This window comes from Mucilaginibacter aquariorum (assembly GCF_024498135.1).
Lineage (GTDB): Bacteria > Bacteroidota > Bacteroidia > Sphingobacteriales > Sphingobacteriaceae > Mucilaginibacter > Mucilaginibacter aquariorum.
Map to the genome: position 1 here is coordinate 115,344 of NZ_JANHOH010000007.1, position 113,231 is coordinate 228,574.

Here is a 113,231-nt window from a genome sequence, read left to right on the forward strand (position 1 = left end):
CCACCTAACCAGGCAACTCCTAAAGTGTTCTGCATCATGAAAAATGATTTAGGGTTACCAATTAAGCCTAAACCGCCTACATCATCACCGAAAGCCATGCTGAAACCAAATACTACCCAGATGATAGTGATAAGGCCCATACAAACAAAGCTTTGCAGCATGGTAGAGATAACGTTCTTTTTACGCACCATACCGCCGTAAAAGAAGGCAAGGCCCGGTGTCATTAATAATACAAGAGCGGTTGAGATAAGCATCCAGGCAATATCGGCACCAATGTAAGTTGTTGCGGGTTTGGCAGCCGCTACGTTACCCGGGTACATAAACGCCAGTATAACAACAATAATGAGGATGCCAAAGGGTACAATTTTTTTCATTTTTTTGTTTTAAGTGGAAAAGGTTAGTTAATAGTTAGTATTAGGGGTCAGTATTATGAGGGGTACGATCTTTAACTATCGGCCCGGGTAGTTCACCAAAATGAGTGTTTCGGAAATAGCATCAGCTCAGGGTGCAACCTGTAAGCTGATGCCGGTTTACTAAAATTGTAATTTGATCCATTTATATAAACTGTCGCGGTGTTTAATGCAGCTGTTGTATTGTATGCAAATAGTTGTAATGGATTTAACCTGTTTTCAAAAAAAATAGACCTGTTAATGGTGTAAACACCGGGTTGGAACGTCTCTTTTTTGCCTTCGGCCTTTATTTTTGCGGAAAAAGCCTTTAAAGCTTCGGTCTTTTGTTTAAAAACAGTTAAAATAATTGAGCCAATAGTATCAAATACTAATAAAAATATAAAAATATGCCTGGCTTCTTTCAAATGCATATGCTAAAATAAGAATATTAAAATCAATTTGTCAATAAAAATCATATTATTTTATAATTATTTTTAAAAAATCACAAAAAAAATGAAAAATTCATTCAAATTGATTGTTTTAGCAAGGTGTAAAACGCCTTTTTTATCAATAAAATGATATATATATAAAATATAACAGGGTTAGATATGTTTTTTTAGGATAATTATTGAAATGTTGTATTTTATTTGAATTATTTCAAATATCAAACAGTCTCAGTTGGTCAGAAGGCGGGATGCTCTTGGTTTCTACTGGGATAAAATTGGAAACTGTAATTCCAAGTAATCTTATGCGGCTGTTTTCGGTATCGGTAGCGGCAAGCAGGTTTTTAGATGTATTTAATATACTATCAAAATCATCGGTGCAATTTGGCAGAGATAAGCTCCGGGTGATCTGCCTGAAATCGCTGTATTTTATTTTAAGCGTGATGGTGCGGCCTTTTAATTGATATCGAAGCAGGCGGTCGTGCACCGTTTTGGCGATTTTTTCTAACTCGGCATACATCTCGTCAATGCCCGTCAGGTCGTAAGCAAAGGTATCTTCGGCCCCCATTGATTTTGTTTCACGATGCGGTTGTACATCGCGGTCATCAATGCCTCTTACTATGCGATAATAAAATGCGCCGGCTTTGCCAAACTGCGTTATCATTTCATTTTCTGTTAGCTTCTTTAAGTCGGCGCCGGTAAACAGGCCCTGCTTCTTCATTTTATCGGCAGTAACCTTACCCACGCCGTAAAATTTTTCTACCGGCAGGTTCTCAATAAAACTTTCAACCGATGATGGGCCTATAAAGGTTAATCCATCGGGCTTCTTAATATCCGAAGCAATTTTGGCCACAAACTTATTTACCGATACCCCTGCAGAAGCTGTAAGGTTCAGTTCATCTTTTATAGCCTGTTTTATTTGTTGGGCAATTTCAATAGCCGAGCCTATGTTTAGCTTATCGTTGGTAACATCCAGGTAGGCTTCATCTAACGAAAGGGGTTCTATCAGATCGGTATAGCGACCGAAGATCTCACGGATCTTTTGTGATACTTCTTTATAAGCGGCAAACCGTGGCCTTACAAAAATAGCATGCGGACAAAGCTGTAATGCCTGCTTGGATGGCATTGCCGACCGGATCCCGAATTTACGTGCTTCGTAACTGGCGGTGGCAACAACGCCTCCCCGTCCTTCGGGCAAGCCGCCAACTACCAGGGGTTTGCCGCGATACTCGGGATTGTCGCGTTGTTCAACAGATGCGTAAAATGCGTCCATATCAATATGGATTATTTTACGCTTTATCCGGATATCATTTTCGGCCACCTGTATGCTAACGAATACTAAAACTATTTATTTAAATTACCTTTGACAAAATTATTCATCTGCACCTAATAATATAATGTCATCCCACCACATTGTTCGCGAAAAACAGGAACCGGCGCTGCTGGTACTCGGGCTAAATAATTTTTCCGAAGAATTACTTGGCCAGTTATTGGAGTGGAGCCCAACGGTTATCACAACACCCCTGGTTGCCGAACAAATAAACACCTACGAAATAAAGATAGACATTATTATAGCGGATGAAATTGACGAAAGCCTGCAATCTGATGTAAAGCTGGTCCCGCAGGGGAGCTCATCACAGGTTGAAGCCGCCTTAAACTATCTCATACAAAACGAATACAAAGCGGTTAATATAGTTGCTGATGATGTAAAGCTGGATGATTTTGTGCCCTTTGCCGGTAAAATTAACCTGGTAATATTTAGCGGCGACCAAAAAATATACGCGGTAAATTCCGAGTTTAGCAAATGGAAACCGGCCGGCGAAATTATCCGCATCTTATCCCTATATTTAAACTTACAAACAAGTGGTTTGGCGGCTAAGATGGGCAATGAATTCATTACTACAAATGATGGTTTTATCAGCCTCAATTTTGATGAAGATTTCCTGTTTATATCCGAAGATATCTAATAAGGATATAAGCCTGACAAATAGGGCTGTTAGCGGCTCATTTATTGTATAAAAAATAATTAAACATCAATTAAACCGTTGATGTATTTCGTAGTCATATATACACTTCAGCATTAACAGGCTGATCGATTATAAAATTCAAAATGAAAACAGGATATAAAAAATTATTAAGTGTGGCCCTAAGCGGGATGTTGTTCCTGGGCTTAGGCCTTTCTGCCAACGCACAGCATAGAGGCGGCGGTGGCGGTGGTGGCGGCAGACCCTCATCGGGTGGTGGCGGTGGTGGCGGCGGCGGTAGCGTTAGTCGTCCTTCATCAGGCGGTGGTGGTGGCGGTTTTAGCAGGCCATCAGGTGGTAATGTAGGCATAAGCCGTCCATCAGGTACGATTAGCCGTCCATCAGGCGGAAACGTTGGTATGAGTCGCCCTTCAGGTGGTTTTACCCGTCCGTCAAGTGGTAATGTTGGCGTAAGCAGGCCGGGTGGTTTTAATCGCCCAAGTGTTGGTGTTAGGCCAAATGGTTATAACAACAGCGCAAGTTTAGGTCACCGTCCAAATGTAGGCCGCCCTTACACCGGTAATTATGGCCGTGGTGGATACCGTGGCTCATACGGATACCGTGGTGGTAACTATGGCCGTTATGGATACGGTTACAGAGGTGGTTACGGTTCACGTTATTTTAACCGTGGTTATTATAACTATCGTGGTTATTACAACTCATATTACCTGCCAAGAATTGGTTTCAGCATAGGTGTATTGCCTTACGGATATTACCCATTTTATTGGGGCGATTACCAGTACTATTACAGCGATGGTTTATACTATCAATATAACGACAATCAATATACTGTGGTTGAGCCACCAGTTGGTGCACAGGTAAATTCGTTACCTTCAAAAGCAGATCCAATAACCATAAACGGTGAGCAGTACTACGAATCGAACGGTGTTTATTACCGTGCGGTAACTAAAGATGATGGTACCGTTGTATATGAAGTGGCCGGTAAAGATGGCGAACTGAATACAGATGGTGGTGGCTCTGATGCCGATTATCAGCCATACCAAATAGGTGATATCTTAACAACTTTGCCTGAAGATAGCCGTAAAATAAAAGTTAACGGTGAGAAATTATATGTTGCACCAGACGGAACTTATTTCCAGGAGCAACGCGACAACGATAACAAAAAGGTTTATAAAGTTGTAGGCCTGGCAACAGATGATCCTGAAGACGATAATAACTAATGTTCTTATAAAGGACTATCAAAAGGGTGGATGCTGTAAAGTATCCACCCTTTTTTATGCCTAAATTGATATAAAAGTATTAGGGTGATAAACTAAGGTTGTTTACTTTTATGCTGACCGATTGTACCATCTATAATGAGAAACACCTTCTTCGCTATATTCTTCGCGCTATTACTATCTGCCATGTTTGCATCCGGTAAAGCTTCACCCAAACTGTTTAAAGCCGATAACAAACATTTTAAATATACGGGCCGGGTAGATTTTACGAATCCCGAAAAGCCAAGGTTTTGGTCGCCGGGGGTATACATTACTACAAAATTTAAGGGCTCATCCTGCCAGTTGTTAATAAACGATGAAGAACTGTTTGGTAAAACGCATAACTATATAGAAGTAGTTATAGATGGTAAGCCACAACGTATCCAAACAACGGGTAAAACAAATACCATCCAAATAGCTAAGGGGCTAACTAATGGGGAACATACCCTGCTTATTTGTAAGGATACAGAATCGGGCATGGGTTACCTGGAATTTGTAGGTTTGATATGCGAAAAGCTTTTGCCGTTTAACCAACCCCGGCGAATGATAGAATACATTGGCGATTCGATAACCGCTGGCGCGGGTGTAGATGCTTCAGAAATAGCCTGTGGCAAGGGACAATGGTACGATCAGCATAATGCCTATCTTACTTATGGTGCGCGTACATCGCGTGCCTTAAACGCCCAGTGGCAGTTAACCGCGGTGGCGGGCATTGGCCTTATACATAGCTGCTGCAATATGGATATCCTGTTACCTCAAGTGTATAATAAGGTATACCTGCGTAACGATTCGCTCGATTACGACTTTAAGCAATACCAGCCAGATGTGGTAACCATTTGTCTTGGGCAGAACGATGGTCCGCAGGATTCGGTAAAGTTTTGCAGCGAGTATGTAAGGCTGATAGATACCGTTCGCAGTAAGTATGCACAGGCAAGCATTGTTTGTTTATCAAGCCCAATGGCTAACGCGCAGCTAACGGCTGTTTTGCAGCGCTACCTTACCGGGGTTGTGCAGTTTGTAAATAACAGGGGCGATAATAAAGTGAGTAAATTCTTTTTCTCGAAAAGCTTTAACAGTGGCTGCGACAGTCACCCGGATGCAAATGAACATGAAGTTATAGCCCGCGAGCTTACTGCCTACCTTAAAAAGCTTAAAGGCTGGGAGTAATTTAAATTTATAGAAACATTTTTAACTATAGCTTATTGTTATTAATATCACTTAATAACAATAGTTATGGAAAATCATGATCACACGGCCTTAATAGAAAAATTACTGGCCTGCGTTGCCGCATGCGAAAACTGTGCAACCGCCTGTTTGCGGGAAGAGGATGTAAAATCTATGGTGAGGTGCATAAGCCTTGATAGGGATTGTGCCGATATATGTACCCAGGCAGCAAGATTACTGCAACGCAAATCTGAAATTGCCCATCAATACTTAGTGCTTTGCGAAGAAATATGCCGGATGTGCGCCGAAGAGTGCGGCATGCACCAGCACGACCATTGCCAGATATGTGCCGATGCCTGCCGCCAATGTGCAGAAGCATGCCACGCGCATCATCAGCCAATAACGCAAGACTAAGCAGAAGGGTGATATCACCTTTGAAGAATACCCCTATCCCGGACAGACAATAACTTTGGCGCCGATATTATTACCTTTGCACCCATGATCGATGTTGTATTAAAAAAGGGGAAAGAGAAGGCAGTATTACATAAGCACCCCTGGGTGTTTTCGGGAGCTATTGATAATGTTAAGGGCAAACCCGCCAATGGTGATATTATACGCCTGCTTGACAGCAAAAAAGATTTCCTGGCCTATGGCTTTTATAACGATCAATCGCGCGTAGCGGTACGTTTGCTGGAGTGGGACGAGAATACCCCGGTTGACGATAACTGGTTTCGTGATAAGATAAGAACTTCGGTTGCCGGCCGTGCCCACATTTTGGCCGATGGTACTACCGATACCTGCAGGCTGATATTTAGTGAATCGGACTATCTGCCGGGTTTAATAGTAGATAAATATGCCGATCATTTAGCGGTACAAGTGCTAACATCGGGCATGCAAAATGTTATGCCTGTTATAATAGATGAGTTAAAAGCCCTGCTTAATCCTGCAAGCATCTTTGATAAAAGTGATGCTACTTCGCGCCAGCACGAAGGTTTGGAAACTACCAATGTATTGTTGGCGGGTAACCAACCGCCCGAACTGGTATATGTGAAAGAGAATGGCATAAGCTACGGCATTAATATCGCCGAAGGGCAAAAATCGGGCTTTTACTGCGATCAGCGTTATAACCGCGAGTTACTGGCAAGCTACGCCAAAGGCAAAAAAGTTTTAGATTGTTTTTGCTATACCGGTGGCTTTACTTTAAATGCGATCAAACACGGCGCGGCATCAGTAACCAGTGTAGATAGTTCTGCATTGGCACTGGAAACATTGGAAAAAAATATCGAACTGAATAATTACGGTGGAGGCATGCAACACAACGGCTTCAAATCTGATGTGAACGTTCAGCTCAGAAAATTTAGGGATGAAGGCGAGAAGTTTGACATCATAGTGCTCGACCCGCCTAAATACGCGCCATCGCGTTCTGCGCTTGACAGGGCATCACGCGCTTATAAAGATCTGAACCGTTTAGGTATGCAGTTGTTGAATAGTGGCGGCTTACTGGCCACCTTCTCCTGCTCGGGTGCTATGGATATGGAAACTTTTAAACAGGTACTGGCATGGGCCGCGCTTGATGCCGGTAAACAGGTACAATTCATTTATCAGTTTCACCAACCCGAAGATCATCCGGTTAGGGCTTCCTTCCCCGAAGGAGAGTATTTGAAGGGTTTATTGTGCCGGGTTTGGTAAATAATAAACGCGATACTTCATATTGTCGATAGAAAAAGTGGACTATACCTTAAACAGCAAAGCAACCTCCAAACCATATAGTAGATATATAATTTAGAGATTGCTTTGTACCTTGCGATAACGCGAGTGAATATATTGGAAACCCGAAGTGATTAATCCAGCGTGATCTGCCTTTTGATGCTTTCCTCTAAGGATATAAATGTTTCGGTGCGTTGTATGCCTTTTACGCTTTGAATATTTTCATTTAATACCTCGCGCAAGTGGTTGGTATCATGGCAAACAATTTTGGCGAAAATACTCCAGCTGCCGGTGGTGTAATGCAGTTCTACAATTTCCGGAACCATTTTCAATTGTTTTACCGCTTCGTTATACTGCGAGCCTTTTTCCAGGAATATGCCCAGGAAAGCGGTTACATCATAACCCAGTTTTTGCGGGTTTACTTCCAGGCTGGCACCTTTTATTACACCCATCTCCTCCAACTTTTTCATCCGCACGTGTATGGTTCCGCCAGAAACAATCAATTCTTTTGCGATTTCGGTGTAAGGTGTAGTCGCATTTTTCATCAATATTGATAAAATCTGTATATCAAGATTATCAATTTCTAAATTTTGAGGTTTCCTGTGAGGCATAATTTTAAATATCTATATTCAAATACAAGTATAATTATAATAAAAGTAAAAATAAAAATATTTTGTTGAAATATTTGCAAGAAAGTGTCAACTCTATTAGATTTGTATAAAGCAAATGACAATTGCTCTATCGTTCTTTTAAAACAAACATTGTTGGGTGGTGAAATTTTTGGCAGACACACCTCCTTGTCCCGGTGGCGGAGAATATGGGAAACCCGAAGCGGGCTAACCACTCTGTGAAGGTTCGAACCCTTCCCCAACAGCTATCAAACGCGAAGTTTGATTAACATCCTGTAGGATGGTGAAATTTTTGGCAGACACACCTCCTTGTCGCGGTGGCGGAGATCATGGGAAACTCTTAGCAATAAGAATAACCACTCTTTGAAGGTTCGACCCCTTCTCCTACAGCTCTTCTCATAATTTAGGTTTATAATTGGTTAGTAAAGGCCCCTGCCCATCAGGGGCTTTACTTGTATAAGAGACTTTTTTTTCTTCACACATGCTTCATAATATCAATATCTGATAAGAATTTAATGTAGAATTTCTACATATTGGAATTCTTTACTTTATCATTCAACATTCAGTGGTTAATATTTATATGTGGGCGTTGCCTGCGGCCCGGGCTTTACGCTCATACGCCTGCAGGCATTATGCGCAGGCCGGTATCCGCTGCACTCCCTAACGCAATTTAAACTATCCAAAGCCTTTGCTTGCCAAGAGAGCTCGGGGTAACGGCGAAAGGGTGTACAAATTCCTTAAACAAAAAAAATCCCGGCTGTTCACCGGGATCTTAACATTGTTGAATTTATTATATCACTTAAAAGAATTTAAAGCCTACGCTTAGCGCCCATATGTTTTGTCGCTGACCATAACTTTCGTTAATTTTAGTCAGGCCACCTTCATAGCGCAGGTCGGCCGTAATGTGGCCAATATCAACGCCACCACCTACCTGGTAACCCAGGGTGCTTTTCCGGTAATTACCAAAATCCTGATAAGCACCGCTAACATTATCGCTAAAGTTTTGGTTCTTATCTAATATGTAACTATAAACCGGGCCGGCCATTATCCTGAAATTGAGGTTATCGCCGCCAAAACCCTTACCTACTAATAGTGGTAAATTTAAACTGGTAAAAGTTACCTTACCATTAGTTGTTACGGTACTATTGTTATTATTAAAATCGAACTTACCCCCGCTGCTGCCCAAATAAAGCTCGGGTTGTAGATAAAGGCTGCTGCCAAAACGGGCAAATAAACCTGCCTGGTAACCGGCAACGGTAGATTCGCTTACATTGTTTGTACTTATCTTAGAAAAGTTGATGCCCGCTTTGGCACCCAAAGAAACTTGTGCCTTAGCACTAATTGCAGCTACAAAGAGTATAGCTATGCTTAACAAACATTTTTTCATGGTAAATTAATTTAGTTAATAAAGATGTTAGATGCGCATAGTTGTTAAAAGTTTAAAACTCTGCGACATATTAAACGCATACAGCGGTGTATTTTTTATATTTTTGTATAAATATTTTATTTTATGGCAGAGATAACTATCAGTAATAAGGATTGGGAACGTATAAAAATAAAGGTGCAAAGAAAATATAATCATCTTACTGATGAGCAATTACAGTATACCGAGGGGCAGGAAGATAGCCTGATTACCCGTATAATGGAACTGGTTAACCGCGACAGAAAATACGTTGTGTTCACGCTTACAAAAGCATTAGTGAACATTGATAATAACCGCCTTTAAAATTAGTTATTATAGAAAGCGGCTGAGCTTTTATATATTTATATTTCAAGAGGTTAAGGATGGCAGATAAAGGGATAATAAGCAAGTACAGGAAACCACTTTTATACGCGGCTGGCTTGGCTTTGGCTGTAAGCGCATGGAGTTTTAATGACGATCTTTTTCAGATATCTAAAAACCTGGATGTTTTCGCGTCGGTATATAAAGAGGTAAACATTAATTATGTTGATGATATAAACTCAGCTAAACTGGTTAAAACCGGTGTTGACGCCATGCTGGAAGGCTTAGATCCCTATACCGAATTTGTCCCCGAATCTGAAATAGAAGATTATAAGCTGCATTATGTAAGCACACAGTACGGTGGCATTGGCGCAGGTGTGTTTTTGCGCGATAAAAAGGTGTATATATCTGATGTATTTGCAGGTTTCCCGGCGCAAAAGGCGGATATCCGCCAGGGTGATCAAATGTTGAAGATAAACGATATTGACCTTGCGGGTAAAACTAACGAGCAGGTAAGCCAGTTGCTTAAAGGATCGAAAGGCGCTGTTGTTAAGCTGTTAATGAAACGCGAAGACGAAGCCCCTGTAGTAAAAAGCCTTGTACGCGACGAGATTAAGCAACCTAATGTTGTTTATTCGGGAATGGTTAGCGGCAACATGGGCTATATCAAACTGAATAAATTTCTTGAAAACTCTGCAGATGAGGTAACCGATGCACTCGTTGCTATCAAAAAGAATAACCCAAGCGGTATTATACTGGATCTGCGATCAAACGGTGGCGGTATTTTACAGGAAGCCGTTAAAATTGTGAACCTGTTTGTGCAAAAAGACGTGCAGGTGGTATCGCAAAAAGGAAAAATTAAGGAAAAGAATTTCACGTATAGTACTGTTTCTACTCCGCTGGAACCAAACCTGCCTTTGGTGGTATTGGTGAACAGCCGTTCTGCATCGGCATCAGAGATTGTTGCAGGTGCCCTGCAGGATCTTGATAGGGCTATTATTATAGGCCAGCGCAGTTATGGCAAGGGCCTGGTGCAGCAAACATTTAATCTGCCTTATAATAGCCTGGTTAAGGTAACGGTTGCTAAATACTATGTGCCATCGGGCCGTTGCATCCAGGAAATGGACTATACCCACCGCAAGGATGATGGTAGTGTTATAAAGGTGGCTGATTCGGCCATACACGAGTTTAAAACAAAAAATGGCCGCTCGGTTTATGATGGTAGCGGTATTTATCCGGATATTTTTATAAAACAGGATCGGTTTGCAAATGTAACCCAAGCGCTGGTAAGTAAGTTGCTGATATTTGATTATGCTACCAAATATCGTAACACTCATCCAAAACCAGTTGACCCTAAAACATTGGTGTTATCTGATGAGGAGTATAATGATTTTATAAAATACCTTGCCGGTAAAAATTATACTTACAGCACCATTTCCGAAAAAATGCTGAACGGCTTAAAAACCGAAGCGACCAAAGAGAAGCAATTTAGCGAGATACAGGCCGAATACGATATATTAAAAGCCAAAATGGCAAGCAGCAAAAAGAACGACCTGCAAATACATAAAGCCGAGATAAAACAAGTGCTGGAAAATGAAATAGCATCCCGTTATGCATACGAAAAAGGCCGTTACGAGGCTAATTTTAAGTATGATAAGGAACTGGCCGAAGCTGTAAAAGTTATGCAGGACAAACCCCAGCTGGCATCAATATTAAAAGGTGTTGGCGATTACAAAATTATTGGAAAACCGGTACTTGCAATGGCCGGGAAAAAAGAAGATAAGGATAAAGATAACGACGATTGAGAATAGAATTGAGATCTAAGAATCAAGAGGCCAAGACTTAGAAGCCCTTTCAAATACTTTGAAAGGGCTTTTTATTGAACGCTATTTGGTCTTGTGTCTTGACTCTTACGTCTTGTCTCTCCTCATGTAACATCCCTGTTATAACATCTATTTGGTTAAACTATGCTGATACTGGTATGTCATACCTACAAAAAACATACAATTATGAAAAAGATAATAATTACAGCAGCCATATTTTTAAGCTGCATAGCATATAAATCAGCCGATGCGCAAATAAGTTTAAGCATTAACATCGGCAGTCAGCCTGAGTGGGGCCCGGTAGGTTACGATCGTGCAGATTATTACTATATGCCAGATATTGATACCTACTATGAGGTTCCTACACATCAATACGTTTACCTGGAAAATAACAGCTGGGTGCGTAGGGCAAGCTTACCGGCAAGGTATAGCAATTACAATGTATACAATGGATACAAAGTTGTTGTAAACGAACGTAACCCATGGACCCGTAACGATGTGTATCGCGCTAAATACGCAAATTACAGGGGCCGTACCGGTCAAACCATAATACGTGATAGCCGCGATGTTAAATACCGTAACCATTGGGCTAATAACCGCCCGGTACGTGTAGAACACAGAAAAGTTGTGAAATATAAAGGCAATAACGGCAACCATGGCGATAACCGTAAACATGGTGATAATGATAACCACGGTAAAGGACACGGCCGCGGACACTAATTCCCTCTATATATAATACGAAGAGGCCCTAACTTGGGGCCTCTTCGTATTTTGAATCTATTTATCCAATAGGCCTTCAATAAGCGATTTCCATTGCGGGCCGGATAAGCCATTGCGGGCTCCTAAAGCAATGATGGTGTTACGTACCGTATCATATAACCCAGTATCTTTATTGTTCGGCATTTCATTGCGCCCATAAACGGCAGCGCTAACGTGGTTTTGATACCGTTCTATAATAAAAGTATTGGTAGAAGCATGGCTAAAAAAATGTGCTGTTGCTTTGTTGGGATGGCGTGGGTTTGCCACTGGCCTGATAGTCATGGTTAAATATTCGCTTTCGCTATTGGCATCACCCGCTTCTTCCATAGCCTCTATACGAACCCATTCTTTGCCATCGCCCGCCATAGAGGCCGGCGTGGGTAACGGGAGGTCAATGTAAAACACATCGCCTTTTTCGGCCATTTTATAAACCTCGTCGCCTTTAGTATCGGTGATGCCAAACTTAGCCGAATGCGGTCCGGTTAGTACATGCCATTGCGATATATCCCTAAGCCTGTCCTTCGCTAATAAGAACAGGTGATGGGCTTCTTCTGTACTTGCACAATCGGCAAAATGTATAAAGTCGTTTTTTTCGCCTTCGGTTTGTGGTGGAATATTGTCGGTAGGGTTTAACATAGCGCGATGATTTAATAGTTACAACACACTAAAATATAGGGTTGTTTTAATAAATGATGCCTGCAATCTTAAGCAAAGAGCACAAAAAAAGGCGGCTTTATGAAGGCCGCCTTTCTTTCCAATAGAAAATTGGGTCTACCAGAAAAATGAATATAATGCTACAATAATACCGCCCACTATAAGTGCACCGGCAGTAAATGCACGCGATGTTTTAAACATAGATGCATCGATTTCTAATCCATTGGTTTTAACGCCCCTGGCCTGATCAATTTTTGATATGATAATCATCCCTATCACGCAAAGCGCAAACACAAATCCCATACGGTCTATAAAGGGGATCTCGTACAGCTTGGTAATCTTATCATCCTGTAAGGCTTCTTTTGCAAAGCCATAAGGATATAAAAAGCTGAGATCGGCAAACCTTGGCAGCAATTTAAAAAACACCGAAAATATAAACCCACCTACGGTGGCAAACAAGGCCGCGTTAGATGAAGCTTTTTTCCAGAAGAAGCCCAGAATAAACATGGCAAATATACCCGGTGATACAAAGCCCGTGTACTCTTGGATATACTGGAAGCCTTGCTTGCCTTCTCCCATTAATCGCTCGCCTATTACCAGCGACATTACAACGCCCAAGCCCATGGCTACAACTACAGACCATTTGCCTAATACCACTAAATTTTTATCAGTTGCCTGGGGGTTGATCGCTTTTTTGTAGATATCCAGCGTAAAGATAGTAGCAATACTGTTTGCTTTACCTGCCAGCGAAGCCACAATGGCTGCTGTAAGCGCCGCGAAAGATAATCCTTTCAAACCATTAGGTAACAAGTTTAAAACCGATGGGTAAGCCTTATTTACGTCAACAACGCCCTTTGTGCTTAGCATCTCCTGGTGAAACATGCCTTTTTGATAAAGCAGATAAGCTGCAATACCCGGCAATACAACTATTATTGGCATCAGTAATTTTAAAAATGCAGCGAATAAGATACCAGCCCTTGCGGTTTTAAGGTTTGCGCCCAAAGCCCTTTGGGTGATATACTGATTACAGCCCCAATAATTAAGGTTAACTATCCACATACCACCTATAAGCACAGATAAGCCCGGTAAGTCCATATAGTTGGCATTATCTTTCTTAAATATCATGTGGAAATGGTCGCTTGCTTCAGACCGCATAATATTAAGGCCGTTCCACATCCCTGTTGTGCCAGAAACTTCACTGATTTTATTAAGCGCTAAATAGGTAGCAACTAAACCGCCCAGCACCAATACAAATACCTGTATAACATCGGTATAGCCAATAACCTTCATACCGCCCAATGTAATTACTACTGCAAATATGGCCAGCAATGAAATACATAAGGTAATATCCAGACCAGAAATGCCCGATATGGCTAACGCCCCTAAATAGAGGATAGACATAAGGTTAACTATAATATATAGCAACAGCCAAAATATGGCCATAACCATTGCAACAGTGCCATTGTATCGCTGATGCAGAAACTGTGGCATAGTGAAAATTTTGTTCTTTAAATATATCGGGATAAAGAATATAGCCACGATGATAAGCGTTGCGGCTGCCATCCATTCGTAAGTAGAGATAGCCAGCCCCATTTTAAATGCCGAGCCGCTGGTGCCAATAAATTGCTCGGCAGATATATTAGATGCTATTAGTGATGCGCCAATTGCCCACCAGGTTAATGAGCCTTCGGCTAAAAAGTAGTCTTTTGAAGTTGCATCGGCGTTGTGTTTACGTTTATATATCCAGTACCCGTAAAATGATACAATAAGAAAATAGATTAGGAATACGATATAATCGCCGTTTGATAAGGTCTTCATTTATCTGCTCAGTTTTTTAATAGGTTTAATATTTGGGAGGCTAATAATACACTATATATAGCGTTTATTCAAATTTAGATACTGTAAAATTACCTGAGCGCTTGATTTGGTATAAATAAGGTTGTTGCGAGTATCAAAAAGATGCTATTCCCGATTTTAAGTATAGTATAGCACATAAAGTGATGTCGTCGCAAAGCGTTATGTGCACTTTTTATTTAAAACCCCAATTTATTACGGACTAACCCAAGCCCACTGTGTATTCCACTGATGTAAACCGGGAGGCTATGGCGAGTTTAGTTAAATAAGTAACAGCAGGCGCTGACGTATGCAGGTGCGGTAATTGACGATTCCAATAACAAAGCCTGGAGGCAAAATGCATATCAATACTTAATTCAGTATATCTTGTTCTATAAAATAGTTTCTTTAGCGAATAATAAAAGGGCATTTATTGGCGCAAAATGGGCTAAAAACAATAAAAAAGATAAATTTTAAAAAAGACTTGTGTAAAACAAAAAGGTGCGTATATTTGCAATCCCAAACGGAGTGGTAGTTCAGCTGGTTAGAATGCCTGCCTGTCACGCAGGAGGTCGCGGGTTCGAGTCCCGTCCATTCCGCCAAAAGCATTTTAAAAATGTTCAAAAGCCTTTAAATCATATGATTTAGAGGCTTTTTTGGTTTTACGCCTCTCCAAAGCAACTCGTATTATTCAATATTTAACCGCGTCATTCATGACGTCTTTATAATTGAATAAAAAGACGCGCTGAAATCAATGTAATAAATTGATTAACAAGCTGTTCAAAGATTGAACATCTTGATTTAAAGACGCTGCATTTCGACATTTGTTTAACCCTTTAATGTTCGTTATGTTAGAAAAAAGCTTCGGGCTGTTCTTCTTTCTGAAGAAGCCCAAAAATGAAAAAGGAAATGCCAGGTACATATACCTGCGTTTAACGGTTGATGGCATATCAAAAGATGTAGCCACTAAGAGGCAATGGGATAATTTGCGCTGGAATGCTTCAGCAGGACGTGCGATCGGCTTAAAAGAAGATGCAAAAGCACTTAACAGTTATTTAGACGTGATGTGCGGTAAAGTGTACCAGGCTAAGAAAATGTTAATGGATGCAGACAAGCTTTTGACTGCGGAAAATCTCAAAAATGTATTGACGGGTCAAGGCGAAGAAAAGCGAATGGTCCTTGCAGCGTTCAAGCACCACAATGAACAAATGAAAGCTCTAATTGGCCAAGAGTTTGCACCTTCTACACTAATGCGTTACAAGACCGCACATGACCATACAGCAGCATTTATAAAGTGGAAGTATCAGGTGGAAGACGTTGATGTTAAAGATTTGGATTACGAATTTGTATCACAGTTTGCATTTTGGCTGAAAAGCGTGAGAAAGTGCGGGCACAATGCAACGATGAAATATCTCGGCAATTTCAAAAAAATTGTATTAGAGTGTATTAAAAAGGGATGGTTGCTTAAAGACCCTTTCGCTGGATTTAAAACTAACAGGAAAGAAGTAATCCGAGTTGCGCTCACTAAAGACGAACTGAACGATATTGCCTGCAAAGAATTTGGAACCGACAGGTTGAACCATGTACGTGATATTTTTCTTTTCAGCTGTTATACTGGTTTAGCCTATGTAGATGTTTACCAACTGCGGCGGTCAGATATTGTTACTGGCGTAGATGGCGGTAAGTGGATTGTAACAACTCGTCAAAAGACAGAATCCGCTACTCGTTTGCCTTTGCTGCCAGCTGCATTGAAAATTATGGAGAAGTATCACGATGATCCTAAATGTGTGAATAAAGGTTTGGTGTTACCTGTACTGACCAACCAGAAAATGAATTCCTATCTTAAGGAAATCGCCGACGGCTGCCGGGTTAATAAGAATTTGACTTTTCATATAGCACGACATACGTTTGCAACAACGGTAACCTTAAGTAATGGTGTCCCTATCGAAACCGTTTCCAAAATGTTAGGCCATAAATCGCTTAAGCAAACGCAGCACTATGCAAAGATTGTGGATTTGAAAATAAGTGAGGATATGGCCGCGCTGAAAAGAAAGTTAGCGGCAATGTGATCAGTCTGTAAAGTAGCGCACTTATCATTTCAAAATATTAGAGGTGTGTCTAAGTATATATCCTTTCAATTTGTGCCGAAGGTAAACTAAATAGATTTGAACTGTTGTAAGTTATGCAACAGTTCATTAAAAAGTAAAAGATGTCGTCATAGTCCTCACTAACTAAGGGATACACTGATAGTCTTAATCTATGGACTTTGACTACAATCCCTATCAATTATAACTGACAAAGACTGGAACAGTCAAGGAATTCTTGACAATTCAAAATGAGATGATCAAAAGCTATAACTTATATATAATTCTCTAACCTTGCCAGTAATAGTGACTTCCTTTTCTTTAAACTCCTTATTTTCAATTATACGCGGATTGCTCAGCAAACTACCCCACTGGTCGTGAAAGCATATTTCTGGTAACTGATCATATTTTTGCTGCTTTCATTTTCCGACCATCCGGCCTCCATGTGACTGATGCGTACCACTTCATCTGTATTCTTCTGACGGAACGTACGTCCTACCGCTTCTAAAACTTCCAATTCCACCGCATTGAACACAGATGCGTCAAATGCCTGGTTTGCACGGATCTGCTCTCCGTAGTTCCCGTTACCCACATCCACCTGCCTGATCTCGATCTGCTGGTCGTCGGAGAGTTTGACGTACATTTTCTGGTATTCCGCCGGAACAGGCCCGAAGGGAATAGCGCGGTAAGCAATACCAGTCATGGAATATCCCGTCTTTTGGTAGTAACAAAAATCTGAATAAAAGAACAGCTTGTTCAGTTTCGTCTTATACAAATCCATCTGCGTACTAAAAAAGGCAATCACCTGCGCGATCTTGTCCAGTTGCGGTTCCTTATATCCCGTGAACTCGTCCGGCGTCTGATGGGTAAAAATCTTTTGCTCGAACATGACGTCCCAAAAGTTCTCCTCGTCCCAGACCTGTAATTTCCTCGCCGTCTCCCGGATCTTTTGCGTTTCCCGCGCACTGAGCAAATGGGTGCTGGCATCCACCTGACGGAGAAATTCTACGGGTTCGCGAACCGAGAGGATCAGCCGACCGTTAGCTACTGAAGGCATTTCGCCGGCTTCGTATAGCCGGTAAGTATTGGCGCCCAGGCCCAAGATCTCCGACATCTTGCCGGCGGAGACTTCGTATTTTTCGCGTATGCCAGCGATTTCGTCGGGAAAGGGGATGCCGTATTTTTCGCGGTACTGGTTATGTACCTGGATCATATTGATCCCGTCTATTTCATCATTGGTAAAACGTTCATCGGTATCCTCACATAAAAAATAATGGTAAAATACCGGAAACTCTTCTTTGCGGTAAGTCAGAACCCCTGGTTCCTTGCGTAATGGCATTTCCTTACCTGTAATGGGACTTTTCATGGTTGGTTTTTATAGGGATAATTCATTGGTCTTTCAGCGGGGTGGAAGGAGATACAAATCACCGGTGCATTCGTCACGCCCATAGAGATCTTGATATAAATTTCCTTTTGTTGGTAGGTCTTACCAAATACCCAAAGGCTCGCGATACCATATAAACGGTCATCCAGTGGCCCCTCAGTATAATCCGCGGTGACAATGGATTCAATGATCTCCCGACGCCTGGCAGGCGGCATATCCAGCAGTAAAAGCGTGTTGGCATTCTTGTCTCTCGAATCCCTGAAAGCGATATCAAAGATTTTATATTTCACTTTGAAATCCTGTAAAAAGGATTCTACTTCTCCTAAGGTACTCATAAAATCTGATATTTTAATTATTCGTTGCATTTATAGCCAGATTATTACAAATAATAAACGTTAAAGTGGCTTTGGCTGCACGAATGCTAAAAGTTTATAATGAACATAGACAAAGATATAAAATAAACTAATTAGTTGTATATTTGTTTTAGTTAATAGTTTTATTCAATTTTAAAGTTAAAAACATGGGTAGAAACCAGCATGTAGTGCCGCACAACGGAGAGTGGGCGGTGAGGGGCGAAGGGACCCAAAGAGTAACGCGCATTGCGCCGACACAGGCAGACGCCATCGAAATTGCAAGGGAGATCGCCATCAACCAGCAATCCGAAATGTTTATTCACCGTCCGAACGGACAGATTAGGGATCGTAACAGTTATGGTAACGACCCTTATCCGCCTAAAGGATGATGAATACCTGTTGTAAAAACTGAGCGCCTTGTGGACTAAAAATCACGAGGCGCTTTTAATTTAAACCGACTTGGCCTTCTTTTCGAGCATTTTTTCAGGAATCTTAATAAAAGGAGAATTGTGTTTGATCCTGCAAAAAAAAGTGAATATTAAAAAGCGCAATCCACCCCAGACGACACTAATTCATTGCTTTAACTATCTTTTTGCTGACGAAAAATGAAAGTGAAACGAAGTAACGGGGTTTGGAAGTTTTAACTTATCCCCGTACGCAATACCGAACCGTAGCTGGTGCACAAGTGTTAATGTTGCCGGCTTAATATCATTAGGCAGTGAGCAGTTGTAATGTATCAGTGCCGTCGCGTAGGTATAGCTTGACTACCAATTCGGTTAATAGGACGGCGATTTTACAAATGCCGGTAGCCTCGCCGCACAAAGTGTTCTATATTGCTAATATTGTTTAGCGGCTCCACCATTTCATTTACACAAATGACCCGAATAATTGGGGAGCTGTTTCTTCTGTTTTATTTAGTTAAATTCGGCTAGGTGAGATATTTAAACTCGGCAGCCTTAATAGTGACGTTGGTGTAAAAACTTTAAAAGGGCACCAGAAGGTGCCCTTGGGATTAATAAATATTACTTCTTGGCAACCGATTGTACGGTTGCAGGTACGTTTTTGTACTCAACAGTTGCAACTTTCAGCAGCTCCGCCTGTTCAGTATTAGCATCGTTCCAGATAGGAGCTTTTGACCCCCAATAAAAACGATGTATAGGCTCATCGTCTTTAGTTTTGCCTACTTCCGGCTTGCCTTCCGAAGTTCTTAGAGATACATAATCTCCTTTTTTGATTAACTTAGTAGGAAACCTAAAATAATGACGGTGTACATTTGATAGTTTGCCATCTTTATTAAAAGTGCGGTCAACTACAGCGTAGTTACCTAAATCGATATCGGCAGTAGCCTGTAAGAAAACGTATTCCTCTTTTGCATCACCATGATTGTGAATTGCATTAATTTTAAGACTCATTCTTTATTAAAGTATTTGTTTGATCATTTCTGATTTGTAAGTAATTCACGCTTCGTCCTCGTACTGTCGATGCGCGTGCACAACACCGGGAATGACTAAAATGAGCTTAGCGAAAAAATATTTGTTATTTATTGCAGAATATATATCTTCGCTGCGTCTTATCGCGCATTTTAATCAGAAAGGGTGACCAGCCCCCGGAGTCCATATATCTATCCTGATATGGATCGTTCTCCTTGTTACATCCAATAGGGTGCCAGCAGTCCGTTTATTTTTAAAAAGTAAATGTCGCACAAATCATGCCTAATCTGCTAAGTAAACTATAGGTTTCAAACCTTAACAATAGCTTAATTTATGTCAGTTTAAACTGCCTTTGTGGCATCAATAATTTTGACACGCTGGCATATTGGCCATAAATTATTGGCAGAATTGACTTTCGATTTAAGATGATTTTCCCTCTTTCGATTTTAAAGAGAATTTTCAGGTGATAGCTAACCTGTTATTCAAGGAATGATAATGAGGGAGTATTATGACCGCTTAGGGTTCCTCTTGAGATTCAAGCTCTGGCAATGTTAAAACTAAAGTGTATTTTTCCGCCAACGGAGATTTGGATAGTTCAACCCTCATTCCATCAATAAGCCATTTCCTTTCACCAACGTCAGTCGCCCTCACATTCCTGTCCCGGTAGTTAAACTCTCCTTTGTTTTCGAGATCAGGCCCAAAAGCGTATAGTGCTGATTTGATGATCATAGCCCGTTCACTGAAAGACGGGTCACTCAAAGGATGCGCATAACCTTTATAAATGACAATTTGCCTGCTTGTCGTGCCGGTAACCTCAACTAGGCCGTCAAAAAAATCCAGGTAACGGTGATGCTCTTTGATCCATTGGCAAACGAACCCGTTTCCGTTAAATGGTTCAGCTCGCTCTCCGTAGGTTAAATCGTGGAGCACCCGGCCAAGTAACTGGTCCTGGGTATCTTTTTCCGGGTAAATAATTTCTGGTATAAACTTATTAAATTCCGCCATTGTTAGTACCCGCGTCTGAGCACCGAATAATTGGTAAAGCGCCTTGGTTTTTTTGGCGTTGTTTTTATCGTCGGTCACAAAAATGTCGCAGTGCAAACCAAAATAGGAGTGCATGGCATCGTTGAGTATATTGACCAGTGAATTTTTTTTTGTGATCGTGTCCTTATCAATACCTAAGCTGTCGAGCATTTGATAGGCGACCAAATAAAGATCATAAAACGGAATTTCATCTTTGTTGGGATGGCGCATGTGCTCTTTGATGAGATCGAGAAACGTTTTACTAAAAGTTGTATCACGGAAGGCTTCGTTAAAATCCACCTCTGCGTTGAGAGTTACGATTCCATTATTAAAGCTACCGTCCAGGGTAGTCCGCAACTGTTTATAAAGTTCGTTGTCGGCGAAAAGGTTACGCGTAAAAGTGGCCAGATTTTCCATGACATTAAACATGGTTACGCCTTCCCGGTCAGCGGGAACAATAGCTTGCTGTATCTTCAACTGGTTTTCGTTAAGCAGGCTGGTATCTGCCTGCGTTTCCGGCAAGGGAATTGATGAATACACTGACCTGATCATCGTTTTCATCAAAGTCGATTCAGGCGAGTCATCAGGAGAATGGTCAAAAAATCCGAGCAGGCCTTCCATTTCGCCTGGCTCATCATCATCAAATACTACTGCCGGCGTCGCTAAATACACATCCGGGCGGTTTTCTAAAGGGTCATAAGCCAAATAATTATCGCCCACGATTTTTTCCATAAAACCAAAATCAGCGAACTTATGCAGCGTAAAATCTTTACGTTTATCCCTGATATGAGCGACTGAAAAATAAAAACTCAACCGTTTTTGGTAAATTTCAAGAATACGTGCCGCTTCCTGAAAATCAGGTTCCTGTGCTGATTTCAGTTTGCTGTAAATATTGGTGTCGAAATAAACCCTCGGCATTGTTATCCTTTTACCAAATTTACGAAAACCTCACCGGCATTATCCCGTTGTGGAAAATTCGCACGCAACGCTATTTTCGGGCAAACTTTCTAAAAGCTGCGACAAACTGGAAAATCAAATATCCAATTAGGACCTTGACAACATAGTCTATTGCTAAAGCCCAACCGTTGATATCCTTTTTATCAGCTAAGAAATCGCTGCGATGGGTCAGATCTATGAATGAAAAATAATAGCCGATAAGGTTAGCATCAAAAGGCGTAGATCGGAATAAACGGCCGAGTACCAATAAATATAATAGGTAACCGATAATACTGATGCCTACAAACCACCAAAAAGGGCGGCCAATAGATTGGCCGTGTTCATTGGAAATATCGCTGGTGCCCAAAATAAACCGGTCCCCACTTGAAATTGTCTTGATCTTTAATAGTGCTGTTTGCGAAACCGACTGGAGCTTTAGGCCTTCATAGCTATTTCCTGTTGCCTCCATCGCCTTTTTTAATTGCAAGAAGATCTCGTACTGGTCTTTATCATAGTTTTTTGTCTTATCATCCGGGTAATGGATATTAGCAATGGGCGTGAAATTTTCAAATTTGGCATAGGAATCAGGGAAACTGCAAGAGGTGAAAACAGCGCTCGAAAATTTAGACCTGTAAAATGACAGGCGTTGAAAATCTTCGAAATATACATTATCGAACCAAACCTCATCCAAATTGCACTTATGGATACCGATCTTCGTTTCCTCTTCTGCGGGTATTCTCGGATTAATATTATAAAAACCAGCTTCGGCCTTTGGCGAAAATTCGGACAGGTACCAATTACTAATATTGGTATTCTCTACGGCTACCTTCCCGTTAGGATTGCCGGTTAGCGACAGCGATTTTAAACTAAGGTTTTCAATTTGCGTCGATTCATCGCCTTCGCTGCCATATTGAATAAAGAGGTTGATCTTTAATAGATTTTCCCTGGCTTTGGATAAATGGTAACCAATATGGTAAGGACTATTATTGTGTTCATTTAAATAGTAACCAAGTTTGTCATTTTCTTTTTTTGATGAGGTAACTACCAGCTTGACCGGGTTTTCAATATGATACCGCTGGTCTTCGTTGGTAAAAAAGGCGAAGTCGGCGCTGATACGTTTAAATATCTGGTTCCACCAATAGGGGAAAATATTTTCGGTGGTATAACTCAAACGGATATTGGGGATATTTAATAAAAACAAGCTATGAAAAAGCAGGCAGTTATTTGCCTGAAACGTACTGAGTTTAGGCGCAGAAACCCGGCCCGATATGATACAAGATGCCAAATGGACGGATATCTTTTCATCGGTAATCGTTGCAATCTCTAATTCCCTGATGAACGTATTCAAAAAATAGATCGTCACATCCTCAAAACCTAAATCCTCCTCATTAATAATGATCAACTTTTTAAACAAGCAAAATTCAAAAGTGATAACCATTTGACCAGGGATCAACGCTATACCCGTAAAATGTTTTTTTTCAAGCTGAAGGACAGCGATATCCGGGTGCGCGACATTATAAACTTTTTCATAAGGTGTAGGTGTAATATGAATCATATTTAATTTGATGGTTCATAAAAATACCGTTTTATAATAAGAAATCTTGCCAAAAATGACAAAGCTTTCAAAAACGGTTCGCCATCTCAATTAGATCATTACGCCCTTCTAAGTCACCATGTTCCCGACATCTTGCGCAACAACTTTAATTTGTTGCATAGCGCTAGGTAAGGGCATCTCCACAGTAGAATTAGTTTTGCTAAACATTTGTCAGTGTAAGTTTCAGCGGCGGCGTTTGACCATGTCGTAACAAATTGCCGAAATTTAAGACCATTAAAACGTAACTTATCTTTATAAAAATTGTATTTTTCTCTCAAATGAATGAAAAGAAAAAACCCTCATTCGCTTTCCAAAAACAGGGCGATATATTCCCGATGTTTTTTCAGCTCTTTGTCATTCGGATTCAAATTTAGGCCGTTATTAATTTTACCTAACAATTGTTTGATATAATTGACTTTGTTGTTTTCGGTCCGATTTAAGTGTTCGGATAGTCCAAATTTTTTGATGTAATAGACCTCTTGACAAACATAAAGCTAATAATTAAATTACACTTACTGAGGCGTTTACACTACCACCATAACCGCCCATATCGATCGCCAAATACCATTGGCCCGCATGTGGCGGCCTTACAACGAAAGGAGAAACCGTGGCATGTCCGCCATAATAAGTATGCCGGCGACCGTTACGATAGGCTTGAAAATTGCTATAATCCATCAAACGTACGTTGGCTTGCTTATTCAACACCACCTTAACGGCATCCTGACCGTCAAGATTCAATTCATATTTTAAAAAATTCATATTCAATTTTTAATTAGCCCTCCGGAGGATAGGAGTCGTTACCATAACTATTTCTTTCCCTGATCTGGCCATTCTTACCATGAATCAGCATTTCCGATTCCTGGTTTTGCGCGATCTGCTTGGCGATCTGTATAGCCTCTTGCTGCGTATCTACAATTTTGGTCACTTTACTGTTGCCTGCACCTCTGACAGCCCAGCTACCATCATGGGTAACTACATGCTGATTTTTTCCTTTACTCATCGTTTTTATCAATTAAGTTTTTAAATTTATTACAAACTTAAACCTGCAGAACGCAGCCTATCTGCGTTGTGAAAATATTTTCGAATGACCACACAAAAATCAGCTTACCGTCGCTATGCTACTATTGATCGTTGTTTAAACGATCCGCGAAAAAAATACTGGACGAAAAAAGAATTAATCGAAGAGATCCGTAAAATAGATATTGAAATTAAACCCAGGACCTTTGATGGTGATATCTATGATATGCGATATGAAACAGGGCTTACATTTCAAAATGCCCCTATTGGCACCAAAAGAAACAAAGGGTTCTATTACGAAAGGCCGTTCTCTATCACGCTACCGATTGACGCCGAAGATATACACCAGTTAGAAGTAGTAGCCCAAACCCTTACCCAATACCAAAATACGGCCTACTTTAACCAGTTCGGCTCGGTGATCGATAAAGTCATCCGGATCGTCAAGCAGGTAAAAGAATCCAATAGTCCTATAAGCCGCTCATTTATACTTTTTGAAAAAATACCACGCCTAGTTGGGTATCAACTGCTTGACCCGATATTGACGGCTGTGGAACAGAAACAAGTGTTAGCAGTTACTTATCAGAAATTTAATGAAGCTGCGCCTTTTACAGTTAATGTCCATCCTTATTTTGTTAAAGAATTCCGCAACCGATGGTATTTGGTCGGACTTTATAAAACAAGGCTGGGTACTTACGGATTGGATCGCATAAAAGCGGTCGAACCGGTGGCTATTGAATTTATTGAAAATACGCTGGCCGTACCCGAAGATTATTTTAAAGATTGTATCGGAATAGACACCCGCAGCCCTGCCATCGAAAAAGTAATACTCGAATTTACCCCGCAACAAAGCCACTATATCAGGACCCAGGATATACACCGGTCTCAAAATATCACGCGAGATGACGAAAATGGCATTTGTGTAGAACTGGACCTGATGATTAACCAGGAACTGATCATGCAGATTTTAAGCTATGGTGAGCACGTAAAAGTGATCGCCCCTGAAGTTTTGGTGACTAAAGTCCGGGAAGCGATCACCCTGATGGCCCACCTATATAGTTAAGTAAGCATCGCCCTCCAGCCTTCCCAGATCATGACCATGGCCAGTGTATCCAGTTCGCAATAACATAATAAGGACTGTCTGATCTGGTGCCTTTCCACATCATTCATTTGTGTAAATTGCATGCGGGAATAAGCCATCATCGCCGCACCGCCTTCATTGATCTCGGCTGTTTCGTCCAGGATCATCGCATCCAGCAACTCCTGGTCTACGCCAGCAAATACAGGGTCCAGCTGTCTATAAGGGTTGACCACTTTGCCGTGTTCATCAAGTTTTATCCAGGTTTGGTCTTTAAAATTCAAACTGGGAATGCTGTTGCCGTAAATAGGTTGGCTGTATTTTGTTTTCAGGTGATCGCTATCATTTAAGATCGCTGGCAATATCTGTTTAATGGAATTAGAGCCGCGGCATTCCGCTGCGAAATAATATTTTTTTACCCAGTCCCATAAGTCGATCATATCTCTGTCGCCTTTCCATTTCAAGGCGCTGTCACCGGTAGAATGGGTAATGGTTTCTATCCAGGTGCAAAGTGAATCCCTATCCGCCTCTGTTGATAACCGAAGCTGCTCGTGTATTTTGTTCAATACAGTATTCTCATGATTGGAATAACGGAAGATACTACCCTTATCGCCCTCCAGTGCCAGCTTCAACTGGCGTATAAAATCAAAGTTAGGAAAACGGCCCTGCTGGTCATCCAGCCACTCGTCTTTATGTTCTACCCGTCCATCTTCATGCAACAAGTGATGGGAAAATTGGAAAGCGACCTGTTCGTAAGGTCGGCGGCCCTTGTTGAACGGAATAGCGACTGCGGTGGTTTCAAAATCAATAAAATGCAAAGGATAAACAACCGTTGCGAATTTTTCATTTAAACCTGCCTTGTCAAAGTGAATCTCCGGATTGGCCTCCGCGGATTTGGTGATTTGCAACCATTGGCGATCAACCCGGCTCATGCCCGGCTCTATATGCGGCTTCACTCTCTCCGCTTCCAGGTCGATACGCGAAAGCTGGACTAAAAAGTATTTTTTATCGGCGAAGTAATTGTCTTTTTTCCTAAAGTCCCAGAGTTCCAGAATATGCGGGCGCGCAAAATCATCCGGCGTAAAACCAGCGGCGCGCTGCCAGCATTCTTTATAACCACTCTTCAACCCTAAAGCTTCCTCCTCCGGCGTTGCCTGAAACTCACATTTACCGCATCGGCCCAACAGTTTGCCCTGAATCACATTACCTGCCTGGTAATTGTCCGCATAAAAGTGTGCCCATTGTTTAAAAGACTTCGGATCATCCGCCTCGAAGGGCTTATCTTCAAAAAGTTTGCTACAAATATCATCTACATTAACTGCACATAGTAGGCGTTCACCCAATGCGGCGGACGAAACATCTCCTGTGTGTAGGATCAAGGTACGGCCTTTTTCATCCTCACTTAGCATAAACAGTTGGTTCAGGCCGTCGACTGTAGCGCGTTTGCTTTTATCTGCCAACATCAGGTAGGCCCGGACATCATAACCAGGTTTGCTGTTTTGTATAACGTACTTTTGAAAAGCGACGTCATAGACATATGGCTTCCATTTGCTAACGATCCCCTTAGTGTTGGTAAGAGTATCATTAGCTTGATCAAATGATTTGGCCTTTACCTCGTAAAGTTCTAGGCGATTCCCCTTTTTGACCAGCACGTCTGCCCTGATAAAGAGGTTCTCGAATAAAAAAGCCGCCTCGTAAATAATTACCTCCTCCTGCGCCAGCAGGGCGTCTGTTTTGGCCAGCGATGTCGCGTAATCTAATTCCCTTATTTCTACGCCTCCCGGGAAATAGCATTTGGCCAATTCGCCTACTTGATAGCCGCCCTCTGCAAGCGCTGCCAGGAAAGAGTCGTTCAGTTTTTGATCTGAATAGGCTTTATTGCCCGTATAAAATAGTTTAGTGGGGCATTCCAGCGCCAGCTTGAAACGCGACTTGGTCAGGTAACGGTTAGGATTCATCGGTAGAAATTAAGGGCTTATTCAGTTCAGGGTAGTTGTTATGGATCTTTTTAGAAATTTTAACAATTTGTTTCTTCAGGTGTGAAGGCGCGATCACAGTTACTTTAGCACCGTAGCCTAAGATGATACCGATCAATTCAAAATTGACGATCAGGCGCAACTGAATCACCAGGCCATCTTGGTCATCGGAAACAATTTCCTGCGACCGGTGCATTTTTTGCGTCTTTAAATAATGTCCTTCGGAAGGAATAAATTTGAGCAGTACATCCTCTACTACCTGATCTTCTAAATTAATGCCGATGCAATCGCTTAAATAATCACGATCAACAGCGAACCCTTTATTGTAATCACAAGAGGTTGCTGCCAAAGAAACGATACGATCAAGACCATAGGTTCGCATATCTTTTTTCTGCTCATTGTAGGCAATCACATACCAGCGATTGCGATACTCTTTCAGTAAATAGGGGTGGATATCGAATTTTTCTGGCTTCGCGCCAAATTTTTGATAACTGAGCTGGAGGCACTGTTGGTATTGTATCGCGTCTGTTAGCTGATCCATGAATTCCATTCCGGAGGCTAATGGCGTTCGTTCAAAATCTATGAATTCAAAAATAGAGCCTTCCTTGATCTTACCCTTTTCTACTACATCGACCACCTTACCGATCGTAGCTATTAATTCACTGAGCAAGGGCACATTCCGGTATTGGTTCAAGGTAGAGGCCGCCAGCTTCAACGATTTAATATCGTTAGCGGAAAGGGGCAATTTATCTATCGAATAAGTAGGGTCCGTGTAATGATAGCCATCAGGAGACTTGGAGTAGTTGATCGGTGCGTAAAATTCGAGCAAGCTACTCTCTCGCATTAACCGAATATCCGCAATAACGGTGCGCGTCGAACACGGAAGTTGAGTCAACTCACGAATCTCTTCGGCCAGCTTTTCTTTCGGCCAATATTTTTCTCTCCGGTGGCATAGGCAATCGTTGATCACCCGGGTACGCGCCAATAAATTTAGGTTGACAGGCAAGGTTTATGAATTAAAATTAAATAAATATAATAAAAAAAGCAGCACGCATATACAGTGCGTTGTGCTCACCTACTTTTGTTTTCAAGCCTACAGCTGGGCTCTGTCCTATGGAGAAAGAAAGATTACAGTTTAACACGCAACGCTTTGATACCTATTATGATAGTGTCAATAATAAATGTGCGGTGTTCCTTGCGTTGAGCACCTTTATTGTGGGTGGTTTGGCTACTGCTTACTCACCGATTATTAATGCGGTCAATTGTGGTAGGTGTATCCATTTGCTCATGAGTTCACTGATCGGGATAGGCGTGATTATTATGATAATTGTCATTCGAGCTTCTACGCCATATCTCGACAGCAAAAAGAAATCATTGCTGTATTTCGGCTGTATTGCCGCTATGGATCGCGAAACTTTTATCAGTAAGTCCAAGGGCTCCAGCGGAGAAGATGACCTGACCGATTTACGTAACCAGGTATATGACCTAGCCACTGGCCTCAAGTTGAAATTTGTGCGTTTGCGTTGGGCCGGCTGGCTTTTCACCGCTCAGTTCATCCTGTTTATTCCGCTTTTGATCACCCTAATTTATAATTTAAAAAAGACCCCATGAACATTTATGAAGATTACCTGCAACCTATCCGCAAAGCGATAGCGGCAGATGGACAGACCCGGACTTACAGCGAATTCGCTGGCGGCAATGTCAGGAACAAAATTAACCTGCGGGCTTTGAACGAAGCGATGCCCGAAAAAAGGCTACTGCCGAGTTTGGAGCAATTTGCCGACGCTGTTGGCCTGAAACCCGACTTTACACAAAAACTAGGCTCGCATCCTGATTTTGCACATTTAAAACACACGGAAGATACTGAGGAGCATTACATTGTTTCTATGTTCGTTGATGTACGGCGCTCAACGCAGCTTTATGGACGTTATGAGCCAGCCACCGTGTTTGTTATTAATAACGCGATACAGCGTGCAGCTATACACACCGCCCTGATTTTTGGCGGCTACATACATCGTTTACAAGGAGACGGACTCTTTGCCTATTTCGGCGGCAAGAATATGTCTATCAAGGATGCGGTTAACCGGGCCTTACAATTTGCCAGTGTTTATTCCTATTTTGTTAAACATGACCTTAAAGAAGTGTTTGAACAACAAGGCATCGAGCAGATCTACACACGCATAGGTGTTGATCTTGGCTATGATGAAGATGTCGTTTGGGCCATGGCGGGTATAGGCGAGATCAGTGAAGTGACGACTTTCAGTTTGCACACGAATTTAGCCTCAAAGATGCAGGCCAACGCCGTCAGTAACGGTATTGTCATCGGTGATCACATCAAAAAGGAAGCTGCCTTGTTGCAGGAGTTTTTTACTCCGGTATGCCTGCGTACCGGCAAAGAAACAGACCGCTACATTTTCGAGATCCCGAAAAAAGGATTTAGATATACGCAGCATGATTTCGACTGGCTCAAATTCCTTAAAAAGCAAGATTATATCGCTACGGACTTTTCCGGCAACATTCAGCTGAAAAGAAAGCAAGCTCCGGCGGTTTATGCTAATTCCAATAATTTAGCGCCAATAGCCGTAAAGAGCAAACCCTACTATGATTTTTAAAAAGCCTACACTTTTTGAAAAGGATTTTGCTGCGATCAGCGATCTGTATCCAAAGCTCCGCTATTCCCGGGATGAAAAGCATAAAAGCTGGGTCATCTCGGGAGAGTTGGATATTTGTGATGCAACTGGGCTGTATTGGGATACCTTTCAGGTGCTGATCATTGTCCGGCACCCGTATCCTGTCCATGTGCCAAATATATTTGAAAGAAGCACCATCATCCCCAGAACAGAAGCCTGGCATATTTCTGAATATGGTGAATGCTGTCTGGATATCCCGCACAATTTAAAACTAGCTTTTAAGCGCGGTATGCGCCTGGCTGGCTTTATGCATGAAAAGGTATATCCCTACTTTGCCAACCAACTCCATCGCTTATCCCGGCAGGGCTACGCGGGCGAGGAATACGACCATCGATTCGAAGGTGTGATGCAATATTATAAAGAGGAGTTAAACTTGCCTACCCCGATCCTAGCGACGCAATTCATCAAATCAATTTTGGATAAGAAAATAATTGACCGGAACAGCGCCTGCCTTTGCGGTAGTGGCCGAAAAACGAAAAAATGCCATTTAGCCGTTCTTCACACACTAACTGAACTTGGCGAAAAAGTATTACGGCACGACTTGGTGAACTTTGAGCAATGGGAAGTGTCTTTGGCTGGGAATAATTAATATGGAACAGTTAACAATTATTAACTTACTGCATTTTCCTGTTCGGCCCAAGCAGCGTCGAATTATCTACTTAAATCAATATTAATAACCTTTTCTAATTTGACGTAATGGTTGCATGATGAAATGCTTTAATATATCTTTTTTCCAACCCAAGAAACACTTATTTTTGGGTAAATCACCTACTGATGAGTGTCACTTACTTCAGACCTCGAGACCGCTTCGACTTTTCGAAGGATACCCTGGATATTGGCAATCCGGTGACATGGGATCAGTCACAATTTTTAAAGCACTTTTTCAAACGTGTGTTCGCCATCCCTGTGGATCGTTTACAGGAGTTTTACCAGCGCCACCTGGCTTATTATTTATCGCATCATCCTGATGGCACGGACGAGATATACTTTAAATATTTCTGGTCACTCATCGAAAGGCAGTTAAATGTATTGTTGAATAAGGATGTGTATGACAAGAACCATTTACGCAACGAGCGGGAAATAGCGCGCCTGCAAAAATTTACTGAGTTGCTGATCTCGCATGACCGTTGGAACATCCACAAATCCAATGATGCGGTAATAGTGCAGCAGGATTCGGAAATCTATGTCCTTGAGCAAGAGATCATCCAGCTAAAAGCTGACCTCAAGAAAGCGACGGCACTGGAAACCGAGGGTTACATCAATATTCCAGACGGTTACCGCAATACCGTTTTAAACCTGTACTTGCAAATGCAGGAACTCAAAACCCCTGAGGGAAAAGAACTGATGTTTTCACAAACGCAAAGCGTTTGGACGAAGATGATCTGTAAGTATTTCCGCGAGGGTGATAAGGAGATCAACCACGAAACTATTCGCAGGTATTTTCCCAGTGATAAGCGCGAACCGGGCGATAAACATGCTGATCTTCCAGCAAAATCAAAACTGTTTACGATCAATCCAGCAAAAAAGCGAAGTTGATTTTTCCTTTTGCCAGTCACATTGCCAGTTGTTTTGCCAGCATGACATTAAATTGGCAATCAATAACTTATAAGTTTTTTTAACTTTCCTTAAACCACTCCATTTTAACCAGGCAGATTTGCGTGGTCAAGAAATCTACAGGGCATAGCACACATTTGTACCAAAACAAATGCTATGCAGATCATTAGCCACGAAGCCCTTAGCCAATGCATCAGGGATGCAGTCAGGGCAGAATTACAAGAACACTTTAAAACAGGCGGCAGCCAGCTGCCGGACTCAGAAAAACTCTTATCCAAGCAGGAGCTTGCAGCCGAACTCGGCGTGTCACTGGTAACGCTTACCGACTGGATGAAAAAAGGCTTACCCTATTTACGCCTGCATAAAAGGGTGTACTTCAAAAAGAGTGAGGTACTGGGTGCCATGCAACAAACTATCAAAGATTAAAAGGAGGATGACAGATGAATGTGGAACTAATCACCCGTGAGGATCTACGGGAATTTAAAAATGAATTGCTCAATGAAATTAAACTGATCATGCAGCCTGGACAAGGGCAATCCAAGAAATGGCTGAAGAGCAGCGAGGTTAGAAAGATGCTGAATATATCACCCGGCACCTTACAAAACCTGCGCATCAACGGTACGCTTCGCTTTACCAAAATAGGCAGCATTATGTATTACAAGTTGGAAGACATCAACAAGGTTTTGGAGGGTAACGGAAGATGATCATTTCAAAAAATCTAGCAAGTTATAATGACCTGATCAAACGCATGGGAAGCGACAAACGGGTACTGGCCACTCATGTAAGTTTGTTCACTGCTCTATTTATTTTTTGGCAGCGCGGAGGCTTTGTCAGCCCTTTTGCCATCACCCGTAAAACGGTGATGGCTTATGCCAAAGTCGCATCCATTGCAACTTACCACAAGTGTATTAGGGAACTGGATGAGTATGGCTATATCTGTTACCAACCATCTTTTCATCCGGCAAAAGGAAGCCTCGTTTATTGGTCAGATTGGAATAAGCGTTAGCAAAACGAGTCTTGCAAATGGCAATAGTACAGAGCCGATGCTTCGCATCGGGAGATATAACGGGCGAAGCCCGGAGGGAAAAAATGGAAACCAGTTACAAAGTAACTGGCGGTAAAGGCAATTATCCGACAGTAAGGAGCGAGTTAATGTTTTTGCTATACAAAAACCCGGATACACCCCATTTGGGATGATCCGGAACTCGCTCCCGTTGGTCGGTTTTTTAAGAAACAGAAAGGGAAGGAAACATGGCAGCAATTGCTGAAAACAACAAATTACCAAAGCGGCGGACACCGGGAAGGCCAAAGAAAACGATCCGGCGGAGCGCCCTTTTGATGGTAAGGCTAACCCCTACCGAAAGGACCTTGATTGAAGGCAGGGCGAAAAAGGCCGGACTGAAACCGAGCGAATGGTTTCGCAGGGCTGCTAAAAGCGCTAAGGTTTTTCCACGCTTTACTACAGAAGAAAGCGGCTGGTTCAGGATGCTGGCAGGCCTTGCTAATAACCTGAATCAGCTCACACATTTAGCACACGTTGCAGGCCTGTTTTCCCTGGCTTTAAAATGCCAGGCTATGATGAGGCAGATTGAAGAATTATTAACTAAAATCGGTAGCCATGATGGGTAAGCCAATTACGGGAAGAAGCTTTGGCGGTTGTATCCGATATGTGGTGGATAAGCAGGAAGCGAAGATTCTGGCAGCCGAAGGCGTGCGGATGCAAAATGCCAGCACCCTGATGCACGATTTTAATTTGCAACGCAAGATGCGGCCGGAACTGGGTAAAGCAGTCGGACACTTAGTGCTGAGTTGGAGCAAAGAAGATTTAGCCAAGCTGAGTGATGACATCATGGTAGAACGGGCTAGGGAGTACCTAGAAAAAGTAGGTATCCGAGATACGCAATTTGTAGTGGTGCGTCACAGCGACCGGGATCACCCTCACCTGCACTTGATCTATAACCGAGTGGATAATAATGGCAAGACGATTAGTGATAGGAACAACTTCGCCAAGAATATTAAAGCCTGTAAGGAAATCACCCTGAAGTATGGCTACCATATGGGCGAAGGCAAAGGACAGGTGAACCGCGAGGCTTTGAAAGGCAAAGAGAAGATCAGGTATGAGCTCTATGACGCAATTAAGGCAGCAATGAAAACGGCAACTACGTGGAAAGGATTGGAAGCCAAACTGGCTAAACAGGGAATTAAGATCGCCTATAAATTCCGTAGCGGTACCAGCGAAGTACAAGGGGTTTCTTTTGAAAAGGGCGACATCAAGATGAAAGGATCTGCCATTGACCGTAGTTTGAGCTATGCCCAGATAGATGCGACTTTAACCCGTAACCAACAAGTACAACAATACCACGCTGCAAAGCAAGCCAATGAACCATCACTGGCCAGCCAGTTACGTGAAGCCATCCGGCAAAGCGTACAGGCGGAATACCTTCATAGTCCTGACGGTGGTAAAGGCTTACTGCAAATCCTATTAGAACCGCAATTTGTGGCAGCGGCCCCAGACCCAATGGGTGATGCGGATATAGCACGCAGAAAACGAAAGAAACATGAAGCGGAACATTCTCAATCACAGACAATAAGTAGGTAGAGATCAATTAAGCCATTGGACAAAATTTAAAATGAAGTGTTATGCAAAATGAAGAATTAGAAGAAAAGGTAACGATGCTGGAAGAGTTGATACAGGGCTTCGTTGCAAGAATGACTGTTGTAGAAACCGAAATGCCGGAGTTTCTTAAAACCTTTTTACATCAGTACAAGGAAACATTAGACAAGATAGCCTCCCGCATTGAAACAGCTAATAAACGTTATGACGATGCGAAGATCCAGCAGCAGATCGACGAAGTAAAAAAATTAGTAGTAAACGTACCTAAAGTGATAGGAGTAAAAACCAGCCACCATTTCGGGGCTTGGTCAAAAAGCCTGATAATCGGTGTAGTAATTTGCTTTGTGGTTACATCCCTATCGGTTGGTACGGCCTTATACCTGAATCACCAAAATGACAGGCTAAACGATGACGCTTATAATTTCTGGCTGGTTAAGGCGCTGTATCCTGAAGTATCCAAAACCATCAAAAAAAAGTTAGGGAACGATCCCAAGGGACTAATCCAACAGGCAGAAAAAGAAATGGAAAAGCAAGTGGCGATTATGGCAGCTCAAGCCCAGGCGGAGCAAGCTGATAAGGAACAGAAAGCGGCAAAAGATAACCTGGAAAAAGCGAAGTTAGGTAAATAGGGTGTTTTTTATTCAGGGTTGAGAACGGGAGTAGCATGAAGCTGGCTCCCGTTTTTTATGGTAAAGTCTCTAAATGACGATTATTTACCTTTTAGTAGTTCATTCTTTTCTTTTTCGGCCTGTAGTAAACGCTCGAGTAAGGCCACTTTTTCATCATACAATTCAACTATTTTTTCTATTGGATTGAATGTTGGATTAAAAAATACAGATGCTGATTGATCATGGTTATTGACGGTACTTGCTATAATATTAATCACAGCTTCTTCATTAAATTTCTTAATAGCCTCGGCTGGCAAACCGAGCACCTTGGCAATTCTTTCCAAGGCTTCGCCTTCAACTTCTGCGCTCTGCTCAATTTTAGAGATAGCTTGTTGGCTTATTCCTAATTCCGCAGCAAGGGTTTCTTGCTTCATGCCACGTAATTCACGAATCTTACTGATTTTTCTGCCAATATGTAAGGATGGTTCTGCCATAAGTCAAATGTATATTAAAACGTAAATGTACAAAACAACCTATGATTTGTGAAATACAAATCGTTATAACATACTAAACAATCCCCGATTCGCGATTTGCGATTTAAGGATTATTATTTATATTTGTATATGAAAGCTCACAATGGAATGCGGCCTCACGACGTAGTTGTGCTACTGAAGATTATCTCAATAGGTGATAAATGGTTTAATAAAGACCTATCTGAAAGCTTATATATCAGTTCATCTGAGATTAGCGAATCTTTAAACCGCTCAATGATCGCCCGTTTGATAAGCCCCGACAAAAAGAAAGTGTTTAAAAGTGCATTGATACGTTTTATTGAGAACGGATTAGCGTTTGTTTTTCCTGTGGAACCGGGTGCGATAGAACGAGGCATCCCAACCGCCCATAGTGCACCAATCCTTAAAGAACACTTTTTATCAGAAGAGAATTACGTTTGGCCATCTCCTAACGGAAAAGTCAGAGGTCAGTCGATCGTTCCACTATACCCGAATCAGATCAGAGCTGTTCTGAATGATGAGAAACTTTATAATATGCTGGCTTTAGTAGATAGCGTTCGGGTAGGAAAGGTCAGGGAATGTGAGAAAGCTCTTGAACTATTGAGACAAATTTTCGGACTGGAATATGCATGAGAATTTAGTTAGAATAAAAGCGGTCCACCAGGCACTAAAAGGACTTGAACAGGATTACGTATTTGTAGGTGGTGCTACGGTTTCTCTGTATGCGACAAATCCCGGTCTTGCCGCCGAAATAAGGCCAACAGACGATGTTGACATAGTGGTAGAACTGGCATCATACAAAGGTTATGCTGAACTTGATGAACGGCTGAGGACATTGGGATTCAATAATGATATCGTATCCGGCGTGATTTGCAGGTACACCATACAAGGAGTTATTGTTGATGTAATGCCCACAGATCCGTCGATTATCGGATTTAGCAATCGCTGGTATGCTGAAGGATTTGAAAGCGCTATCCAATATGTTTTGGATGAACAAACCACTGTTCAAATTTTTTCACTACCGTATTTTGTCGCTTCGAAATGGGAAGCTTTTAAAGGACGGGGCAAAAACGATTATCGCACCAGCAAGGATTTCGAAGACCTGGTTTATGTTTTTGAAAATGTAGATGACTTTGAAGCGCAAATACAGTCAAGTCCCGAGCATGTCATAAGTTATCTGAAAGAAGAATTTGTTGATTTGATTAATCAGGATGATTTCGAAGAGGGCCTATACGCCCACTTAACCGGAGGTTACGGTGGAGTAGATGCTAATTATATTCGTTTACGCCTGCAAACCGCCTTAGATATAGCCTAACTATGGTCAGGTTTGAATTATTGGAATGGTTAGTATTAATCTTATTTCGGTATTGTAAGACTGAAGATACTTCTAAAATAACCCGGCTGATACAATCAATTAATTGTGTGTTTTTTAAGGATAATCGGTCTGGTTTCGGTTATGTGGCCTCACGCTAATTGAAAAACTGAAATCCGTTTCCGTTCACAACACATTCCCATCCCCGGTGATGGAAAAAATAAATCCTCATTCCCCGCAGTCGCCAAGGTAGCCCACGCCGGAATCAAACGTCAAGGGTGCACAAGCGGGCCGTTGCGTCCGCTTCCAGCGGTTGGCCCGCCCTTGACATTTGATCCGGCTAAGCGCTTTTTGTTGCTTAAGCGTTGAATAAGGATTGGCCGTTCATTAAGTACTAAACCCTTAATAGTACAAGCAAGAATCATGATGCTAAGCAGGCCTTTAATCAGCCATGCCTCTCTAAAATATACTTGTGGCTGGTTATGATTTATTATACTCAGCCACAAATGGTGAAATTTATATAGTTGTGGCTGAGTATAAGAGCCAGGTCTGTGACAGAGTGAGGGTAAAATTATCTGTTTTTTGTAACAGAGTGAGGGTAAATTTTAGGGCGAAAATTATTAAATACCCTCGCAAATACTTATATTTGACTTAAGAAATGTAGCTGAGATCAGTTGTTTTTTTAAGTTGATTAGGGAGGCTTTCATTTTTAAAATATCATTGACAAATAGACAATCAATTTTGAATAGAGCGTCATTCGTGGCGTCTTTTTTTGAAGAGATATAAAGGGCTGAAAATCAGTTGATTTCAACTAAGGTTCGAGTCCCGTCCATTCCGCTGAAACATTTAAAATGTTCAAAAGCCTCTAAATCATATGATTTAGAGGCTTTTTGGTTTTAAAGCCCTCAAAGCAGCCCACGATAAGCAATATTCAAGCGCGTCTTTCATGACGTCTTTTATATTGCAAAAAAGACGTGAATCGTTTTTTAACGGAAAAGTTCATCGTTACAAACAGGGGGATGTATTTTATGAAAACCCGAATTTACTTCACGCATAGTCAAAGAACCTGAGTGCGACTAAGAATGCTAAACTGCTGGTATTTTCATTGGAAACAGCGGTAAGCCTTACATCATTCCGGCCAGTCATTAAATAAGGCTTGTTTACCTGGAGCCGTAAGCATTCAAAATGCACGCCTCAGCCTATAAGCCGGTCAAAGCAGGAAATGCTTTAACCAGCTTATTATTTAAAATTCAGATATGATGATTGCCAGTAACATCATTTTAAAAGGAAAACTTTAACATCGCGAAAAACAGGGAACAGAGTCTTGGACCGGGGTTAAGTTATAAGAGACCAGGCGGAGTGTTTTTTGATGGCAAAGCTTTCTATAAGCAGCATGCGATAAACAGGCCCTCCGGCACGCGGCCAACTTTCAGGTGGTAGTGCCTATCCGTTATCTGTTATGGCACTATAATGGACGGGATTCGGACCTATGTCATAATCCTTTAAATATGTGCTGCTCAGCCTAACTTAACAGATTGAAATAAAATCGAAAAAAGTGGCTGTGCTTCCGGGTAACTGGATTCCGAATAGCGTCGGTGTGGCAGCTAGCCAATCGCTTTCCTCCATTATTTTAATTTAATCATCAAGTCTTTAGCGGGTTGAAAATCATTTCGTGACGCTAGTGATCGTTGTACGTATTCACGCGCTTTATCTCGTTTCTTTAGAAGATGGTAGCCTTCGGCGATCTTATAATAAACGCGATAGTAGGGATTATGAATTGCGTCATTGACATTTTGTCTTAGCTGTAAATACTTAAGTAAATATCCCAGGCCTGTTTCAACGTTGTAGTTGTTGTTTACAGCAAATTCGCCAACTATGAAGTAGTTGTCTATATTGTTCGCACCGAATTTGTCCGGAACATACACCATGTCAATGCTTTTTTGCAAATAACCCCAGGCAAGTTCAGGCTCGCCCGCGTAGATATTTAGCGCAATACCTTGGTACGCACCATCGAGTGACGCATCGTATTGCTGACTTTTACGTGCAAGAGCACGGCTGATGACCTGTTCGTAATATCGTTTGGCACTATTTTTTTCCCCGGCGTTAAAATATAATGTGGCAGCCCTTAATAGCTGATAATCTTTCAGGCTATCCGTGTTCAGGTCACTAAATATTTTTGTTAGAGCGCTGGTATCTTTATTTGTTGCTGCCTGTTGAAGAAACGGTCGGCTCCAGTTAAAATTCTTCGATGCAGAAATACCATAAACTTCCATCGTTCTTTTTTTTGCTTTTGCAAACAAATCCCAGGCATTATGTTCATTTCCCTGTTCATATCCATAGGCGGGGTCGTACAGTTTATAAATAAATTCGAGCGCCGGCTGGATAGCAGTTGTTAATATATTGGTGTGGTTACCTCCGGGTATACTGTCATATGTTGAAATAAAATGGCTACTGTCTAGAGAATTAAAATTTCGTATTAATTCCTGAGCATAATTTTTCCTTCTGTTCTCATCATATACACCTGTTGCCGCATAACAAAATGTTGTGGTACTATTGTAAAAGTTTGTATCGTCTTTATTCAATTGGAAGAGTGGTTGCGATGTTTTTTCGCGGGAAGAAGTTTGCAGACTGTAATCAACGCCTACTTGCTCTGTTGCCAGTAGAATATAACCTCTGAATAATTCAGGCTCGTGCTGCATCATATAAGTAGCGTAGCTGGCAGAATAGGAATGCCCTAAGTAAGTGCGAAATTTAGCGGTATGGTATTTTTTTTCAACGGCCGGTATAATTTCTTCTTTAAGGCAGGCTATAAATTTGCTACCCGTATTTGTCAACCCGCCTGTTCTGTAAGAAAAACCCGTTCTATCCATATCTGCACGAATCGTAACAACGATGGTTTTAGGGATAGGATAATTTGCATCTTGGAAGTAACGTAACTGCGCAGCGATATAAGATCCTTCTATCATTCCGTATTTTATCGCATAGATCGTTGGCATCCCATTTTCTGCTTCTGAGTTTAGCGGTAAAAAAACGTTATAATGAACGGTGTCCTGTAAATTGCTGGAAAATAACTTTTCCTGAACTTCTTTTTGAGAAAATGCTGATATCGATCTGATGGAAAAGATCACTAGCAAAAAGATACATTTTTTATACATACTTATAATACATTGCAAAGTAGGGAATGTACAAAAAGAAAGTTTATTTTCGGCCGGCACCTGCCATTATTTACAAGTTTAAGCACATCCGGTCAAGCTCGATGAATCCTCATTTTACAAACTCGATTTGCTGACCGATGTTGCATCGTTCTCTTTCATTGTTTCATTCAAAGTTAGCGTAAATGGCGCTATGCTGTCTTTATCGTAATTGTCCAGCGTTTTCAAAAACTGGGCTTTTATCTGCTTCACCAAAATTCTCGGCCCCAGCACTCTCATTTTAGGTCCAAAACCTAATAATTCCCGCTCTAATTCGAAGTTCGGGATTACACGGATGCTGAATATCTTACCTGACACGTCCTCGCTCAATAGTTTTTGCGTATGGTGCAGCGGCTTGGTAACCACGTAAGGCGCATTAGCTGCATCTATCCAGAAAACCACCTCACAATCGCGCTGACCGGGCGATTTGGTTACCCCAATGCAATCATTATAGTAAGTGGCCAGGTCTAAGGTTGTATTCTCCCGATAAGCATCCGGGTGCTCTTCAATGGTCTGGATCCTGTCGAGCGCCAGGGTAAGCAGCGGAGCGTTCCTCGCGTGCGATCGCCCTAAGACAAACCAGCGGTTACGGTATTCTTTCAACAGGTATCCGCTAAAGCAAAAAGTACTGGCTTCCCTGGCTTTGAACGATTGGTAGGTGATACAGATAGCTTTCTTAGCCACAATAGCCTTGCGGATCACCTCTATCCATTCTAAACCTTTCAGGTTATCGTTCTTCTCAAAATCAATTACGGGTGTGCTTTGGGTTTTTTGCGAATAGATCTTATCCTCCAGCTTACTCACCATTTCGTTCAGATCGGTAAAATGGTTAAAGCCTTTAAACTGTTTCAGCAGGTCGGATACCTCGCTCAGCACCTGCATGTCCTGCTGGTTTAGCGGACTATTGGTAATGCTGTAATTTTTATCGCTATAGGTATAATACTTTTTGTCAACCACCACAATAGGCGCTTCGTAACCCAGCTTGTTGCTGCGCATCATCTCCATATCAGCCTGTACGGTGCGGCGACTAACGCCGGTATCAATGCCCTGGTATTCGTAAATAGCATCGCTGCAGGCCTTTATCAGGTCGTCCAGCGTCCATTTCTTAAAGCGGTTTTGCAGGCACTGGTCAATTGTGCGGTAGCGGATAAGGGCGTTGCGGTTAACAGGCATCGGTTTGGTTTGTGTGTGGGGTGTCATGCTGAGCTTGTCGAAGCATAGTGGGCAAGCCTTCGCTCCACCCTTCGACAGGCTCAGGGTGACACCCGGAATTATTTTTGATGAATTTATAAATTATTTTTAACTGCGCAAATACGCTGCGCACTTGATGTTTCTCTTTGTACTGTCGAAAGGCTAAACCTGTTCACAAACGCCCCCTCTCTTGATCCGGAGAGAGGGGTTTTGGCCCGGAGAATTTAAATTGTTAAATGATACCTTTAGTATTAATATTATGGAAAAGGAAAAAATAGGCAACAACGAGTTAAAGGCATTAGGCATTAACGATGTGGAAGTATTGGTAAACTTTAGTCGCGTGGCTAATGGCTTGCTAAAGCACAACGTAATGGCAAAGCCCGAAATACTGGCCAATTTAGAAGCCCTGATAGACGACCCTATGCCTTACGCGTTAAAAAAAGGCGGCAAGTTTAAAAACCTGGCCGAAGATGTGATTGCCATGCGTAAACAAGGCAAATTTGTAAAGCAGGAACGCAGCAACTTTAAGCTGAAAGAAGAGATAGCCGATTTCCCGGTATGGGGATTGGAACATATTGAAGTGGGCGCCTTAGCACAAATGCGTACGGCCATACAATTACCCATAGCTGTTGCGGGCGCCCTGATGCCCGATGCGCACCAGGGTTACGGCCTGCCTATTGGCGGCGTGCTGGCTACCACGGCAAATACCATTATTCCGTTTGCGGTTGGGGTAGATATTGCCTGTCGCATGTGCTTAAGCATTTTTGATCTGCCTGCCGAAGCCATTGATACCGAAAACGACAAACTGAAAAATATCTTAATTGATAACACTTACTTCGGGATGGGATGCACAACCAGATCATACTTTGATAGTTCGTTGTTTGACAGCAAAACCTGGGGCGAAACCAAGGTGATCCGATCGTTAAAAGATAAAGCTTATGCCCAGTTAGGTACCAGCGGTACCGGTAACCACTTTGTGGAATGGGGCGAGCTGACCATTGCCGAAGGCGCTTTAGACGGGATCCCTGCCGGCAGATATTTGTCTTTGCTCTCACACTCCGGCTCGCGCGGGTTTGGCGGTGCGGTGGCCAATCACTACAGCAAAATAGCCATGACCAAAACCAAACTCCCTGCCGAAGCCAAACATTTGGCCTGGTTAGATCTGGATAAGGACGAAGGGCAGGAGTACTGGATTGCCATGAACCTGGCCGGCGAATACGCCAGTGCCAACCACCACGAGATCCATAACAAAATTGCCCGTGCCTTAGGTGTTAACCCTATTACCATGATAGAGAACCACCACAACTTTGCCTGGAAAGAGCAACTGGCCAACGGTACCGAAGTAATGGTGCACCGAAAAGGCGCTACCCCGGCCGGCGAAGGTGTGTTGGGGATTATCCCCGGCAGCATGAGTACCCCCGGTTTTGTGGTGCGTGGTAAAGGTGATGCTACAAGTATCAACTCGGCCAGCCACGGTGCAGGCCGTTTAATGAGCCGAAGCGCCGCCTTTAAAACGCTGGACAAAGCCGCTATTGCCGCCAACCTTATCGACAAGCGCATCACCCTAATGGGCAGCGATATGGACGAAGCCCCAATGGCCTACAAAGATATCCACACCGTTATGGCCGCGCAGCAAAATCTGGTGGAAGTACTGGCCAAATTTGAACCAAGAATAGTACGCATGGCCGACCCGAAGGAAAAGCCGGAGGATTAGGTTTAGTTGGCAGTTTGCGGTTGGCAGTTTGCACGGGCACCCAACCCAAATTCCCTCACATGGTAGTAGCGGCTGTCATCCTGAGCTTGTCGAAGGGCGCGCGAAGGCAGGGAGGGGTTTAACCGCCATAGTTCCCCTCTCGAGAGGGGTTAGGGGTGTGTTCTTTATCTGTTTTTTAGAAAAGCAAAGGCAGTGGTACTATCTTAGGATAGCCCCGCTTTCCCTCCAAGCCGCTGATAGAAGCGGGCTTTCCGTACAATCGGGTTTAGGTGGGAGGGGGTTAGAGATGCAGAACAATGACACTAATTTTTAATATTAATATATAGTAATATGACGAACGAAGAAAAAAATCAATTAAGAAGAGATGCAAGTAGGTTATTTCAATGTGAAAATATACCAGCGACTAAAGATATGCTTCATATTCTTGCAGAATGCCTATTTCAAATCACATACCTTCAAAAAGATATCCCCATTAATAACAGAGCTGACGCTGACGCAAAAATTGTTTTACAAATGATCCTTTCGAAAACTCTCTATTTAAACAAGATGCTTGATGGGGTTGACTTTAGATCATTTGATAATAAAATTTTAAATAATATCGTTGATCCAACCCTAATTGCTGTTGTGGTAAGAAATTTTTGTGAAACAATTGCTACGTTCAACTTAATATATACAGAAACGGACGATAAGAAACTTATTTTATATAATTTATGGGCTATAGCCGGCTTAAAATTCCGACAGCGATTTGCGCAGAAAGCTACCACAGAAGATAATAAAAGAAAACAAGTAGAAGAATTAGCTACTATCAATAATCTTGTAAAAGAAATTGAACAAACATCGGTTTATAAATCTTTAACATCTGAAGGGCAAGCGTCCATTAAAAAAAAGGTTAAAGATAAAGATTATAAAATTCAGTTTATTAAAAACGATATTAAACCACTATCCTGGCAAGAAACAATTTCATTAATGGATATAAAAGAAGGTTTGATGGATGATATGTACACGTATTTTTCATTATACTCTCATCCGTCCAATGTGTCTGTTTTTCAATTTGCAAACTTGTTTAGCAAGCAAAATCCGCACTCAATAAAAATGGGTATATTTAATATCTCGAATGTGATAAAATTTGTCAGTTTTTTCATTAGCGATTACATTAAATTATTCCCCGATACTATAAAAGCTTTTGAGTCTATGCCGTTAATATATCAAGCAGCGATCAATTTCCACAATCAGATTTTACGAAATGACGGAAGCATTATTAATGATGCTTTGTCGGCCTTAGATTAACCATCGAAACATAAACAGTTAGAAGCTGTCCAACGTTGGTGCACGCATTGTACAAGTTCTATCACTAACTTTCCTCCAAGCCGCTGATAGAAGTGGGCTTTCCGTACAATCGGGTTTAGGTGGGAGGGGTTGTGCATAAAACGACAAGCGGGACGCTTGCGGTAGCGAAAGCAAAAATGTTAAGGCCATGCTGCATAAGTGCGTCAGTGTAAGACTTGGATATAGAAGTATATTAATGAAAATAATAAATAGATATAAATATTATATTTGATAAATAAACCTAAATCTTATGAAATCAGAGACTTGTAATAATTGCAATATTGAGATATACCCTATCGCATCATTTTGTCATAAATGTGGACATCGTTTAAAATGCGAAAAATGTGGGACATCGTTAGTTAAAGATGCCAATAATTGTATTTCTTGTGGATTTAAAATTGCGGTTAATAGTAGTGATAATACCTCAGTAAATAACACTATAACCTATAGAAAGACAAACGATGAAATATTTTTCGATGCTTCGCTTAGTGATAACGTTGCAAAAGATGGGATTGGCAGCTTAATTTCTAGTATTACTAATAACAGATTGCCAGAGGGTAAACTTCCTAATAAAGAAATTGATAATATTGGAGATAAAATGGATAGCGATAGTTCAGAAACGTTAGACATTGAATCAGAAGAAATAGCCGAATCTACTAACAAGGAAAATACATCAACCGAATTTCCTCATATTAGCGACGTCGAAATGAATGTTGATTGTTCTGAAGCGGAATGGATAGCAATCTATGCTTTTTATGAGAGCGATTTTTCTAGAAAAACATTTTCTAGAAAGGCTGTATACGATCGGTATATTCATAAAAGAAAATCAGATTCTCATTTATCTAATTTTTCTAAAAATTGGAAGAGCTTATTTAAATTATATTTTTCAACTGTAAGTGATAACGAAATTAAGTTTAAATCTGATAGTACCGATCATATAGAGAACTTAATAACAGGAAAGGAAAAAGGTACAATAAAAAACTATTCCAAGAGAACTACAAAGAAACCGAATGTCGCAGAAGTAGAAAAGGTTCATGAAGATGAGGAAAAAAAATCTACTAAACCTAAAATAAGATCCTCATTGGGTGTCGCTTATAAATTAGTTCCTGAATTAAATCTACATCCGAAAGATACAGATAGCCTAATCGTCTTTCATGGAAAATATGAAACTAAAAACACAGCGGAAATAATTTTGCTAATCGTTTATTATTTACAGAAGAAAATAAAGGAGCCGAATATTGACGTAAATAAAATATATACTTGTTATAAAGAACTTGGGTTAGCTGTTCCCATCATGCATAAAGCATTTGATAATATCAAAAGACGAAATGGATATTTGAATTCGGCGGATTTCAACAATGTGACAATTACGCTTGCTGGTGAAAATCATATTGAGCATAAAATGAACAAGAAAGTTTCATAAAATGATCATAAGTGAATTTATAGATAAAGTTGAAGGATTCGATTCCTTAAAGCAACTAGAACAAGTCAAGTTGCTTGCATTTTTTTATTCTGTTGTGAATAATAAGAATGAATTTTCATCATCTGAAATAAAAGAATGCTTCAATCAGGAAAGTTTGAAGATTCCAACAAATGTCCCACAATGCTTTATAAATTTAGCAGAAGGCAAAAATCCCACCTTTTTAAAAAAAGGCAGTTTGTATACTTTTCATCGAACAGTAAAAAAGGAGCTGGATGAAGTATACTTGACAAATAAACATACTGCTCATATTTCAGCAACTTTAAGGAGCTTATTACCTAAATTAACTAGTAGTGAACAGAAATCATTTTTAGAGGAAGCTGTTTCATGCTTTGAAATTAACTGCTATCGGGCATCTATCGTTATGGCTTGGTTATTAACAATGGATGCGATTTACGAAATGATTCTAAAAAATTATTTATCGGAATTTAATGCTGCCATTCAATCTAATGGGCAATACAAAAAAATTACGATATCCAAAAAAGAAGATTTTAATGACATTAAAGAGGCAGATTTTATTACCCTTTTGCGTATTGGGAGAATTTTTTCTGGAGATATCCGAAAAATTCTTCTCGAAAAACTTGACTTTAGAAATACTGCTGCCCATCCAAATACAATAATTATAAAAGAAAGCAAAGCAATTTCGTTTATCGAAGATCTGATCGAAAATGTTATTCTTAAAATCCAATAGTATGATAACTGATATTTTCTTGCAAAAAGTAGATAATGAAATAGCTAATGATGGTAAGAAACTTATAGTGAATTTTTTTATAAGTTTTTCGCGGTTTGAGTGCGCTTTAAAAACATCTATCGTGTTTGCCAATGGTGATGAAAATAAGGTTGAGGCTAACTGGGATAGGTTCGTAGTATCAATTTCTCAAGATTTTAATCCTGATATATCTAAAGAATTAAAAGAGGCAGTAGAGTACATTATTGAAAATCCGCCGAAAATACAAGCGATTGCTAACAAACAACTAATTTGGCGTGCTCGAGTATTCCATCAAAATACATCTGACATTAATAAACTATGTCTGCACATTAGGGACATAAGAAATAATTTATTTCACGGGGGGAAATTTAATGGGAATTATGAGCCCGACATATCAAGAAATTATATATTAATAAACTCTGCAATTATTATTTTGAATGCTTGGTTAGCTTTAAACGACTCTGTTAAAAAAGATTTCGTATCATCTTTTAATTAATCCCACGCTACCTCAAGCATCCCTCGCTGCCGCAAGCGTCCCGCTTGTGGTACCTATATACTAAACACAAACACCCGGAAAGAGATTCATGCTCACCACTTTTATTTGTGTAATCCTTTTTTTCGAAGGTATTGCAGCATTTCACGTGGCCTGTCTGTTTGTATGATGGTTGCACCATGCGCGATGATCCAATCCCAGCTATTTTCGGTATTTCCGAGATCGATGGCTGTATCATCGTCGTGGCCGGCATTCAGGCTGGCCCATAACGAATTGATCCAGATGCGCGAGCCGTTTTTGTTAATAAACCTATTATTTTTAAGGATGGCCGAGGTATCGGTACGGAAGTTCAATTCAAAAGCTACCGGTTTAATATGGCGCTGATAATTTTCGATAACCTGTTTGGCCCCGGGTTTATCCAGGTCAACTACAGCCATAAATGTAATATTATCAATAATTGATGGATACTGCTTCCTCACGGTTTCGTAATCTTCAGTTGTTTTAAAAATGGCTTGTTTTGAGGTGCCTGTTGCCCTTAATACCTGGTACGCTTCGTTATAGTAAGGATAACTTTTATCAAGATTTACCAAAACTTTGCCCTTTAATAACTGCATCGCTTCCTCAAGGGTTGGGATAGTGTTAACGGTGACCCTCCCCAGGCCGTTTTTGAGGTGGAATTTCTTTAGTTCGGCCAGGGTATAATCGCCGGGACTTCCTTTTCCGTCCGTTGTGCGGTTAATAGTTTGATCGTGCATAATAATGATCACGCCATCTTTGGTTTTGTTTAGGTCCAGTTCAATGATATCCACCCCCATAGCTACAGCGTATTTAAACGCCAGTAAAGAGTTTTCGGGTGCATTGCGCCAATCGCCGCGATGAGCGGTCACCATCACATGTTTGTCGAGTGGCTGATGTAACTGCTTTACCAAACTATCAGCCCTGGTGGTTTGCGCGTGGCCTGTAGTACAAAATATTGAACCTGTTAAAACGATAACCGCGATGGCCTTAAATATTTTCATAGCCACAAAGATATTTACAAGAGGTTAACAAGCGGTTACCCCATTGTAACGGTTTGGAAAAGTATCATTGCACCAAATTTTGTTTAGCCTTTGATGAGTGCCACCGTCGCGCCATCCCAAACGCAAATCAAAGAGGGACGTTTTTTTACCTAAAATTGGCGTTTTTAGGCGAAAATGCTTCGGCCCGATATATGAATCGCACTACAAAAGCCTGTTTTACAGCATGTTAAGGTGATAATAAATTTAAAATTCGCGTATAGCGCTGACAATCAGGCGTTCATGCAAGATTCACAAGTGTTCACGGCCGTGAACGTGAACACTAAAGTACAGCCGGAAACTTTTTTTAAAATAATTTCATCTGCGCAGATACACTGCGCAGTACCCCTATTTCTTTGTATCAACAATTAAGAAATAAAGGAGGTTCACAATGAAATTCAACCTGTTAAGCAAATTAAAAAACCAGACCGTTAACCACGCGGGTGCCAAAGCATTTACGCTGTCGCCAGAAATGGAACTGTATACCGCGGTAGTAACCTGGAGCTTAAACGATTCCTTTTACGAAAAAAACGAAACGCGTATGGATCGCCTGCGCAAACTGATATACGAGTGCAAGCCCGAGTTTGTTGGCAAGCTGGCTGTGTATGCCCGCACCAAAATGTATTTGCGTTCGGCACCGTTGGTACTGGTTACCGAATTGGCTAAACTACACTCGGGCGACAATTTGGTTGCCCGGGTTACCGATGGCGTAATTGGCCGTGCCGACGAGATCACCGAGCTATTGGCCTGCTACGAATTGCTGAACAAGCGCACGGGCACTAAAAAGCTGAACCGCCTGAGCAAACAATTGCAAAAAGGCTTATCAACGGCGTTCAACCGCTTTGATGAGTACCAGTTTGGTAAATACAACCGCGATGGCGTAATAAAACTGCGCGATGCCCTGTTCCTGGTTCACCCAAAGGCAAAGGACGAATTGCAACAGGTACTATTCAACAAAATAGTGAACGGCGACCTGCAAACACCTTACACCTGGGAAACCGAGCTATCGGCATTAGGTCAAATGAATTTTGACAGCGATGAGGCCAAAGCGATAGCGTTCCGCGCGAAATGGGAAGAACTGATAGACAGCGGTAAACTGGGCTATATGGCCCTGTTGCGTAACCTGCGTAACATACAGGAAGCCGGTGTAAGCTACCTGCACTTTCAAAAAGTATGCGCCCGTTTAGCCAATGCCGATGAGGTGGCTAAGGCAAAGCAGTTCCCGTTCCGTTATTTAGCGGCATACCGCGAGCTGATAGCAGCAGGAACCGAAGCGCCGGTAAGAAGCTTAACTAAAAAGTTGAGTTCGTTACTGAGCGGCAACAAAGGCTACACCGGCGAACTGCTGGAAGCCTTGGAAAAAGCAGTACAGGCAAGTGCTGTAAACATCAAAGGGTTCGACCATGAAACCCGTGTGCTGTTAGCGTGCGACGTTTCAGGATCGATGCAAACACCGGTATCGGCAAAATCTAAGATCTTGCTGTATGATGTAGGCTTAATGCTGGCCATGTTACTGCAAAACCGTTGTAAAAACGTAGAGGTGGGTATGTTTGGCGATAGCTGGAAAACCATAGCCGTGCCACGTAATAATATATTGGGTAACGTACAGGAGTTTTATCGTCGCGAGGGCGAGGTGGGTTATAGCACCAATGGCTACCTGGTTATCAAGGATATATTATCCCGTAAGGTACAAATGGACAAGGTATTTATGTTTACCGACGCCCAGTTATGGAACAGCCATGCCAACAGCGCACTGGATATACAAACCCTGTGGTTACGCTACAAGGCGGAAGTATCGCCAAACGCCAGGCTCTACCTGTTCGACCTGAAAGGTTACGGACAAGCGCCTTTGCAAATATTGCGCAATGATGTTTACCTGGTAGCCGGCTGGAGCGATAAAGTTTTTGAGGTGTTAGCTGCCATAGAAAACGGAGGTTCGGCATTGGATGCCATCAATAACATAGAAATATAAACCAAGTATGGGGAAGCTAACACCCCATACTTATAAAAAGAAACTGAAAAAATATAAGGATGCCGTAGAAACGGGTTACTTCACCCAAATTAGAAATGCTGAGGTCAGTACGGTGCAAACTGTATGAGGTTCAATTCCTCACAAATATCCCGGGTTCGCCTGTTGCTCCTTATAAAATATAAAAGAAGGTGTCGTAAATAAGTCTTACTTCGATTGGACGCTGGGGTTGGCGGTTCGAATCCGTCCCCGCAAAGGTAGCTCAATTGGATAGAGCACAGTGCAGATTGGCTTATTGCTTTTTACCCTTCTTTTTAAAGAGATTAAAAATATTAAGGTGCCGTAAATGTGCGCTACTTCGTGTCGCCGGTTCGATCCCGGCCTTTGGAAGTAAATACCATTGTAGCTCAGTTGGTAGAGCAGTTAGCCTTTGGCTCTGCGCATATTGCCCATCGCCCTTAAGAAATAAAGAAGATGCCGTAGGCAAGCGTTACTTCAACCGGTCACGTTTAACAACACGTTTGCTACCTGTTGCTCTTCTTTTTGAAATAAAAAAGGTGCCGTAAACCTGTGATACATCGGTTAGAACATCCCGGAAGGGAAGGACGTTGGTTCAAATCCAGCCAGTGATTAATTTCACAAGTAGTTCAGAAAAATAAATCTCACCGGTTGCTTTTCGCCCTTTTTATAAAACATAGTGAAAGATGCCGTAGGCGGGTGATACTTCGTCTGGTGAAACCGCGTATGCGGTAGGGTTCGACTCCCATAAGCCACCTACCGCTTGTTGCTCTTTCATTTATATTTTGTAACCTTATATTATTAAATTATGACTAAAACCATCCTTCAAAAGCTGCTCGAATTGGAGCGTACTGAAAATATAAAAATACTTTATGCATGCGAGTCCGGCAGCAGGGCATGGGGCTTTGCCTCGCCCGATAGCGATTTTGATGTACGCTTTATATACGCCAGACCGGTAAACGATTACCTGGGTATAACAGACATATCCGATAATGTGGGGTTGCCTGTTAACGAGGTGCTGGATATAGGCGGTTGGGATATCAAAAAAGCATTGAAACTATTCCTGAAATCAAATAGCACATTGTACGAATGGCTGCAATCGCCAATCGTATATCAAGAAGAATCTGCTTTTGCTGATGATCTGCGTAAACTGATGCCTCAATATTTTTCATTGCGATCCGGTGCAAACCATTATTTATCAATGACACATAATACACTTCGCGATGATCTGCAAACAGAACAGGTAAAGCTAAAGCGCTATTTTTATGCACTTCGCCCGGCATTAGCTTGTTTATGGATCATTGAAAAGCAGACAGTACCGCCTATGGAGTTTGAGCATTTAAGGGTTATGATAACCGATAGTGCTGTTCAAAATGCAATAGATGAACTACTTGAAAGGAAAAAGACAGCCGATGAAAAAGCTTTGATAGCACCTGTCCCAGTACTTAATCAATGGTTAAGTGATACATTTGGCTGGTGCAAAGAGCGCATACCTACGCTTCCATCCGAAAAGCAGTACCCGAATGAATTGAATAATATCTTCAGAAAGTATATCCAGCCATGACATACGAACAGTTAAAACAACGAAATGAATTGATCCTGCTGGATTGTATCAGCGGCAGCACGGCTTATAATCTCAATGTCGCCGGCTCTGACGTGGATAAGAAAGGGATATTCATCATGCCTCAAAAGCAATTATACGGATTCGAGCGACAAGATCAGATCGCCAATACAAGCAACGATGAGGTTTACTTTGAGATTGGCCGCTTTCTTGAACTATTAACCAAGAATAATCCCAATATACTCGAGCTGTTAAGTACACCAAAAGAGCACGTGTTATTTCGCCACTCTTTAATGGATCTGATCAAGCCGGAGAATTTTCTATCGAAACTTTGCATGGATACTTTTGCCGGTTATGCGCAAACACAGATCAAAAAAGCCCGTGGCTTAAACAAGAAGATCAATAAGCCTTTGGATGCTGAGCGTAAATCGGTGTTGGATTTCTGTTTTGTGATTTATAATAATGGCAGTATCCCATTAAAGGAATGGCTAACTGAACATCGCCTTACACAGGAAGAGTGCGGCTTGGTTAATCTGGACCATTTTAGGAACGTGTACTTACTATACCATCCAAAGCAGTTACTCCAGGGGCGATTTAAAGGAATCACATCGGGACCTGATGCCGATGATGTGCAGTTAAGCGCTGTCCCTAAAGGTATAGAAAACAGCGCTGTGATGAATTTTAATAAGGATAGTTATTCGATCTATTGCCGGGAATATAAAGAATATCAGGAATGGGAAGAAAAGCGGAATGAGCAACGTTACCAAAGCACGCTGTCACATGGCAAAAGCTACGATGCCAAAAATATGATGCATACGTTCCGGCTTTTGAACATGGCTGAAGAAATCGCACTACAGCAACAAGTGATTGTTAAACGTGATGATCGTGACTTCCTGCTAAAGATCCGCAATGGTGAATTTGAATTTGATAACCTGATGCGAATGGTTGAAGAAAAGATGGAACAAATAAAATCAGCTTATGAAAAATCATCGCTACCTGAAAGGCCGGATATTCAAATGTCCGAAGAGCTGCTGATACAGATTCGGGGACAATTTTATTCGCTAATATAGCACGTTATTACCCTTTTTAGGGTTCATTTCATCGTAAACGTTTTTAACTAAAAACAACAGAATTGGGGGGCACAAATTGTGACCCCCAATAAAAGCGAAACAGACAATTATATTTATTCTTTTAGCCTCGTTACCCGATAAATTTATATTTTTGATTCGAAGAACCCTATTAATGCCTTATCAACCCGGTCTCCATATTTTAGCAGAGTTTTCTGCAGCTGATATTTCGAGCTTATCCGCGTCAGCACCCTGCAAAGTATTTTTTGATGATTTGATCGCCGGGTATTCCCTGGCAAAAGTTGGTGAAGTTTACCATGATTTTGAGGGTGCGGGTTTTACCGCAGTGGTTTGTCTGACAGAATCCCATCTGTCTATCCACACCTGGCCGGAATTTAACCTGGCTACCTTCGATATTTTCCTGTCGAATTACCAAAAAGATAACTCCGAAAAGGTGAGAGCTATTTATAGTGAGGTGTTACGTTTTTTCGAGGGAACTGAAATTCAAAAAACAGAATTGGTAAGGTGATATGGCGACAATAAACCTAAAATCTTTTCCTTATTCGGAAGATGTTACCTGCCCAAAATGCAAAAACGTTATTACGCTTTATGACCCCGAGGGAAGCGAGTATTGCGTATGCGCATCCTGTAACTCTTTTATCCGTTTTATAGCGAATGACACCCCGGTTATCCAAAAAAACGCCCCGCCAATAAAACAACAGCCCGTACTTAAGTTGGGTAGCGTAGGTGTATTTAATGGCTATAATTTTAAAGTTATTGGCTATATCGAAAAAAAGGAAAAAGACGCGAGCTATGCCTGGCGCGAGTACATTCTTTACAATTATGAAAAAGGATATGCCAATTTTGCCGAATATGATGGCCACTGGACATTTGTTGCCGGTAAAGAGTTTTATCCCAACCTGGATAAGTTAACCGCACGCGACTGGAAATTTATTGATTACGAAGAAAACGAATACAACCTGTTTAATAAATATACGGCCATAACAACTGCTATTTTAGGTGAATTTGACTGGGATATATTATTCGAGTGGGCCAAAACATCGGAGTTTGTTGCGCCTCCAAATATTATTTATAAAGAACAGGATAAGCCGGGCACAAAAAGTGCCGATTTTTACCTTGGCCGTTACGCAGAGCCATTGGAAATTGCAGAGGCTTTTAAAGCAGATATTAAGCTATTCCCTGAAAAGATTGGGATAGGTGCTAACCAGCCATCGATACATGCTAAAAGATGGTTTTCAGTTTATAAGTTAACCCCGCTATTGGTGGTTTTGGTGGCCGTTATAGGCTTTATGTCTTTGTACGTTAACCCCCAGCATATGGTGCTGAATAACGATTTCAATATCGTAAATGATTCGACCAAGGTAAACGAGTTCAAGCCTTTTATTACGCCATCTTTTGAACTTAAAAACAGTTCATCTGCACTTAATTTCCTCATTAAGTCTGAAATTGATAACAACTGGCTGGAAGCCACCGTGGTACTGGTTAACGAAAAAGATAACCAAAGCTGGGAGGTAACTGAAAGTATAGAGTACTACCATGGATACGAAGACGGCGAGAGCTGGACAGAGGGTTCACAGGAAGCAGAGGTATTATTATCCGGCATACCCGGTGGCAAATATCATTTAAATATTTACCCGGCGTCGGGAGATATCAGTAATAAAAATATACATATTAGTATTAATGCAAATCCAGTGGTATGGCGCAACGTTTGGGTGACCATTTTACTGCTTTGCCTGTATCCGTTGTATGCCTGGTACAGGATGCGCAACTATGAAAAGCGGCGTTGGATGAACAGCGATTATTCCCCATATGATACAGACTAATAATGAAAACAATTAAAGCCGCACGTATTTACCTGGTGTTTGCTCTGCTTATTATAGGGTACTATGCTTATGCCGCCCTTAATGGCATAGCCTTTTGGGAAAGCAGCAAAGTTACCCGCAACACCGAATATAATAACAATAGCCGCGTAAGGGGCGTTCATGCATTTTATCACAAATAAACCCATATTACTATGAGCCTGCACGATTTAATTAACTTCAAATACATTATCGCTTCGGTATTGTATTCAGTAATAGGTATTCTTATTCTACTGGTATCTTATTGGATAATTGAAAAGATCACTCCCGAAAATTTGTGGAGAGAGATAGTAGAAAAGCATAACATAGCACTGGCCATTGTTTGCGCCTCGTTTATGATAGCCGTAGCTATTATTATCAGTTCGGCTATACACGGGTAGGTTGGTATGAACAAAAAACTGCATGCCCTGCTGCTGATATCTGTTTTTGTTGTAGCAACCTGCGGACTGATCTATGAGCTGATTGCGGGCACTTTGGCCAGTTATCTGCTTGGCGATTCGGTAACACAGTTTAGTACCATTATAGGTGTGTATCTGTTCTCAATGGGGATAGGCTCGTGGGTATCCAAATACTTCGAAAAAAACATTATCTCGTGGTTTATCCAGTTAGAGATTTTGGTTGGCATTGTGGGTGGCACCAGCTCTACCATACTGTTTTTGGTGTTTGAAAACATCGCGTCGTTCCGTATCATCCTGTATAGTTTGGTTGGTATTACCGGCATCCTGGTTGGCTTGGAGATACCGCTGCTGATGCGGATATTGAAAGACCGCTATGAGTTTAAAGACCTGGTATCAAAAGTATTTACGTTTGATTATATAGGGGCATTACTGGCCTCGTTGGTGTTCCCCTTATTGCTGATACCTTATTTAGGGCTGGTAAAAACCTCCTACCTGGTGGGTATACTCAATGTCGCTGTCGCGCTTATTGTTTGTGTGAGCTTTAAGAAAGAGATAAAGGCGGCCATTTACCTGCAAACCAGTGCGGTTATAAGTATACTGGCCCTTTTAGCAGGTTTTGTTTATGCGGGTGTTATTACCAATTTTTCTGAGAGCCTCACCTATGCTGATACCATCATCTACTCAAAAAGTACACCTTACCAGCGCATTATATTAACCAAAAAAGGCAAGGTGTTGCGCCTGTTTTTAAATGGCAACCTGCAGTTTAGCTCCGATGATGAATACCGTTACCACGAAGCTTTGGTACATCCGGGTTTGCAGGCTTTGCCAAATGCGCGAAATGTACTGGTAATGGGCGGCGGCGATGGGTTGGCCGTACGCGAAATACTGAAGTATCCCAATATCCAAAGCGTAACATTGGTGGATCTGGATAAAGGTATGACAGGATTGTTCAAATCAAACCGGATGCTGCTCAGCCTGAATAAAAGCTCACTACTATCCCCGAAGGTAAAAGTCATAAATGCCGATGCCTTCACCTGGTTGCGGCAGGATAAAAAGAAATTTGATTTTATGGTGATCGACTTTCCCGACCCGTCAAACTACTCGGTAGGAAAGCTATACACTAATTCGTTTTATAAACTGGCCAAAGGTGTGCTTGCACCGGGCGGCATTATGGTTATACAGGCAACATCGCCCTATGTGGCGCCAAAATCTTTCTGGACGGTTGATACCACGCTGCGCTCGGTCGGCCTGCATACAATCCCCTACCATAACTACGTACCGTCCTTTGGCGAGTGGGGTTACATTATGGCTACGGAAAACCCGGTTTATAAAAAGCCGGCGGTGTTTTTACCGGGTATGCGTTTTGTAACCAAAGAAAGCCTCGACCTGATGTTTTACTTTCCGAAGGATATGGCTAAAGTAAAAACCGAGGTTAACAAGCTAAACAACCAGGTATTGGTCAAATATTTTGAAGATGAGTGGTCGTCCGTTTTATAAAAGCGCCGGCTTGATAAACGGCTTGGGCCGCCGCTCGTTCCTGTTTAAAGCGGGTTTGGTTACTACAGGTATATTCTTAAACGGCTGCATTCGAAAATTGAACCCCAATAGCGCATATAAAAGCATAAAGGGTAACATAAAAGGGCCAAATGCAAAGGCGGGGCATATATTACGGGATAAATTGCCGTTACCAACACCAACCGGTATCCGTGAGGTTAAAACATTGATCATTGGCAGTGGTATTTCGGGGCTGTCGGCAGCGCGCTGGTTAAAAAAGCACGGGCATCATGATTTTGAATTGCTGGAACTGGAAGACCATGTGGGAGGCAATTCGCATTCGGGCCAAAACGGTATCTCGGCATATCCATTGGGCGCACATTATATCACCATTGCCAATAATGAAGATACCCTGCTTACCGGTTTCTTGCAGGACTGCGATGTAATTACAGGATTTGAGAATAACCTTCCAGTTTATAATGAATATTATTTGTGCTTTGACCCGGAAGAGCGTTTGCTGATTAACGGGCAGTGGCAGGAAGGCATTGTGCCCGATTTCGGCCTGCATGAAAATGATAGAGCGCAGATTAAAAAGTTTTTCGCGTTGATAGACGAATTAAAAAAAGCAAAAGGCAGCGATGGTAAATATGCTTTTGATATTCCGATAGATAATAGCAGTGCCGACGATAGATACCGGGCTTTGGACAGGGTCACATTTAAAGAATACCTGCACCAGCAAAATCTTACATCAGTTTATCTTTTATGGTATTTAAACTATTGCTGTAAGGATGACTATGGGCAGAAGATAGATAAGGTATCAGCCTGGGCGGGCATCCATTATTTTGCATCGCGCAGGGGTAAGGCGGCCAACGCCGAAAGCAATGCCGTATTAACCTGGCCGGAAGGTAATGGCTGGTTAACCAAAAAATTAGCTGCTGAAGTGGGCGACCACCTGCGTAAAGGCAACATGTGTTATAGCATCAGCTATAATCAACAGGGTAAGGTAGTTGCCGGAATTTATGATATAACCAGGGGCACAACAAGCACCATCATCGCTGATAATGTTATTATGGCTACGCCACAATTTGTAAACCAGCGGCTATTTAAAGATACAATAAACCGGCCTATAGATTACACCGGCTTAAATTATTCACCATGGTTTATAGCCAACATTACTACTAACCGCTTGCCGCAGGCAAAAGGCGCCGGCCTTTGCTGGGATAATGTGGCTTATGATACGCCATCCGTAGGGTACGTAAATGCCGGGCAACAAACTGTTAAGCTGGCCAATGAAAAAAGGGTTTTAACATGGTACCTGCCGCTGTGCGATCATGAACCGCGAGTTGCGCGACTTGCAGCATACACGCGCACCTACGAACAATGGCTGGACATGATGATGCCAGAGCTGGAATACATGCACCCGGGCATTACTGCTGCTATTGAAAATGTAGAATGCTGGGTTTGGGGCCATGGAATGATATACCCGGCAGTAAACTATATTTGGGGGCAAAACAGGAAAGCCGCACAACAGCCTATAAATAATAACTTGTTTTTTGCCCATACCGATCTTAGCGGCGTATCTATTTTTGAAGAAGCCTTTCACCAGGGCATACATGCCGCCAATCAGGTTTTAGCCGTATATGGAAAACAGCCAAACAAATAAACAACCATGGCTGCATTCGCCGGTTATTGACGGGATATTCATCCTGTCGCCGCCGTTTATTGCCTTGTTGTTGGTTATCTGTTTTCCTCTGCAGTTCCAGGCATCATCAAATATTCCGATTTATTACTGGCTGTTCCTGGTGGTTTTTATTGATGTTGCCCATGTATACAGCACACTTTACCGTACTTACTTTACCCCCGGAGCTTTCAAAAAAGATACTTTTTTAATTGTTGTGCCTATTGCCTGCTATATAGTGGGCGTGCTGCTCCATACTTACGACGGGATGCTTTTTTGGCGTATACTGGCTTACCTGGCGGTGTTCCATTTCATCAGGCAGCAATATGGTTTTATGCGGTTATATTCCAGGCAGGAAGGCAGCAACTCCTGGTTTAGGCTGATAGATAAACTGGCTATTTACTCGGCTACAATATATCCACTATTCTATTGGCATTTTGACGGTAACAGAAAGTTTAGTTGGTTTGTTGAGAATGATATTGTGTCATTTCATTCACCTTTGTTATTGAATATCGGGCTTGTTCTCTACCTGCCTATTATGGGAACCTATATTGTTAAAGAAGTGGTGTACGTGACCCGGACAAGAGAATTTAACTGGCCCCGTAATTTACTGGTTTGCGGTACATTCCTGTCGTGGTATTTTGGCATCGTATATTTTAATGGCGATATGGCTTTCACCACCCTCAATGTCATATCGCACGGCATACCCTATATGGCTTTGATCTGGATCTTTGAAAAAAAGAAACAGGGTAAAAGCACCAGTAACGGCAGCCTTATTATTAAATACACTTTTAGCAAATACGGTGGCGTATTATTTTTTGTGTTGCTGCTGGCTTTATTAGCTTACATTGAAGAAGGCCTATGGGATGGAATGATATGGAAAGAGCACGGAAGCATTTTCGCGATGTTCTCAAGTCTGCCTAAAATAGATAACGAACAAATTTTATCGCTATTGGTCCCGCTATTGGCCTTGCCCCAGTCCACCCACTATGTGTTGGACGGTTTTATTTGGAAAATTAAGAAGGCAGGCAGTTCCGCTGAGCGAATTTAACCTGCCATATTGCCCGTATTGCTGATTCGAATTTGATTGGCCGGACACCGACAAATTGATTTCATTCAACCATCATTAAGGTTTAATACTCATTCTTAAACCTTCGCTATGGGCGTTAAACTCGGGGGATACATGCATTGTATAGTGTTATCCCCCTAAAAAAGTTGCGCTTGAATCAATCGGAGGAGCCCTTCCCCGAGTGATCAGGTACGGGTAAATCTAAGATAGCGCTAAAATTTGTTACTCAACAACAAAATGCCGCGCTGTTGATTGCCATATAGCTGACCGATGGCACCCTTATGCCACCTACAGTTAAGGCACCAATTAAGAATTAACTTACCTGCAGTCCCGGCTATTTAACAGATTTCAACAGGTAATTATGCACCTCATCGTCTACAGTAACGATATCAATATTTGGTTTTATTATTCGCCATTTGCTGTCTACTAAAAAATAGCTGGGTACCGCGGTTATTTTCCAATTAGCTACGTTTGGCGACGCATCGCCTTTAAAGTCTGCTACTTGCGGCCAGTTAAGGTTACTTGTTTTTATAGCCCGTTTCCATACATCCTGATCTTTATCTGTAGAAATGCTTACCACCCCGAAGCGCTTTTTATCGTTATCGCCAATGATAAGGCCGTTTAGTATTTTGGAATGGTTCATTTGGCTTAATTGGCTATTTGATACCCAAAACTCCACCAGTATAACTTTTGCTTTTATAGATCGTTTATCAAATGCTTTTCCATCCGGGGTGGCACCGACAATATCAGGGGCTTCTGATCCCGGTAACAGTTTAACAAGTACACTTAGTTTGTCGGTTACCTTTTGCCCGTCTTCCGTTGCTTTAGCTTCAGCTGTTAGCTTCTTTAAAATGTTATTGTACTCAACCGGATACTCATCCATAAATTGTTGCCCCATTATATGTGCGGCAACTACATTATCGGGATGTTTTGTTACGTAGGCATCTAAAACTTTTGGTTCTAATTTCCTTCTTTCAATTTGGTAATCACGGGTTTTTGTAATAAGGGCCGAGTGTGCCTTCTTTGACAGTGTGCTTATTTCCTTTGAATCGAGGTAGTTAAGTAATGAATCGATAGTGTGGTTAAGGGGCCCGGCAATTTCATTTTCAATTTTATAATAATCAGAAAGTTGCTGCTGTACTTTTGACCCTGATGTTATTGTGGGGTATCCTTCTTTAGTACCTGGTTTAAGGTCAATTGTATAGTTCCCATTCTCCAGATAAATATTAAAAGTGGTTTTAGAGTTTAAGGGCTTATCATTATCAATAATTGTAATGTCGTAATATCCTGGTGCTTGTATTGGTTTACTGATGGTGGCTGCGCCGTCTTTAATATCCTGACTTAGTAGTGTTTCCTTAAATTGGCTTAGGATAATAGTGCCGGTTTTTATGCCCGCGGCTTTAAAGTTTAATTCTACTTTGGGTGTTTTATTACAGGCTGTTAATAATAAAGCTAAAGCGATAAGGTAATAGTATCTCATAATTAATTGTGAAAGGTGCCCGAAATTATAAAATTTATCCGATTATAAATATTGATGTTGGCTTCTAAATGTGTTGTTAAGTTGCTTTCCTTAAAACAAAAGCCTTTCAGATCTCATCCAAAAGGCTTTTGTTCATAATGGGGTGCGTTTACTTAAAATTGAAGGTCGCCCATTTGTAATACCACCAGCTCCTTCTTTTCTTGTAGAGTGCTAACGCGTAATTACAGTGCATTGTAAAACAGTCGGCAGGTCACCAAAGTTTGGGCCTTTCCAATCTGTTTCATCGCCATTAAGAATACGGAGAGGCTTAAATACACCATTCTGGTACTTACCTTCCTCTACCTTTAAATACTGCCACGCCTTATCAGCCTGGTTACCCGAAGGGGCAAAGGCTATATGGCAATTGGTACCTATCAGTACAAATTTGTTTTCGCTCAGCTTTACGATCATGGCCTTCCCATTTGGGGTAGTATTCTTTGTTGTACCACCCCTGCCTGATCCAAAAGTTACGGTTACTTTCCATTGGCCTAAGTCAACGGTTTGGTCCGCCTGGTCTTCATGTTCTACCACGGCTTTTATTTTGCCTTCAAAACCCCATTGTGCAAGTTCGGGCATCATGGTTTTGAAAAGGGCGTATGAGGTTGCGTAGGGCACATAACGGTCTTTGTTTTCTGTAGATTCAGGATCTTCAGCGTTCCTATCTATCCCAAATGGCGAAAAGCCAATGCCACCACGGGCAATAACATCATACATGTATTTGGCATTTTCTTTATTAAAACCGGCTTCGGGTACAAAAAGCGTGTTATCGGGCCTATCGTACAGGTCTAATACCTTTAGTACTTTTTCGCTGCCAGATAAATAAATGTCGGGGGCAAGCAGATCAATAGCCGGTGCCGCAGCCTTCCATATCGGTATCACATTATCTGTGGGGCCTCCGCTTTCATAGCTTGATGCTTTGGGATTGGTCAATGGGTCGCGCAGGGCTGCATTTACATATAGGGGTAAAGGATAAACTGTCTTACCGGCAGCAGCAACCTTTCCAATAAAACGGGCGATTGACCATGCCTGGAAGTATTCATCGGCCCTGTCGCCAAATACCTTTTGCCATGTACCATTGGTAACAACGTTTACATTCATGGCTTTGAGCAGCTCTGGTTTCAACAACTCCGGTGGTACCTGCCCCTCAAATAGTTTTTGAGCAAGCGGGGAATAGTCTCTTACCGTATCCCATGAGCCTGGCTCATTTTCAACCTGAACCATAATTACTGTATGCTGGGGGTCTGCCTTTTTAAGGTAGCCCATTAGTTTAGTAAAGGCGTTAATATCGGCATTTAGCGTAGCTTCAATATGCGGGGAAGGGGAGTCGATTGGTTTACCATCCCGGTTTAGTATATTGGGGTATTTGCCGGCTTCCAGTTTCATCCACTGGGGCATGTAATGGTTGCTGCCGTTTTTCCAGGTAGCAAACCATAATAATACCAGCCTAACCTTGCGTGCTCTTGCCTGGGCAAGCAATGTATCAACTATCGAAAAATTGAACTTGCCTTGTTGAGCCTCAACTTGTTCCCAGTAAATGGGTACTTCGAGCGTGTTGGCATGCATCTGTTTAATAGCTGCCCAAACATTGGGCATCATGCCGGGCCACGCACTCGAATTGTGCGCCTGTCCGCCCAGGATCAGGAAAGGTTTACCATCAACCAGTAACTGGTGGCGGCCATTTTTATCTATAATACGGGGAAGTGGGTTAGTATTAGATTGTGCAAAAATGCTAAGCTGTGCAAACAACATTGCAACGCATATAATTACTGTCTTCATTACGGTTAATTTGGTTGCGCTAAATTTAACAGAGATTGATTGATTTTGTAGGGGTTATAAAAAATAAAAGTTGGAGACGCCCGTTTTCCACGGAGATAAGAGTGCGGAGGAAGGGGCCGGATATGTGTTTAATTACAAGGATCTGTTAAAACAAAAGCCTTTCAGGTCTCATCCAAAAGGCTCTTGTTCATAATCCGTTGTGGTTACTTAAAATCCAGGTCGCCTATGTATACTGCACCTTCAGCTCCTTTTTCCATTTGTAATACAATCAGTTCCTTCTTTTCTTGCGGGGTGCCATAATGAGTATATAGCTCGGCCATTACGGTTGTTGAGCCTGCAATGGTGGCCTGCCTGTCGCCATAAAAATTGATCTCTATTTTATAAGTGCCTTTTATCGCTTTTTTAAGTAAGAATTGCTCGGGACCAAAACCCTCGGTCATGTCGTCAGAAAAGCGGCCGCCAATTTCGGTGCTTTTATGGCTGTAAAAACATTTCTCGTTATTAGGGTCGGTTACCCAAAGGTCAATATCGGTATTATTCATGTTCCAGTTCATTACAATGCGGATATCTGCCGGTAGTGCTTTTATCACTTTTTTAGAAATAGCTGCTGTATTTACTTTACCCCGGTTTAAAGCTATTATCCTGTTTATTTCGGGCAGCATAACTTCCTGCATCCCATCGTATAAATCATCTGCTTCGGCCGAATAGCTTTTGATCAGGGTATTGTAAAGCATATTCAATGCCTGTTGGTGTTTGCCGGCATCTTCCAGCGCCAGGCCGTAATCCCGGTAACTTTGCGGGTCGAGCGGCCGCAGTTCGGTGATCTTTTTAAACGCGAATACCTCACTTTCAAATTCGCCCAGCTGTTTAAATTTGTAACCCAACATGCGGTAAAGCTCATAGCTATCCAGGTTTAATTCGGCCAGATTACTTAATATACGTATGCCCAGTTCTTTCTTGCCTGTTTTTATAAAATAATTGGCTACATCAAAATAATAAACCGGGTTGCCGTAGTTTGAGGGCCTTAATTCCAGGTATTTTTGGTATTGGCTTGCCTTGTCTGTTTTTTGTATCAGTTTAATATAATCAGCGTCGGCTTGTTGATACGTAATGTTAATCCCTTCTTTTTGATTTAGGCGATTGGAGGCAGTATCAGCATTTGCCGGTCGGCCATTTTTGGTAGTCACTACAATCACGCCATTGGCTGCTCTTGAGCCATAAATAGAAGTTGCGGCAGCACCCTTTAAAACATTTATTGACGAGATATCTGCCGGGTTTATATTTGCAATGCCGTTCATTGCTACACCATCTACCACATATAAAGGGGGTCCGGAGCTGGTGTCGCTACTGGCGCCACGAATTTGCACATTGGCATCAGGGGATGCTTGCCTTACCCTAACCCCTGCAACCCGCCCTGCTAAAACCGAGTTTGCCTGAATGGTGGTAACAGACCCCGTTGAGTATGTTTTTCTTTGAGCGGTAGCCCCTACTACCACAACTTCGTTTAGCATGGCCGGACTGCCCGCCTGGTTTGGTATGGCAACTTCCCGCTCCTCAACCACCTGCCTAACATCGGCGCTGCCTACCGGTTCGTCAATTCTTATATCTGCAGTTGGATCTCCGGTAATTGCTCTTGCTTTATTTTTAGCAGATCTTTTTTTGTGTTTATTGTCATGGTTCCACCATTTGGTTAACTCCAGCATAGTTTGCTGGGCAGTACTAAGGTTTTCCCTTATATCCTGGGTGTTATCGCGGCCCCTTTGTTTCAATATCGTATTGTATTGCTGCCTTAGTTCGGCTGGTGGTTCTACCTCGTATCGTATGTAATCATCTATTGTTTCTAACACAATTAATGATGTGTTGCGGGTTACAATGCCAAACCTTTTTCCTAACGATTCAATAACCTGCCTGTTGGGGTTATAATTAATATCTAATTCGGTTATCTTTTTTTGCGCCCATAGTTTGGCCACATCAATGTTTTCTACGGCGTTTTTTTGCAGATCTATAACAACCTGTTTTTCATAACTCACTTTGTTGCCATAGCCAAATTGCAGGGTGAGAGTTTGATTTGGGTTGCGTGTAATACCTGCTAAAGAAAACGTGCCGTTTACCGTAACGGGAATTGATGGGTAATTATCTTCTGTTGATGACTTATCCTTTATGCCTAAAAAGCGCAGCGGCACGGTCATTAAACCTTCGAGTGCTTTTTTAATAGATACAACGTTAAGGTCAATCACATCTCCCCCGGATTTTAACGCGATGTATTTTAAATTACTATAATCGGCAGTGGCCGATGAGTTAATGCAATACACAGGGGTTTTATATAGTTTTAAAGAGTTTTCACCAAAGGTTTGATGCCCGTCGCTCACCAATAAAAACTCATCCACATTATATTTAGAAAGGTCTATTTTTCCAAGATCGGTTGCGCCGTCGTAGGTTATATTCTTCAGATCGGCCTTTAAGGCTTTCCAATCATTCTTAATAGAATATTCCCTGGTGTTTAAAACCTTATTGCTAAAAGTTATCAGCGTAACCCGGGCATCGCCAACCTGTTCGGCATAATGTGTTAACAGGTTCAGTTCCTTGTCAATGTTCCGGTTGGTGCCACTAAGCGATGCATCCCACAATAAACCTATGCGGCGGGGCAGTGGCTTTTTAATTTCTTTTGCCGGGATAATGGTGTTTATAAAATAATAATATTTGTTGCCTTGCATTTGCAACATTACCTCGCTTGCATCCGCAGGTTTTGGAATGGAGAATGACAGGGAACGATCGGGCACATAGTTTATCTTTTCGATACTTGCCGAGTAAGTGTTTTGATGTTTGTCGAATTTGAGATCGTCGCCATTGCCGCCTTCGGTTATTGGCGCCAGGGTGCTTTGTACAACACTTGCATTAAGCCTAAACTTTTGAACCGTATCTTTCAGGTTCAGTGGTAATGCAAATTTTAAGTTTCCATCTTTTCCTAACGGGATCTCCTCATCGTACCCAATAATTACCGTACGTGTACTTTTGGGGTTAATAGGGTATATGCGGGTACGGAAGCTATTGCCGGCCACTTTTTCAAGCAAGCCCGGGTCAACGCCCCTGCGTTCTATCGATTCAAAAACAGCGGTGCCTTTGCCCCTGTCAACCGCTACCGCTTCGCGCATTTTACCATTAATATCTAAAGCATACCGGTTTACATTAATGCCATCCTTAAGCGGGAAGGTTAGCGTTCCTTCTAAAATCCGCGATGTGGAATTATAAAATGTCATTTGCCAGGTGGTGCGGCTTATATTACCATATATGGTAACATCTATCTTTAACTCTTTTAAGGTAATACCGTTGTTGCTTTTTCCATCAACAGTTAATTGCGGCGCTTGTGCAAATACAGACTGTATTTGAAAGGCCAACAGCGCAAATACAGATAACAGGGTAAGGTTTGGTTTTGTCATGGTGTTGGTTATTTCCTACATAGATGCAGGAAACAAACGCATTCCATAAAAATAAATTAAAAAAATGACTGGCTGGAAACGGAAGTGTCAAAAGCGCCTTTGCTTAGACTGTTTCTAAATAACTATAATCGCTGCTTTAAGCCAAAAGCATTTCTATCTTTTGGTACTTTTGCCTAAATAAATCTGATCAATAATGAGCGAATTTAAACAAACCTTTAACTCATCACTGGGAAAAAAGCTGATAATGGCTTTAACAGGCTTGTTTTTGTGTACTTTCCTAATTGTGCACCTTGGTGGTAACCTTTTATTATTTAAGAACGACCAGGGTTTTGCATTTAATAGCTACGCAAATTTCTTAACGCATTTTCCTCCTATCGAGGTTATAGCCTATCTTTTATACCTAGCTATAATAGTGCATGCTGTTTATGCTTTAGTGTTAACCATTAAAAACCGCAGGGCAAGGCCGGTAGGTTATGCCGTGCAAACAAAATCTCCGGCATCATGGTCGTCAAAAAACATGGGCTTGCTGGGTGCTATCCTGCTATTGTTCATTGTGATACACATGGGCGATTTTTGGTTTACCTATAAGTATAACAACATTTTAGGCTTTAAGGAATACCGTACCAATTTGGCTACTAACGAAACAACAGTATCTGACTACAAACCAGAAGTTGCTGATTTTGAAAGGTCGATATCTACAGAGAACAATGTAGAAATAGTACGTGTGAAGGATTTGCATGCGCGTATTCAAAGCAGCTTTAGTAATGTGTTTTATGTAATATTCTACGTAATTGCAATGGGCGCGGTATCGTTCCACTTGCTGCATGGTTTCCAAAGCGCGTTCCATACGCTGGGTTGGGTACATCGTAAGTACAAGCCTATAATTTACTTCTTTGGCACCTGGCTGTTCGCGGTTATTATACCGATAGGCTTTGCCCTGATGCCAATTATATATTATATCAAGAGTTTATAGATTTTACGCTTTAAATAAAATATTTGAAAATGAGTTTAGATGCTAAAATTCCGCAAGGCCCATTAGCCGAAAAATGGAGCAAGCATAAATTTAATTTAAAGCTGGTTAACCCTGCTAACAAGCGTAAGTACGATGTTATTGTAGTAGGTACAGGTTTAGCCGGTGCATCTGCAGCGGCATCACTGGCCGAGCTTGGTTACAACGTTAAATCATTCTGCTTTCAGGATAGCCCGCGCCGTGCGCACTCTATTGCTGCACAGGGTGGTATTAACGCCGCAAAAAATTATCAAAATGATGGCGATAGCGTTTATCGCCTGTTCTACGATACCATTAAAGGTGGTGACTACCGTGCCCGCGAAGGCAACGTTTACCGCCTTGCCGAGGTATCTGTAAATATTATTGACCAGTGTGTTGCACAAGGCGTTCCGTTTGCCCGCGAATACGGTGGCTTGCTGGATAACCGTTCATTTGGTGGTTCGCAGGTATCACGTACGTTTTACGCGCGTGGCCAAACGGGCCAGCAGTTATTGTTAGGTGCTTACTCGGCATTAAACCGCCAGATACACCTGGGTAAGGTAAAAATGTACACGCGTACCGAAATGCTGGACGTGGTTGTTGTTGACGGCCATGCTAAAGGTATTGTTACCCGTAACTTAAAAACCGGCGAGATTGAAACGCATGCTGGCCATGCAGTATTATTAGCTACCGGTGGTTACGGCAACGTTTTCTATCTTTCAACAAATGCTATTGGTAGTAATGTAACGGCAGCATGGAGGGCGCACAAACGTGGTGCTTACTTTGCTAACCCTTGCTACACGCAAATTCACCCAACCTGTATCCCGGTTACCGGCGATCATCAGAGCAAGCTTACGCTGATGTCTGAATCGTTACGTAACGATGGCCGTGTTTGGGCGCCGAAAACGGTTGAAATAGCACAAAAACTCCAAAAGAAAGAGATCACCGCTTCGCAGGTTAAGGAAGAGGACAGGGATTACTTTCTGGAAAGAAAATACCCATCATTCGGTAATCTTGTTCCGCGCGATGTTGCTTCACGTAACGCCAAAGAAATGTCTGACGAGGGCAAAGGTGTAGGTACTACAGGTTTAGCCGTTTACCTTGATTTTGCCGAGGCCATACAGCGTTTAGGTGAAGACACCGTACGTGCTAAATATGGTAACTTATTTGACATGTATCTGCAAATTACGGATGAGAACCCGTACAAGCAACCAATGCGCATTTATCCTGCGGTACACTATACAATGGGCGGCCTTTGGGTTGATTATAACTTAAGCACAAACGTACCGGGCTTATATGCCATGGGCGAATGTAATTTTAGCGACCACGGCGCAAACCGACTTGGTGCATCTGCACTAATGCAGGGGCTATCGGACGGTTACTTTGTTATCCCTTACACTTTAGGCGATTATCTGGCTACTATAGGCCCTAAGAAGGTTGATACCAGCCACCCTGCTTTTGAACAAACCAAACAGGATGTAATTGCTTACAACAACAAACTGCTTGCCTTAAAAGGAAATAAAACAGTTGTTGAATACCACCGCGAACTTGGTCATATTATGTGGGAATACTGCGGAATGGCACGTACCGAAGAGGGTTTGACCAAAGCAAAAGGCATGATAAAAGAGCTTAAGGCTGATTTCTGGAAGAATGCTATTGTAACCGGCGAAAACGAAGAAGTGAACGCAGCGCTTGAAAGAGCGGGCCGTGTAGCTGACTTTATAGAACTTGGTGAACTGATGGTTACCGACGCGTTAAACCGTCGCGAATCATGCGGTGGCCACTTCCGTCTGGAATCGCAAACAGAAGAAGGCGAAGCCTTACGCGATGACGACAACTTTGCTTTTGTATCGGCATGGGAATTTACTGGCGAAAACCAGGAAGAAGTGCTGCACAAAGAAGAGCTGATTTTTGAAAATGTTAAGTTAACACAACGTAGTTATAAGTAGGAGATTTGAGACGTTAGATATGAGATTTGAGACTAGAATGTCTTTTTCTCAAATCTCACGTCTCATATCTAACATCTAAACAAGATGCATAATCTGAAGGAACTGAAAATTTGGAACAAAGCAATGGATCTGGCAGTAGACGTTTACAAAGCCACTTCAAATTTTCCAAATGATGAGCGTTTTGGTTTAACAAGCCAGTTAAGACGTGCAGCTGTTTCTATTTCTTCAAACATTGCAGAAGGTGCTGGCAGAAATTCTAATAAAGAGTTCTGTAATTTTTTAGGTATAGCTAATGGCTCATCGTACGAAGTACAAACCCAATTGGTTATATCAAATAAGTTAAGTTTATTAAATACCGATTTGCTGAATGGATTATTACAACAGATTGAAGAATTGCAAAAGATGAATTATGCATTTCAACAGATGTTAAACAAACCGTCTCAAATCTAAAATCTCATATCTCAAATCTAATTAAGATGAGTGGACACATGAACCTGACGCTGAAAGTATGGCGCCAAAAAAATACACAAGCATCGGGCAAGTTTGTGACCTATAAGGCCGAAAATATTTCGCCGGATATGTCCTTTCTGGAAATGCTTGACGTGGTGAACGAAAGCCTTACCCGTAAAAACGAAGAGCCAATTTATTTTGATCATGACTGCCGTGAAGGTATTTGCGGCTCTTGCTCATTATATATTAACGGCCATCCACATGGTCCTAAAAGAGCTATTACAACCTGCCAGTTACACATGCGTACCTTTAGCGATGGCGAAACCATTACCATTGAGCCATGGCGTTCGGCTGCGTTCCCGGTAGTGAAGGATCTGGCGACAGACCGTTCCGCCTTCGATCGTATCCAACAGGCTGGTGGTTATGTATCTGTAAATACAGGTGGTGTGCCCGATGCTAACGTGATGCCGATCCCTAAGGTAATTGCCGACGAGGCTTTCAACTCAGCTACCTGTATTGGTTGCGGTGCTTGTGTTGCTGCATGTAAAAATGCATCGGCAATGCTATTTACTTCGGCAAAAATTACACAGCTAGGTTTGCTGCCACAAGGCCAGCCAGAGCGTTACAGCCGCGTGCAAGCCATGGTTGCCCAAATGGATGCTGAAGGTTTTGGTAACTGTACCAATACAGGCGCCTGCGAGGCAGAATGCCCTAAAGAGATAACATTGAACAATATAGCTTTCATGAACAACGATTTCTTCAGCGCCAAGCTATTTAGAGAAGAACACGCGCATGACCAAACCGGCGGCGAGTAACATTTAAAATACTGATCTTACAAAATAAAAGCCCGGCTGCATTGCAACCGGGCTTTGTTATTAAGGTAGCTCCGCCTTAAATTTTCTTGATTGCCGTTAACAGATCGCTCGCCTCTGGTTGTTTTTCAAAGGCCTGCACCAGTTTGCCGTTTTTATCATAAATAGCAACAAACGGTGTATGTTTAAGCTGGTAAAAACGCTGTACCGTGTATGTATAGCCCTCTGTCCCTAAAATAAAGTTTGGATAGGCTTTTAATCCGTAATCATTTTCAAAAGTTTTTACCATACGTATATCAGTAAACGTTATCATTATCACCTGTATATTTTTAAACTTACCCATTGATGGCTTCATGTCCTTAATCAACTTTTGGCAATGGGGGCAGTCCGGCGCAAAGTAAATGATCATTACCGGCTTGTTCTTTTCAAGGTCTGTTGAGGTAAGGTTTTGATCTTTAGTGGTTAATATTTTATAAGGCGGGATGGTAGTTGGCATGGTTTGAGCTTGTGTGCATGCAAAACCCGCTATTACCATAAATAATAGAAATATAAGTTTCTTCATTTGTTTTATCGTCATTGAATAAGAAGTATTAAAATTAAGCTTCCAGCAGTTCCAGCTGCCAGGCAATATGTTCTTCAGTTATAGGGTATAACGCATCATTGCGTATTGTGTGATAAACCGCGTCAAATATCTGGTTATAATCGCCCTTAACCGATGGTACAGTTTCCACGCATTTTTCGTTATCAATATTTACTATGGTCAGCTGGCCTTCGTTGCCTGCTGGTTCCACGCCATAAGCAGGGTCGGTAGGCATCATTCCTTTATCAAGCTGTGCTTCCTGTACATCACTACGGTTTTTTATAAAACTCCCTAAAGTGCCGTTAACCCAAAATCCGGGTGTATCACCCGCAATTTGCAAACCCGATGTTAAGTAAACATTTAGTTGGTTAGGGTATATCAAATGGTAATGGAAGTAATCGGGCACTTCAGATCCTTCCCGATAAATACCTGTGGTTTTGTGGAATGATAAAGGCCTGCCAAACAAGGCTATGGTATTATCTATCAAATGCGCCCCCAGGTCATAAACCAAACCACCGGCAGGTACACCTTTAGTTTCTTTAAAAGCTTTTACACCAATAGCCGCTTTATACCTGTCCATGCGGAAGGTAACCTCAATTAAATTACCTAACCGGCCGCTTTCAATCACTTTTTTGGTAGATAGGAAACCGCTATCGTACCGGCGGTTTTGGTAAACCATCAGGTGTTTGTTTAGCTGGCGGGCGGTATCAAAAAGTTGCTTTACTTCGGCAGAAGTGGCGGCGGCAGGTTTTTCAAGCAATACATGCTTGCCGGCCTTCATAGCCATCATAGCGTGTTCAAAATGCAGGTTGCTGGGAGTATTTACAATGATCAGCTCTATCTCATCATCGTTCAATAACTCATCGATCGAATTATAGCTCAGAATATCCGGATAAATGTTGGCCGCTTTTTTTTCATGGCGCTCAACTATCGCCTTAAGGGTAAACCCTGGATTTGTACTAATGAACGGCGCATGAAATATACGCCCCGACATACCGTAGGCCATTAAGCCCGTAACTATTGGTGCAGACATGGTGGTAAATTTATCATAATAACGGGTATCAACATAAATTATCTAAAATAAAAAAGGGATAAGCATTTGCCCATCCCTTTTACGTACTAAAAAATAAGCCGGGCTTATTTCATGCTGCTTTGTATCGCTTCAATTTTAGCTAAGTGTGCCTTAACGGTAGGTAATGTTTTAGTAGCAAAGGCCATTAAATCGGCATCTTTGCAATTTTTTGAGGCATCTTCTAACATCGAAGCCACCTTTTTATGCCCGTCAACCATTGCATCAACATAGGCTTTATCAAAATCTTTACCTGTTTTGGCAGAAAGGTCGGCAGCCTTTTTTTGGTGTTCTTCATCAGGGGCTACCGGTAAAGTAATGTTTTTAGTTTTGGCAATAGCCATTAATTCTTCGTTGGCTTTGGTATGATCGGTAACCATCATAGCACCAAATTCTTTTACTTGCGGGTTGGTTGCTTTTTCTGAAGCTATTTTACCTAATGCAACTTCCGCCAAACCGGCATTGGCTGCATCTGTAGCAAATTTTGAATCATTAGCATCAACTGCAATCCCGGTTGATCCATTGGTGGTTGTGTCTTTGACGGCATTTACACTGTCGGCGGTTTCTTTACTGTCTTTTGCGGCGTTGTTACAGGCCTGGAATGATAAGGCTGCAACAGCCATCATTGCCATTAAACTTAATTTTTTCATTTTATAGGTATATTTTAGTTTTTATAGTTAACAAAATTTACAGCATATGGTTTTATTGGCACTTGTTTATCGTCCTGCTTAAATTATCGTAATTATTGTTATACCTTAAAGTTTTATTATTTTTGAAAACATAAATTAATCAATATGAATTTTCCTGCAGAATTAAAATACACAAGCGACCACGAGTGGATCAGGGTTGAAGGCGATGAAGCTTACATTGGTATAACCGAGTTTGCCCAGGGCGAATTAGGCGACATTGTTTACATTGATATTAACACTGTTGGGCAGGATGTTACAAAAGAATCTGTTTTTGGCACAGTTGAAGCTGTAAAAACGGTATCTGACCTGTTTATGCCGGTTGACGGAACCATTTTGGAAGTAAATAAAAAACTGGATAGCCAGCCCGAGTTGGTTAACTCTGACCCTTACGGCGATGGCTGGATGGTAAAGATAAAACTTACTAATCCCGCTGATGCAGAAGGTCTTCTTTCTGCTGATGCTTATAAAGGCGTTATCGGTCAGTAATTGATGAAATTAACGCTAAAATATTACGGGCCTGCTATTTTGTGGGCCCTGTTTATTTTAATAATTTGTGCTATACCATTTGGCGATGTTGGTAGCTCGAGCCTGTTTTTCCCGGGGTTTGATAAGTTGGTACATTGCGGTTTGTTTTTTGTGCTATCGGTGTTGTATTGTTACGGAAGCATAAGAAAGTGGCAAACCCGTAGTATCCGTATCGAAATAGCAATGAAAAATACAATAGTGCTTGTTAGCTATGGCGCCTTTATTGAAATGCTGCAGAGATATATTTTTACCTGGCGCAGTGGCGATTGGAACGATCTTTTAGCCGATAGTATTGGCGCATGTATGGGAATATTTGCGGTGTTGATAACCAGTAATGCGATCAATTATGAAAACAATTAAGTACTTATCCGTGGCTTTGATCTTAACAATCGCGCTATCTTCATGCGGGTTGTTTAAGAAAGATTGTAACTGCCCGCATTTTAGTAATGCAAAGGCATCTGTCAAAAAAAGAACTATCATTTAATTACTTCGGGTAAAGACACGTTTTTGTTGAGATTTAAATACCGTCTTTGCTTCTTTGTAAGTCATAACCCGCGAACTTTTTCTGCCATTTAAATTTTACAATCCTACTTCTATCCTTATTTGGATTTGTTTTAAATAAGCTTACATTTGTAATCTAATTTTACGCAAATGACGCTTGAACAGCTTGGAGTAGGAGAAACAGGAATAGTAAAGGAATTTACTGATCTTGAAATGTCTGTAAAGCTGATGGAAATGGGTTGTCTTCCCGGCGAATCTGTAAGGGTTTCCCGCATTGCCCCGCTTGGCGATCCTATCGCTATCCATGTATCAGGTTATCAGTTAAGTTTGCGCAGGTTTGAAGCATCAACCATAATTTTGCAATAGTATTCTCATTTGAAAGCTGATATCAGAGTAGCGCTTGTAGGAAATCCAAATACCGGTAAATCGACACTCTTTAATGCACTAACCGGTTTAAATCAAAAAATAGGAAACTTTCCGGGGGTTACTGTTGATAAAAAAATTGGTTATACCCAATTGCCTGATGGCCGCCGTGCCGAAATAATTGATCTTCCGGGTACTTATAGCTTATATCCAAAAAGCAGGGACGAGTCTATCGTGTTTTCTGTATTGGCCGAAAAAGCTACTGAGCTTACGCCCGATCTGATCATCGTTATACTTGATGCTACCAATCTTAAAAGAAACCTGCTTTTATATACCCAGGTTGCCGATCTGAAGATCCCGGTTATCATCGCCCTTAATATGATCGACCTGTCTAAAAAGGCAGGTATCGATATTGATATAAATAAACTGGCCGAAAAACTGGGCGTACCCATTATTCCGGTATCAGCCCGTAAAGTTGAAGGGATTGGTGAGCTAAAAACAGCTATATCCTACGCCAATAAGTTTGCCTTACAGCAAGAAAGCATTGATGTAAGCGCCCTGGCCCCGGGGATCATCGAAAGTATCAGTAAAGAGATTGATACCGATAACCCGTACTTTGCCCTACAGCTGGCACATCAGCACGAAACGTTAAAATTTTTAACCCCGGCCCAAAGCGACCGCATTGAAGAGTTAGAAAAAGAACACGGCTTTCATTCGCAAAAAGCGCAAGCCAGCGAAACCATTGCACGCTACAATTACATAAACGACCTGCTTTACGATACTGTTAAAACGCCCGTAACAGCGCATGATGAATCGATAAGTAATAAGATAGATAAAGTACTTACCCATAAAGTATTTGGCTTTATTATTTTCATGGGGATATTGCTATTTATGTTCCAGTCGATATTTGCCTGGTCAGAATATCCAATGTCACTAATAGAAGGCTTGTTTGTTTGGATAGAAGGAGGCTTGCGTACCCTGCTGCCTGCCGGGCCATTAGTGAATTTGCTGATTGACGGCGTTGTTGCCGGCTTAAGTGGTGTAATGGTATTTATCCCGCAAATTGCTATCCTGTTCGCTTTTATATCTATCCTGGAAGATACAGGCTACATGTCGCGTGTTACGTTTATGATGGATAAGATCATGCGTAAGGTTGGCCTTAATGGTAAATCGGTAGTGCCGCTTATTGGTGGCTTTGCCTGTGCTGTACCATCCATCATGAGTACCCGTACCATCGAGAATTGGAAAGACAGGATGATCACCATTATGGTTACGCCATTGGTTGCCTGCTCGGCCCGTTTACCGGTTTACACCTTATTGATAGCATTGGTTGTGCCCAACCGTAACGTGTGGTGGATCTTTAACTTGCAGGGTTTGGCCTTAACTGGAATGTATGTGCTTAGTTTGGTATCGGCTGTGGTGGTAGCCTATGTAATGAAATTTATATTGAAGGCCCGCGAGCGTGGATACTTCATTATGGAATTGCCGGTGTACCGCATGCCCCGCTGGAATAACGTGTTATTCTCTATGTACGAACGTTCAAAAACCTTTGTGCTGGAAGCAGGAAAAGTAATTATCGCGGTATCAGTGATACTATGGGTGCTGTCATCTTATGGCCCAGGTAACCGTTTCGCCAATATCGAGAAGAAATATCAGCAGCCGCAGTTTACCAAAACTATGACGCCGGATAGCCTAACCCGTATGATATCTACCGAAAAACTGGAGAACTCATACGCAGGTGTGTTAGGCCACGTGATTGAGCCGGTTATTAAACCATTAGGCTTCGATTGGAAGATAGGCATCGCTTTAATAACATCATTTGCCGCACGTGAGGTTTTTGTAGGCACCATGGCCACCATTTATAGTGTTGAAGGTGATGCCGACAGGATAGACTCTGTACAGGATAAAATGCGGAACGCTAAAAACCCAAATACCGGCAAACCTGTATTTAACCTGGCAGTTGCCTTTTCGCTGATGATGTTTTACGCTTTTGCCATGCAATGCGCCAGTACTGTTGCCGTAGTTTACCGCGAAACCAAAGACTGGCGCTGGCCCGCCGCCCAGTTTGTATACATGACCGCCCTGGCTTATGGGGCCGCATTTTTGGTTTATAATCTTTTGAAATAGATTGCGCTAAAAATTTATTGTCAGTACATTTTAAGCTTTCAGCTTTGGCCTTTCTGCTTTCCACCCAAACCCTTATCTTTGATACAGAGGTAAAAATTGGATAAAGTAAAAGTATTAGCACAATATCTTCCCCCTGATGCGGCACCGCTTATTGGCCGCTGGATAGATTACTTTAAATGTGAGTTTAAAATTTCGCGTAACCGCGGCAGCAAGTTTGGCGATTACCGTGCGCCGCACTCCGGTAAAGGGCACCGCATATCTGTAAATTTCGATCTTAACCCTTACGCTTTTTTGGTAACCACAGTACATGAGTTTGCGCACCTGCATACCTGGAACGAGCACAAGCATAAAGCCAAGCCACACGGCACCGAGTGGAAGAATAATTTTAAGAAGATGATGCAGCCTTTTTTTGAAAAGGAAGTATTCCCCCCGGATGTAAAGCATGCCATTACCAGCTATTTGAATAACCCTGCTGCATCAAGCTGTTCTGACCTTACCCTGTACCGCTCGCTTCGTAAATACGATGCGCCTAAGGAATCGGTGCATACGGTAGAGAAGCTGCCGCTAAAGGCTTTATTTAAGCTAAAGGATGGGCGCGTGTTCCGTAAGGAAGAGAAATTGCGCAAACGTTATAAGTGCATAGAAGTAAGCACCCGAAGAGTTTACCTGTTTAGCCCCGTGGCCGAAGTAGAAGTGATAACGGAGGCGTAACGAGATAATATTGTAAACAACAAAGGCGCAATATTGCGCCTTTGTTGTTTAACCGCCAGTTCAAGCGTATTCACTTGAACTCTAAATATGGGCAGAGTCTACGCCGCCGTTATTGTAAGCGTGGACGCTTACCTCATCATCATTCAAGCGTAGACGCTCGAATGGGCGTATTGTTATTTATGCTGTAAACGCTTCTAACGCTTTCTCTATTCTTATTATGGTTTCGCTTTCGCCCAATAGTTTGGCTATATCAAACACATGAGGACCAAACTTGCCACCCACCAACATGATACGGAAAGGCAGCATTACATCGCCAGCCTTTAAGCCTTTTTCTTCGGCAAGTGCTTTAAATTTAGCTTCCAGTTCGGCAGCGTCAAACGTTTCGGTACTGCTTAGTATGCCGATGAAAGCATTAAAGAAATCTGTCTTAGCATCGGTCCATTTTGGTTTCACTGCGTTCAGGTCATATTCGGCAGGCTGTTGGAAAAAGTATGCAGCTTGCTGATAAAAATCAGTCAGTAAAACGCAGCGGTCTTTAATGGTATCTATAACTTTAAGCAAATAAGCTTCGTCTTTTACAATAACATTATTGGCCTTTAATATATCCCATACCTTCAACTTCAGCGTTTCGGCATTGGTACGTTTTATCCACTCGGCATTATACCATTTGGCTTTTTCGAAATCGAATTTAGCGCCTGCTTTACTGATACGTTCGATAGAGAATTTCTCTATCATCTCATCCAGCGAGAAGATCTCCTGGTCGGTTCCATCATTCCAGCCCAGCATGGCCAGCAGGTTTAAAAATGCTTCGGGCAAAAAGCCTAATTCGCGGAAACCTGGTGTTAATTCGTTAGTTTTAGCATCCCACCAGTTCATGGCATAAACTGGGAAGCCAAGGCGCGCGCCATCGCGTTTGCTTAGTTTTCCGTGCCCGTCTGGTTTTAAAATCAAGGGCAAATGCGCCCACTCTGGCATATCGGCTTTCCAACCTAAATACTCCCAAAGCAGGATATGTACCGGTGCCGATGGTAACCACTCTTCGCCGCGGAAAGCATGTGTTATCTTCATTAAATAGTCGTCAACCACCACAGCTAAGTGATAGGTTGGCATACCGTCAGCTTTAAGTAATACCTTATCATCAACCTGGTTAGTTTCAAAACTAACGTGGCCACGTATCATATCATTAAAGTTGACGGTTTCACCTTCCGGCATTTTTATGCGGATAACATGTGGCGTACCATCATGCAGTAGTTTTTCAGTTTCCTGCAAAGGCAGGCTCAGGGAATTGCGCAGGCCGTTACGGGTTGCAAGTCCGTATTGGAAATTTGGAACTTCTTTACGTTTTTTGTCAAGGTCTTCTGCGGTATCAAAGGCATAATAAGCATGGCCTTCGGCTACCAGCTTCTCGGCATATTGGCGGTAGATAGGTTTGCGTTCGCTTTGGCGGTATGGGGCATACTGGCCACCAACAACCGGGCTTTCATCCGGCGTTATGCCGCACCATTTTAAACAATCTAATATGTATTGTTCGGCACCCTCTACATAGCGGTTTTGGTCGGTATCTTCGATACGCAGCACAAAATCGCCTTTGTGTTTTTTAGCAAATAGGTAATTAAACAAAACGGTACGCACCCCACCCAGGTGTAAACCACCTGTTGGACTTGGCGCAAAACGGACTCTTACTTTTTTATCTGACATTGCGAGGCAAAGATAAACGTAATAACCCGAAGCCAAAAGTTTGATGTGAAATGTGGCAAGGATGCTACAAAAAGATGTCATCCAGAGTTATCAAATCCTGTGGCCTTTGAAGTTGCAATGACAGAACTTACGGAGGCATGCAGCGTGACCGACTATATTACTTGCAAGTTTCCCTGTGCCAAGTTTGGATTTAATGGTGGCGTTATTTCGTCAGTAGCCTATTTCTAAAGTCGCTTATTATCAGTTGTTTATGTGTTAGCGATGGTGTTCACGGCCGTGAACGTGAACACTTCTCACGCCGTTTACTAACAATTGTCATGGATAGCTTGTCGGAGGATTTGCCTGTTTGCTAATAGTTCGACAGGCTCAACATGGCATTTAGAAGGCTCAATTACAAATACGTTATCCCATCAAAAACCGATTTGGTATAATAGATCGGCTCAAAAGGCTCATCATTTAACATTTGACAATCAGCTTTTACATGGGTGCAAAATACATCGCCAAAAATGCTGGCAATAGCGGCATCAGCGGCATCGCGGCCGGTGGCTATTTTAACAAGGCCATTTAATGGGGCAAGCTTGGTGGCATCAAACAAGATCCATTCGCCACCTAAATACGCTTCAAAACAGGCATGAAAATCGGCGGGGACAAGCTTATAAGCATAGCCTGTAAAATAACGTGCGGGTATGGTAAGCGCACGGCAAAGTGCTATACCCAAATGGGCAAAATCGCGGCAAACGCCGGCTTGTTGGGTAACGGTATCATAAGCCGATGTTTCGGAATTACTGAAACCGCTCAGGTATTCCACATTTTTGTGGATCCACTCGGTAACGGCAACTACCTGCCGATAGGTATTATCAATGTTACCAAAGGTATTATTGGCTAAACGGTAAAGCTTGTCCGACTGGCAATAACGGCTTGGATTTAGGTAGGTTAACACAGCAGGGTCAAACTGACTTACGGGTACTTCCTGAAAATCGCGGTAATCCCGTACTTCGTAGTAATTATCAACCGTGGCCTCGTATTTTATGTTAACGGTGCCGGTATCGGTGATATCCAATCGTACAAAACGGTTCTCGCCGTTGGTTGAGGGAAGTTCTTCGGCCTTTATGTAGGGCTCGATGCTTAGTTTTTCGTCCAGTATGATTTGGTGTGCGGTACGCAGTGCATGTACATTTAATATTAAAGTGCTTGGCGCCTTCACATCATATCCTAACTCTGCCGAAACTTTAAATTTCATCTTTTACATCCGGTAATTTTGAAAACGCCTTTTCCATCCACCCACCCGGTATATTTACCAGTGCAGCTTTTAATTCGTCGTCCCATTGTGTTGAAACACTGGCCATGTCTTTTTGTGTGTATCGCTGTTCAACCAATGTAAAAGTATCTTTTTTATACAGCGCGATATCAATAGGAAAATCCACGTTGTTACTGCTCACCCTTGTAGAATCGAAAGATAAAAAACCAGCTTTTAAAGCCAAATGCATGCTCGAATCTTCGTCTATCGTTCGGTTTAAAATAGCTTTGCCATGGCCCGAATTACCTATGGCTACAAATGGGGCTCCCTGTCCCAGCTCAACCCAGTTACCTTCCGGGTAAAGCAGGAAAAGTTTATGTTCTTCATCGCCCTTTAACTGCCCGCCAATTATTGTGTTCAGATCAAATTTAAAGCCGGCTTTTTCAAGTGTTACACGGTCTTCTTCAGCCACGCGCCTCACTTGTGCCCCAAAAGCGTTAACCGCCTGGTAAAGTTTATCAAAGGTTTGTGTTTCTACCAGTTCATGAAAGTAAACAACGGCTTTATCACGTACCGATCTTAAACCGCTGGTCATGATAAACATAACGCCACCATCTTTTTGTACGGTGGTAAGCTTTTTTTTAACCGTAGTTTCTGTGCCCGATGTGATGCGTGTATCGGCAAGTGCTATTAAGCCCTCTTTAACTTTTATTCCTAAACAGTAAGTCATTCTTTTAATATTTACCTATTGCTGCTGTTGTTGCTGCTGAATCATCTCCATGTACTTCGCATAGCTATTGCGCGATGCAACTACAGAAGGTTTTACATGATTATTATTAACGGTAAATATATCTTTTTCCTGATGAATTTGTCCATCCTCGTGACCAACAGAAACGGATACCTCCAGGCGGTGACCTGCTGCACCCTTGTACACCCCCTTAACCGGCGAGCAGTCAGAAAAGTTACGGCCTACAGCCAGGCGCACATGGTTTTCATTGGCAATGCAATTATTTGTAGGGTCGATGCCTAACCAGCCATAACCGGGCAGATAAGCTTCGGCCCAGGCATGTGTTGCGCCCTCGCCACGCATGCCATCTTTATTGGGGCAGATGTAACCACTCACATAACGCGCCGGGATGCCAACCAAACGCAACATTACCATTAACAAGTGGGCAAAATCCTGGCAAACGCCAGCCTTTAATCCCCAGATCTCGTCGAGGGTGGTCTCCACGGTAGTTACGCCTTTTATGTACTCAAAGTTTTTGTAAACGTATTTGCAGAACTTGAGCGCAGTATGGTAAGGTGTATCTTCCGCTTTGCGTTCGGCTTCGACTACCGGCCGTAGTTCGCATAGTCCCTCAAAGTATTCCTGTTTTAAAAAATCAATATAGGGGACAACATAGCGCAGGTTAAACAGCTCGTTCCATTGCTCTGACGAGAAAATGTTATCGAGCGGTAAAGGACGCGGGTGAGTAATAATAGATAGCTGCGAACTGATCACCATTAAATTATGTGGTTCGGTATAGGTAAAGCTGCCTACCTCGTTGCCGTAATAATCGATATAAGTATCTACCTGCGGATGTCCGCTTATGGCAAGGTCATGTTTTAAAACATCCTGGTAAACATCAACAATGGGGTATAAAATTATCTTGTTGGCACTATCACGTACAAAGCCGTCGTAAGCGTATTTAGTGATATGTTGTATTTTAAATTCTGGCATGGTGATTAAAATTATCAGGAATTTGCAAAGTAATATTCGTTAAGCGAGTTGCCTATGCGATACAGATCTTCGCGCAGGCTGGTTAAATATTGGTGCAATCCCACCTGGCTTATGCTTTTAACCGAACTATACTTAATATTGCTTTGCAGCTTACCTATTTGAAATGATATCTCGCGGTAATCGTTCACGTTGCTGTTGTTTTTCAACCTGTCAAAATATCGCTGAATGTTGTTTACCGAATATATAACAGATCGCGGGAAGTCATTGTTCAGAATAACCTGCTCAATTACATTATGCGCCTCCAATCCATCGCGGTAGGTTTTCTGATAAAGCTCATAGCCACCTATTGATAGCAGTAGGTGTTTCCAATAAGTGATATCAAGCAACAGGTCCGGATTGTTATTTATCGGCCCAAATTTTACATCCAATATATCTATCGACTGTATGGCGCGTTCCAGGTATTTGCCAATATTCATAAAGCTGCGGGCCTGCCCGCGCTCCATGGTGATTTCTGCCGTGCCATAATAAAGCATGACCTCTTTTATCAGCACATCTAAAACGCCAATAGGGTCGTCCTTTTTAAGTCCGGAGGCTATCTTAGGCTCTTTAACGGCATGATAATATTCATTCAAACATTGCCACAGATCTTTTGGGATATGTTCCTGAACGCTACGGGCGTTTTCGCGGGCAAGGGTAATAATGTTGAGGATAGAATTTGAGTTCTCTTTATCTATCACCATAAACTTTAAAACCGCGCGACTATCGTTCCCCAGCTTTTCTATAAGCGCCTCATCCGGCCCCGAAAATATGCGGATCACCGGTTCCCAGGTAAAGCCCTGCACCGAATCTTGCGACGACGCATAGTTGGTTTTCAGCATTCTTAAAATACCATCACTACGTTCAATGTACCGGCTTAACCAATAAAAACTTGCTGCTACCCTGCTTAACATATATTCCTATTTCGGATTTCTCTTGTTTCTTGATACTAATTTCTTGACTCCTTAAGACAGCACCCACGTATCCTTACTACCCCCGCCTTGCGAACTATTCACCACCAGCGAACCCTCGGTTAAGGCAACACGGGTTAGCCCGCCTGGTACTATCTCTATGCCATCCGGTCCGCAAAGGGCGTATGGCCTTAAATCTATGCGTCGTGGTTGTAATACACCCTGTATATAACACGGCGCTGCCGATAGGCTAATAGTTGGCTGCGCGATGAAGTTCCTGGGGTCTTTCAATATCTCCAGTTTGTATTTCTCAATCTCTTCCTCGCTTGATGCATGGCCCATCAGCATGCCATAGCCACCGCTTTCGTTGGTTTTTTTAACCACCATGGTATTAATGTTCTTGAAAACGTATTCACGTTCATCCTCGTTAGATAAACGATGTGTTGGTACGTTTTTAAGCAATGGTTCCTCGTTCAAGTAATACTTGATCATATCGGGCACATAGATGTACGTCGCTTTATCATCAGCCACACCATTTCCAATTGCGTTTACAATAGCAACATTGCCTTTGCGATATGCTCCCATTAAGCCGGCCACGCCTAAAACACTGTTGGGGTTAAATACCAGCGGATCTAAAAAGTCATCGTCAACACGGCGGTATATTACATCAACCTGCTGCAGGCCGGTAGTGGTTTTCATGTAAACCTTGTGGTTGCTCACTACCAGGTCGCGCCCTTCTACAAGCTCAACCCCCATTAAACGGGCAAGCGTGGTATGCTCAAAGTAGGCCGAATTATATATACCAGGACTAAGCAAAACTATGGTAGGGTTGCTTATTTGCCTTGGTGATAGCGAAAGCAGGTTCTTATACAGGATAGACGGGTATTCGGTAACGCTGCGTACACCGCAATTTGGCAACAGATCCGGGAATAAGCGTTTGGTTATCTCGCGGTTTTCCAGCATATAACTTACGCCCGAGGGGGTGCGCAGGTTATCTTCCAGCACATAAAAAGTGCCGTCGAAATCACGGATCAGATCGATACCAGCTATGTGCACATAAACATCATAAGGTACATCCAACTGGTACATCTCGCGCAGGAAATGCGGGCAGGAGTACACGATATCTATCGGCACAATACCATCTTTTACAATAAACTGGTTATGGTAAATATCTTTAAGGAAAAGGTTAAGCGCTGTTAGCCTTTGTTTGATGCCTTTCTCTACAAAATCCCACTCGGCGGCGGTAATAACACGGGGGATAATATCAAAGGGGAAGATCTTTTCTATCCCTTCGCCGCTATTGTAAACGGTAAAGGTAATGCCCTGCGTCATGAACAGGCGTTTAGCCAATTCTTCCTTTTTATTTAGGTCATCCGGCGATTCTTTGGCTAAATATTCAATTACTTTTTGATAATGATCCCGAACTATACTGTTTTCGCTGTACATCTCGTCCCATACGCCGTTTATTAAGTTATATTTTTCAAAATGTTGCGATTTGTACATATAAATTCCTGTTAATGTGTTAAAAGGTTAACTTTTTCTCATAAAATATTTATTATAGGCGTATAATTGCCTGTATAATTATTAATATTTGGTAATTTATGAAAAAATATGAATAATTAATGCAATATTTATATTAAAATATAATATTATCATGAAATTTTTGAATAAAACGGATAGTATGGGCTATTGGTAATAATCTATTGCAAGTTTTATTGCAGCAGATAACAGTTGAACAAGCAAGTTGAAACTGTGTTTGTGTACAAGATCAATTTTTTCCGGAATGTTTTTAGGCGGCAACAGGTTGTTGTCCCTCTAAAGGTAGTTTATCGTGAGTAAAATCTTTGAAAAGGAGCTCCCAGGCTATTTTGAACCAGATAATAATGCATGGGTAGGCTTTTATTGCGTAGTTCTGCATCCAGATCCTCGCCGGTTTCGGGAACGCATCCGAAGGGCCTAAGCCCGTTACAACCAGCAGCAGTACCAGCATTGCAATATTGAATGGCGTAAATGGGTTTTCCTGCATCATCATATAAATAACTGCGCCTGCAGTAGCTATAATAAAGGTAGGATGCTCTGATGCCGTGCTGAATATTACCACCATTAGCAATAACGAGCACATCACCTGCAACTGAAACTTCAAAGACACGTATTGCTTGAACCTAAGTAACGATGCGCCAAATATTGCCGCACCACTTAGCAGAAAAGGCCAGTTAGGAATAGAGCTGTCCTGAAACAAGCGCCTTGTTACACCCATAATACACCAGTCGAAACCCGTGGTAAGGCTTTGGTTAGTTAGGTTTTTGGACGATAGCGCCGCAAACCAATCCTTATAAGTTTGTATCAAAAACTCCGGCCCGGAAATGATCGCCGGAAGGCAAAGCAAAATTACCAGCCATACAAACGACCAGATAATGTATTGCACTTTATTTTTAGAGAACACAAAAAATGCCAGTCCAACAATGGGATAGATCTTCATAAGCGCGCCAAAAACGGTAAAAAAAGTGCTCCAAAACGCCTTTTTTCGCCTTACAAACGTAAAGCTAAGGATGATAATGGCTGCAATTGTAGGGTTGAACTGCATGTAGTGGCTGGAGTTGGCAAACTCGATGGCGCAGAGCAAAAGGATAGCCGTTTTGGTGCGATTGTTAAAAGGCAGGGTGTTGATGGCCCATAGAAAAATAGCGGCATTACCTACCTCCCAAAAAAAGAAACCTAGCCATTCCGGCATCAATGCCAGGGGGGCTATAAGTATTGTAAATGCCGGCCCGTATATGTACACGTCATAATACTCTTTGGGATAGTGCAAGTACAGGTTAACGTGATCCCGGAAATGGTAAAAGGAGGTACGAAATATGAGGTAGTTATTATCGATATGCCTGAAATACTTAAGCTGCCAGCAGAAGATAGCTACGGCAACGTATAGGATGCAAGTCCACTGGTAGCCGGTTAGATTAAGGAATTTTTTTGGGGATAATTGCTCGCTCATTTTGCAGGCATAAATTAAAGGAAAAATTATTTATTCCCTCAATGTTAATTTTGCAGTTTAGCCATGCACCATTATTTGGTAGTTTTTTATCAAATTCTGATACATAAAATGCATTTATTGCACCCTTGTTTATTAGGCGTTATATTAGGGCACATCATATCAATTATGAAACCACTTACTACCTGCAAACACAAGATTTTAACCTTCGCCCTTTTTATACTTTTCTTTATCCCGGCAAAGCAGCTATTTGCCCAGGCCGAATTGATGCCTTATGGTAACTTAAACGGCATCCGTATAAAAGGCCAGCTAATGGAGTTTAATACCAACCTTGCCGTGGTTGGCGAAAACTGGTCGAAGGTAAGGGCTACAGCAAAGGAAATGCAGAAACCCAAATTTAAAAGGAACGGCGATACCGAGATTGTAAATACCAATATTGATAGCCTGTATTTTACCGAAACAGTAAAAGACATAGGCAGCGGAAAAATAAGTGTCAATATTAAATGTGAAGTAAGAAAAGACACCACCATTAAAGGCATTTATTTAGGTATAAGGCTACCGAAAGAAATTTATGGCACAAGCACCGTAGATCTAAATAAAGTAAATGAAGAACTGATTAGGCCACGGGGCGAAACCGGATTTCAAACAGATTACGCCAAAGGAATAACTTATACAGCAGCTAACCAAAAATTCAGCATCAGCTTAAATGAGGCAGCCGTAATTCTGCGGCAGGATAGCAGCGCAAAAAACCACATTCAGCTTTATTTGCCCATCGCATCTGGTTCGCTTAAAAAGGGTGAGGTATTCGAGAAGACCTATACCATAAAGGTATCCGGGCAGGTGGATGGATCACCGGCAACATTGCAATTGGATACTGCTGTGCAGGGGAGCCCCTTTGCCGGACTGGGCGGTAACTTTCGCCTGCAAAATATGAAAACCGACCCGCAGGTTATTGATTATTGCCTTAGCAACCTGCGCGTTGCCTGGAGCCGGGTTGAAATGCCCTGGAGAAACTGGCAGCCCGACATGAATACCAACCCAACCGCCACCGCGGATAGCGGTAAGTTAAACGACCATGTTAAAAAATCGATGGAGATGGCGCAAAGGCTGGGGAAAATGAATATCCCGGTTATTCTATCGGCATGGGCGCCGCCGCAATGGGCGGTTGAGGGGCCACTGCAATACAGGCCAACTCCGGCCGGCGTTTGGGGTAACCCTTTAAACAAGGCCAATATGCCCGCCATATACAAATCGATTACAGATTATATTCTTTACCTGAAAGCGCATTACGGCGTAGAGGTAAAGTATTTTTCCTTTAATGAATCTGACCTGGGCATCAACATCCGCCAAACGGGTGAAGAACATGCCGAACTGATAAAAGGGCTTGGCGCTTACATGGCTTCGAAAGGATTAAAAACTAAACTATTGCTGGGCGATAACTCTGATGCTACCACTTACAAATTTATTTACCCGGCTATGAATGACCCGGAAGCAAGGCCTTATATCGGCGCTGTATCCTTTCACTCGTGGCGTGGCTGGGGTGCCGAAACTCTACAGAAATGGGCCGATGCTGCCAAACAGCTTAACGTGCCCTTGTTGGTAGGCGAGGGTAGCATTGATGCGGCAGCATGGGCGTATCCGGCGTATTTCGAGGAGCAATCGTATGCGCTGGAAGAGATAAATTTGTACACCCGTTTGCTGGCCATATGCCAGCCCCTTTCTATTTTGCAATGGCAGCTCACCGCCGATTATTCGCCGTTAACAGGCGGGGGTATTTTTGGTGATGATTCGGAATTGAAGCCTACCCAGCGTTTTTGGCAGCTGAAACAGTTAGCATCAACACCCGAGGGATTGTTTCACCGGCCGTTTGTTGCCGATAGAAAAGATATTTCATGCGCCGCGTTAGGCAACGCTACCGGCAACCAATACACTTTACATATTGTAAACAACGGGGCTGCCCGCCAGGTGCATATAAAGGGCTTACCATCTACCGTAAAGCAATTGGTAGTTTATGTAACCGATAAAAAACAAGCGATGAAACAGGTAATGAAAATTGATGTAAGCGACCACGAAGCCACATTTAAACTGGGTGCACGTTGCTTTACTACGCTTATGGCTAAATAGATCAATAAAAAGCCTTAAGTATTTAGCTTAAGGCTTTTTATTGATTGGTGAATACTACTTGCCAAATACGTAGTTAACCGAAAGGTTTAACGAGTTGGCGAAATTTAAACCAAAACTATTAGATGTTCCTTTTGAGTATCCATCAGTAATTTGATGTGTGTAACTAATATTACCCATTCCTGCTGAAAGCCCTAATCTTTTTATCGGGAAATACACAAAATCTAAACCTATCCCTCCGTTATAAATGTCGTTCTCACTACTGTAGTAACCCGGCGTGAAATCGCTGTTTAAATAACTTTGTTTTGAATTTGCATAAGTAAGATATGGGCCGGTTCTGATACCTATTTTGTTATCATATAAAAAGTATTTTCTTAAATAGATAGAACTGTTGAAGCCATGCGACTTTTGCAATGGCCAATTGCTACTGTTAGTATACTCTTGCTTTGATTGCCCGTAACCTACAGATACCCCGATGTCTAATTTATCTGCAATAAAATAACTGTAATTAGGCGCGAAACTGTAGTAGGTTTGTTTTCCGTGAGAATTGACCCCATAGGTGTTATCGTTGGTGTTTAACGATTTATAATCTGAACTTGATGTTGAAAAACCAAAGCTGACGCCCAGCATCTGGCTGCCTTTTTCGGTTTGTGCTTTAGCGGTTTGAATGGCAACGATTGATACGAATGCCAAAAGGAGTTTTTTGTACATAAATTGTTTGTAAGGTTTTTTGATTGAAAATTGAGCGAGTGACGGCAAATCCTGCATTTGACCGTTTAAACAGTAATTATTATAATTTACTTACCAAATACGTAGTTAACCGAAAGGCTTAACGAGTTAACAAAGGCTAAATTGAAACTGTTAGATGTGCCCTGTGTATTATCATCACTTTTTTGATGATAATAATTTGCACTGCCTAATCTGGCCGCAAGGCCTAATCTTTTTACAGGGAAATAAATAAAATCTAAACCAATCCCACCACCATAAATGTCATTGTGAGTTTTAATAATAGGATTATAAGAGTATTCCTGGGTTATGCTCTCGTAGCTAAGATACGGGCCGGTTCTGATCCCAATTTTATTATCATATAAAAAATATTTTCTTAGGTAGATAGAACTGTTAAATCCACGTGATTTTTGATTTTGAATGTCGGCGAATTTCTGACTTGAGCCTCCAAAACCTGCAGATACTCCAAGATCTAATTTATCCGCGATAAAATAACTGTAACTGGGAGCGATGTTGTATGATTTTGTTTTCCCGTGAACATTTGGTCCATAAGAGTTATCACTGGGGTTAAGGGCTTTAGTATTTGAACTTGTAGTAGAGAAGCCAAAACTAGCGCCCAGCATCTGGCTACCTTTTTCTGTTTGTGCTTTAGCGGTTTGGATGGCAATAATTGACACGAATGCCAGGAGGAGTTTTTTGTACATGTAAATTGTTTTAAGGTTTATAAATTGATTCTGAAATCGGCTGTATGACGGCAAATGCGGCATCGGGTTTAACCGGTTAAGCAACAATTTTTGTTATTTAATATAAAGCGCTTATAATGTGCCCGTTAATTTTATCACTGCCCGGGTTTTCTATAAAATCCCTTTATGTATTCAATCCAAGAATGTAAATTTGAATTTGTCACCTATCGCTAACCATAATGAAATTAACCTATCTGTTACCCATCCTCCTTTTATCAAGCCCCATATTTGCTCAGCAGCAAAAAGCAGATTCATCAACTAAAGTAATAACCGTAAAAGAAGATTTTAGAGATGACTGGGCCGATCTGCGCCATTACGGGGCGGCGAATAAAGTATTAGCACCCGCTGCACCCAATGATAAACGGGTTGTGTTTTTAGGCAGTTCTATTTTTGAGAATTGGAAAAAGTTGGTGCCCGAATATTTTGATAACAAGCTATATATTGACCGTGGTATAAGCGGACAAATATCCCCGCAGCTGCTTATCCGTTTTAGGCAGGATGTAATAAACCTTAAACCTAAAGCTGTAATTATACTGGCAGGCAGTAACGATATTGCAGGCAGCACCGGCCATGTAACCAACGAGCGTATTATGGATAACATCAAATCAATGGTTGAACTGGCCCGGGTTAACCATATAAAAGTTATCCTGTGCGCTTACTTACCCGTTTATGAGTACCCATGGCGTAAAGGGATGCAGGCCGCTGACAAGATCATCGCCCTGAACACTTTAATAAAAGCTTATGTCGCCAAAAACAAACTAACCCTGCTGGATTATTTTACACCACTCGTCGATAGTCGCAATGGCCAAAAGACCGAATTAACACTTGATGGTGTACACCCCAATGTTGCCGGTTATAAAATAATGGCCAAAATAACAGATGAAGCAATTGCCAAAACATTAAATAGATAAATGCTATGGAAGATAAAGAAACCATAGTTAAAAACTATGTGAATGCTTATAACAATTTCGATGTGAATGGGATGATGGCTGATATGGATCAGTCAATTGTATTCGAGAATGTAGCGGACGGTAAGGTAAATATGGCGCTTAACGGGCTTGATGAATTTAAAGCACAGGCCGGGCAATGGAAAAACTTGTTTAGCAGCAGGCAGCAAACTATTAAAGGCTTTACACATACAAATGAACAAACCGAAATTGAAATAGCATACCATGCCATCTTAGCTATCGATTTGCCAAACGGAATGAAAAAAGGCGACGAGCTGAATTTAAGGGGCAGATCGATCTTTAAATTTTCGGGAGATAAAATCGTTGGAATAACAGATATCAGTTAAGGGAAATGATTTGAAACTATTCATCCTTAGTAAGCATTATATTTGATTTTAATAAACACACTTTTTAGCCTGACCTATGAAAATAGCCACCTATAATGTTAACGGTGTAAATGGCCGCCTGCCGGTATTACTGCGTTGGTTGCAGGAAACAACACCTGATGTTGCCTGCCTGCAGGAATTAAAAGCTCCCGATGAAAAATTCCCGGAGGAAGCCTTAAAAGAGCTGGGCTATAAAGCGATATGGCATGGGCAAAAAAGCTGGAATGGCGTAGCTATTTTAGCCCGTAATACAGATATCCGCGAAGTAAGGCGTGGCCTGCCCGGTGACCCTGACGATACGCATAGCCGCTATATTGAGGCAGAAGTAAACGGTATAACTATTGGCTGCCTTTACCTGCCAAACGGTAACCCCGCCCCAGGGCCAAAATTTGATTACAAGCTGCGCTGGTTTGATCGCTTAACAGCCCACGCTGCAGAACTATATGCATCCGGCAAGCCTGTGGTATTAACCGGCGATTACAACGTTATGCCAACCGAACTGGATGTTTATAAACCCGAACGCTGGGTTGAAGATGCCTTGTTTCGCCCAGAGACCCGGGCGGCCTTTAAAAATCTTATAGAACAAGGCTGGACGGATGCCATCCGCAAGCTTAACCCGGATAAGGTTATTTATACTTTTTGGGATTACTTCCGTAATGCATACGGCCGCGACGCCGGTTTACGTATCGATCATTTTTTGCTTAGTCCGCATTTGGATAGCCGCCTGCTAAACGCGGGTGTTGACCGCCATGTACGCGGGTGGGAAAAAACAAGCGACCATGGCCCGGTGTGGATAGAACTGGCCGATAAGTAGTGCTTATCTATCAATTACTGTAACAAGAACCAGGTGCTAACCTTTAGCCAATGTTTTAATTTGCTTTTTTTATAGGTTTGCCTTAATGGAACACGTACTGGATAACCCTGCATGGAGCGCCCTCATATCTGGGAATAAGCATTTAGCCTTAGGTAACGATTTTGTAAAATACTTTGATAGCGAGGTTTCGCCCTTTGCCGGGTTCAAAGAAAATACGCCGGAAAATTTTCAGCGCTTGTATGAACTAATGCCCTATAACAGGCCGGTACTGTTTGTTGCAACCACAGAAATAGAAATACCAAACCCATGGAAGGTGATAAATACCATAAAAGGGTTTCAAATGGTATGCGAAACAGCAACAACAGAAAAAGTTAATACGCAGATAAAAGTACAGCCGCTTGTAAAGGAGCATATCCCGCAAATGCTGGCGCTTACCCAATTAACCAATCCGGGGCCGTTTGCTTCGCGCACTATAGAATTTGGGCACTACCTGGGTGTGTTTGAAGGCGACAAGCTGGTGGCTATGGCCGGGCAGCGTTTGCATACTTCTCCTTATGCAGAGATCAGCGCGGTTTGCACACATCCCGATCACTTGGGTAAAGGTTATGCCCGGGAGCTGTTAATATATCAGATCAACCGTATTAAGGCGGCAGCCGAGGTGCCGTTTTTACATGTTAGATATGATAACGAACGGGCCGTTAATGTTTATAAAAGCCTCGGTTTTTCTATACGGACTGAAGTGTTTTTTTCTGTGATGCAAAAGGAAAAGTAAAAAAAACCTTTTCGCGGAAAAATAACGACACACAAAAATTTAAAAGTGTTGTTGAGTTTCTAAAACCAAAAGGGCTTAATTAGTGGGCTTTAAACTAATAGCATACACGTGTGAGAGGCATATTGATTAAATGTGTAACACTTTCACGATTTTATGGTTTAACACTTAATTAATACACTTACCGGATAATATACCTTGAATAAAACAGTTAATACCCCCAACGTGCAGAAGAAATCAAATAGTACAATATCCCAATTGTTAAAAATATTATTATTACCCTTATTTATGGGGATAAGTGGCTATGCCTATAGCCAGGTACCAACCGGTACTGATACGGTAAAAACCGATACTACAAGGGCCCACAAGCAAGCGGTTGCCTTATCAAAACAGTATGACGTTGGCGACCTGTTTAATGCGATTTTTCATCCAAAGAAAAAACCTGATTCTGTTATTAAGAAATCTTCGGGTATCACCATCATACCAAACGTAGCATCAAACCCAAGTATTGGGTCGCAGATAGGTATTAAGGCCGTAGCAGGCCGGGTGTTGGGCAATCAGCCAAATACCTTTATGTCTGTAGCTTCAACCTCTGCTTCTGTTACCACCAAAGGGATACTTTATTTCTATATCAACCATAATGTATTCACACCGGGCAATAAATGGAATTTTCAGGGAACTCTTGTGGCAGCCAAATCTGTTACGCCCGATTATGGTTTAGGTATTGGCCAGGGATCTGACGCAAGCGTTGCTGATCATATTTTAACCAACCCCGAGCGTAAAGGCTATGTTTTCAATTCCCAATATTATAATTTTAGGGAAAAGGTATATAAAGAGGTAGAGAAAAACCTGTTTGTGGGTGCCGGTGTATCTTTTGATATCCGCAGAAAAATTGAGAACAAGGTAACAGATGATGAACTAACCCCTTATAATATTTACAGCGATAAATACGGTTTCGACCGGGATAAGTATATGTCGAACGGTTTGCTCTTTAATGTACAATATACCACACGCGATAATCAAAACCGTGCGTACAAGGGCATTTATGCCGATGCAGGTATCAGAATTAATCAATCATGGCTGGGAAGTTCAAAGAACGCGGTTGTATTCACTACCGATTTTAGGAAGTACTTTAGCCTGTCATCATCAAACCCCGAACACGTTATAGCCTTTTGGAACTGGGGATCGTACCTGGTTAGCGGCGCCCTGCCTTACCTGGAACTACCCGGAACAGCCAAAGACGGGGCCTTTCGCAGCGGGCGCGGATACACCGTTGGTTATTTTAAATCGCCGCAGTATGATTATTCAGAGGTTGAATACCGCTTCCCTATAACCAAAAACAAGTTTTTAAGCGGTGTTGCCTTCGTAAACATGCAAACCGCCAGCGATGATGGCTTAGGCACCAAGCTATTTGAGCAATGGCAGCCCGGTGGTGGCGCTGGTTTACGTGTGCTGTTCAATAAAGCTACACGCACCAACTTATGTTTGGATTATGCCTGGGGCAAATATGGCGCACGTGGCTTCTTCCTGGGGCTGAATGAAGCTTTCTAAGTTGCCCTGCTTCGAGCTTAATCAAAAAAAATTAAAAGCCTCTTGGAGAAATCTAAGGAGCTATTTTATTGTGACGGGGTTAGCATACTCCCCAACCATGATGATCTGATTAGATGTATCGGCAACTCCCTGTTGTCCAAATAAATGAAAATAAATTTGCGCAATCAATCGGTTGCAGTTATATTTGCAATCAAACGGTTGCGAATATAAAATGAGAAGAGATGTATTTCAGGCTATTGCCGACCCTACCCGCAGGGCAATTTTAACTTTATTGGCCCTACACGCCATGACGCCCAATGCTATTGCCGAACATTTTGACAGCAGCAGGCAAGCTATATCCAAACACATTAAAATACTTACCGAATGTGAGTTGGTGAAACAGGAACAAAACGGCCGGGAGATACGTTATCATTTTAATGTGCAAAAAATGAAAGAGGTGGATATATGGATGGAACAATTCCGCGCGATGTGGGAAACCCGTTTTGATCAATTAGACAACTTATTAAAAACCACAAAATAAAACATCATGACTAAAAGAGAAACTGTCTTTTCAAAAGACCTGCAAAACAAAAAACTTACCGTTGTAAGAGAGTTTGATGCACCCTTAGAGCGTGTATGGGAAGCATGGACAAAAAGTGAGGTCCTTGACCAATGGTGGGCGCCAAAACCTTACAAAACCGAAACAAAAAAAATGGATTTTAGGGAAGGCGGTTTTTGGCTATACCTTATGAAAGGACCAGAAGACGAGGGTTCCTGGTGCATAGAGAATTATAAAACTATCGAACCCAAAAAACGCATCGTCAATTCGGTTGCGTTTAGTGATAAAGAGGGTAATCCAAACACCGATTTCCCTATAATGAACTGGGATAAAGAATTTAGCGGAACGGATAATGTGAGCAAGGTAAACATCGAAATAACTTTTGATAAAGAAGCTGATATGGATACGCTCATGCAAATGGGCTTCCAGGAAGGCTTTACCGCCGGTTTAGATAATTTGGATGATTATTTAAGCGGGCAATAAAATCCGGGCGCTGTTATTAAGCTGAAATTGTTATTATTGGTTCTTCTATGCATAGATAAGTTGATGTATAGAAGAACCATAAGTATGAATAAAATAAGTCCGGATATTCTAAAAACTAAACAGCATTTCGATATTCTTGATGGATTAAGAGGGGTTGCAGCCATAGCGGTAGTTGCCTTCCATTTTATGGAAATGGCTATTTCAGATTACAGCAAAAATTTTATCGCGCATGGCTTTCTGGCTGTAGATTTTTTTTTCTGCCTATCCGGCTTTGTTATTGGATACGCCTATGATGACCGTATCGGTAAGATGGGGGTTTTGGAATTTTTTAAATCCAGGTTGATAAGGCTGCACCCTTTGGTAATATTGGGGGCGATATTGGGTTTACTCACCTTTCTTTTTGACCCATTTGGCGGCCATCCCGAATTATACAGCACCGGCAAAACTTTCCTGATATTTTTGTGCTCTGCGTTTCTAATACCCCTGCCGGTAATGCCGGAACGTGCCTTTAATCTGTTTGGTTTAAATGCCCCGTCGTGGTCTTTATTCTGGGAATATGTGGCCAATATATTTTATGCTTTTGTTCTTTACAGAGTTGGCCGCCGCTGGTTGCTTTTATTGACCTTGCTTTCGGCAGCCGCTATTTGCGTTGTTGCCTATAGGGCAGGTAACGTAATGGGCGGATGGGACGGCAATACCTTTTGGCATGGCGGCGCCCGTATCTCGTATTCGTTTTTAGCAGGGCTGCTTATTTACCGCTCTAACTGGATCATTAAAAACAGGCTGGGATTTATAGGCCTTTCCGTATTGCTTGTATTAGCTTTTATAATGCCATTTTCTACTAAATGGAACTGGCTATCAGAATCGCTGGTGGTATTATTTTATTTTCCGCTGCTTATTTCACTGGGTGCGGGGGCTATGCTTACTCCCGGCTTTAAAAAACTCTGTGTGTTTTCCGGGAATATCTCCTATCCGCTGTATATGACGCATTATGCGGTAATATGGGCATTTGGCAATTATTATGGCACCCACAAACCCCCAACTGCGCAGTTAGCCATCATCATTATAACAGGGCTAATACTATTGATTGGCATAGCCTGGTTGGTTATGACGTTTTATGATATCCCGGTGCGTAAGTACTTAAGTAATAAACGAAAGCAAGATTAACGTAATATTTCGCACAATTACACCCTACATAAACTTGTTATTCATATCTTGCAAATAATGACGGATTACCTTACACTATTTAAAGACTGGGTTATTGGCCTGGGCGAAAAACACGAGGTTGATCCGCTTATATTGGGTAGCCTATATTTAGTAAGTAAATTATGTTTTTTTACCTCACTTGGCTGGGTGCTGAAAACATTAAGGGCTAAAAAGCCTGTTCTTACGCCTTTACTGGTTGCATGCATTAGTTTTAGCATGCCCTATCTTTACCTGGTAATTGCCGGGCGCAACCTCTCTGTTTGGGTATATATATTTATTGCCCTTATGTTTGCTTACGGTGGATATTCTATCTGGAAAAAGATCACCGAAAAGGCCGGTCCGGTTAGCGTTTAACTTTTTTCTATTTTATAACTTCTACTATTCTCTAAAACTAAGAGGCTTGTTCACTCTGTTTTCAAGCTTTTAACGGGGTTAGCAATAGCGGCCTTTATAGCCTGTACACTCACCGTTGAAAAAGCGATCACCACAGATCCCAGCCCGGTAAGCCCAAATATCCACCAGCTTAAATTGGTATGATAAGGATAATCCTGCAGCCATTTGCTCATCAGCCACCAGGCCAACGGCGATGCAATAACAAAGGATATGAGTACCAGTATCAGGAAGTCTTTTGTGAGGAGGGCGGTGATCCTCGCTACCGAAGCGCCAAGTACCTTACGGATACCTATCTCTTTAATACGGCCTTCGGCCATGCAGGCGGCCAGCGCAAACAAGCCCAGGCACGATATAAATATACTCAGGCCGGCAAATACGGCTACCAACTGGCCGGTGTTCTTTTCCTCCTGGAATTTGATCTTGTACGATTCATCCAAAAACTTAAAATCGAACGGATAATCGGGATTGTAGCGCTTAAATATGGTGCTTATCTTATTAATGTTATCGGCTATGGTATTTTGGGTATTTAACTTCAATGTTATGGTGCCAAACTGCCTGGCAGCGCCCTTTATAATAATGGGCATTGACTGGATATAAGGCGATGCGGCAACATAGTTTTTAACCATGCCCACAATAAGAAAATTGCCGTTCCAGCCTTTAATAGTTTGGCCAACGGGATTTTTAAAGCCCATAACTTTAGCCGCCTGTTCGGTTACTAATATTGCAGATGTATCGGTTGGGTTAGCGGCCACATCAATATCGCGCCCGGCCAATAAGGGCAGGCCAAATGTTTGGGTGAAATTTTTATCGGCAGAATTTTCTCCAAAAAATAGGCGGACACCAGGTGTTTTGCCTTTCCATTCATAAGTATCGTTATTGCTCCAATTATCTAAAACCGGCGAGCTGGTACGGGTGATGCTGCTGATGGCTCCGCTGCTCATCAGTTCGTTATGTATGGCGTTATAATTTTTGGCGATATCACCCTTCTGGTAAATATAAACCAGATTGTCAACCTTATAACCGGTATCGCGGTTTTGCGCGTATTGGATCTGCCTGTAAATAACTGTGGTGCTAATAATGAAAGCTATAGCGAAAGTAAATTGTACAACAACCAGCACCTTACGTGGCGTAACCAACCCACTAACAGCATGCATAGTGCCCTTAAGTACGCTTATAGGCTTAAAGCCGGATAAATAAAAGGCCGGATAACTGCCCGCTATGATGCCGGTGAAAAGTATAAAGCCAATACCACCAAGCCATAGGTACGGATCAGCATAAGGCAAAAACAGATCTTTCCTTACCAGCCCATTAAACCAGGGCAAGGCCATCTGCACCATTATCAAACCTATAACAGTAGCTGCAAATGTAATCAGGACTGATTCGCCTAAAAACTGCTTAATGAGCCATGATCTTTCGGCACCTGCAACTTTACGTATGCCTACTTCTTTTGCACGCCTGGTACTGCGTGCGGTGCCCAGGTTCATATAATTGATACAGGCAATAAGTATGATGAGGAGGGCAATTACCGTAAACAGACGTACAACATTAATGCGGCCACCCACAAATTCGCCGTTTTCGTAATTAGAATACAGCCACAACTTACTCATTGGATATACAAAAACATCGTTGCGCCTATCACCCGGATAAGTCTTGTATATATTTTTGAATAACTTATTGGCGGTAGCTTCGGTGACGCCCGGTTTGAGCAGCACATAGGTTTGCGAATTAAAAGATTTCCAGTTTTCATTAAACCAGTGCACCTCTTTCATATATTCAAAAGGCACCAGGTACTCAAAATTGAACTCGGTATTATTGGGCAGATCTTTAAGCACACCGGTTACGGTAAAGTTTTTCACACTATCAACGGCAATGGTTTTGCCTACCGGGCTTATATTTCCAAACAGTTTTTTAGCCAGCTTTTGGGTAAGCACAATAGAATGTGTTTCTTTTAATGCCGTGTTAATATTGCCCTCAACTAACGGATAGCTGAACATTTTTAAAAATCCCGGATCAGTTGTGAAGCCTTGCGACTCCAGTTTCCGGTCGCCATTCTTCAATACAAACGACCCTACCCAGTTTATACGAACGGCGTCTTGCACCTGGCTAAAATCTGCTTTAATAGCGGGGGCTAAGGGCATGGGCGTAGCGCTCCAGGCCCGCAACTCTCCGTCAACCTTACTTTTATTAAATACAAGGTAAAGGCGATCTTTATTTACGTGAAACTGTTCGTAGCTCAACTCGTTTTGAACCCAAAGCAAAATAAGCACAGCACTGGCAATGCCAACGGCCAAACCGGTAATATTGATGGTAGAAATGCTCCTGTTCCGTTGCAGGTTGCGCAGGGCTATTTTAAAAAACTGCACGGCCATAGCCAGTTCGCGGCTAATAGCGGTTATAAAAATTTGAGGTATTTGTCTCTTCGCGATATGTTCCTGTTCGCGTTGCTCCGCAAGTTTATTCTGATAAATAAGATGATCTACCTGTTTAAAAAAAGCATAGATCTCTTTTGGGGTAACCTGCGGGTCGGGGTCATGGTAGGTGATCAGGAAATCTTTAACCAGAAGGAACGTATCGGGATACAAGGCCAGCAGCGATTGCAATTCTTTTACCTGGGCGTCGGTGATGTCGCCAGCTAAAAATTTTTCAACCAAATACCATATGTGTTCTTCCATAAAAATGGCAACCTCTGTCAATTTAGGTATGCATCCACATTTTTTAAGCCAAACTTATAATGTTTTGATTATTAATTTGTTGTGTTGTTTTTGGCCGCTAATACCGTACGTTACCGAACAGCAAGTGTTCGGATGGCGACAGTTATGTTTAAGCCTGCATAAAGCCGCAATGGCTATCGCCTGCCTAATATATAAGTAGAATATCCTACTTGTACCTGCGCAAAGTTTTCGTTCATGTTTTTTAACTCGTAGTTGTACCTCAATCTTCCAAACAATTTACTATCTGCATTTACCCTGACAGTCATAAGCATCTCAAAAATATTTAGCCACGAGTGTGTTGGGATTGTGAATTTTTTATTGTTCAGTTTATCAAAAGATAACTGTTCAAACTTGCTGTTATATGCCCTTATGTGCATTACTTTATCAGACAAGACAAAATTAAAACGCCCCTCTGGTGAAAATAACATACTTACAGATGGGTACCATTGCAAGGTAGTTACCGTATAATTTGAAATTAAACCGGTTTTTGTGATTACATTATCGTTGATCTTTGTCAATGAATCGGTTACAGATGTCAGCCCTAATTTTGCACCTAAATTCAAATAAAAGGTATATTTTAGATCATGATTGGCAAAGGTTATAAGATTTAAATCTACCCCTGCCGAGAAGGTTTGGTATTGATAAAGGTTTAATAATGTTGTATACCGGTGCAGATTGCTATTAAGCTTTGTGGTATCGTTACCCCCCGGGTTTAATCTTAAAGAATCCAGGTCGCTTAAAACCAGCGATCTTCTGTGCTGCTCTATCTTAGATAAGGTTATATTAGGGCTGATGTATTGAAAACTTCCAATGCTATGTGCCAGCAAAAAAAAGGGCCGTGGCACCAGCTTTTGAACAGTACTGATATTTATCTTTTTACTTGCCTCAACTTGTATCAAACCATTAGGTTTGTTTTCATTTAAGCCTAAAAAGTCAGTGTAAATTTGAGCTTCAAATAGCTTGCTTGTTTCGTCTTTATATAGTGTCAGGGTCTCGCCGCCATTTAATTGAGATCTGATATCCTGCGGGCTATAATCTCTCCTATTTAAGTCAATTGCGTAGTCATAGTTAAAAACGTTTGCAGCCGATACCTTATATGCCTTACCTGTGGCGTTAGGTAGGGAGTACAGGCAGGTTTGAGGAAAAGCTTTAATGTTTTTCACATTGCTTATTCCAATGCCATATAAATTGGTAAAAATATATTCGATGTCTTTTATATTAATGTAAACTTTGATGTTTTCTAAATAACCATCCTTTACTTCAAAAATCATTTTAATGATTTTGCCTGGAGCCACTGTATCATTCTTTTTACCTGGTGTGGTATCCTTGTGAATAGGGTGTGAAGTATTTACTGTTGTATCCTCTTCATATCGTGCTGTAGAATACAATTTAAGTACCCCTGCTTCCGGCGCGGTATTGTCAGTATTGGCTCTAAGCATATTGAAAAAGATATTTCTACCAATTCCCTGTAATTCTTCTGTTTTGACAGGAGTACGACATGCTGAATCTCCGAAATAAGTTGAAAAGGATTCTGAAAACGTTTTTGCAAAATCATCCAGAGCTGGATTTTTAACCGTATAGGTACGAGCGGTATCGCTTGGATTAAGCTTTATTGACTTTATTAATGAAACATTTATTGATTTATCCAATTGTATTGCCGTCGAAACGGTATAACTCTTGTCACAAAGAATAAAAGTTTGAGAATAGGTTTGCGAAAATCCGTATTCGGATATCAACACCATGCTTAACAATAATAGCACTTTTTTCATTTTGATATAGGTTTAGGTTTCACTGTTTATAGATCCATCCGGAGGATATATGGGATAAGCAGCTTGACTACAAGTTAAGAACTTGCTTTTAAGTAAATTTCAAGAGCGGTTCACATTTTAATACACAAAAACAGCACACTTCTAATTATACTTTATAAACCTTATATACTACCAAAACTTTATACGTAGCGATACTGTTACTCTTTGGTTAGCAGGCCGTTGCCGTAAATTATTATATTTGAATAAAGCCTATAATTATGAGCCAGATTAATAAAGAAGACATTAAGCAGGAAGTGTTTGACTTGTATGATGATTACGCACACAACCGGGTTGACCGTCGTGGGTTTTTAGAAAAACTATCTCTTTATGCAGTTGGCGGGTTAACCGTACCCGCATTGATGAGTTTCCTGATGCCCGATTATAAAGGGAATGTGCAGGTAATGCCGGATGATCCCCGCCTGAAATCAGAATATATCACTTATCCATCACCAAAAGGCGGCGGAACTATAAAAGGGTTGTTATCAAAACCTGCAGATGCTAAAAAGAAACTTGGTGGCATCATAGTGGTACACGAAAATCGTGGATTGAACCCTTATATTGAAGATGTGGGCAGAAGGGCAGCCCTGGCCGGATTTATTTCGCTTGCGCCTGATGCTCTTACGCCCCTGGGTGGTTATCCGGGCAATGACGACGAAGGGCGTGCCATGCAAAGCAAAAGGGACAAAGGCGAAATGGAGGAAGATTTTATAGCCGCATACGAATATCTTAAAAAGCACCCCGACTGTAACGGCAAGGTGGGTGTTGTGGGTTTTTGTTTTGGCGGAGGCATAGCCAATATGATGGCCGTTCGTGTGCCCGATTTGGCAGCAGCCATACCTTTTTATGGTAGCCAGCCCGCCGCTGCAGATGTGCCTAAAATTAAAGCCCCCCTAATGCTGCACTATGCATCGCTGGATACCAGGATCACCGAGGGCTGGCCGGCTTACGAAGCCGCTTTAAAAGCCAATGGCAAAAAATACCAGGCGTTTATTTACGAGAATGTAAACCATGGCTTTCATAACAACACCACGCCCCGTTATGATAAAGTCGCCGCGGAGCTTGCCTGGAAACGGACGATTGATTTTTTTGGAGAGAATTTGAAATAACGGCCTAAAAAGTATAAACAAAACGAGCCTCAAATCGAAAAATTTGAAGCTCGTTAATAGCTTCAAAATTAGAGTTTCGAATCTGCCTTTTTAATCATTTTAGGCATGTCTTTTTGAAGGGTTATCATCAGTTCGTTTAGTGCACTTTCGCACATTGGCAGTATTTTATCGGCTTTTAAAACAGGTATTCCAGCAATAAGCGGGCTGCCGCCTTTAGATTTAGCATCTGATCTTATCGAAAAAACTTTATCACCGGCTTTATTAAACAATGCGATATTAGTATGTGCGTTAACTTTAACTAATCCCATTCCGCCAAATCCAACTTTTACCAGGTCAAAATCGATATAAACTTTCATTACACCATCTGCCTGGTTAAAGATTTTAAGCAATGCATTCTCATTTTGGCGTCCTATCAATGGTAAAACTATTTTATATCCCTCAAAAGGCAAATTGTAATTATCCTTAAAAACTCCGCCGGTTGCCTCACCAGCTGGGTTATATGCTTTGTACTCTGCATTTCCGGTTATTTCAGCTTCGGGTAAAAGTTGGAAAGGAAAATCTTTAGAATAGGTATTAAAAAACTGGTCGTGAAAATTTTGCAATAATGGCGACATGTTAAAGTTAGGGTCGTCTACGAGCTGCGTAACGGCAGCGGTAGCTGCATCGCCAAAGGTAGAAACACCGATCTTTTTCACTGCATAAAAAGTAACTACGGCAACTTTTTTAGTTTGAGCGTAGCTGGTTGTAATTAAAAGCAGGCAAAATAAGGTGCTGAAGATTAGAGGTTTTCTCATGTGATTAAGTTTAAGGGTTTAATTAACAATATTAACAAAAAGAGCTTCAAATTTGAGATTCTTTATTCAAGGCGGCAAAGAGCCTGCATATTTGAGGCGTTTTTCATGTCGGATTTCTTAGGAAATTAATATATTTTCACCTGAAAAACCAACCCGTCTGTTATCTTCAACTGCTAACCCAAACCTTATCTATATCTATTAAATAATGAGTTCCGAGATGACTTTACCTTCGCCGCATGAAACAGGGAAGCTAAAAATTAAGCAATTAAAACGCTTTTGGTACGCAACCCTGCTTAACCGCGATAACAATATAAATACCGGATTGCAGGAAGAATGGCAATTAAATAAAATACTGTTAGGCACCCTAAACTTAGGGCTCGAACAAGCTATTATCTATATATACCAAAACACCCTCTCGTTCGAAGCCCTTGAAGATTGGATCGTTAAAACCGCCGGTATACCCGACAGCGGCTCTGTGGAGCGTTTCAACAGGATGTTTGATGGTGAAGAGGCCGAAACCGAATCTGTCAGCCCCGTTCTCTCTGCCGAAGATTTACTTTTCTTCGAAATAAATGGTTATGTGGTGATAAAGAACGCTGTACCGAAGGAAGACTGTGAAGAGGCTATTAACGTTATTTGTGACTTTTTGGGAATTAAGTCCGATCGTCCCGATACCTGGTATCAGCCAAATATCGCCCGGCAGGGTATTATGGTACAGCTATTTCAGCATCCAATATTAACCAAAAACCGAGGTTCGGACAAGATACGCGGGGCTTTTGAACAATTGTGGCAGAAAAAGAATATATGGATGAATAACGACCGGGTTGGTTTTAACCCGCCGGAAACCACAAGCTGGAAATTTCCGGGCCCGGATCTTCATTGGGATTGCAGCCTCGAACTTCCTATCCCCTTTGGCTTACAAGGTATTTTATACCTCAGCGATACAGCAGCTAACCAGGGCGCTTTTACGTTAGTACCCGGCTTTCAGCATCGGTTAGAAAGCTGGCTTAAATCGCTGCCGCCTGGTGCCGACCCCCGGCAACAGAACCTGCATACGCTTGGTAGCAAGCCTATTACAGGAGAAGCAGGCGATTTTATAATATGGCAACAGGCGCTGCAACATGGAAGCAGCCCTAATACGTCAACACAGCCACGCTTTGTACAGTATATCTGTTATCAACCCGTTGACTATACAGAGCACACCAATTGGCGATAGCCTGGGTAGTATAATGAATAAAACTATCTAAAGAATTTGAAGCCATTTAACAGATAGTGGTCTGCGCCGCTTATGCTTGATTTTCAAATATTTCTGCATGATTTTTGCGGTATAATAGTTTACTGCTTATAAACCGGAGGGAATCATGAGACGGAATGTAAAAAGTTTGGTGGGCTTCAGTATGGGCGCCACTGACGGTGAATTTGGTAAAGTAGAGGAGTTTTATTTTGATGACGAAACCTGGACGATACGTTACCTGATCGTAAAAACCGGGAGCTGGTTGTTTGGCCGCAAAGTACTCATTTCCCCTTCGGCTTTAAAAGAACCCGACTGGGCGAACGAAACATTCCCGGTTAAGCTTACCAAAGCCCAAATCAAACATAGTCCGGACATTGATACGGAAAGAACTGTTTCCCGTCAGCAGGAAATAGACCTTTATACCCATTATGGCTGGCCCTATATGGGCATTGGCGGGGCTGGGTTTTATGGCGGCATGGGGCTGTCTGGTATGATGGAATCCCGCGTCCCTTTTGAGGAAAGCATTTTGGCATCAACACATCACGATAAGCCAGTCGACCCGCACCTGCGCAGCATTGACGAGGTTACAGGTTATCGCATCCATGCTACCAATGGTGAAATTGGCGACGTAGAAGATTTTATTATTGATGATAAAAACTGGCGCATCCATTTCCTGGTGGTGGATACCGGCCACTGGTTTCCCGGAAAAAAGGTACTGATCGCGACCAAATGGATCAGCCAGGTCAAATGGGAAGAGTCTGCAGTGTATGCCAATATTACTGTTAATGAAGTAAAGAACAGTCCGAAATATGATCCTGCTGTGCATCCGGAAGCTTATGAAAATGAATTTTAGCGTTGTTGCGATGGCTTGAAGCAGTGTAAACTTAGGTGTTAATGCTAAAATTGAGAGTTTAAACTTTTTAAAACGCAAAAAAGCCTCAAATCTTTCGACTTGAGGCTTTTTACTTGAGGTAGCGGGAGCAGGACTCGAACCTACGACCTTCGGGTTATGAGCCCGACGAGCTACCAACTGCTCCATCCCGCACTATCTTTTTGGTATATTACATAACGGGCATAACTCCGAAATGTTTGTTCCAATTGTAAAAAAGCAATTTGCTGTTCCTTTTAATTGGACTGCAAAGATATAATTCGTTTCTTTGCAGTCCAAATAATATTTTAATTATTTTTTTATGGCGCATAAGGCAGGTTTTGTAAGTATAATTGGTAAGCCCAACGCGGGTAAGTCAACCCTTATGAACGCACTGGTGGGCGAAAAAATGTCAATCATCACCCCAAAGGCGCAAACCACCCGCCACCGTATACTGGGGATTGTTAATACCGACGACTATCAGATTGTGTTTTCGGATACTCCCGGCATCATTAAACCACACTACGCATTACACGAAAGTATGATGCACCAGGTAGATGGCTCTATTGTAGATGCCGACCTGATCTTGCTGGTTACCGATATTCACGAGGAATTTAACGAACAGGATGTTATTAAAAAACTGGAAGGCTCTACCGCCCCGCTGGTTGTTTTAATAAACAAAATAGACCTATCTACCGAAGAAGAGGTAAAGGAGAAAGTAGAATACTGGCAGGAAAAATTAAATCCCAAAGCCATTTACGCTATATCTGCATTGTTAGATCATAATATAAAAGCCGTGATGGATTTTGTATTGGAAGGCCTGCCGGAGCACCCCGCTTATTACGAGAAGGATGCCCTGACAGACAGGAACGACCGTTTCTTCGCATCAGAAATGATACGTGCGCAAATCTTTAAACAATACAAAAAAGAGATCCCATACAGCACAGAGGTTATTGTAACCGCTTTTGTTGAGGGCGAAAAATTGCACCGCATTAGCGCTGAGATTATTGTTGAACGCGATTCGCAAAAAAATATCATCATAGGCACCAAAGGGGAAATGCTGAAAATAGTAGGCACTTATGCCCGCAGGGATATGGAAGATTTTTTCCAGAAGAAAATATTCCTGGAGATGTTTGTAAAGGTTATCCCCGACTGGCGCAGCAAAAAAAATTACCTGAAAAAATTCGGGTACGAATAAAAAATAATTACGATTTACGAATTACGATTTTAGATTTATGCTGATCGGATTTGTAAATTAGCATATGGATTTTGGCGCGTTAAATCGTAAATCTAAAATCTGCAATCTAAAATTGAAATGAGTAATATAGTAGCTATAGTAGGCAGGCCCAACGTTGGGAAATCCACTTTATACAACCGTTTAACCGAAAGCCGTAAAGCTATTGTTGACGATTTTAGCGGCGTAACCCGCGACAGGCATTACGGTACATCTGAGTGGATTGATAAAAAATTCACCGTTATTGATACCGGCGGTTATGTAGCCAATTCCGAAGAACTTTTTGAGGTTGCCATCCGCGAGCAAGTAATTATCGCGATTGAAGAGGCAACCGTAATTTTATTTATGGTTGATGTTACCACCGGTATCACCGATTTGGATGACGAGATCGCTAACCTGTTGCGTAAAGGTAAAAAGCCTGTATTTGTGGTAGTAAACAAACTGGACAACAACGCCAATCTGGCTGATGCTACCGAGTTTTATAGTTTAGGTTTAGGCGAGATCTATACCATATCGTCAATGACGGGTTCTGGTACAGGCGAGCTGCTTGACGAGGTGGTTACCCATTTTGAGGATATACCGTTTGAAGAGAACGAACGCCCTAAATATGCCATTATTGGCCGCCCTAACGTAGGTAAATCATCTATCATTAACGCGCTTATTGGCGAAGAGCGTAATATCGTAACCCCTATTGCCGGTACCACCCGCGATTCTATCCATATTCATTATAACCAGTATGGTCATGATTTTATGCTGATAGATACCGCCGGGATGCGTAAGAAGACCAAGGTAAAAGAGAATATCGAATTTTACTCGGTTATGCGTACCATCAAAGCTTTGGAAGAAGCGGATGTGGTTATCATTATGATTGATGCCGTTGAAGGGCTTGAGGCACAGGATGTGAACCTTTTCCACCTGGCCGAAAAGAACAAGAAGGGTATTGTTATAGTAGTGAACAAGTGGGATCTGATAGAAAAGAACAATAAAACCGTAAAGGTATTTGAAGAGCAGATCCGCCAGAAGATAGCGCCGTTTACTGATGTGCCGGTTGTGTTTACATCTGTTACCGAAAAGCAACGTGTGTTAAAGGTTATTGAAGTAGCCAACCAGGTTTACGCTAACAGGGCCCGCAAGATCCCTACCAGCAAACTGAACGAGATAATGCTGCCGATCATCGAAAAATATCCGCCGCCATCATTAAAAGGCAAGTACGTAAAAATAAAATACATTACGCAGATAGCGGGTACATCGCCCATGTTCGCGTTTTTCTGTAATCTGCCGCAGTATGTAAAAGAACCATACTACCGCTTTATTGAAAACCAACTGCGCCAGAATTTTGAATTTTCGGGCGCGCCAATACAAGTTTGGTTTAGGCAGAAGTAAGAAGATAAAGCTTTATATACAATAGCGATGGGTGTAAATCCATCGCTATTTTTATTTTAAAAGTTTTTATCGGTCAGTATCCTTTTACTCTTCAGTCGTTCTATAATATATCGAGCTTCGGCTTCATCAAGGTCATTGCCAAATTTTACGGTTTTAAGGCCGTAATCAAACTTAATTGTTCCGGAGTTGAAGGTACTGCGTACCCCGTTTTGACTGCGGCCAAACTGAAAGCTTTGATATATCGAAAACTCTTCGGCCGCTCGGATATGTTTAACTTCATTCAGGTCGTAAACCTTAGGCGATAAAAAGAATAAAGCTTGGTTGCGGATAGAAATAACGCCTTGCCCTGCTTCTATTACCTCTTTGCCCAGCAGCATAAAAAGAATTGTGCTAAGTGCAAATAGTCCTCCGAATGTCCAGGCGGTCAGCCAAACCATTAAAAACAGATCGGGTCCGGAGTCATTGCTTATTGACGTAGCAGCCGTTGTTTCACCAAAAAACCAACCAAATAGCCACACCGAAAAAAATACAAGCACAAAATAATTCTTTTTGCCGGGGATGATGATCTCCATTTTGTCGAAATGCTCTGTAACTATTGCGCGGCCAATGTACGGTGTTTCCATTTAAAAAGGTAATAAGGTTAATGCTTATAAAAGTAAGAGTAGCAATTGTAAAAGCAAATGTTTACGTCGTGTTTTTTGGCAGGATTAACACTACAATTTTTAGTAATTTTACACTTACAATTATGCAATCTCCACTCAATAAATATAACATCAAGTTTCAGGAAGCGCTGGCGGGTTTAAACCCCGAGCAATTGGCTGCGGTTAACCAAATGGATGGCCCTGTGCTGGTTGTTGCCGGCCCGGGTACGGGTAAAACGCAGATCCTGGCCGCGCGCATTGGTAAAATATTAACCGATACCGATGCCCTGCCAAGCGAGATCCTTTGCCTTACCTATACCGATGCCGGTGCTGTTGCCATGCGCAAGCGACTGTTCGAGTTTATTGGTCCGGATGCTTATCGCATTAACATATACACCTTCCATGCGTTTTGTAACGAGATCATTCAGGAAAATCTGGAGTATTTTGGCAAGCTGAATTTGGAGGCTCTGTCTGATCTGGAATCGGCAATGCTGTTTCAGGAATTGATAGATGATTTTGGGAACGACCACCCACTAAAGCGCTTTACCGGCGACAAATACTATGATGCCCCGCGATTGAAAAAACTGTTCTCGACCATGAAAACCGAGAACTGGACAGAAGAGCTGATCAAACAAGCGGTACAGGAATATTTAGACGACTTGCCGAACCGCGAGGAGTTTATTTATAAACGGGCGAATCTAAAGGCAGGCATTAACATAGGCGACCCCAAGCAAAAAGACATTGATAAGGTGCAGGAAGCCATGAGCAAAATGCTGGCTGCCGTTGGCGAGTATAAGAATTACGCGGCCAAAATGCGCGACAAAAACTGGTACGATTATGACGACATGATCCTTTGGGTGCTAAAAGCCTTCCGTGAAAATGACGAGATCCTGCGCCGTTACCAGGAGCGTTACCAGTACATCCTGGTTGATGAGTTTCAGGATACCAGCGGTTCGCAAAACCAGCTGTTAAGGTTTTTATTGAACTACTGGGAAACACCGAACGTATTTGTGGTGGGCGATGACGACCAGTCGATATTTAAGTTTCAGGGGGCAAACATGAAGAACATTCTTGATTTTGCCGGCGATTATGTAGAAACCCTGCAAACGGTCGTACTCAAGCATAATTACCGCTCCAATCAGCATATCCTTGATATTTCAAAGGCGCTGATCAACAATAACCGCGAGCGTTTAACCGCACAGCTTAACCTCGATAAAAACCTGAGATCGTCGCACCCGCGCTTTAATAGCGAGGTTGTTGAGCCTGTAATAAAAGAATATGAAAACCCAAGCCAGGAACTGGTTGATGTTGCACTGCAAATAAAACAACTGGTAACCAAAGGCACCCCACCGGGCGAAATTGCGGTGATATACCGTAACCACAGCCAGGTAGAAGAGTTGCTGCATTATTTAGAAACCCAGCAAATAGCGGTGAATACCAAACGCAAAATTGATGTGCTTACCATTCCCTTCGGCGAAAAGATCATCAACATACTGCGTTACCTGGCCATGGAGCTTGATTCACCATATAGCGGTGACGAGTTGCTGTTCGAGATACTGCATTACGACCTGTTCACTATCCCGCCTATCGAGGTCGCTAAGGCAAGTATTGCTGTTTCTAAGGAGAATTATGGCACGGCAAGTAATAACGCGCCCAAGACCTCGCTACGCCGTTACATCCACGAGATGCGTGTAGTGGCACAAACAGATCTGTTCAGCAAACAGCCTACGCAGGAAATGAAATTCCTGATCAATGATATTGATGAGCTGCTAAAATCGGCAGTGAGCGTTACGCTGCAACAGTTCTTTCAGGATGTGATAGCTAAGATGGGCATCCTCAAATATATTATGAAACAGCCGGATAAAGGGGTGCATATGCAGATCCTGACCAGCTTTTTCGACTTTTTGAAGGATGAAAGCCGTAAGAACCCCGAAATTAAACTGGGCGACCTGATCGCTACTATCGACCTGATGCGCAAAAACAATATCAGGCTTGATCTGAATAAGGTTATCTTTTCTGATAATGGCATCAACTTTTTAACTGCCCATGGTTCCAAAGGACTGGAATTTGAGCATGTGTTTTTCATAGGCTGCGATAAAAAAACATGGGACAGCAAAGGCCGTAACAGCGGCTTTAGTTACCCGGATACCCTGACAAGGGCGGCATCTGATGATATCGCCCAAAAAGAAGAAGCCCGCAGGTTGTTTTACGTGGCGCTTACCCGTTCAAAACAATGCCTTAATATCTCTTATGCAGGTAAGGATAAGAACGGCAAAGACCAGGAACCATCTCAATTTATTGGCGAGATCCTGGCCGATACCCATCTGCAGGTTACCTATCCGCATGTGAGCAGTGATGATATGCTGGGCTTTTTTGCTACCCAGTTTAGCGAGGCCGATAAGCCCGTTGTTGAACTGCTGGACAGGAATTACATTAACCAATTGCTGCAAAATTATACGCTATCGGTTACGCACCTTAACAACTACCTGGATTGTCCGTTGCGCTTTTATTTCCAGTGCCTGATAAGGGTACCATCGGGTAAAAGCCCGTCGGCTACATTTGGGCAGGCGGTGCACTGGGCTTTAAATAAGGCCTACCGCAGGTTAAAAGAGAACAATAACGAGTTTATATCTACCGAAGAATTTGTTAAGGAATTTCGCTGGTATATGTACCGCAACCGCGATTCGTTCACTAAAACCGACTTTAAGTTACGGGTAGATTATGGCGACAAGATACTACCGCCATACTACGAGCAAAACGTGCCCACCTGGAACAAAGTAGCCCAAACCGAGCGCAGCATTAAAAATATTGAGGTAGCAGGTGTGCCCATTAAAGGTAACTTGGATAAGATAGAGTTTGACGGCAAAAATGTAACCGTTGTAGACTACAAAACTGGCCGTGTGCGCAACGCGAAGGATAAACTGCAATACCCAACCAACGAACAGCCCAACGGCGGCGATTACTGGCGCCAGGCCGTGTTTTACAAAATCTTAATTGATAACGACCGCACCAACGATTGGGAAGTGGTAAACACTATTTTTGATTTTGTGGAGCCGGTTAAAGAGGGTGAATATTACAAAGAGAAAATTGTGATCAGTCCGCAGGATATTGAGGATGTAACCGAACAGATAACCACTGTTTACCAAAAAATAATGGCCCACGATTTCAGCACCGGCTGCGGCAAAAAAGAATGCGACTGGTGCCACTTCGTGAAAAGCAATTTTAAACAACCCGAAGGTTTGTTGGAAGTTGCTGAGGGGGATGATGAGGAGTAAAGCCCTTTATCACTACAATTAACCCAATGTCATTTCGAACGAACCGGGGCAGGGCTGTGTAATGGGGTGAGGAGAAATCTTTTACACCATGCATCGTTTAAGCAAAGTTCGCTGATCGCCTGTAAAAGATTTCTCCTCGTACCTCGTTCGAAATGACAGGTTCGTTAATCAGAAAAGCAAAACCTGTAGTTCTTTTGAACCGATAGCCCCGCTATCCGCTTATACGCCCGCAGGCATTAAGCGCGAGGCCGGTATCCGCTGCTATCGGGTTTAAGTAGAATGTGAATAACTTGATAAGTAGTTCGTAATGCTACAACTTATATTAGCACATCTAATCAAAGCAATGAAAAAGAACTCTTTGACCTATATTGATCAAGAAAGCGTAAAATCGGATTTCAAATACCATTTAGATAACGAAGCAAACAGTAGAATTTTGTTTTCAGCTCGATTTGGAACTGGAAAATCAACTTTTCTAAATAATTTTTTTAGTCAGTCTAATAATGAATATATAACATTAAAACTTTATCCAGTCAACTACTCGATTTCACATAATAAAGATGTGTTCGAATTAATTAAATATGATTTAATATATGAATTACTTTCAAAGTACCCAGAAAAAGTAGACCTCCAGAAAAATGAATATTCTTCAGCGTTAGTTGCTCAAATGTTTCTGTTACATGGGCTTAAGATAGAACCTTTGTTAAAATCAATTTTAAAAGCATCTGCGCCAGAGTCGGAGGTTTATACAGACATTGTGAATCAATTATCCGGAATTGTGAAACAGTATTCGAATTATAAAGAGGATGTTGAAAAAAATGAATTGGATATCCTGAATAGATATATTAACCAATTGAAAAGCTATAAAGGCACAGCTCATGAATATGATGAGGTATCAGAGGTCATAACCTCAATGTTGAGTAATGTCAAGCGGTCTTTGATGAATGACAGCGATGACAAGAGCGTTAAAACGGTTTTGATAATAGATGATATTGATAGATTAGATCCTGAGCATGTATTCCGACTGTTCAACATATTTAGTGCGCATTATGATAGTGTGACCGAAGAAAATAAGTTTAGTTTCGATAAAGTAGTCTTTGTTTGCGACTATAATAATATAAGGCTGATGTATGAACACAGGTACGGTAAAGGTGTAGATTTTAGCGGATATATTGACAAATTCTTTTCGACGGAACTTTTTAATTATGATAACAGAAAGTATGTCAAAAGTAGAATAAGAGAAATCCTTATTAATAAGCCTCAAGGGATTCCTGAGGATTTATTAACCACTTACTCTGCTTTTTCTAATAGCTCTTTTTATAGAGCATTTGAACACATATTATTGTGTCTATTTAATATAAATGCAATTACATTAAGAAATCTTGAACAATTTACTTGTTATGACACTCCAAGTTATTCGTTTTCAGCGGGCTCTAACCAATATCCTTTTAAAGCGAAAGAGTATCCTTTTTTAGTTTTAACTCATTTACTTAAGAGATTATATGACGTAAATTCTCTCGAACATTTTTTTAAAATTTTATCCAAAAAGAACGAGATTGATATCAGTTTAAATGCTGATTTTACTTCAGAACCTCAAATAAGGTATTTGAAAGAAATTTGTTTAGATTTTTTAGTCGATAATAAAATCATTTTTAGTTCAGAGCCTGTGGGTGACTTAGAAGCAAAAGGAATGATTGTTTTAAATGAAAAAGCTGTTTATTATAAATTAGATAGAAATTCTTCTTCTCGAATGCGATATCCAATTCTTTCAAACGCCGAGCGGAATCAGACAATTACACAATTAAAAGAGCAAACAAACGTCTTTGAATTTCTTTTAGAAGCGTTAGCGAAAACTGAAAATTTGGTGATTTTATAACCACCTCTTAGGGCGAGCAGGCCAAAAGAAGTAGCCTCCACGGCGATTGACCGGGCGCATTATCTTAGTGGTCTACTTAGCATGAGAGATGCTGAAATAAATTCTGCATGACGGGTGTGATCACTGCCAAGGGGCACATCGGCGAATAGATGCTTCACATACGTTCAGCATGACAAATTACTTATTACATCAAAAGCCCAATGTCATTTCGAACGATAGAGAGAAATCTTGTTGATATGACAGGTGGAAACCTTGCATGTAGCATACTTTGCATATCGAACAAGATTTCTCCTCGTTCCTCGTTCGAAATGACAGGTTGGAAATCGTTTACGATCGGCAAATCCCTAACCCCCTATCAAGAGGGAACCGCTGCGAATACTCGTTTACGCTAACAACCCAACTATATAAATTTTATTCAAACCTTTGGTGACACAGTATTCGCAGTAGGCATTTATTCAATACGCTGATTATTAGAATATTAACGATGTTCGCGGTCTGCCTGTTGCGTGAACGTGAACACCTGGCTAATACACCTGGCCTTTTCAAGAGGGAAACCTAAAACAAAAAAGCCTCCAATTTGGAGGCTTTTTTGTTTATTTCTTTGTAGCGTCCTAAAATAAGTTGACACAAAAAGTGTTAACAGATGAAAGAACAAGAAGTTAAGGTTTACCAAAGGAAGACCCAAAAAGATTACAGTTTAGCGTTCAAACTGGAGATTGTGGA

Annotated in this window: 103 protein-coding genes and 3 tRNA genes (1 of these 106 only partly in view); 66 read left to right on the top strand and 40 right to left on the bottom strand. The window is 41.8% G+C overall.

The annotated features are described in order from the left end of the window. The 3 genes from NPE20_RS20435 to dinB all read right to left on the bottom strand — a co-directional run. A protein-coding gene (locus tag NPE20_RS20435; protein ID WP_256540558.1) for an ammonium transporter crosses the window boundary here: on the bottom strand, positions 1-374 show its 5' portion. 934 nt of this gene lie to the left of the window's left edge; the window shows 374 of its 1,308 coding nt (coding positions 1-374); the start codon lies at positions 372-374; its stop codon lies beyond the left edge, outside the window. 92 nt (positions 375-466) lie between these two features. Continuing rightward, positions 467-820: a hypothetical protein gene (locus tag NPE20_RS20440; RefSeq protein WP_256540559.1), complete on the bottom strand. Its 354-nt coding sequence runs from the start codon at positions 818-820 to the stop codon at positions 467-469. Positions 821-1,046: 226 nt separating this feature from the next. Continuing rightward, the gene (gene dinB / locus NPE20_RS20445) at positions 1,047-2,105 is read right to left on the bottom strand and encodes a DNA polymerase IV (protein WP_435529216.1); all 1,059 of its coding nucleotides are present in this window, start codon (positions 2,103-2,105) and stop codon (positions 1,047-1,049) included. A 124-nt stretch (positions 2,106-2,229) separates the two neighbouring features. Between dinB and NPE20_RS20450 the strand changes: the two genes are divergently transcribed. From NPE20_RS20450 to NPE20_RS20470, 5 genes are all read left to right on the top strand, one after another. Further along, on the top strand, positions 2,230-2,799 hold the full coding sequence (locus NPE20_RS20450) for a thiamine pyrophosphokinase (RefSeq protein WP_256540561.1): 570 nt from the start codon (positions 2,230-2,232) through the stop codon (positions 2,797-2,799). A 143-nt stretch (positions 2,800-2,942) separates the two neighbouring features. Further along, on the top strand, positions 2,943-4,037 hold the full coding sequence (locus tag NPE20_RS20455; RefSeq protein ID WP_256540562.1) for a DUF6515 family protein: 1,095 nt from the start codon (positions 2,943-2,945) through the stop codon (positions 4,035-4,037). A 135-nt stretch (positions 4,038-4,172) separates the two neighbouring features. Further along, complete coding sequence (locus NPE20_RS20460) at positions 4,173-5,240, top strand: SGNH/GDSL hydrolase family protein (RefSeq protein ID WP_256540563.1); 1,068 nt, start codon at positions 4,173-4,175, stop codon at positions 5,238-5,240. A gap of 66 nt (positions 5,241-5,306) precedes the next feature. Further along, the gene (locus tag NPE20_RS20465) at positions 5,307-5,651 is read left to right on the top strand and encodes a four-helix bundle copper-binding protein (protein ID WP_256540564.1); all 345 of its coding nucleotides are present in this window, start codon (positions 5,307-5,309) and stop codon (positions 5,649-5,651) included. An 84-nt stretch (positions 5,652-5,735) separates the two neighbouring features. Then, positions 5,736-6,926: a class I SAM-dependent rRNA methyltransferase gene (locus tag NPE20_RS20470; RefSeq protein WP_256540565.1), complete on the top strand. Its 1,191-nt coding sequence runs from the start codon at positions 5,736-5,738 to the stop codon at positions 6,924-6,926. A 152-nt stretch (positions 6,927-7,078) separates the two neighbouring features. Here the strand turns inward: NPE20_RS20470 and NPE20_RS20475 are convergent, their stop codons facing one another. Further along, a complete protein-coding gene (locus tag NPE20_RS20475) occupies positions 7,079-7,555 on the bottom strand; it encodes an Lrp/AsnC ligand binding domain-containing protein (protein ID WP_067063623.1) in 477 nt (158 codons plus the stop codon). 151 nt (positions 7,556-7,706) lie between these two features. On the opposite strand from NPE20_RS20475, the gene NPE20_RS20480 reads away from it, so the two are divergent. Beyond that, positions 7,707-7,818: transfer RNA gene (locus tag NPE20_RS20480), tRNA-Asp, on the top strand. Between the two features lie 554 nt (positions 7,819-8,372). Here the strand turns inward: NPE20_RS20480 and NPE20_RS20485 are convergent. Continuing rightward, a complete protein-coding gene (locus NPE20_RS20485) occupies positions 8,373-8,960 on the bottom strand; it encodes a porin family protein (protein WP_256540566.1) in 588 nt (195 codons plus the stop codon). A 123-nt stretch (positions 8,961-9,083) separates the two neighbouring features. Between NPE20_RS20485 and NPE20_RS20490 the strand changes: the two genes are divergently transcribed. The 3 genes from NPE20_RS20490 to NPE20_RS20500 all read left to right on the top strand — a co-directional run bounded on the left by NPE20_RS20490 (position 9,084) and on the right by NPE20_RS20500 (position 11,839). Next, positions 9,084-9,299, top strand: coding sequence for a CsbD family protein (locus tag NPE20_RS20490; RefSeq protein ID WP_256540567.1), 216 nt, complete (start codon positions 9,084-9,086; stop codon positions 9,297-9,299). A gap of 59 nt (positions 9,300-9,358) precedes the next feature. Then, a complete protein-coding gene (locus NPE20_RS20495; RefSeq protein WP_256540568.1) occupies positions 9,359-11,101 on the top strand; it encodes a S41 family peptidase in 1,743 nt (580 codons plus the stop codon). Between the two features lie 204 nt (positions 11,102-11,305). Continuing rightward, entirely contained in the window at positions 11,306-11,839 is a 534-nt protein-coding gene (locus NPE20_RS20500) for a hypothetical protein (RefSeq protein ID WP_256540569.1), read from the top strand. 57 nt (positions 11,840-11,896) lie between these two features. Here the strand turns inward: NPE20_RS20500 and NPE20_RS20505 are convergent, their stop codons facing one another. Together NPE20_RS20505 and NPE20_RS20510 are read right to left on the bottom strand one after the other, a co-directional pair. Beyond that, positions 11,897-12,514: a hypothetical protein gene (locus NPE20_RS20505; protein WP_256540570.1), complete on the bottom strand. Its 618-nt coding sequence runs from the start codon at positions 12,512-12,514 to the stop codon at positions 11,897-11,899. Positions 12,515-12,649: 135 nt separating this feature from the next. Next, entirely contained in the window at positions 12,650-14,350 is a 1,701-nt protein-coding gene (locus NPE20_RS20510) for a sodium:solute symporter family transporter (protein WP_256540572.1), read from the bottom strand. Between the two features lie 540 nt (positions 14,351-14,890). Between NPE20_RS20510 and NPE20_RS20515 the strand changes: the two genes are divergently transcribed. Next, a tRNA-Asp gene (locus NPE20_RS20515) sits at positions 14,891-14,967 on the top strand. Between the two features lie 246 nt (positions 14,968-15,213). Further along, on the top strand, positions 15,214-16,434 hold the full coding sequence (locus NPE20_RS20520; RefSeq protein ID WP_256540573.1) for a site-specific integrase: 1,221 nt from the start codon (positions 15,214-15,216) through the stop codon (positions 16,432-16,434). 370 nt (positions 16,435-16,804) lie between these two features. Here NPE20_RS20520 and NPE20_RS20525 read toward each other — a convergent pair whose 3' ends face one another. Together NPE20_RS20525 and NPE20_RS20530 are read right to left on the bottom strand one after the other, a co-directional pair. Then, positions 16,805-17,815, bottom strand: a complete 1,011-nt coding sequence (locus NPE20_RS20525) for a type II toxin-antitoxin system antitoxin SocA domain-containing protein (RefSeq protein WP_256540574.1) — start codon at positions 17,813-17,815, stop codon at positions 16,805-16,807. Further along, a complete protein-coding gene (locus NPE20_RS20530; protein ID WP_256540575.1) occupies positions 17,812-18,168 on the bottom strand; it encodes a hypothetical protein in 357 nt (118 codons plus the stop codon). The genes NPE20_RS20525 and NPE20_RS20530 overlap by 4 nt, the downstream gene beginning before the upstream one ends. Before the next feature lie 185 nt (positions 18,169-18,353). Here NPE20_RS20530 and NPE20_RS20535 point away from each other — a divergent pair, with 185 nt between their 5' ends. After that, positions 18,354-18,575, top strand: coding sequence for a DUF2188 domain-containing protein (locus NPE20_RS20535; RefSeq protein ID WP_256540576.1), 222 nt, complete (start codon positions 18,354-18,356; stop codon positions 18,573-18,575). Between the two features lie 633 nt (positions 18,576-19,208). Here NPE20_RS20535 and NPE20_RS20540 read toward each other — a convergent pair. The 5 genes from NPE20_RS20540 to NPE20_RS20560 all read right to left on the bottom strand — a co-directional run bounded on the left by NPE20_RS20540 (position 19,209) and on the right by NPE20_RS20560 (position 24,169). After that, positions 19,209-19,598, bottom strand: coding sequence for a lamin tail domain-containing protein (locus NPE20_RS20540; protein WP_256540577.1), 390 nt, complete (start codon positions 19,596-19,598; stop codon positions 19,209-19,211). Positions 19,599-20,132: 534 nt separating this feature from the next. Continuing rightward, positions 20,133-21,557: a hypothetical protein gene (locus NPE20_RS20545; protein WP_256540578.1), complete on the bottom strand. Its 1,425-nt coding sequence runs from the start codon at positions 21,555-21,557 to the stop codon at positions 20,133-20,135. Positions 21,558-21,627: 70 nt separating this feature from the next. Continuing rightward, a complete protein-coding gene (locus NPE20_RS20550; protein WP_256540579.1) occupies positions 21,628-23,130 on the bottom strand; it encodes a hypothetical protein in 1,503 nt (500 codons plus the stop codon). 540 nt (positions 23,131-23,670) lie between these two features. Beyond that, on the bottom strand, positions 23,671-23,928 hold the full coding sequence (locus NPE20_RS20555) for a DUF1883 domain-containing protein (RefSeq protein ID WP_256540580.1): 258 nt from the start codon (positions 23,926-23,928) through the stop codon (positions 23,671-23,673). 13 nt (positions 23,929-23,941) lie between these two features. After that, on the bottom strand, positions 23,942-24,169 hold the full coding sequence (locus NPE20_RS20560; RefSeq protein ID WP_256540581.1) for a DUF2188 domain-containing protein: 228 nt from the start codon (positions 24,167-24,169) through the stop codon (positions 23,942-23,944). A gap of 84 nt (positions 24,170-24,253) precedes the next feature. On the opposite strand from NPE20_RS20560, the gene NPE20_RS20565 reads away from it, so the two are divergent. Further along, positions 24,254-25,246 (top strand): helix-turn-helix transcriptional regulator, encoded by a 993-nt coding sequence (locus NPE20_RS20565; RefSeq protein ID WP_256540582.1) that lies wholly within the window; start codon positions 24,254-24,256, stop codon positions 25,244-25,246. Here the strand turns inward: NPE20_RS20565 and NPE20_RS20570 are convergent. Further along, the gene (locus NPE20_RS20570; protein WP_256540583.1) at positions 25,243-27,219 is read right to left on the bottom strand and encodes a DUF2779 domain-containing protein; all 1,977 of its coding nucleotides are present in this window, start codon (positions 27,217-27,219) and stop codon (positions 25,243-25,245) included. The genes NPE20_RS20565 and NPE20_RS20570 overlap by 4 nt on opposite strands. Continuing rightward, positions 27,209-28,243, bottom strand: coding sequence for a helix-turn-helix transcriptional regulator (locus NPE20_RS20575; protein WP_256540584.1), 1,035 nt, complete (start codon positions 28,241-28,243; stop codon positions 27,209-27,211). Before NPE20_RS20575 ends, NPE20_RS20570 begins: the two co-directional genes overlap by 11 nt. 107 nt (positions 28,244-28,350) lie before the next feature. Between NPE20_RS20575 and NPE20_RS20580 the strand changes: the two genes are divergently transcribed. The 10 genes from NPE20_RS20580 (at position 28,351) to NPE20_RS20625 (ending at position 34,724) form a co-directional block, all read left to right on the top strand. Beyond that, a complete protein-coding gene (locus NPE20_RS20580) occupies positions 28,351-28,848 on the top strand; it encodes a Pycsar system effector family protein (RefSeq protein WP_256540585.1) in 498 nt (165 codons plus the stop codon). Next, the gene (locus tag NPE20_RS20585; protein WP_256540586.1) at positions 28,845-29,849 is read left to right on the top strand and encodes an adenylate/guanylate cyclase domain-containing protein; all 1,005 of its coding nucleotides are present in this window, start codon (positions 28,845-28,847) and stop codon (positions 29,847-29,849) included. The genes NPE20_RS20580 and NPE20_RS20585 overlap by 4 nt, the downstream gene beginning before the upstream one ends. Then, complete coding sequence (locus NPE20_RS20590) at positions 29,839-30,516, top strand: SEC-C domain-containing protein (protein WP_256540587.1); 678 nt, start codon at positions 29,839-29,841, stop codon at positions 30,514-30,516. The genes NPE20_RS20585 and NPE20_RS20590 overlap by 11 nt, the downstream gene beginning before the upstream one ends. Before the next feature lie 185 nt (positions 30,517-30,701). Then, on the top strand, positions 30,702-31,463 hold the full coding sequence (locus NPE20_RS20595) for a hypothetical protein (protein WP_256540588.1): 762 nt from the start codon (positions 30,702-30,704) through the stop codon (positions 31,461-31,463). 174 nt (positions 31,464-31,637) lie between these two features. After that, positions 31,638-31,907, top strand: coding sequence for a helix-turn-helix domain-containing protein (locus tag NPE20_RS20600; RefSeq protein WP_256540589.1), 270 nt, complete (start codon positions 31,638-31,640; stop codon positions 31,905-31,907). 14 nt (positions 31,908-31,921) lie between these two features. Continuing rightward, positions 31,922-32,185 carry a helix-turn-helix domain-containing protein gene (locus NPE20_RS20605; protein ID WP_256540590.1) on the top strand — a complete coding sequence of 88 codons (264 nt, stop codon included), beginning with the start codon at positions 31,922-31,924 and terminating at the stop codon, positions 32,183-32,185. Further along, the gene (locus NPE20_RS20610) at positions 32,182-32,487 is read left to right on the top strand and encodes a hypothetical protein (RefSeq protein ID WP_256540591.1); all 306 of its coding nucleotides are present in this window, start codon (positions 32,182-32,184) and stop codon (positions 32,485-32,487) included. Before NPE20_RS20605 ends, NPE20_RS20610 begins: the two co-directional genes overlap by 4 nt. A 245-nt stretch (positions 32,488-32,732) precedes the next feature. Further along, positions 32,733-33,110 carry a MobC family plasmid mobilization relaxosome protein gene (locus tag NPE20_RS20615; protein ID WP_256540592.1) on the top strand — a complete coding sequence of 126 codons (378 nt, stop codon included), beginning with the start codon at positions 32,733-32,735 and terminating at the stop codon, positions 33,108-33,110. Further along, positions 33,100-34,080, top strand: a complete 981-nt coding sequence (locus NPE20_RS20620) for a relaxase/mobilization nuclease domain-containing protein (protein WP_256540593.1) — start codon at positions 33,100-33,102, stop codon at positions 34,078-34,080. Before NPE20_RS20615 ends, NPE20_RS20620 begins: the two co-directional genes overlap by 11 nt. 41 nt (positions 34,081-34,121) lie before the next feature. Then, the gene (locus tag NPE20_RS20625) at positions 34,122-34,724 is read left to right on the top strand and encodes a hypothetical protein (RefSeq protein WP_256540594.1); all 603 of its coding nucleotides are present in this window, start codon (positions 34,122-34,124) and stop codon (positions 34,722-34,724) included. Between the two features lie 80 nt (positions 34,725-34,804). Here NPE20_RS20625 and NPE20_RS20630 read toward each other — a convergent pair whose 3' ends face one another. Next, positions 34,805-35,197: a helix-turn-helix domain-containing protein gene (locus tag NPE20_RS20630; protein WP_256540595.1), complete on the bottom strand. Its 393-nt coding sequence runs from the start codon at positions 35,195-35,197 to the stop codon at positions 34,805-34,807. 129 nt (positions 35,198-35,326) lie between these two features. Between NPE20_RS20630 and NPE20_RS20635 the strand changes: the two genes are divergently transcribed. Continuing rightward, entirely contained in the window at positions 35,327-35,848 is a 522-nt protein-coding gene (locus NPE20_RS20635) for a hypothetical protein (RefSeq protein WP_256540596.1), read from the top strand. Continuing rightward, a complete protein-coding gene (locus NPE20_RS20640; RefSeq protein WP_256540597.1) occupies positions 35,841-36,530 on the top strand; it encodes a hypothetical protein in 690 nt (229 codons plus the stop codon). The genes NPE20_RS20635 and NPE20_RS20640 overlap by 8 nt, the downstream gene beginning before the upstream one ends. 1,622 nt (positions 36,531-38,152) lie before the next feature. Here the strand turns inward: NPE20_RS20640 and NPE20_RS20645 are convergent. Then, positions 38,153-39,682, bottom strand: a complete 1,530-nt coding sequence (locus NPE20_RS20645) for an alpha/beta hydrolase-fold protein (protein WP_256540598.1) — start codon at positions 39,680-39,682, stop codon at positions 38,153-38,155. A gap of 114 nt (positions 39,683-39,796) precedes the next feature. After that, positions 39,797-40,918, bottom strand: a complete 1,122-nt coding sequence (locus tag NPE20_RS20650) for a helix-turn-helix transcriptional regulator (protein WP_256540599.1) — start codon at positions 40,916-40,918, stop codon at positions 39,797-39,799. Between the two features lie 250 nt (positions 40,919-41,168). Here NPE20_RS20650 and NPE20_RS20655 point away from each other — a divergent pair, with 250 nt between their 5' ends. From NPE20_RS20655 to NPE20_RS20675, 5 genes are all read left to right on the top strand, one after another. Continuing rightward, the gene (locus tag NPE20_RS20655; protein WP_256540600.1) at positions 41,169-42,623 is read left to right on the top strand and encodes an RtcB family protein; all 1,455 of its coding nucleotides are present in this window, start codon (positions 41,169-41,171) and stop codon (positions 42,621-42,623) included. 330 nt (positions 42,624-42,953) lie between these two features. Further along, positions 42,954-43,910, top strand: coding sequence for a hypothetical protein (locus NPE20_RS20660; RefSeq protein ID WP_256540601.1), 957 nt, complete (start codon positions 42,954-42,956; stop codon positions 43,908-43,910). 289 nt (positions 43,911-44,199) lie between these two features. Then, entirely contained in the window at positions 44,200-45,372 is a 1,173-nt protein-coding gene (locus tag NPE20_RS20665) for a zinc ribbon domain-containing protein (protein ID WP_256540602.1), read from the top strand. 1 nt (position 45,373) lies between these two features. Next, a complete protein-coding gene (locus tag NPE20_RS20670; protein WP_256540603.1) occupies positions 45,374-46,120 on the top strand; it encodes a hypothetical protein in 747 nt (248 codons plus the stop codon). 1 nt (position 46,121) lies between these two features. Continuing rightward, on the top strand, positions 46,122-46,634 hold the full coding sequence (locus tag NPE20_RS20675; RefSeq protein ID WP_256540604.1) for a hypothetical protein: 513 nt from the start codon (positions 46,122-46,124) through the stop codon (positions 46,632-46,634). Positions 46,635-46,735: 101 nt separating this feature from the next. Here the strand turns inward: NPE20_RS20675 and NPE20_RS20680 are convergent, their stop codons facing one another. After that, positions 46,736-47,650: a glycerophosphodiester phosphodiesterase family protein gene (locus tag NPE20_RS20680; protein ID WP_256540605.1), complete on the bottom strand. Its 915-nt coding sequence runs from the start codon at positions 47,648-47,650 to the stop codon at positions 46,736-46,738. A 427-nt stretch (positions 47,651-48,077) separates the two neighbouring features. On the opposite strand from NPE20_RS20680, the gene NPE20_RS20685 reads away from it, so the two are divergent. From NPE20_RS20685 to NPE20_RS20730, 10 genes are all read left to right on the top strand, one after another. Next, positions 48,078-49,658, top strand: a complete 1,581-nt coding sequence (locus NPE20_RS20685; RefSeq protein WP_256540606.1) for a TROVE domain-containing protein — start codon at positions 48,078-48,080, stop codon at positions 49,656-49,658. 823 nt (positions 49,659-50,481) lie between these two features. Continuing rightward, positions 50,482-51,237 carry a nucleotidyltransferase domain-containing protein gene (locus NPE20_RS20690; protein ID WP_256540607.1) on the top strand — a complete coding sequence of 252 codons (756 nt, stop codon included), beginning with the start codon at positions 50,482-50,484 and terminating at the stop codon, positions 51,235-51,237. Then, complete coding sequence (locus NPE20_RS20695; protein ID WP_256540608.1) at positions 51,234-52,304, top strand: DNA polymerase beta superfamily protein; 1,071 nt, start codon at positions 51,234-51,236, stop codon at positions 52,302-52,304. The genes NPE20_RS20690 and NPE20_RS20695 overlap by 4 nt, the downstream gene beginning before the upstream one ends. A 172-nt stretch (positions 52,305-52,476) precedes the next feature. Continuing rightward, positions 52,477-52,830, top strand: coding sequence for an S-adenosylmethionine decarboxylase family protein (locus NPE20_RS20700; protein WP_256540609.1), 354 nt, complete (start codon positions 52,477-52,479; stop codon positions 52,828-52,830). Between the two features lies 1 nt (position 52,831). Beyond that, on the top strand, positions 52,832-54,145 hold the full coding sequence (locus NPE20_RS20705) for a DUF4178 domain-containing protein (protein ID WP_256540610.1): 1,314 nt from the start codon (positions 52,832-52,834) through the stop codon (positions 54,143-54,145). A 2-nt stretch (positions 54,146-54,147) separates the two neighbouring features. Beyond that, on the top strand, positions 54,148-54,324 hold the full coding sequence (locus NPE20_RS20710; protein WP_256540611.1) for a hypothetical protein: 177 nt from the start codon (positions 54,148-54,150) through the stop codon (positions 54,322-54,324). 12 nt (positions 54,325-54,336) lie between these two features. Next, the gene (locus tag NPE20_RS20715) at positions 54,337-54,561 is read left to right on the top strand and encodes a DUF350 domain-containing protein (RefSeq protein ID WP_256540612.1); all 225 of its coding nucleotides are present in this window, start codon (positions 54,337-54,339) and stop codon (positions 54,559-54,561) included. A 6-nt stretch (positions 54,562-54,567) separates the two neighbouring features. Next, complete coding sequence (locus NPE20_RS20720; RefSeq protein ID WP_256540613.1) at positions 54,568-56,076, top strand: polyamine aminopropyltransferase; 1,509 nt, start codon at positions 54,568-54,570, stop codon at positions 56,074-56,076. Beyond that, positions 56,054-57,736: an FAD-dependent oxidoreductase gene (locus NPE20_RS20725; protein WP_256540614.1), complete on the top strand. Its 1,683-nt coding sequence runs from the start codon at positions 56,054-56,056 to the stop codon at positions 57,734-57,736. The genes NPE20_RS20720 and NPE20_RS20725 overlap by 23 nt, the downstream gene beginning before the upstream one ends. Next, positions 57,714-58,802 (top strand): hypothetical protein, encoded by a 1,089-nt coding sequence (locus NPE20_RS20730; RefSeq protein WP_256540615.1) that lies wholly within the window; start codon positions 57,714-57,716, stop codon positions 58,800-58,802. Before NPE20_RS20725 ends, NPE20_RS20730 begins: the two co-directional genes overlap by 23 nt. Before the next feature lie 352 nt (positions 58,803-59,154). On the opposite strand, the gene NPE20_RS20735 is transcribed toward NPE20_RS20730, so the two are convergent. The 3 genes from NPE20_RS20735 to NPE20_RS20745 all read right to left on the bottom strand — a co-directional run bounded on the left by NPE20_RS20735 (position 59,155) and on the right by NPE20_RS20745 (position 65,552). Next, complete coding sequence (locus NPE20_RS20735; protein WP_256540616.1) at positions 59,155-60,300, bottom strand: DUF4369 domain-containing protein; 1,146 nt, start codon at positions 60,298-60,300, stop codon at positions 59,155-59,157. A gap of 210 nt (positions 60,301-60,510) precedes the next feature. Next, positions 60,511-62,115 carry a GH35 family beta-galactosidase gene (locus tag NPE20_RS20740; RefSeq protein WP_256540617.1) on the bottom strand — a complete coding sequence of 535 codons (1,605 nt, stop codon included), beginning with the start codon at positions 62,113-62,115 and terminating at the stop codon, positions 60,511-60,513. 203 nt (positions 62,116-62,318) lie between these two features. Continuing rightward, complete coding sequence (locus tag NPE20_RS20745) at positions 62,319-65,552, bottom strand: DUF2135 domain-containing protein (RefSeq protein ID WP_256540618.1); 3,234 nt, start codon at positions 65,550-65,552, stop codon at positions 62,319-62,321. A gap of 193 nt (positions 65,553-65,745) precedes the next feature. Here NPE20_RS20745 and NPE20_RS20750 point away from each other — a divergent pair, with 193 nt between their 5' ends. The 4 genes from NPE20_RS20750 to NPE20_RS20765 all read left to right on the top strand — a co-directional run bounded on the left by NPE20_RS20750 (position 65,746) and on the right by NPE20_RS20765 (position 69,754). Beyond that, on the top strand, positions 65,746-66,525 hold the full coding sequence (locus NPE20_RS20750) for a succinate dehydrogenase cytochrome b subunit (RefSeq protein ID WP_256540619.1): 780 nt from the start codon (positions 65,746-65,748) through the stop codon (positions 66,523-66,525). Positions 66,526-66,554: 29 nt separating this feature from the next. Beyond that, positions 66,555-68,489 (top strand): fumarate reductase/succinate dehydrogenase flavoprotein subunit, encoded by a 1,935-nt coding sequence (locus NPE20_RS20755; RefSeq protein ID WP_256540620.1) that lies wholly within the window; start codon positions 66,555-66,557, stop codon positions 68,487-68,489. An 84-nt stretch (positions 68,490-68,573) separates the two neighbouring features. Beyond that, positions 68,574-68,939: a four helix bundle protein gene (locus NPE20_RS20760; protein ID WP_256540621.1), complete on the top strand. Its 366-nt coding sequence runs from the start codon at positions 68,574-68,576 to the stop codon at positions 68,937-68,939. A gap of 26 nt (positions 68,940-68,965) precedes the next feature. Continuing rightward, entirely contained in the window at positions 68,966-69,754 is a 789-nt protein-coding gene (locus tag NPE20_RS20765; protein WP_256540622.1) for a succinate dehydrogenase/fumarate reductase iron-sulfur subunit, read from the top strand. A gap of 76 nt (positions 69,755-69,830) precedes the next feature. On the opposite strand, the gene NPE20_RS20770 is transcribed toward NPE20_RS20765, so the two are convergent. From NPE20_RS20770 to NPE20_RS20780, 3 genes are all read right to left on the bottom strand, one after another. Then, entirely contained in the window at positions 69,831-70,313 is a 483-nt protein-coding gene (locus tag NPE20_RS20770; protein WP_256540623.1) for a TlpA family protein disulfide reductase, read from the bottom strand. A 34-nt stretch (positions 70,314-70,347) separates the two neighbouring features. Beyond that, the gene (locus tag NPE20_RS20775) at positions 70,348-71,364 is read right to left on the bottom strand and encodes a Gfo/Idh/MocA family oxidoreductase (protein WP_256540624.1); all 1,017 of its coding nucleotides are present in this window, start codon (positions 71,362-71,364) and stop codon (positions 70,348-70,350) included. Positions 71,365-71,468: 104 nt separating this feature from the next. Further along, positions 71,469-72,050: a DUF4142 domain-containing protein gene (locus NPE20_RS20780; RefSeq protein WP_256540625.1), complete on the bottom strand. Its 582-nt coding sequence runs from the start codon at positions 72,048-72,050 to the stop codon at positions 71,469-71,471. 144 nt (positions 72,051-72,194) lie between these two features. Here NPE20_RS20780 and gcvH point away from each other — a divergent pair, with 144 nt between their 5' ends. The 5 genes from gcvH (at position 72,195) to NPE20_RS20805 (ending at position 76,316) form a co-directional block, all read left to right on the top strand. Then, entirely contained in the window at positions 72,195-72,575 is a 381-nt protein-coding gene (gene gcvH, locus NPE20_RS20785; protein ID WP_256540626.1) for a glycine cleavage system protein GcvH, read from the top strand. Positions 72,576-72,578: 3 nt separating this feature from the next. Further along, entirely contained in the window at positions 72,579-72,974 is a 396-nt protein-coding gene (locus NPE20_RS20790) for a VanZ family protein (RefSeq protein ID WP_256540627.1), read from the top strand. 291 nt (positions 72,975-73,265) lie between these two features. Further along, complete coding sequence (locus NPE20_RS20795; RefSeq protein ID WP_067057508.1) at positions 73,266-73,481, top strand: FeoA family protein; 216 nt, start codon at positions 73,266-73,268, stop codon at positions 73,479-73,481. Between the two features lie 9 nt (positions 73,482-73,490). Then, entirely contained in the window at positions 73,491-75,605 is a 2,115-nt protein-coding gene (gene feoB / locus NPE20_RS20800; RefSeq protein ID WP_256540628.1) for a ferrous iron transport protein B, read from the top strand. Between the two features lie 96 nt (positions 75,606-75,701). Next, the gene (locus NPE20_RS20805; protein ID WP_256540629.1) at positions 75,702-76,316 is read left to right on the top strand and encodes a SprT-like domain-containing protein; all 615 of its coding nucleotides are present in this window, start codon (positions 75,702-75,704) and stop codon (positions 76,314-76,316) included. A gap of 177 nt (positions 76,317-76,493) precedes the next feature. On the opposite strand, the gene gltX is transcribed toward NPE20_RS20805, so the two are convergent. The 7 genes from gltX to NPE20_RS20840 all read right to left on the bottom strand — a co-directional run bounded on the left by gltX (position 76,494) and on the right by NPE20_RS20840 (position 84,907). After that, a complete protein-coding gene (gene gltX / locus NPE20_RS20810; protein WP_256540630.1) occupies positions 76,494-78,014 on the bottom strand; it encodes a glutamate--tRNA ligase in 1,521 nt (506 codons plus the stop codon). Between the two features lie 391 nt (positions 78,015-78,405). Beyond that, on the bottom strand, positions 78,406-79,254 hold the full coding sequence (locus NPE20_RS20815; RefSeq protein ID WP_256540631.1) for a transglutaminase-like domain-containing protein: 849 nt from the start codon (positions 79,252-79,254) through the stop codon (positions 78,406-78,408). Then, entirely contained in the window at positions 79,244-79,981 is a 738-nt protein-coding gene (locus NPE20_RS20820; RefSeq protein WP_256540632.1) for a proteasome-type protease, read from the bottom strand. Before NPE20_RS20820 ends, NPE20_RS20815 begins: the two co-directional genes overlap by 11 nt. 15 nt (positions 79,982-79,996) lie before the next feature. Beyond that, positions 79,997-80,971, bottom strand: coding sequence for a transglutaminase family protein (locus NPE20_RS20825; RefSeq protein WP_256540633.1), 975 nt, complete (start codon positions 80,969-80,971; stop codon positions 79,997-79,999). A 14-nt stretch (positions 80,972-80,985) separates the two neighbouring features. Continuing rightward, entirely contained in the window at positions 80,986-81,921 is a 936-nt protein-coding gene (locus NPE20_RS20830) for an alpha-E domain-containing protein (RefSeq protein WP_256540634.1), read from the bottom strand. A gap of 51 nt (positions 81,922-81,972) precedes the next feature. Continuing rightward, complete coding sequence (locus NPE20_RS20835; protein ID WP_256540635.1) at positions 81,973-83,421, bottom strand: circularly permuted type 2 ATP-grasp protein; 1,449 nt, start codon at positions 83,419-83,421, stop codon at positions 81,973-81,975. 286 nt (positions 83,422-83,707) lie between these two features. Further along, on the bottom strand, positions 83,708-84,907 hold the full coding sequence (locus NPE20_RS20840; RefSeq protein WP_256540636.1) for a glycosyltransferase family 87 protein: 1,200 nt from the start codon (positions 84,905-84,907) through the stop codon (positions 83,708-83,710). A gap of 165 nt (positions 84,908-85,072) precedes the next feature. Between NPE20_RS20840 and NPE20_RS20845 the strand changes: the two genes are divergently transcribed. Continuing rightward, complete coding sequence (locus NPE20_RS20845; RefSeq protein WP_256540637.1) at positions 85,073-87,028, top strand: glycoside hydrolase; 1,956 nt, start codon at positions 85,073-85,075, stop codon at positions 87,026-87,028. A 54-nt stretch (positions 87,029-87,082) separates the two neighbouring features. On the opposite strand, the gene NPE20_RS20850 is transcribed toward NPE20_RS20845, so the two are convergent. Further along, on the bottom strand, positions 87,083-87,736 hold the full coding sequence (locus NPE20_RS20850; RefSeq protein ID WP_256540638.1) for a hypothetical protein: 654 nt from the start codon (positions 87,734-87,736) through the stop codon (positions 87,083-87,085). An 86-nt stretch (positions 87,737-87,822) separates the two neighbouring features. Next, positions 87,823-88,455, bottom strand: a complete 633-nt coding sequence (locus NPE20_RS20855; protein ID WP_256540639.1) for a hypothetical protein — start codon at positions 88,453-88,455, stop codon at positions 87,823-87,825. Between the two features lie 218 nt (positions 88,456-88,673). On the opposite strand from NPE20_RS20855, the gene NPE20_RS20860 reads away from it, so the two are divergent. The 9 genes from NPE20_RS20860 to NPE20_RS20900 all read left to right on the top strand — a co-directional run bounded on the left by NPE20_RS20860 (position 88,674) and on the right by NPE20_RS20900 (position 95,542). Then, positions 88,674-89,405, top strand: coding sequence for a GDSL-type esterase/lipase family protein (locus NPE20_RS20860; protein ID WP_256540640.1), 732 nt, complete (start codon positions 88,674-88,676; stop codon positions 89,403-89,405). Between the two features lie 5 nt (positions 89,406-89,410). Further along, a complete protein-coding gene (locus NPE20_RS20865; protein WP_256540641.1) occupies positions 89,411-89,788 on the top strand; it encodes a nuclear transport factor 2 family protein in 378 nt (125 codons plus the stop codon). A gap of 76 nt (positions 89,789-89,864) precedes the next feature. After that, positions 89,865-90,641 carry an exodeoxyribonuclease III gene (gene xth, locus NPE20_RS20870; protein WP_256540642.1) on the top strand — a complete coding sequence of 259 codons (777 nt, stop codon included), beginning with the start codon at positions 89,865-89,867 and terminating at the stop codon, positions 90,639-90,641. Positions 90,642-90,726: 85 nt separating this feature from the next. After that, the gene (locus tag NPE20_RS20875) at positions 90,727-91,413 is read left to right on the top strand and encodes a GNAT family N-acetyltransferase (protein WP_256540643.1); all 687 of its coding nucleotides are present in this window, start codon (positions 90,727-90,729) and stop codon (positions 91,411-91,413) included. A gap of 222 nt (positions 91,414-91,635) precedes the next feature. Then, positions 91,636-92,961 (top strand): BamA/TamA family outer membrane protein, encoded by a 1,326-nt coding sequence (locus tag NPE20_RS20880; protein WP_256540644.1) that lies wholly within the window; start codon positions 91,636-91,638, stop codon positions 92,959-92,961. Between the two features lie 211 nt (positions 92,962-93,172). Continuing rightward, positions 93,173-93,481, top strand: coding sequence for an ArsR/SmtB family transcription factor (locus tag NPE20_RS20885; protein ID WP_256540645.1), 309 nt, complete (start codon positions 93,173-93,175; stop codon positions 93,479-93,481). Positions 93,482-93,487: 6 nt separating this feature from the next. Further along, a complete protein-coding gene (locus tag NPE20_RS20890; protein WP_256540646.1) occupies positions 93,488-93,982 on the top strand; it encodes an SRPBCC family protein in 495 nt (164 codons plus the stop codon). 84 nt (positions 93,983-94,066) lie between these two features. Then, the gene (locus NPE20_RS20895; protein ID WP_256540647.1) at positions 94,067-95,149 is read left to right on the top strand and encodes an acyltransferase family protein; all 1,083 of its coding nucleotides are present in this window, start codon (positions 94,067-94,069) and stop codon (positions 95,147-95,149) included. 57 nt (positions 95,150-95,206) lie between these two features. Beyond that, positions 95,207-95,542, top strand: a complete 336-nt coding sequence (locus NPE20_RS20900) for a hypothetical protein (RefSeq protein ID WP_256540648.1) — start codon at positions 95,207-95,209, stop codon at positions 95,540-95,542. Between the two features lie 50 nt (positions 95,543-95,592). Here NPE20_RS20900 and NPE20_RS20905 read toward each other — a convergent pair whose 3' ends face one another. After that, the gene (locus NPE20_RS20905; RefSeq protein ID WP_256540649.1) at positions 95,593-98,253 is read right to left on the bottom strand and encodes an ABC transporter permease; all 2,661 of its coding nucleotides are present in this window, start codon (positions 98,251-98,253) and stop codon (positions 95,593-95,595) included. Between the two features lie 173 nt (positions 98,254-98,426). Beyond that, positions 98,427-100,061, bottom strand: a complete 1,635-nt coding sequence (locus NPE20_RS20910) for a hypothetical protein (protein ID WP_256540650.1) — start codon at positions 100,059-100,061, stop codon at positions 98,427-98,429. Positions 100,062-100,318: 257 nt separating this feature from the next. Here NPE20_RS20910 and NPE20_RS20915 point away from each other — a divergent pair, with 257 nt between their 5' ends. Continuing rightward, entirely contained in the window at positions 100,319-101,206 is an 888-nt protein-coding gene (locus NPE20_RS20915) for a dienelactone hydrolase family protein (RefSeq protein ID WP_256540651.1), read from the top strand. Between the two features lie 68 nt (positions 101,207-101,274). Here NPE20_RS20915 and NPE20_RS20920 read toward each other — a convergent pair whose 3' ends face one another. Further along, positions 101,275-102,000 carry a hypothetical protein gene (locus tag NPE20_RS20920; protein WP_256540652.1) on the bottom strand — a complete coding sequence of 242 codons (726 nt, stop codon included), beginning with the start codon at positions 101,998-102,000 and terminating at the stop codon, positions 101,275-101,277. A gap of 205 nt (positions 102,001-102,205) precedes the next feature. Here NPE20_RS20920 and NPE20_RS20925 point away from each other — a divergent pair, with 205 nt between their 5' ends. Both NPE20_RS20925 and NPE20_RS20930 read left to right on the top strand, forming a co-directional pair. Continuing rightward, positions 102,206-103,216, top strand: a complete 1,011-nt coding sequence (locus NPE20_RS20925) for a phytanoyl-CoA dioxygenase family protein (RefSeq protein ID WP_256540653.1) — start codon at positions 102,206-102,208, stop codon at positions 103,214-103,216. Between the two features lie 145 nt (positions 103,217-103,361). Then, positions 103,362-104,087: a PRC-barrel domain-containing protein gene (locus NPE20_RS20930; RefSeq protein WP_256540654.1), complete on the top strand. Its 726-nt coding sequence runs from the start codon at positions 103,362-103,364 to the stop codon at positions 104,085-104,087. A 119-nt stretch (positions 104,088-104,206) separates the two neighbouring features. On the opposite strand, the gene NPE20_RS20935 is transcribed toward NPE20_RS20930, so the two are convergent. Next, positions 104,207-104,279: transfer RNA gene (locus NPE20_RS20935), tRNA-Met, on the bottom strand. A gap of 145 nt (positions 104,280-104,424) precedes the next feature. On the opposite strand from NPE20_RS20935, the gene era reads away from it, so the two are divergent. Then, positions 104,425-105,300, top strand: coding sequence for a GTPase Era (gene era, locus NPE20_RS20940; RefSeq protein ID WP_256540655.1), 876 nt, complete (start codon positions 104,425-104,427; stop codon positions 105,298-105,300). 117 nt (positions 105,301-105,417) lie between these two features. Next, positions 105,418-106,719, top strand: a complete 1,302-nt coding sequence (gene der, locus NPE20_RS20945; RefSeq protein WP_256540656.1) for a ribosome biogenesis GTPase Der — start codon at positions 105,418-105,420, stop codon at positions 106,717-106,719. A gap of 56 nt (positions 106,720-106,775) precedes the next feature. On the opposite strand, the gene NPE20_RS20950 is transcribed toward der, so the two are convergent. Next, entirely contained in the window at positions 106,776-107,342 is a 567-nt protein-coding gene (locus NPE20_RS20950) for a hypothetical protein (RefSeq protein ID WP_256540657.1), read from the bottom strand. Between the two features lie 122 nt (positions 107,343-107,464). On the opposite strand from NPE20_RS20950, the gene NPE20_RS20955 reads away from it, so the two are divergent. Together NPE20_RS20955 and NPE20_RS20960 are read left to right on the top strand one after the other, a co-directional pair. Beyond that, positions 107,465-110,635, top strand: a complete 3,171-nt coding sequence (locus NPE20_RS20955) for an ATP-dependent DNA helicase (protein ID WP_256540658.1) — start codon at positions 107,465-107,467, stop codon at positions 110,633-110,635. A gap of 343 nt (positions 110,636-110,978) precedes the next feature. Continuing rightward, positions 110,979-112,508, top strand: coding sequence for a P-loop NTPase fold protein (locus NPE20_RS20960; protein WP_256540659.1), 1,530 nt, complete (start codon positions 110,979-110,981; stop codon positions 112,506-112,508). The last annotated feature ends 723 nt before the right edge of the window (positions 112,509-113,231 follow it).

What these genes read in the sequence shown, in the direction of transcription:
- NPE20_RS20440 (WP_256540559.1), bottom strand. Translation starts at nt 820, where the DNA reads ATGCATTTGAAAGAAGCCAGGCATATTTTTATATTTTTATTAGTATTT.
- dinB (WP_435529216.1), bottom strand. Translation starts at nt 2,105, where the DNA reads ATGGACGCATTTTACGCATCTGTTGAACAACGCGACAATCCCGAGTAT.
- NPE20_RS20450 (WP_256540561.1), top strand. Translation starts at nt 2,230, where the DNA reads ATGTCATCCCACCACATTGTTCGCGAAAAACAGGAACCGGCGCTGCTG.
- NPE20_RS20455 (WP_256540562.1), top strand. Translation starts at nt 2,943, where the DNA reads ATGAAAACAGGATATAAAAAATTATTAAGTGTGGCCCTAAGCGGGATG.
- NPE20_RS20460 (WP_256540563.1), top strand. Translation starts at nt 4,173, where the DNA reads ATGAGAAACACCTTCTTCGCTATATTCTTCGCGCTATTACTATCTGCC.
- NPE20_RS20465 (WP_256540564.1), top strand. Translation starts at nt 5,307, where the DNA reads ATGGAAAATCATGATCACACGGCCTTAATAGAAAAATTACTGGCCTGC.
- NPE20_RS20470 (WP_256540565.1), top strand. Translation starts at nt 5,736, where the DNA reads ATGATCGATGTTGTATTAAAAAAGGGGAAAGAGAAGGCAGTATTACAT.
- NPE20_RS20475 (WP_067063623.1), bottom strand. Translation starts at nt 7,555, where the DNA reads ATGCCTCACAGGAAACCTCAAAATTTAGAAATTGATAATCTTGATATA.
- NPE20_RS20485 (WP_256540566.1), bottom strand. Translation starts at nt 8,960, where the DNA reads ATGAAAAAATGTTTGTTAAGCATAGCTATACTCTTTGTAGCTGCAATT.
- NPE20_RS20490 (WP_256540567.1), top strand. Translation starts at nt 9,084, where the DNA reads ATGGCAGAGATAACTATCAGTAATAAGGATTGGGAACGTATAAAAATA.
- NPE20_RS20495 (WP_256540568.1), top strand. Translation starts at nt 9,359, where the DNA reads ATGGCAGATAAAGGGATAATAAGCAAGTACAGGAAACCACTTTTATAC.
- NPE20_RS20500 (WP_256540569.1), top strand. Translation starts at nt 11,306, where the DNA reads ATGAAAAAGATAATAATTACAGCAGCCATATTTTTAAGCTGCATAGCA.
- NPE20_RS20505 (WP_256540570.1), bottom strand. Translation starts at nt 12,514, where the DNA reads ATGTTAAACCCTACCGACAATATTCCACCACAAACCGAAGGCGAAAAA.
- NPE20_RS20510 (WP_256540572.1), bottom strand. Translation starts at nt 14,350, where the DNA reads ATGAAGACCTTATCAAACGGCGATTATATCGTATTCCTAATCTATTTT.
- NPE20_RS20520 (WP_256540573.1), top strand. Translation starts at nt 15,214, where the DNA reads ATGTTAGAAAAAAGCTTCGGGCTGTTCTTCTTTCTGAAGAAGCCCAAA.
- NPE20_RS20525 (WP_256540574.1), bottom strand. Translation starts at nt 17,815, where the DNA reads ATGAAAAGTCCCATTACAGGTAAGGAAATGCCATTACGCAAGGAACCA.
- NPE20_RS20530 (WP_256540575.1), bottom strand. Translation starts at nt 18,168, where the DNA reads ATGAGTACCTTAGGAGAAGTAGAATCCTTTTTACAGGATTTCAAAGTG.
- NPE20_RS20535 (WP_256540576.1), top strand. Translation starts at nt 18,354, where the DNA reads ATGGGTAGAAACCAGCATGTAGTGCCGCACAACGGAGAGTGGGCGGTG.
- NPE20_RS20540 (WP_256540577.1), bottom strand. Translation starts at nt 19,598, where the DNA reads ATGAGTCTTAAAATTAATGCAATTCACAATCATGGTGATGCAAAAGAG.
- NPE20_RS20545 (WP_256540578.1), bottom strand. Translation starts at nt 21,557, where the DNA reads ATGCCGAGGGTTTATTTCGACACCAATATTTACAGCAAACTGAAATCA.
- NPE20_RS20550 (WP_256540579.1), bottom strand. Translation starts at nt 23,130, where the DNA reads ATGATTCATATTACACCTACACCTTATGAAAAAGTTTATAATGTCGCG.
- NPE20_RS20555 (WP_256540580.1), bottom strand. Translation starts at nt 23,928, where the DNA reads ATGAATTTTTTAAAATATGAATTGAATCTTGACGGTCAGGATGCCGTT.
- NPE20_RS20560 (WP_256540581.1), bottom strand. Translation starts at nt 24,169, where the DNA reads ATGAGTAAAGGAAAAAATCAGCATGTAGTTACCCATGATGGTAGCTGG.
- NPE20_RS20565 (WP_256540582.1), top strand. Translation starts at nt 24,254, where the DNA reads ATGACCACACAAAAATCAGCTTACCGTCGCTATGCTACTATTGATCGT.
- NPE20_RS20570 (WP_256540583.1), bottom strand. Translation starts at nt 27,219, where the DNA reads ATGAATCCTAACCGTTACCTGACCAAGTCGCGTTTCAAGCTGGCGCTG.
- NPE20_RS20580 (WP_256540585.1), top strand. Translation starts at nt 28,351, where the DNA reads ATGGAGAAAGAAAGATTACAGTTTAACACGCAACGCTTTGATACCTAT.
- NPE20_RS20585 (WP_256540586.1), top strand. Translation starts at nt 28,845, where the DNA reads ATGAACATTTATGAAGATTACCTGCAACCTATCCGCAAAGCGATAGCG.
- NPE20_RS20590 (WP_256540587.1), top strand. Translation starts at nt 29,839, where the DNA reads ATGATTTTTAAAAAGCCTACACTTTTTGAAAAGGATTTTGCTGCGATC.
- NPE20_RS20595 (WP_256540588.1), top strand. Translation starts at nt 30,702, where the DNA reads ATGAGTGTCACTTACTTCAGACCTCGAGACCGCTTCGACTTTTCGAAG.
- NPE20_RS20600 (WP_256540589.1), top strand. Translation starts at nt 31,638, where the DNA reads ATGCAGATCATTAGCCACGAAGCCCTTAGCCAATGCATCAGGGATGCA.
- NPE20_RS20605 (WP_256540590.1), top strand. Translation starts at nt 31,922, where the DNA reads ATGAATGTGGAACTAATCACCCGTGAGGATCTACGGGAATTTAAAAAT.
- NPE20_RS20610 (WP_256540591.1), top strand. Translation starts at nt 32,182, where the DNA reads ATGATCATTTCAAAAAATCTAGCAAGTTATAATGACCTGATCAAACGC.
- NPE20_RS20615 (WP_256540592.1), top strand. Translation starts at nt 32,733, where the DNA reads ATGGCAGCAATTGCTGAAAACAACAAATTACCAAAGCGGCGGACACCG.
- NPE20_RS20620 (WP_256540593.1), top strand. Translation starts at nt 33,100, where the DNA reads ATGATGGGTAAGCCAATTACGGGAAGAAGCTTTGGCGGTTGTATCCGA.
- NPE20_RS20625 (WP_256540594.1), top strand. Translation starts at nt 34,122, where the DNA reads ATGCAAAATGAAGAATTAGAAGAAAAGGTAACGATGCTGGAAGAGTTG.
- NPE20_RS20630 (WP_256540595.1), bottom strand. Translation starts at nt 35,197, where the DNA reads ATGGCAGAACCATCCTTACATATTGGCAGAAAAATCAGTAAGATTCGT.
- NPE20_RS20635 (WP_256540596.1), top strand. Translation starts at nt 35,327, where the DNA reads ATGAAAGCTCACAATGGAATGCGGCCTCACGACGTAGTTGTGCTACTG.
- NPE20_RS20640 (WP_256540597.1), top strand. Translation starts at nt 35,841, where the DNA reads ATGCATGAGAATTTAGTTAGAATAAAAGCGGTCCACCAGGCACTAAAA.
- NPE20_RS20645 (WP_256540598.1), bottom strand. Translation starts at nt 39,682, where the DNA reads ATGTATAAAAAATGTATCTTTTTGCTAGTGATCTTTTCCATCAGATCG.
- NPE20_RS20650 (WP_256540599.1), bottom strand. Translation starts at nt 40,918, where the DNA reads ATGACACCCCACACACAAACCAAACCGATGCCTGTTAACCGCAACGCC.
- NPE20_RS20655 (WP_256540600.1), top strand. Translation starts at nt 41,169, where the DNA reads ATGGAAAAGGAAAAAATAGGCAACAACGAGTTAAAGGCATTAGGCATT.
- NPE20_RS20660 (WP_256540601.1), top strand. Translation starts at nt 42,954, where the DNA reads ATGACGAACGAAGAAAAAAATCAATTAAGAAGAGATGCAAGTAGGTTA.
- NPE20_RS20665 (WP_256540602.1), top strand. Translation starts at nt 44,200, where the DNA reads ATGAAATCAGAGACTTGTAATAATTGCAATATTGAGATATACCCTATC.
- NPE20_RS20670 (WP_256540603.1), top strand. Translation starts at nt 45,374, where the DNA reads ATGATCATAAGTGAATTTATAGATAAAGTTGAAGGATTCGATTCCTTA.
- NPE20_RS20675 (WP_256540604.1), top strand. Translation starts at nt 46,122, where the DNA reads ATGATAACTGATATTTTCTTGCAAAAAGTAGATAATGAAATAGCTAAT.
- NPE20_RS20680 (WP_256540605.1), bottom strand. Translation starts at nt 47,650, where the DNA reads ATGAAAATATTTAAGGCCATCGCGGTTATCGTTTTAACAGGTTCAATA.
- NPE20_RS20685 (WP_256540606.1), top strand. Translation starts at nt 48,078, where the DNA reads ATGAAATTCAACCTGTTAAGCAAATTAAAAAACCAGACCGTTAACCAC.
- NPE20_RS20690 (WP_256540607.1), top strand. Translation starts at nt 50,482, where the DNA reads ATGACTAAAACCATCCTTCAAAAGCTGCTCGAATTGGAGCGTACTGAA.
- NPE20_RS20695 (WP_256540608.1), top strand. Translation starts at nt 51,234, where the DNA reads ATGACATACGAACAGTTAAAACAACGAAATGAATTGATCCTGCTGGAT.
- NPE20_RS20700 (WP_256540609.1), top strand. Translation starts at nt 52,477, where the DNA reads ATGCCTTATCAACCCGGTCTCCATATTTTAGCAGAGTTTTCTGCAGCT.
- NPE20_RS20705 (WP_256540610.1), top strand. Translation starts at nt 52,832, where the DNA reads ATGGCGACAATAAACCTAAAATCTTTTCCTTATTCGGAAGATGTTACC.
- NPE20_RS20710 (WP_256540611.1), top strand. Translation starts at nt 54,148, where the DNA reads ATGAAAACAATTAAAGCCGCACGTATTTACCTGGTGTTTGCTCTGCTT.
- NPE20_RS20715 (WP_256540612.1), top strand. Translation starts at nt 54,337, where the DNA reads ATGAGCCTGCACGATTTAATTAACTTCAAATACATTATCGCTTCGGTA.
- NPE20_RS20720 (WP_256540613.1), top strand. Translation starts at nt 54,568, where the DNA reads ATGAACAAAAAACTGCATGCCCTGCTGCTGATATCTGTTTTTGTTGTA.
- NPE20_RS20725 (WP_256540614.1), top strand. Translation starts at nt 56,054, where the DNA reads ATGAGTGGTCGTCCGTTTTATAAAAGCGCCGGCTTGATAAACGGCTTG.
- NPE20_RS20730 (WP_256540615.1), top strand. Translation starts at nt 57,714, where the DNA reads ATGGAAAACAGCCAAACAAATAAACAACCATGGCTGCATTCGCCGGTT.
- NPE20_RS20735 (WP_256540616.1), bottom strand. Translation starts at nt 60,300, where the DNA reads ATGAGATACTATTACCTTATCGCTTTAGCTTTATTATTAACAGCCTGT.
- NPE20_RS20740 (WP_256540617.1), bottom strand. Translation starts at nt 62,115, where the DNA reads ATGAAGACAGTAATTATATGCGTTGCAATGTTGTTTGCACAGCTTAGC.
- NPE20_RS20745 (WP_256540618.1), bottom strand. Translation starts at nt 65,552, where the DNA reads ATGACAAAACCAAACCTTACCCTGTTATCTGTATTTGCGCTGTTGGCC.
- NPE20_RS20750 (WP_256540619.1), top strand. Translation starts at nt 65,746, where the DNA reads ATGAGCGAATTTAAACAAACCTTTAACTCATCACTGGGAAAAAAGCTG.
- NPE20_RS20755 (WP_256540620.1), top strand. Translation starts at nt 66,555, where the DNA reads ATGAGTTTAGATGCTAAAATTCCGCAAGGCCCATTAGCCGAAAAATGG.
- NPE20_RS20760 (WP_256540621.1), top strand. Translation starts at nt 68,574, where the DNA reads ATGCATAATCTGAAGGAACTGAAAATTTGGAACAAAGCAATGGATCTG.
- NPE20_RS20765 (WP_256540622.1), top strand. Translation starts at nt 68,966, where the DNA reads ATGAGTGGACACATGAACCTGACGCTGAAAGTATGGCGCCAAAAAAAT.
- NPE20_RS20770 (WP_256540623.1), bottom strand. Translation starts at nt 70,313, where the DNA reads ATGAAGAAACTTATATTTCTATTATTTATGGTAATAGCGGGTTTTGCA.
- NPE20_RS20775 (WP_256540624.1), bottom strand. Translation starts at nt 71,364, where the DNA reads ATGTCTGCACCAATAGTTACGGGCTTAATGGCCTACGGTATGTCGGGG.
- NPE20_RS20780 (WP_256540625.1), bottom strand. Translation starts at nt 72,050, where the DNA reads ATGAAAAAATTAAGTTTAATGGCAATGATGGCTGTTGCAGCCTTATCA.
- gcvH (WP_256540626.1), top strand. Translation starts at nt 72,195, where the DNA reads ATGAATTTTCCTGCAGAATTAAAATACACAAGCGACCACGAGTGGATC.
- NPE20_RS20790 (WP_256540627.1), top strand. Translation starts at nt 72,579, where the DNA reads ATGAAATTAACGCTAAAATATTACGGGCCTGCTATTTTGTGGGCCCTG.
- NPE20_RS20795 (WP_067057508.1), top strand. Translation starts at nt 73,266, where the DNA reads ATGACGCTTGAACAGCTTGGAGTAGGAGAAACAGGAATAGTAAAGGAA.
- gltX (WP_256540630.1), bottom strand. Translation starts at nt 78,014, where the DNA reads ATGTCAGATAAAAAAGTAAGAGTCCGTTTTGCGCCAAGTCCAACAGGT.
- NPE20_RS20815 (WP_256540631.1), bottom strand. Translation starts at nt 79,254, where the DNA reads ATGAAATTTAAAGTTTCGGCAGAGTTAGGATATGATGTGAAGGCGCCA.
- NPE20_RS20820 (WP_256540632.1), bottom strand. Translation starts at nt 79,981, where the DNA reads ATGACTTACTGTTTAGGAATAAAAGTTAAAGAGGGCTTAATAGCACTT.
- NPE20_RS20825 (WP_256540633.1), bottom strand. Translation starts at nt 80,971, where the DNA reads ATGCCAGAATTTAAAATACAACATATCACTAAATACGCTTACGACGGC.
- NPE20_RS20830 (WP_256540634.1), bottom strand. Translation starts at nt 81,921, where the DNA reads ATGTTAAGCAGGGTAGCAGCAAGTTTTTATTGGTTAAGCCGGTACATT.
- NPE20_RS20835 (WP_256540635.1), bottom strand. Translation starts at nt 83,421, where the DNA reads ATGTACAAATCGCAACATTTTGAAAAATATAACTTAATAAACGGCGTA.
- NPE20_RS20840 (WP_256540636.1), bottom strand. Translation starts at nt 84,907, where the DNA reads ATGAGCGAGCAATTATCCCCAAAAAAATTCCTTAATCTAACCGGCTAC.
- NPE20_RS20845 (WP_256540637.1), top strand. Translation starts at nt 85,073, where the DNA reads ATGAAACCACTTACTACCTGCAAACACAAGATTTTAACCTTCGCCCTT.
- NPE20_RS20850 (WP_256540638.1), bottom strand. Translation starts at nt 87,736, where the DNA reads ATGTACAAAAAACTCCTTTTGGCATTCGTATCAATCGTTGCCATTCAA.
- NPE20_RS20855 (WP_256540639.1), bottom strand. Translation starts at nt 88,455, where the DNA reads ATGTACAAAAAACTCCTCCTGGCATTCGTGTCAATTATTGCCATCCAA.
- NPE20_RS20860 (WP_256540640.1), top strand. Translation starts at nt 88,674, where the DNA reads ATGAAATTAACCTATCTGTTACCCATCCTCCTTTTATCAAGCCCCATA.
- NPE20_RS20865 (WP_256540641.1), top strand. Translation starts at nt 89,411, where the DNA reads ATGGAAGATAAAGAAACCATAGTTAAAAACTATGTGAATGCTTATAAC.
- xth (WP_256540642.1), top strand. Translation starts at nt 89,865, where the DNA reads ATGAAAATAGCCACCTATAATGTTAACGGTGTAAATGGCCGCCTGCCG.
- NPE20_RS20875 (WP_256540643.1), top strand. Translation starts at nt 90,727, where the DNA reads ATGGAACACGTACTGGATAACCCTGCATGGAGCGCCCTCATATCTGGG.
- NPE20_RS20885 (WP_256540645.1), top strand. Translation starts at nt 93,173, where the DNA reads ATGAGAAGAGATGTATTTCAGGCTATTGCCGACCCTACCCGCAGGGCA.
- NPE20_RS20890 (WP_256540646.1), top strand. Translation starts at nt 93,488, where the DNA reads ATGACTAAAAGAGAAACTGTCTTTTCAAAAGACCTGCAAAACAAAAAA.
- NPE20_RS20895 (WP_256540647.1), top strand. Translation starts at nt 94,067, where the DNA reads ATGAATAAAATAAGTCCGGATATTCTAAAAACTAAACAGCATTTCGAT.
- NPE20_RS20900 (WP_256540648.1), top strand. Translation starts at nt 95,207, where the DNA reads ATGACGGATTACCTTACACTATTTAAAGACTGGGTTATTGGCCTGGGC.
- NPE20_RS20905 (WP_256540649.1), bottom strand. Translation starts at nt 98,253, where the DNA reads ATGGAAGAACACATATGGTATTTGGTTGAAAAATTTTTAGCTGGCGAC.
- NPE20_RS20910 (WP_256540650.1), bottom strand. Translation starts at nt 100,061, where the DNA reads ATGAAAAAAGTGCTATTATTGTTAAGCATGGTGTTGATATCCGAATAC.
- NPE20_RS20915 (WP_256540651.1), top strand. Translation starts at nt 100,319, where the DNA reads ATGAGCCAGATTAATAAAGAAGACATTAAGCAGGAAGTGTTTGACTTG.
- NPE20_RS20920 (WP_256540652.1), bottom strand. Translation starts at nt 102,000, where the DNA reads ATGAGAAAACCTCTAATCTTCAGCACCTTATTTTGCCTGCTTTTAATT.
- NPE20_RS20925 (WP_256540653.1), top strand. Translation starts at nt 102,206, where the DNA reads ATGAGTTCCGAGATGACTTTACCTTCGCCGCATGAAACAGGGAAGCTA.
- NPE20_RS20930 (WP_256540654.1), top strand. Translation starts at nt 103,362, where the DNA reads ATGAGACGGAATGTAAAAAGTTTGGTGGGCTTCAGTATGGGCGCCACT.
- era (WP_256540655.1), top strand. Translation starts at nt 104,425, where the DNA reads ATGGCGCATAAGGCAGGTTTTGTAAGTATAATTGGTAAGCCCAACGCG.
- der (WP_256540656.1), top strand. Translation starts at nt 105,418, where the DNA reads ATGAGTAATATAGTAGCTATAGTAGGCAGGCCCAACGTTGGGAAATCC.
- NPE20_RS20950 (WP_256540657.1), bottom strand. Translation starts at nt 107,342, where the DNA reads ATGGAAACACCGTACATTGGCCGCGCAATAGTTACAGAGCATTTCGAC.
- NPE20_RS20955 (WP_256540658.1), top strand. Translation starts at nt 107,465, where the DNA reads ATGCAATCTCCACTCAATAAATATAACATCAAGTTTCAGGAAGCGCTG.
- NPE20_RS20960 (WP_256540659.1), top strand. Translation starts at nt 110,979, where the DNA reads ATGAAAAAGAACTCTTTGACCTATATTGATCAAGAAAGCGTAAAATCG.